Genomic DNA, 115,343 nt, shown 5'->3' with positions numbered 1-115,343 from the left:
GACCAAATGGGTATCTCCACCGGCGCGGTCGGCAGGATCCTGCACGATGCCCGCGAAGCGAAAAGAAAGCACTAGTAAATTGCCGAGTGTTGACACTGATGTCAGCGCTGAGCCAGCACGCCCACGTTGTTCATGAATATATTTCTCGGTTCAGTGATACGACATGTTCCGGTATCATATGGAATATTAGCTGTCATATGGACTATTAGTGCCCATAGTGGTGGGTTAGCGTCCCCGACGGACTGATGGTCGTTGAAGTCGACGCGTCAGAGAACGCAGCGGGAGGGAATATGAGCAACGCCAGAGATCGAGAAGCGCACTATGCGCGGCATTGCTGATGCCGTAAAGGCTGGCGCCTACGAGGTGGTCGATCACTCCGTGGAGGTTCGTCCGGGCTATCGCCCCCGCCGGCCGCGCCGTGGGGACGCGGCCGAAGAAACCTGGCCCCTGGCTGTTCGACTGACCGACGCCGATCGGCAGCGACTGGCGGAGTATGCCGATCGGATGGGCAACCGATGAGCGCGGTCATCCAGGCGGCTATCGACGAGTACCTCGGCAACCACCCAGCCGCCTGAGCTCGCGAATCGAACCTTCACGTGGGTCGTAACCGCGTCACCGGCCGCGCAGCGTGTCGCATGAGCGGATCGTCAAACGCGACACTCGTCGCGCGGCTGAAGACCGCTGCTCTGATTTGTGCATTCGGCTGGATTAGGCGCTGCGAATACCTACATCTAAGCCTGAATCCACCGACTGGCCGTTGATGTAGGCGTTCGGAAGTGCACGGCGGTCCGGTGGTGGCCGAGACCGGGGGGGTATCCGCTGGTCTACCCAGCTTTTCCGGCTCTTCACTATGGATCTCGTGGACCGGTTGGTCTGACTCCTTGATGGGCGTGACGGTCTCGGCTCGGTGGGCGCAGGATGGGTCTGGTGGGCGGGTCTGGCTCACGGCTCTTCTGACGCCACTGCAGGTTGGTGGCTGTCCTGTCTGCGACGTGTCGACCGGCTCGGCTCACTCGTTTGAGTGCAGCCCGGCGGGCCGTCATGTCCTGATAGGAGTCTGGCGAGATCCCCGATAGTGAACTGACTGACGCCCGGCCGGACTGCGCACCCGACAAGATGGAAGGGCGCAGTCCCATGGTGAATCAGGATCACCTCGAGGTCTACGGCGGAATCGATACCCACGCCGACACCCACCACGTCGCAGCGATCGATGCCACCGGACGACGACTGGCAGATGTACAGGTCCCAGCGACCGCGGCCGGCTACCAGGCGGCGTTGCGGTTCCTGCGGTCCTGGCCTGGGCTGGTGAAGGTAGGCATCGAGTGCACCGGCTCGTACGGGGCTGGGGTCAGTCGTGCGATGCAGGTCGCGGGCATCGCGGTCAGTGAGGTCAACCGCCCCAACCGGTTCGATCGCCGGATTCGCGGCAAGAGCGATCCCTTCGACGCCTATTCGGCCGCTGAGGCGGTGCTGTCGGGTCGAGCCAGCGCCGCACCCAAGGGTGGCGATGGGTTGGTGGAGTCGCTCCGGGTGCTGCGCACCTCGAGGTCGTCTGCACTGACCGCCAGGACAGCGACGATCAACCAGATCAAGGGCATGCTGATCACGGCGCCAGAGGAGCTGCGTTCGCGTTACCGGGGCCTGTCGAACACCAAGTTGATCGCTGCGCTGGCGGCGTCACGACCGACACCTGCGCCGGTGACCGCAGCCGAGGCCACGGCCTACAGCCTGCGGCTGCTGGCGCGGCGCTGGCAAGCACTGACCGAGCAGATCGAGGACTTGTCCGGGCACCTGCAACGGCTACTCGAAGACCATGCCCCGGACCTGATGAGCGTCTTCGGCTGCGGCCGAGACACCGTGGCGCAGCTGCTGATCACCGCCGGCGACAACCCTGACAGGCTACGCTCGGAAGCCGCGTTCGCGGCACTGGCCGGAGCCTGTCCGATACCGGCGTCGTCGGGCAAGACCAACCGTCACCGACTCAACCGCGCAGGCGACCGGCAGGCGAACTCAGCGCTCTACCACATCGTGCTCGTGCGGCTGCGCTACGACCAGCAGACCCGTAACTACGCGACACGACGGATCGCGGAAGGCAAGACGAAGATGGAAATCATCCGCTGCCTGAAACGGTATCTCGTTCGGCAGCTCTATCCACTCATCGTCCAGACGCTGCAGCCTCGACGCCAAACGACCGCCGCTTGACAGCAAGTCAATAGGAGTGTCGCAGTTAGCAGTGGCATTGGCGCCGGCTGGATGCGACCCGACGTGATCGACGAGTGCAGGCCCACCGTACCCGGCGGCGTTGGTTCTCCGGGGTACGGAATCCGAACGCGATGCGGCCGACGTGCTTGACGATGCGGTTGTAGCCTTCACTGCGCGCATTCGACAGGCCGGAGGTGATCGCCAGGATCATCGGTTCCTGCCACGCCGAGATGGTCGTCGCCAGCTTGCCGATCTCCGGGACCCGGCATGCCGCGCAGAACGTGTAGAACCGGTGCAGCGCATCTCGGATCTCGTATCGCAGACCACCACGGTCGGTGCAGCGCAACACATCGCGCAGCAGTTCCTTCGCTATCCATGCGGCGGCGATGTCCCCGTGCGGGTCGGCGGAGGTCAGCTTCTCGAACAGTGTCGATCGTTGCTCATCGGTTAGGCGCTCCGCGGCCCGCAGCAGCCGGCGGCGATTAATCCATTCGACATCGCTCTTGCGGCCGCGCCGACCCCGCTCGGCCTGGGTGACCCTGCGCCGGACGGTATCGACCATCTCGTTGGCCTTCTTGACCAGGTGGAACCGGTCCACCACCAGCTGCGCGTGCGGCAGTGCCTCGCGCACCGCCTTCGCATACACCGACGACATATCGATCGCGACATGGGTGATCTGCGCCTTCCATGCCTCGTCGCGGGCGTCGAACCAGTCGATCACCACGGCGGAGGTGCGTCCGTTGACCTGCGCCAGCAACCCTTGATCGCCGGTCAGGTCGACCAGTCCGGTGTCCCACCGGTCCACCCATCTCCGTTCCCCGGTCTCGGGGCAAGTTTCCCATTTCGCCTTCCCGCGTCGGGTCTCATCGATCCCGAGGACGACCACCGGTTCGGGTTCGTCGCCAGGGCGGCGTCGGCGACCACGACGAGGTGGCCGTGGACAGTGTGCCAGGCGCACCCGTAGTCGCCGGCGACCGCGGACACCGACCGGTCCCCGTCGAGGACCGCCTCGACCAGCAGCGCCTTCGCTCGGGGCGTGACCCGTGCCCGGGACGGCACCCCCGGCGTCGACTCGGTGAACACCTTACGGGCACAGGAGGTATTGGTGCACAACCATTTCCGTTTCCGCCACACCAACAGCGGACGGTCGGGTCCGACCTGCACATCCCGCGGTCTGGTGGTGACCCAACCCTTCGAACGCGTGGACTTCTGCCCGCACTGCGGGCAGACCCCGACCCATTCGGGTGCCGTTGCGATCTGCACGATCCGGCTGCCCTCGACCGTGCGCTGCACCGATTCGACGATGACGCCGTCGAGATCGAGCAGCAATGAACTACCGTGGTGCATGCCCGCGTTCCTTGCTGTCCTGGATGCCTGAGAACACCCAGCTCACAAGGGCGCGGGCCCTTTTTCAATCACCGACACGGCAACGGGGTCGATCGGCACCAGCCCCTACCAAGTGCGAAGAGCCGCTTTTCCACTGCGAGCGAGTTCGACCGACGGTGTCGGGGATGGTTGAGGTCAGGCAACCACAGAGGGCCGATAGTCGATCGTGTTGCGCCACAACTGCAACCAGTGTGAGGCGTACGGCCAGTGGCTGGGTAGGTGCAGGATCGGCTTTCGTTGCGGCCGGGCCAGGCGTGCCGGGACGGCGACGATCTTGCGGCGCAGCGTCGCTCCTCGGGCGCGGCCGTATCGACCGCCGGCGAGGACGCCGGTGGCGCGCAGCAGATTGTGGGCGATCGCGGCGCAGAGCACCCAGGCGGAGTTCGCCCCGAACGACCCGGACGGCATGTGGGCGAGCGGACCGTCGATCAGGTCGGCGAACACGGTTTCGATGATCGCGTGTCTGCGGTGGACGAGGTCGGCCTCGGTGGTGGGCAGGGTCGAGTTGGTGAAGAACGGGTGATACCGCCACACCGGGATCAGGGCATCGGGATAGCGGGCGTCCTTGACGCGGCGCACCACCAATCGGGCGGTAGTGCGGTCTTTCGTGTAGGCGAAGGCGGTGTAGGAGATTTCGGCGACCTCGGCGTCGGAGATCCAGGCTCCGGTGTCGGGGTCGCGGACCGCGTTCGGGTATTGCACCGGCGTCCATGCGTTGTCGTCGATCGCGGCGATCGCCTTCTTGATCGCCGGATTCTTCGTCATCACCAGGGAGAACTGGGCGTCGGTGCGCAGGCAGGCGCGCACGACCTTGCGGGTGCCGTAGGCGGAGTCGCCGCGCACCAGGACGCGTCCGGTGGCACCGGCGGCCCGGGCGGTGGCGATCGCTCCGGCCACCATGTGCCCGGCGCCCTTGCCGGATCCGGTCTTGCCCGAGCGCAGTCGCATCCCGGCGATCACCGGGGCACAGTCGTCGGTGCTGAGCACCGCGGCGAGCGGGGACAGACCTTTGCGCAGCACCTGCTTGCCGGCGATCTTGGTGTGTCCGTAGCTCGCGCCCTGCTTGGCGTGGCCGTAGACCGGGCGGAGCAGCGAGTCGATGTCGAGATACACCTGCTTCGTGCCGCCGGGCAGCAGATCGACCCGGTCCGAGAGGGCGGCCAGATGTGTACGCAGCACCGATTCGAGTTGGCGGGCGTGTCCGAAGCTGAACTCGCGCAGCAGGGTTCCGATTGTCGACGGCGCGTACACCCGATCGAACAGGGTGGTCATGCCACCGGAGCGCAGCACATCGACATCATCGATGCTGTCCGCGCCGGCGCACATTCCGGCGATGAGTGTGGTCAGTTTCGGGGCCGGGTTCGCCGCTCCGGATGTGATCTTCGAGGTGGTGATCGTGACCTTCTCGGCCAGCAGATGCGGCAGGCCGGTCTGTTCGGCCAACGTCATCACCGGCACCAGGCCGCCGTAGGACACGAGGTTGTCGTCGTCGAACATCGCGGACCTCGCGCCGAACCTGTGGGACACTTGCACCGGAAGTGCCTTTCTCGAACCGGACCGATTGTTGCCTGAAGAACATCAATCATCCCAGTTCAGGGGGCACTTTCTTCAATTCGACACGCCGCTATCGGACATTGCCGTCGGTGGATTGAGGCTAAGGCCTTCAGGTCTTGGGTTTCAGGCGCTACGGTCTCCGCTCGCCGGCCACCCTTCGCGACGGTTACCGATATTTGCGGAGTTCGTTCTTGGCGAGGGCCTGCACGTGGACTTCGTTGGGGCCGTCGACGATGCGCATGGCGCGGTGTCACCCGTACATCACGGCCAGGGGGACGTCGTCGCTCACACCGGCACCGCCGTGGACTGGATGGCGCGGTCGATGACTTCCAGCACCACGCGGGGAACTGACACCTTGGCGGCCGAGGCGTACGGGGCGGCGGCCTTGTTGCCGTGCCGTGGAGCGTACGCATCCCGTCACGCCAGTGGTCGTAGAGAGACTCGCGCATGAGCGCGATTCGGTATATCACGGCGTTGAGTTGTCAGTTTCCTTTGCCTGAGAGGCGATGTCGAGGATGATTCGACGACCATCGAGGCCCGCGCAGATCCGCGAGACCTCCGACCTCGAAATCCCTGACCTGACCCCCAACGCGCCGACCACATCGTCGACGCTGCGGGTGGAGACGCCGTGCACATAGGCCTCCATAACGACCGCGTACAGGGCCTTGTCGATGCGGCGGCGCCGCTCCAGCAAGGATGGGAAGAACGACCCCGACCGCAGTTTGGGGATCTTGACCTCCACATCGCGGCTGGTGGTGGCCACGGTCTTAGTGCGATGGCCGTTGCGATGGGTGGTGCGGGTGTCGGTGCGCTCGTAGCGGCCGGCGCCGAGCTTGTCGGTGGCTTCGGCTTCGATCAGCGCCTGCAGGCCGGTGCGGATCAGTTCGGCGAACACGGTGGCGCTGTCGGCACCGGTGAGTGCGTCGTGTTGGGCGAGCAGTGCAGAATGGTCGTGGGTCATCGCGTGGTTGCTTTCTGTGCGTCACTTTGGTCGGTAACTCGTTGATCACTACGCGATGGCCCACTCTCGGCGAGGGAGCGACACGCCACGGACCTGGCCCGATGCCCTCAACCGATTCCCACCACTCCCTGGGACTTACCCTGGTCGAGCCTTCGAAAGACGCAGCACTATGGCAGATTACAATCGTGAAGGACGCCTTGGCAGAGCTACTGAAGGTTGAACAGGCAGAAGCTCCCCGGAAGTGATGAAGCTTCCCGTTCGCTGGAGCAGGAAAGTGGACCCACCGCCATGGCCCTTGCAACGCTGAACGGTCGGACCGACCGAGTTCCGTCTGCGAATCCGGCACCAGCAGCGGTATGGGAGTCGACCGCGCGGCCTGCACCGTCACCACCGCCGAAGTTACGCACGAGTGCGCACGTAGTTGCGCACACTCGCCGGCTCTGGCATCGTGGACTGTGCCCAGGGCAGTAGCACTGGTGGAGTGGACCCGGCAGCCTTCCGGACGGTTGGCGAGCCGGGTTTCGCGTTTCTATTCCACGATCATCGTCTTGCCGATCAGCGGCCGCACGTGAGCGGACCATTCGCCCCCTTTTGGCCAGGCACCACGCGACCGCATCCGGAATCCACAGCATCAATTCCTGCTTGGCCCGCAGATGGTGATAGGTCAGCCGGTCACGCAGCCCGTGCTTGCCGGTGCCATCGAACAAGACTCGCCGATCGGACCTGACCGTCGAATCGTCCTCCTCGAGCACCAACCGGGAGAGCGGTAGCTCGGCCAGGTCGCCGACGAGTGCTTCGAGGCATCGGGGACGTCCGATTTTGGGTGCGAGTTCGGCGGCATGGTAGACGCGGACGTGTATATCCAAGGTCACCAACGCCGAGCAGATCGCACGCCGGCGTGTGTCGCGCTCGGACTTGAAGTGAATGCGTTCTTGGCCTTTCAGTCGCAACGCCGTCAATGTCCGACGGGCCCGGTCCAGCGGACGGGTCGGCCACCGTAGCGACCACCATGATGCCGCGGACGGTGTTTTCGTCGATGAAGGCCTGCACGGCTACCGAGCCTAGAACGAACGCGATCACCGTCTGCCGAGCCTACCGCTGAGACCGGCAAGACGGGCTGACACGAAGGTCTTCTATGGCAGGAACAGCGCGTGTACGCATTGCACGCATTGCACGCGGAGCGTGGGACGCAACCATTGCCAGCATTGCTGGCGACGAGTGGGGATCGTCAGCAAAAGCAGTACCGACGTGACGGTGTGCGTTTCATGCCGAGGGGCCGGGCCCGGTATGGAATGGAATGAGTACCGAGAGCCGTCGATCCGGTGATACGCGGGGTGTCCAGGGTTGGCCGCCCAGTCGAGGGGTCCTCGCGACCGTCCCGGCCTCGGTGATCAGCGGCGAGTGTCACGTCGCGGTGCGCGGTGCTTTGAGTCAGATTCGGCATAGTCGAAGGATTCGCCGGTCAGAGCCTCGACCACTGCGGCGAGGTCGGTGTCGGTGAGAGCGTTGTTGTCGGTGACGGGGTCGACGGTCTTGCGGCGGTATGTCATCTGGAGGTCCTGTGCTCGATGGGAGTGTCTATCTGTGTTCTCGTACAGATGGTCGAAGGGGCAGGTCAGGTCGGGCTCTGGTGCAGAGGAGCGAAGCATTGATGGATCGGTCGCAACTGTGTAGCCGGTTCGGGTGGGTGTAGATGTTCATGGTGTTCCCGCGGAGGAAACCGACGAGGGTCGGTCCGGCGTCGTGGGCGAGGTCGAGGGCCCGGGAGGAGGGGGCGGAGACGGCGGCCAGGATGGGGATGCCGACCATGACGGCTTTCTGGTCAGTTCGAAGGAGGCGCGTCCGCCCACGACCAACACGGTGCGGCGCAGCGTTAACCGTCGATTTTCGACGGCCCAGCCGATGATCTTGTCGACGGCGTTGTGCCGTCCGATGTCTTCGCGCAGGTCAAGCAGGTCACCGTCGGTAGTGAACAGGCCAGCGGCGTGCAGTCCCCCGGCGCGGTCGAAGGTCGTCTGGGCGTGTCGGAGCGTGTCCGGCATCGTCACCAGGACGCCCGGATCGACGACGACGGGGTCGTGGGCGGGGGAGTGGCGGGTGCGTTGGCGGATCGCATCGAGGGAGGCTTTGCCGTACACCCCGCACGAGGAGGTGGTGTAGAAGTTGCGTTCGAGGCCGGTCTCGGGCAGGTCGACGCCGGGGGTGAGGTCGATGTCGAGGACGTTGTAGGTGTTGCGTCCGTTCTCGTCGGTGCTGTTGCAGTAGCGGATCGCGGTGATGGCGTCGCGGTCGGTGATGATGCCCTCGGTGAGCGGGAATCCTTGGGCGAGTTCGATGTCGGAGCCGGGGGTGCGCATCGTGACCGACAGTGCGGTGCCGTTGAGGCGGAGTTCGAGGGGTTCTTCGACGACCACGGTGTCCGATCGCACCGACCGGCGTTGCGCCTCGAGTCGGGTGATGCGGGTGTGGGTGGTTACTCGTCCCATGGATCGAAGCCATCTTCGTGAATGCCGTAATGGCCTACCGGTACTCGCTGTTCGATCCCGGGTGCAGGCAGCGGTACGGACACCCCGAGGTAGCGCAACGGCAGGTGGATGGCCGCAACGACGGCGTGGGCGATCAAGGTCAGCATCGGACATCGGCCTTAGATGGGAGTGGGTTCGAGTTCACGGCGGGAGATCTCCGGTGTGTCCTTGGATCTCGTGTGGGGTTCGAGGCGGATGGTGATCGCCTTGGAGACGGGGGTGTTGGATTTGCGGGCCACGTGATCCAACGGGACGAGGGGATTGGTTTCGGGATAGTAGGCGGCGACGTTGCCGGCCGGGGTGGATAGGAGACGAACCGGAAGTTCTCGGCCCGGCGTTCCTCCACGGCTCCGTCGGGGCGGGTCCATTCGAAGATCAGATCTACCCGGTGGCCCGGAGCTGTAGGATCTCCCGCCCCCAGGCACCGGCAACCAGTACAGATTGTTAACCGCGAACATGGCTTTTCCGGCTCTAAAACTGCAGGAGGTTGTTGACGGAGGGTTCACCAGTCTGGAGGTAGGTTACCGCAGAATTCAATCGACCGAAAGACTCACCGCGGCAGATCTATTCGGGTTCAGCATAAGGTCACGCATTCGTGGGCCTGCTTCACCCTGAACGGGATACTGCTGCCTCGACGCAGGGACCGAGGGGCGGCTGAAATGGGACGGATGATGCGAGATGGGGGACTGGGGTAGGGAGGTCTCCACTGAGGTGGTGTTGACAAATTGGCGTGACCCGGGTCATAGTCATTCCTAAGTACGCATGGACGTTCCTATATAAGCATGGAGTGAGCGTGGATCAGGTATCGCAGGGCTCGATCGATCTGCCGCAGCCGACCGGATACCCCTCCGTACCGTCGCTGCGCTTGGTCGACATCAAGAAGTCCTTTAGCGGGAACGCGGTTCTGGCGGGGATCAACCTCGACCTTCGGGGCGGTGAGATCGTAGGGCTGATGGGCCCCAATGGCGCCGGCAAATCGACCCTGATCAAAGTGCTCGATGGCTACTACACAGCGGATAGTGGTCACGTGGAGGTCGATGGACGGCAGGTCGATTCCCTGGCAGGACGCCCGGATGTTGCCTTTATTCACCAAGATCTGGGGTTGGTTGAGGATCTGAGTGTTGCCGACAACCTTCGACTCGGACAGCCGAATACCTCACGGTTCGGTCCACTAATCGACCGCCGAAGGGAAGCTCCTCTTGTGCGTGCGGCCTTGCAGTCAGTCAGCCTCGACATCGATCCGTCGGTTCTGATTAGGGAGCTGTCGCCAGGGCAGAGGACCTTGGTTGCGGTTGCTCGTGCTCTCGCACTGGGAGCGAACAAGGTGTTCGTCGATGAGGCGACCTCGAACCTCACTAAGGCTGACTCGCTGCTGGTCCTCGGAGTCCTTAAAGAACTCGCCGCAGCGGGAGCTTTGATTGTTGTAGTCACGCACAAGCTATCGGAGGTGTTCGAGTGCGCGCACCGCGCCGTGATTCTCATGGACGGTGCGATCGCCGCCGATGACCGGATGAGTGATCTGGACCGACCCGCCCTCGTGAGCAAGTTGCTCAAGCATGAGGAGGAAGCAGGGGCTGCCCTGAGCGCTGGGAAGTAGTGCCCCATAGAGTGGTGTAACTCGGTGGCCGAGATCGCTCGAATCGGCTGGCTTGCATGCTACGGCCCGGTTCCGCCGAACCTCAGCTGACGGGGTGTCTCTGTCGTGGTGAGAGTCGTCAGAGTCGAACGAGAAGCGCGCAGGGTTCAGCAGGCTCCGGGGATCCGGTGCCACATTCGGATCCGCTCGTCAGCGGAAGCGCGCGCCGCCCGGGGTTGGCGAGATGACCCTCGCGCGGCCACAACAACTGCTTGACGCTCCAGAAGAGGGGCATACATACTGTCGGACATTGTGTTCGATTCGGCGGGTGTCGTAGAGAACTTGTCGATCAGGGGGTTAACCATGGACGGTTCGATGCGCGCTGCCGCACAGGTACTCCGGACCAACTTCACCGATGTCGTGGAATCCGGACTGCGAACGTTCGGGCGGGCCGTCGAGCTTGCGGCAACCGTTGTCGGCGGTTCGGTCACCGACACAGTGCGAGGACGGTTCCGCTGGAAGGACGCGCTTCAGCAGGCGTGGTTCCTGGTGACCGTCACCGCGGTACCAGCCGTGCTCATCGCGATTCCCTTCGGAATCATCGTTTCGATCCAGGTCGGAAACCTCATTGAACAATTGGGCGCTGATGCATTGCTAGGAGCCGCAGGTGGTATGGGCGTGATCAAGCAGGGCGCCCCCATGGCGACCGGCTTCCTGCTGGGCGGGGCCGGCGCGGCCGCGATCGCCGCCGATCTCGGTGCACGAACGATTCGCGAGGAGATCGACGCTCTACGAACACTCGGCATCGACCCAGTGCGTCGCCTGGTGGTACCCCGTTTCGTTGCCATGGTCGTCGTAGCCCCGATGCTCAACGTCCTGATCATGGCGGTCGGCATCCTGTCCGGCTATCTAGCGGCAGTCATCGGGCGTGGCGTCACCCCCGGCAGCTACTGGGGAACGTTCGGCGCGTTCGTCACCACGAGCGACATCTGGGTCTCACTCGGAAAGTCGGTCGTCTTCGGGTTCCTCGTCGTGATCATCGCCAGTCAGCGTGGCCTCGAAGCGAAGGGGGGGCCGCGAGGAGTGGCCGACGGCGTCAACGCGTCGGTCGTTCTGTCGGTCGCCTCGATCGTCCTCGCGAACCTCGCGATCACGCAGATTCTTGCGCAGCTGCTGCCCCCGAGGCTGGCGTGATGGCGTCGTCGTACGTGCCCCGTGGTCTCGAGGGTGTCGTCCGTGCCGCTCGTGCGGGTCTGCGCGTCAACCCTGTCGAGTCGCTCGGCTTCACCCTCGTCTTCTGTTGGCGGGTGATCGCGTCGGTTCCATTCACTGTCGTCCACTACCGGCATCAGACGGTGCGCGCGATCACTGACATGACATGGGGTCGCGGATCCGTTTTCGTCGGTGGCGGCACTGTGCCGTTGCTCGCTGTTCTCGGGCTGGCGATGGGTGCACTGATCGGTATCGAGTCCTACACGACCCTGAACATGGTCGGACTCGGCCCGCTCACCGGGATCGTCTCATCGTTCGCAAGCACTCGCGAACTCGCGCCCATCGCCGCCGCAATCGGTTTCGCGGCGCAGGCTGGCTGCAGGATCACTGCCGAGATCGGATCCCAGCGAATCTCCGAGGAGATCGACGCTCTCGAGTCGATGGGACTGAGGTCGCTCCCGTTCGTCGTCACGACACGCGTGGTCGCTGGTGGTGTGGCGATCGTGCCCACCTTCCTCATCACGCTGATTCTCAGCTACTTTGCGTGCCGGTTGCTGACGATCACGGTGCACGGTCAGTCAGGTGGCGTCTATGACCACTACTTCCTGCAGTTCGTCAGCGGACCGGACATCCTCGCCGCCACGGCGAAGGCGGTCGTCTTCGGTGTGGTGGTGATCATGATTCACAGCTACCACGGCTTCTTTGCCTCGGGTGGCCCGGAAGGGGTGGGGTTGGCCTCAGGCAGGGCCGTGCGCGCCAGTTTCGTGGCGATCGTCGCTCTCAACATGCTGATGAGCCTCGCGCTGTGGGGATTCAACGCGACAATCATGTTCACGGGGTGACGACGATGCCAAATTACGCAGTGCCGGGAGTCCCCACGACCCGACCGGAAGCCACGAGGACCGGAGTCGTCGTCGTGGTTCTCGCCGTTGCCATCCTCCTGGTGTGGCTTGGACCGTTGACGTCCGCCGACGACCCGCGCATGCACGTTGTGGTGGAGACGGAGCTGCTCGGCGACGGAGTCGGCGAGGGCACTTCGGTGCGCTCCCGCGGAGTGGACGTCGGAACTGTCGAGGGTGTCACCGCCGCCGGCAATGGGATCGTGACACTGGATCTGGCGCTTGACCGTGATCGCCTGTTCGGGATCGACGACAGTCTTCGCGTCGATTACGCGCCATCGAACCTGTTCGGAATCAGCGGGGTGGAACTGGTGTCCGGACCCGGTGGCGCCGAGCTTCGAGACGGAACGACGATCGACCTGACCGGTCCCCGCGCTGGCGACGTCTACGACGCCACGATGAGTGCGTTACTGCGGCAGTTCTCGAGCATCACAGGTCAGGCTCTGACCCCGCAGCTGACATCGGCCCTGACACAGCTGTCCGCCGGCATCGATTCTTTCGCACCGCTGCTGCGGGCGGGCATCGCTGTCGCCAGCGTGGTCGAAGAGACTCAATGGATGCCAGCCTCGGAACTGGCGGGGGAATATGGCCGCGCTGCTACGGGGCTGGGCGACTTCACGGCCGCCACCATTGGGGTCTTCGACGTGCTGCGATCCAACCAACCGCTGCGTGAGGACCGCGAGCACTTCGACGCCACGGTGGACGCGATCGTGAACGACCTGCTACCTGCCGGCACCGCTCTCGGACTAGCCGGCGAGGACAACCTCACAGGATTCACAAATCTTGTTGTGCCCCTTCTGAATGCGGCGACCGCCTCGGTGTCGACGCCGCAACGGACCTCTGCGGAGCTTGCCGAGCTTCTCCGTCGGCTGAACCGGGGATTCACCGACGGCCCCGCCGGGCCGGTCTTGCAGGCCGAGGTGAACGTCGACACCGCGCCCGGAGTGGCGCACGTGCTGCTCGGACCGCTGGCCTCGATGGCGGCCCCGAAACCTGTGGGGGAGTGACATGTTGCGAACCGGAATGAAACTGGGCATCTTCGGCGTCCTGATCGTGGTCCTTCTCACGGCGGTGATCACCGCCGTGCAGCGACCTGTCGATGGGGACACCGACAGTTACGAGGGCATGTTTACCGATGCCAGTGGCCTTGCGACCGGTGACGACGTCCGAATGTTCGGTGTCGCCGTGGGCAAGGTGGAGTCGGTGGTCCTCGCGGGCAGCCTGGCCCGCGTGCGGTTCACGGTGCTGTCGAACCACTCGGTATTCGACAACTCGACGCTCGCGATCCGCTACCAAAATCTGACCGGTCAAAGGTATCTGGATGTGCAGCAGGCACCCGAGCCTGGGTCGCAGATCGGCCCTGGTACGTCGATCGACACATCACAGACGGTGCCCTCGTTCGACATCACCTCCGTGTTCAACGGGCTTCGACCGGTGTTGAAAGAGCTGTCCCCGGAATCGTTGAATCAGTTGACACGCAGCGTGATCGCAGTCATCGAAGGCGACGGCACCGGCATCGGCCCGGCGATGGATTCAATCGGCCAGTTGAGTGAATACGCGACCGACCGCCAAGTGGTCGTGTCGACGTTGATTCGCAATCTGTCGATCATCTCCGAACAACTCGGAGGTCGGTCCCCTCAGGCCATCGTCCTGCTCACCCAACTCGCCAATCTCTTCGACGAGTTGCAACGCAAGGTAGAAGGCGTCGTCGACTTCGCCCTCACGGCGCCAGCCGTGATGGCGCCGCTGGACAGTCTTTTGGCGAACCTTGGGTTGACGCCGGAGTCGAATCCCGATCTCGATGAACTCGTCCGAACTGTTTTTCCGAACCCAGCCGCGGCCGTGGACTCGCTGCGCAGGCTCCCCGTGGTGCTCCAGTCACTCGACATGCAGGCTGCGACCGGCGGGACAGGTCTCGACCTCGGATGCAGTCGAGGGCCAGCGGAGTTGCCGACGCAGCTTCAGGTCTTGATCTCGGGGCAGCGAGTGGTGGTGTGCCAGTGATGGTTCGACGGCTTCGCGAGCGCCGGTCACGGGAATCGCAGGCAGGTTTCACAGAGCGCCGCGAACTCCGGCGAGGGTTGCTCGGTGTCAGCGTGGTGGTTGCCCTTCTCGGCGCTGCGGGCCTGTTCTCGGTGCTTCCGGTCGGCAAGCACACGTACACGGCTTTCGCGACCGAGGCTCAGTCGATCGCGGTTGGCGACGGGGTGAGAGTCGCCGGAATATCCGTCGGCACGGTCACCGAACTCGAACTCGAACCCGACCACGTGCGGTTGACGTTCACCGTCGACCGTGACGTCTTTGTCGGCCGTGAGTCGAGTCTCGACGTGCGCATGCTGACCATCGTCGGTGGCCACTACATCGCACTGCAGCCGGCTGGCGACCAGCCCTTGGGAGATCAGCCGATACCTGCAGATCGAGTGCGGTTGCCGTACAGCCTCAACCAGGTCTTCCAGGACGCGATCCGCCCATTGGACGCCGTCGACGGCGGCTCGGTCAACGAGTCACTGACACTGTCCGGCGCGGCGCTCGAGGCCGCACCAGACAGTGTGCGACAGGTAGTTGAGGGGCTAACGTCGTTCGCCGACATACTCGACCGCCAGAGCGACCAGGTGTCAGAGGCCCTCGCGGTTGTCGAGGAGTACTCCGGTGCACTGGAGCAGACCAAAGCACAATTGGCGAGATTCGTCGTCAGCGTGAACCAGTTGGAGACGACGGTACTGGACAAGCAGGCCGAGATGCAGTTGGCCGGAACGCTGACAGTGAGCGCCATCCAGCGGATCGAGGGCCTGGAACCCGCGTGGCAAGCGACGGTGAAGCCCCTCGTCCCCGTGTTGAAGGAACTGGCCCCAGAACTTGTCCGCATCAGCGAGAACCTCGACACGATGCTGGCCACAGTCCGGTCGCTCGCGACGCGGACGGACCAGATCCTCGCCACCGATGACCCTGTCATCGACGACTCCGGCACCGTCGTCGTCGCACCTCGCCTGTGTGTACCCGTCCCAGGAAGAAGCTGCTGATGATCCACCGCCTGCTCGGCTCCCGGGCACTCATGTCGATCATCGGAACCGTTGTTCTTGCCCTCGTCGTGATCGTCGGCTTCACCGTCTATTCCGGTCCAGACGCGCGCAGTCTGTCGTACTGCGCGTTGATGCCGGATTCGATCGGACTTCACAAGGACAGCAAGGTAACCATCCGCGGCATCGACGTCGGTGCCGTCACCGCAATCCGTGGCAACGGCGCCACGGTTCGTGTCGACTTCACGGTGGAGGAGAAGCACGCACCGGTGGGCGAGGTGTCGGCGACGACGGTCTCCGACAGCATCGTCGCCGACCGTGATCTCACGGTGTTCAGCGACGGTGCCGGACAGGCGTGGAATCCCGACACATGTATCACCAGTACGTTGACGCCACAGAGCCTCACCACTGCACTGGACGCCGTGGCCCACCTATCGGACGAGCTTCGTGGGACCGAAGTCGGCACCGAGTCGGATCTAGGAGAGTCGCTGCGGGCCCTGGACAATGCGCTGTCGGGTACCGGTGGCGAGGTGAACACGATGATCAACACGCTCGGAGGAGCGCTGGGTTCGGCTGATGTCGACATCGCACGGATCGGCCGGATCATCGATGCGTTGTCGTCGCTCGCAGCGAGTGCGAACCGCGGGTGGACGGACATCCAGGCAATGTTCACCCGGTTCCCCGAGACCTTCGAGGTGCTCGACAACCAGCTGTTCCCGATGGTCGTGGAGTTGGGCGACGCACTAGCGAAGGTGCTCCCGATGTTGAACGAACTGAGTGTGCTGGCCGGAGGATCTGTGAGTAAGGAGCTCGAATCGACGGTTCCATTCCTGCGGTGGGCGGCGGCGAACGTCGACGGTCTGCGTGGTCTCCTGGACATGGTGCCAGGCATCGCGGCCGGGTTCGGGAATGTCACGGACCCTGTCACAGGGCGGGTCTCGATCGGATACGCGGCACCGAAAGTCGCGCTCCGCGGCGACGAGGCGAGCGCTCTGTGCACCGCAGTGAACGCGGCCACTCCCGGCCGCTGCCGGGACGTCGACGGTATACCGACGACGGACCTTGCGCAGTTGGTGCTCGGGGCGGTGACGTCCCGATGAGGCATCCCTCGACGGTGGCGCTATGCGCTCTGTCAGCGGTGGCGGTCACTGTCGCTGGCTGCGGAGTGGACCCGGCGACAGTGCCCGTCCCCGGCACCGGCGTGACGGGCGACACCTACACGGTGCACGTCGAGTTCACCGACGCTTTGAACCTGCCGATGCGCGCCAAGGTGTTCGCGGACGGCGCGCAGATCGGCACCGTGATGGATGTCTCGGTGGTCGACCCGTCGCCCGGACCGGAACCCGAAGCCGGCTACGCCGTTGTCGATCTCGAGTTGCTCGAGTCGGTCAGGCTCCCTGCGACGACCCGAGCGGAACTGCGACAACAGACCATCCTCGGAGACATCCACGTTGCGTTGATGACCAGTGGAGACGACCAATCGGGCGATGCCCTCACCGACGGGGCGACCATTCCTCGCAGCCGGACCCGGCCGACGAATCAGATCGAGGACACCATGGCCGCGCTCGCGCTGTTCGTCAACGGCGGCGCGGTCACCACTTTCCAGGAGATCGTCGACGAGCTGAACTCCGTTCTCCCTGCGGACGCGGCGCAGACGAGGCGGATCTCGGAGAATCTGGCTGCAAATGCGCGGGACCTGGCGTCGAACCAGGACGATCTCGACGTCTTGCTCGACGGGCTCGGCGGCGCGACCCAGCAGGTCGCCGACAAGTCCCCGCTCCTGGCGGACATTCTCACTGACGGTGAGGTGGAACAGCTCGTGGACGCGGTGTCGTCGCTCCTCAGCGCGCTCGGGCTGTTCGGCCGCATCGCCGAGATCAGTCGCGCTCTGTCCTGGCTGGCCCCTGTGCTCACCGCGAGTGACGGCGCAGCGGAGGCGTTCATGCCGTTGGCGTTCGCTGCCCGCCCGTTCAACCTGGACGACCCGTCGAACCTGAAGCTATTAACGGAGCTACTGCGGGACAAAATCCTGCCGTGGTTCCAGTACGGCCCGAAGGTGAATGTGCAGACTGTCACCGTGGGCGACCCGATGTCGACGGACGACCAGGTGGATCAGATCGTCGACACTCTCCGGATGATCGGGGTGGTCCGGTGACCCGCGGGATGTGGTTGTCGCTGGGCGCTATTGCTGCGGTTTTCGTTCTCGGCGCCTCCTATCTGTTCCTCGGCGTGGCGCAGATCGATCCGTTCCGGCGGCATATCACCGTCATGATGGTTCTCGACGATGCCGCCGGTCTCCTTCCAGGGTCACCTGTGCTGGTACGCGGAATCGAGGTAGGGGAGGTGAGTGCCGTCGACGTCGCGCCCGGCGGGGTGCAGGTTATGCTTGCGCTCGACGAGGCTGAACAGGTTCCCGCTCAAAGCTCGGTTCGCGTCGAGAACCTGTCGGCACTTGGCGAAACGTATGTCGACTTCCGTCCGTCGACTACCGACGGGCCGTATCTGATTGACGGTCAGCTCGTCTCATCGGAGTTGATCGACGCCTCGATGTCGATTCCGATGGTGGCGCGGTCGGTCACCGGCTTGCTTAACGAACTCGACCCGACAGTGCTCGCGTCCTTGACGAATACCCTCGACGAATCGCTCGCCGGCACGGGTAGCGTGACACCGAAGCTCCAGCGTTCGGCGGAACTGTTGTCCGCTACGTTGCTGACGCGGCTGCCGGAGATCAGGCAGTTGTCGGTCGACTTGCAGGCGATGGGCGGGAACATGTCGTGGCTGGAACCGTCCGCCCGGGCGTCGTCGCCGCTGTGGACCCTGTTCGCGCAGCGTTTCAGTGAGATCGTCGACTCCCTGGCTCGTGTCTCGAAGGCCGGTGACGCGCCGCGGATGTACGTCGAGGGCGACGGCCTGATACCTCAGCTGGAGCGCGTCACCGACTGGGTCGAGCGGGAGGGGCCGACGCTGGCCGCGATCGCCCCGGTCCTGCAACCCCTGGTCAGCGGTGGGCTGCAGCCGATCGACCTCAGTGCGCTGATAACACAGGCATTGGGCGCGGTCGACGAAGATGGCGCGGTTCGCGTGGAAGTGAACCCGAAATGACGAACGGAGTTTGGTAATGGACAAGACGCCGTCGGCCCTCGACGAGTCGCCGGCCGAGGGGGGCTCCCAGGCAACGCAGCCCGGGCCCGCTACGGTGACCCTCCGGCGGTCCGTGCTGATCTGGGCAGGTGTCGGCGGTGTCGTTCTCGCCGCGGCGGCGGCCGTGTTCGGTTCGCTCTACGTGTCAGAGAGTGGAGCACGGAACGACGACCGCGCTGCCGCAGCGGACCGCGAGCACGCAGAGCAACTCGCCGAGGACTACGCTGTCGGTGCCGCGACCGTGGACTTCCAGGATCTGGACGCGTGGCTGGGCCGACTCAAGGAGGGGACATCGGACGAGCTCGCTGCTCGCTTCGAGGCGACGTCCCCACCCCTACGGGAGATCCTCCTACCTCTGCAGTGGAAGTCGACTGCGAGCCCCATCGCTGCGACCGTCGAGACGGAGGCGGACGGGGTTTACACGGTGAACGCGTTCGTGGATGTGGACTCGACGAGCGTGCAGAACCCGGACAGCGCGCAGTCCACGGTCACCTACTCGGTCACGATCGACCGGAACGCTGGGTGGGAGATCACCGACGTCGGCGGACTTGACGGTGCGATTCCTGGACGGTGAGCGACGCCGCCGACCGGATGGGCCGATCGGCGGCATCGAAGAGGTGGTTTGGTCGCACTACCCGGCGATCCGGTCGGCCCCTGGCCTGACCAGAGGGAGTACGAACTGCGCGGCGGCCCGGTGCGCTCGCGTGGCTTCGGGAACCAAGTTCACGAGTAGTTGGAAGACGTGCATCTGGCCCGGCCACAGTTGCAACTCGCAGCTGGCTCCCGCGCGACGCAGTCGGTCCGCGAGTTCGACTGCGTCGCCGGTGAAGAGCTCGCAGTCGCTAGCCTGGACGAGGACAGGCGGGAGGGCGCTGCCGGGGGTCGGCCGCAGGTCGGGCACCGCGCTCCGGCCGTCGAGGTAGTGGGCGACTGCGGCCCGCGCGACCTTCAGGGACAGCAGGCCGTCGTCGTTCGCCCGGTCCGGGGTGACGAGACCGAGGCCGAGGTCGGTCATCGGGGAGAACAGCACCAGTGCTGCGGGCGGGGTGAGACCTCGATCTGCCCGTGCCAGCATCAATTCGGTCGCGAGGTGACCGCCAGCAGAGTCTCCGGCGACGACGATGCGATCCGCGGCGAAGCCTTGTCGGACAAGCCATTCGAAGGCCGCGTCGATGTCGTCTCCGGCAGCCGGATTGCGGTGTTCCGGCGCCAATCGATAGTCGACGACAAAGACGGGCAACCCGAGTGCCGCGGTCAGCCGTCCCGCGACACCCCGGTAGCCGCGAGGTGACCCGGCGACGAATCCGCCGCCGTGCACGTACAGGACGGCGGCGTCGCTGGAGACGACCGGCGGCCTGGTCCATTCGCCCCGGACCGTTCCTGCGACGACGACCTCCACCGTCGTGCCGTGCACGGGGAACGCCGTCAGGCGCATGACCTGGTCGATCACGACTCGCGCGCGCCGGATCGCCCGGGGGTCGACCTGTGCTCGATCGGCCAGACGCTTGACTGTCGATCGTGAGGCGCCGCGGAGCAGTCGTGAGCGTACGGACGGCCGCAGCGGGACGAGGTTCGAGGTGTAGGAAGGGTAATCGGAGGTCGGGCGTCGCCGCTTCACCGCTCGCGTTCCTCCAGCGTGCGCAGCAGACCCTGTAGGTGCCGGTCGGCGCTCATGCGGTGATCGAGTAGTGGGTTGACTATTCCGCGTAGCCACGAGTACTGCCGCCACCCCGCGGGGGCGATGGTGGTGGGGGCTCGGTTCACCATGCCGTCGACGATCGTCTTGGCGGCCTGCCGTGCCGTGATGCGGCGGCTGAGCGGCCAGGGGAGGAGTCCACCGATCTCCTTGCCGAGGTCGTCGGAGTCGAGCATGTCGTGGGTCATTGCGGTGTCCACGATGCCGAAGTAGGAGACTCCGGCGGTCGCGCCGTGCACTGCGAGTTCCACACGGAGTGCCCTTCCGAACTGTTCGATCGCCGACTTGCTGATCATGTACGGCGATCCGCCCGCGCCTGGGGCGAACGCCGCACATGAGGAGACCACGACGACGTGCCCTCTCTGCTTGATGATGTGGTCGAGGGCGGGGCGGACCGTGTTGTAGACGCCGGTGAGGTTGATGCCGATCACGCGGTCGAAGTCGGCATCGTCCATGGTCCGGATGGTGGACGGAGACGGTGTCACGCCGGCGTTCGCGACAACCGCGTCGAGGCGGCCGAAGTGGGCAACGGTGTCGGCGACTACCTTGGCCATCGCGGACCGGTCCCGGACGTCGGCTACCAGGCCGAGCGCGTTGGGCCCGAGCGTGGCAGCCGCCAGGTCGACGGCGTCCGGGTTCACGTCCACCAACGCGACTGCAGCGCCGCGTCCGACGAGGATCTCGGCGACGCCGAGCCCGATTCCTTGCGCGGCACCTGTGACTAGGACGGTTCGGCCTCGGAGGTCCAGTTGAGTTCGCTGTGGTCGCAAGATGGTCATGGACGAATCCGTTCCGCGTTCAGGGACCGCTGCGCGGCCGCGAGGATGAAGAGAAAGCCGGGGGCGAGCAGCGCGCCGAGCAGGAAGCCGGCCAGTGGACCGACGACGGGTACGTCGATGCGGGTGTCGAGCCGCCAGCGGACGCGGGTTCCCTTCGGGGTCTCCGTCAGGGAAACTGTCGCTCCCCGGTGGGGTAGTCGGGGCCGCGTCTTCTCGACGGTGTAGGAGATTCGGATGGGGCGTGCGAATTCGGTTACCACCTCGTCGAATTCGACGCCGGCGGCGCAGATCGTTCGGCGGGAGCCGACTCCAGACGGTTCGGTGCTGCCGGGCCCAGTCAGGTCGACGCGGGTGATCGGTAGTGCGGCAAGGTAGTTGGTGGCGTCTGCAAGCCAGTCGAAGACGCGGTCGATCGGTGCGTCGAGTGTACGGGCGATGGTAAACGGCATCAGCGGGTACTCACCGTGTAGGCGTCTGAGTCGAACTTCTCCACGCGGCGCTTGTACTCGAAACTCCACCCTGGGTAGAGGCCGGCGTTCTTGCCGTCCGCAGTGTGGTAGTAACTCGTGTCGCAGCCACCGGTGAGCCAGACCGTTCCGTCGCTGCGCCGGTTCATCTCGTCGACGAATCGATCCTGGACGTCGTCTCGGACCTCGACGCGGGTGAGTCCACGGCGCCGCATGGTGCTGACTGCGTCGACGATGTACTTGACCTGGGCCTCAATCATGTAGATCACCGACTGGTTGCCTACGGCACCGAATGCGCCGAGTGTGTTGAAAAAGTTGGGGAACCCGGCCACGGCCATGCCGAGATAGCTCTGCGGGGCCTTGCGGTACAGGTCTGCGTAGGTGATTCCGTTCACGCCCTGGATCCGCTCGTAGACGGCGGGGGGAACCTGGAACCCGGTGCCGTAGACGATGGTGTCCACCTCATGCTCGATGCCATCGCGGGTGACGACCGAGTGCGGACGGATCTCCGCGATGCCGGTGGTGACGACGTCGACGTTCTCGCGGGTGAGCGCCGGGAGGTACTCATCGGAGAAGATCGCGCGCTTGCAGCCGATCATGTAGTCCGGCGTCAGTGTCTTGCGCAGTTCGGGGTCGCGGACCTGGCGACGCAGCTGGTAGCGGCCCATCAGCTCGTAGGGGAAGCGGAACTTGTTGCTGACGAAGCCGACCAACCCGAACCCTTCGATCACACCGTAGAAGAGCGCGCGCATCGCCTTGCCGACGAGCGGAATGCGGCGAATCAACTGGCGCTCGAACCGGGAGGTGATCCGATCCATCCGGGGGATGATCCATGGCGCGGACCGCTGGAAGACCAACAGCCGCCGCGCCGTCTTCTGCAGTTCGGGGACGAACTGGACGGCCGAGGCCCCGGTCCCGATGACGGCGATCCGATCGCCCGTCGGGTCGTACGAGTGGTCCCAGTGCAGCGAGTGGAACGCGGTGCCGGTGAAGGTGTCCCGGCCCGGGATGTCGGGGTACTTGGCCTCGCCGTATACGCCAGCGGCGGTGACAACCACACGTGCAGTGACGGTGCCGGCACTCGTCTCGAGCGTCCACATCCGATCGGCTTCGTTCCACTGCGCGCCGAGCATCTCGACCTCGTACCAGATGTGCCGTTTCACATCGTAACGGTCGGCAACCTGGTGCAGGTAGGCGAGGATCTCCTCCTGTTTGCCGTAGGTCCGGGTCCAGTCCGGGTTCTGTGCGAACGAGTAGCTGTAGAGCTGTGACGGGACGTCGCAGGCGCAGCCAGGGTAGGTGTTGTCGCGCCAGGTGCCACCGAGAGCGGCGGCACGCTCGAGGATCACGAAGTCGTCGATCCCCGCTTCGCGGAGTTTGACGGCCATCGCGATGCCGCCGAAGCCAGCGCCAATGACGACGATCTCGTGGTCGGCTGCGGTCACATTCTGATCAGGCATCGGTGTCCTTGGGTGTCGAGCCGGTGGTGTCGAGGCGGGGGTCCGCGCCTCACTGGAAACGTATGTTTCCAGTACTGTTGGCATTGAGTCAAGAGTGCGATGGCCGTGAACTGCGATACCTGGGAGGGTGAAGGCATGGAGAGTCCCACTGTCTGGCGTGGTAGCACCCTGGGCGAGCGTGCGCAGGATCGCCGCGAGCAGTTCATAGCAGCGGGCTTTCGGCTGATCGGCGCGGACGGCACAGGGGCGGCCGCCGTGCGCGCCCTGTGCCGCGAGGCCGAATTGAGCGCGAAGTACTTCTACGAGACCTTCGACAGTCGTGGCGATCTCGTCATCGCGGTCTATGACCGGGTGGTCGGGGAGCTCGTCGAGGTGATCGGTGCCGCTGACATCCATGGCAAGTTGCCCGAGCGCCTGCGTATCACGTTCATGGCGGCGGCGGCGTACTTCGAGGAGGATCCGCGGCGCGCCCGCATTCTCTTCCGGGAGACGCTCGTTGACGACGTTCTCCGCGACCACGCTGTGGCGGCGATCCCGGTATTCGTGCTCCACGTCGCGCAGGTGGTGTGGCGGGACGGCGGCAGCGCGGGCCTCGCCGACCCGGACAAGCTCGGCCTCGTCGTCAGCTCATTGTCCGGGGCGCTGGTGATGGTCTTCCTGAACTGGCTCGAGGGTCGGATTTCCGCGACGGCCGATGAGGTCGCGGATCACTGCACCGACCTCGTGCTCGCCCTGCACGAGTTGGGGACCCGTACGCGCGGCTGATTCGCAGACTTGTTGACGCGGCGCCAATAGGCTGTCTATATTTGGCGCGGCGTCAACAGAGTGGACGTGAGGGTCGGTGCGGGGTAGGGGGCCGTGCCGGCGGCGACCGCTGATCCTCCTGTTACAGGCGAGATTTCGACTCCTTGTTGACGCCGTCAACGTCCACCTTGCGTTGTTTCGAGGAGTGGCCCCATGACAACCGATCCGACTTCAGCCGTCCCCATGCCGAATCCCGGGCAGGGCTCACTGACATCGCGCGAGCCCGCCACCGGCGAGATCGTCGCCGTGTTCCCGGTGCAGTCCGCACGGGATGTCACCGAGGTCGTCGATTCTGCGCGTGCAGCAGCGTCGTGGTGGAGCGTTCAATCGGTCAACGAGCGCAGCAGGCACCTCGAACGCTGGCGCCGCCACATCTGGCGGCGTCGGCGTGAACTCGCCGATCTGATCCACCGGGAGAACGGCAAGCCCGTGGACGACGCCATCGTCGAGATCGGGTTGACCGTCGAGCACATTCGCTGGGCGGAGCGTCACGCGAAACAGGTCCTCGCTTCGCGCCGGGTGTCGCCGGGGATTCTGCTGGCGAACTTCGCTGCTCGGGTCGATCACGAGCCGCTTGGGGTGGTCGGTGTGATCTCGCCGTGGAACTATCCGCTCTATGCCGCGAACAGTTCGACGGCCTTCGCTCTCGCTGCGGGCAATACGGTGGTGATTAAGCCGAGTGAGTACACCCCGGCCGTTGCCGACTGGTACGCCCGGGCGTTCGGATTCGCGAATCCCGCTGCGCCGACGGGCATTGTCACGGTGGTGACAGGTTACGGCGACACCGGTGCCGCGCTGTGCAGATCCGGGGTCGACAAGATCGCGTTCACCGGGTCCACCGCGACCGGTCGCGCTGTGATGGGGGCATGCGCGGAGACGGTGACGCCGACGGTGCTCGAACTAGGCGGAAAGGACGCCGCGATCGTGGCCGAGGACGCGGACCTCACCGAGGCCGCGAAGGCTATCGCATGGGGTGCCTTCACCAACGCCGGTCAGACCTGTGTCGGAGTCGAACGCGTCTACGTGGTGCGCTCTGTCGCTGACCGGTTGCTCGACCTTCTCATCTCAGAACTGCGCGGCGTCCGCGTCGGCACCACCTACGGTGCGATGACGATGCCGAAGCAGATCGACACCGTGCAGCGGCACCTTGCGGACGCCGTCGCAGTAGGCGGCGAGGTTGTGTTCGGAGGTATCGAGACCCCGCGCACCGATGGATTCCTCGACCCGGTCCTGCTCGCGAACGTTCCCGAGTCGTGTTCGGCAATGCGCGAGGAGACCTTCGGCCCTGTCCTCACAGTCAGGACGGTGGAGTCGATCGACGAGGCAGTCGAACTCGCGAACACTGGTGACTACGGTCTCAGCGCCTCGGTGTTTGCAGGTGAGCAGCGCGAGAAGATCGCGCGCCGCCTCGACGCCGGCCAGGTCTCCATCAACTCCGTTGTCGCGTTCGCGGGCATGGGTGCAGTACCGATGGGCGGAACGAAGGGCAGTGGCTTCGGTCGCCTGCACGGCCGCGAGGGACTGCTCGAATTCGTCCGGCCGAGGGCAGTGGTGCGTAAACGCTTCCGCATACCGGGTTTCGAGCCGATCACCTTGCACCGACAGCGTCACGTGGTACCCCTGACCGCCCTCGTTCTCAGCCTGCGCCACGGCGGGCTCCGCCGCCGGTAACCGACTCCGTCACAGCAGAACATGTCGCCGAAGGATCTGCTCGGCGCGTCCATCTTCACCCGCAGCGAATCGATGCGGGTCCCAGCAAGGAGGCAGAGTTGTCGGACAGCTTGTGCACGCACTTCCAGCGGCGCGTCGCCCGGAACGGCCACCAACCCGCCGTTCGCAATGCGGACGGCACCGTCGCGTACACCTGGGCGCAGTACGGTGCCCAGGTCCGTGAGCTCGCCGCCGGACTCGTCGCACTCGGCGTACGGAGCGGTGACACCGTCGGCATCATGCTGACCAACCGCCCTGAGTTTCACCTCGTCGACGCCGCGGTGATGCACCTCGGCGCCGTCGGGTTTTCGATCTACAACACAAGCAGCGTGAACCAAATCGCCTACCTGCTCGGCAACGCTGCGCCACGAGTTCTGGTGACCGAATCCCAGTTCCTGGAACGGATTCGAGAGGCAACCACAGACCGTGCGATCTCGACGGTCTGTGTTGACGCGACCGAACCGGACACGATCGGCCTGGACGAGATGATCGCCAGCGCCGATCCCGGCTTCGACTTCGACGCGGCATGGCAGTCGATCGGCCGCGACGATGTCCTGACACTCATCTACACGAGCGGCACGACCGGAAATCCGAAGGGTGTCGAGCTCACCCACGGAAACCTGCTGTACCAACTGGGGGTCGTCGAAGAGATCATCGGCGACCTCACCGCCGGTCGAGTCGTCTCATACCTGCCGGACGCGCACCTGATCAACCGGTGGCTGTGCCAGTACGCCCCCATGTACTTCGGCATGTCCGTGGTCGACGTCGAGAACCCGAAGACACTCATCGACGTGCTGCCCCAGGTGCGGCCGACGGCGTTCGCCGCGGTGCCGATGCTCTGGTACAAGATCAAGGGCAGCGTCGAAACCACACTGGCCGCCGAGTCCGGCATCAAGGGTGCCCTGGCGCGATGGGCGGTCGCAGCGGGTCGGAAGAAGGCGAAGGCGACCATCGCCGGCACGCCGCTCGGACGAGTTGACACGCTTGCCGCCACGCTTGCGGACAAACTGGTGCTCTCCAAGCTGCGAGCGAAGCTCGGGTTGGACGCCATCGATTCGGCCGTGTCCGGGGCCGCCCCGATCGACGTCGCGGCGCTGGAGTTCATGCTCGCCCTCGGAATCCCGGTGATGGAGGCCTGGGGTATGTCCGAGACCTCCGCCGTCACCACCGTGAACCCCGCCGCGCGGCCGAAGTACGGCACTGTCGGCAAAGCCATTCCCGGTACCGACGTGAAACTTGCGGAAGATGGAGAAATCCTCGTCCGCGGCGACGGCGTGATGCGCGGCTACCGAAACGATCCCGACCGGACGGCCGAGGTCCTCGACGGCGCCGGGTGGATCCACACCGGCGACGTCGGGCTGCTCGACAACGAGGGCTACCTGACGATCATCGACCGCAAGAAGGAACTGATCATCAACTCCGGCGGAAAGAACATGTCGCCGAGCAACATCGAGGGAGCGCTCAAAGCAGCGAGCCCACTCGTCGGCTCCGTCGCCGCGATCGGCGACAACCGACCCTATGTCACCGCGTTGATCACCCTCGACCCCGACGCGGCCGCGGCGTTCGCCGACCGCCACGGCATCGCCGACCCGACACCGGACACCCTCGCGAAGCATCCTGAGGTCCTCGCCGCGCTCGACGAAGCCGTCACAACGGCCAACGGACGACTCTCGCGCGTCGAAGGCATCCGTCGGTGGAAGGTGCTGCCGACCTTCTGGTTGCCCGGCGGCGACGAACTCACCCCGACCATGAAACTGCGCCGAGTACCCATCCGAGACAAGTACGCCGCAGACATCGCCGCGCTCTACGAACGCTGAACGCCAACAGCGCATCTCCACCACATCCTCGAGAGGAACCCCAGTCATGTCGCTGGACCATTTGACGACCGAACTTGACGATCTCACCGCACTCGCCCGCGACTTCTTCACCAAGGAGGTCGCACCCCGGCGCGAGGAGTTCGCCGAATCCGGGCAACCCGACCGCGCGCTCTACCGCAGGGCCGGTGAACTCGGCCTGCTCTGCATGTCCGTGCCGGAGGAGTACGGCGGCGGCGGCGCCACCTTCGCGCACGAAGCGGTGCTGTTCCGCGAGCAGGTCCGCGGCGGAGAAATGTCGATGCAGCTCGGCGTGCACACCGGCATCGTCCCGCACTACATTCTCGCCTACGCCAACGAAGAGCAGAAGCGACGCTGGCTGCCGAAGCTCGCCAGCGGTGAGTGGATCGGCGCGATCGCGATGACGGAGCCGGGAACCGGCTCCGACCTCCAGGCGATCACCACCCAGGCCGTCCGCGACGGCGACGACTACGTGATCTCCGGTGCCAAAACGTTCATCTCCAACGGCGCCACCTGCGACCTGATCATCATCGCGGTCAAGACCGACCCCAAGCAGGGCGCATCCGGGATCTCGCTGCTCGCCGCCGAGGTGGGCGACGAGACCCCGGGCTTCGTCCGCGGCCGCAAGCTCAAGAAGATCGGCCAGAAGGGCCAGGACACCACCGAGCTGTTCTTCGACGGACTCCGGGTACCGGCCGCGAACCTGCTCGGGACCGCCGAGGGGCAGGGCTTCATCCAACTGATGCAACAACTGCCCCAGGAACGCCTCATCGTCGGCGTGGCGGCACTCGGCGCGGTCGAGTCGGCATACGAGCACACACTCGCCTACGTCCGGGAACGTCACGCGTTCGGCAAACCGCTGTTCGCCCTGCAGAACACCCGCTTCGAACTCGCGGAGATCACCACGACCCTCGAGGTCATGCGAACCTTCGTCGACGATGCCATCGAGCGGCACCTGCGCGGCGAACTCGACGTCAAACGCGCCGCAATGATCAAGCTCTGGTGCTCCGACCGGCAGACCGAGGTCATCGACCGATGCCTGCAGCTGCACGGCGGCTACGGCTACATGGAGGAGTTCCCCATCGCCCGCCTCTTCGTCGACGGCCGCATCGCCCGCATCTACGCCGGCGCCAACGAGGTCATGAAAGACCTCATCGCCCGATTCCTCTGACCCCGAACGCACTGGAGCAGAACATGACCCACGCCTTCATCTACGAGGCCATCCGCACCCCGCGAGGCCGCGGAAAGAAGACCGGCGCACTGCACGGCGTCAAGCCGATCGACCTCGGCGTCGGACTCGTCCACGAGTTGCTCGCCCGTCACCCGCAGCTCGACCCAGCGACCATCGACGACATCGTCTTCGGTGTCGTCTCCCCGGTCGGCGACCAAGGCGCCGACATCGCCAAGACCATCGCCCTGCGCGCCGGACTCCCCGATTCCGTCGGCGGCGTCCAGCTCAACCGCTTCTGCGGTTCCGGACTCGAAGCGGTCAACACCGCCGCGCAGAAGGTCGTCTCCGGATGGGACGATCTCGTCCTCGCCGGCGGCGTCGAATCGATGTCCCGCATCCCGCTCGGCACGGACGGCGGCGCCTGGCCGATGGACCCGATCACCAACTACGAGACCTACTTCATCCCGCAGGGTGTCGCGGCCGACCTGATCGCCACCATCAACGGCTTCACCCGCGACGACGTCGACGCCTACGCGGTGCGCTCGCAGCAGCGGGCCGCGGCCGCGATCACCGGCGGCTACTTCGCCAAGTCGATCGCGCCGGTCCGTGACGTCAACGGTGCAGTGGTGCTCGACCACGATGAACTTGTCCGCGGCAACACCACCGCGGAAGCACTTGCAGGACTCAAGCCGTCGTTCGCCGACATGGGCAAGCTCGGCGGCTTCGACGCCGTCGCCCTGCAGAAGTACCACTGGGTCGAGAAGATCGACCACGTCCACCACGCCGGCAACTCGTCCGGTATCGCCGACGGCTCCGCGCTGGTGCTCGTCGGCAGCGAGGCCGCGGGCGAGGCCGCCGGACTGACGCCGCGGGCGCGCATCGTCGCGACCGCCACCAGCAGCGCCGACTCCACGATCATGCTGACCGGTCCCGTCCCGGCGACCGAGAAGGTGCTGGCCAAGGCCGGACTCACGGTCGACGACATCGACCTGTTCGAGCTGAACGAGGCGTTCGCGTCCGTCGTCCTGAACTACCAGCAGCACTTCGGCATAGCCGACGACGTCATCAACGTCAACGGAGGTGCGATCGCGATGGGCCACCCGCTCGGCGCCACCGGAGCGATGCTGACCGGAACCATGGTCGACGAGCTCGAGCGTCGCGGCGCCCGCCGCGCCCTGATCACCCTCTGCATCGGCGGCGGCATGGGCGTCGCCACCATCATCGAGCGGGTCTGAGGAGAACCGTCATGACCAACAACCACACCGACGTCATTCGCTGGGAGCAGGACGCCGACGGCGTCGTCACGGTCACCATCGACGATCCCGGCCAGCCCACCAACACCATGACCGACTCGATGGCAGTCGCACTCCGGTTGATCGTCGAACGCCTCGAGGACGAGAAGGACCGCATCACCGGTGTCGTCGTCACCTCGGGCAAGGACACGTTCTTCGCTGGCGGCGACCTGAACAAGCTGATGAACGCCGGTCCCGCCGACTCCGCCGAGATCGCTGCCGGGCTCGATCATTTCAAGGAGTCGTTCCGCCGCCTCGAGACCCTCGGCCGGCCCGTCGTCGCCGCGATCAACGGCACCGCGCTCGGCGGCGGCTTCGAGGTCGCGCTCGCCACGCACCACCGGATCGCCCTGGACAAGAAGGGCAGCCTGCTCGGCCTGCCCGAGGTCACCCTCGGCGTCCTGCCCGGCGCCGGCGGCGTCACCCGCGTCGTCCGCATGCTCGGCGTGACCCCCGCGATCCTGAACGTCGTCGGCCAGGGCCAACGGATGAATCCGTCGAAGGCGCTGAAGGTCGGCATCGTCGACGAGGTCGTCGCCACGGCCGACGAGATGCTCGCCCGCGCGAAGGCGTGGATCGCCGAGAACCCCGATGCTGCGCAGCCCTGGGACCGCAAGGGCTACAGAATCCCTGGTGGGGCCCCGAGCTCACCCGCCCTCGCCGCCCACCTGCCCGCTGTGCCGGCCAATGTACGCAAGCAGCTCAAGGGTGCACCGATGCCGGCCCCGATCGCCGTGGTCGCCACCGCGGTTGAGGGTGCACAGGTGGACATCGACACCGCCTTCGCCATCGAGACCCGCTACTGCACGAACCTGATCTGCGGCCAGGTGTCGGCGAACATGATCAAGGCACTGTTCTTCGACCTCAATGCCGTGAACAAGGGCCAGACCCGGCCCACTGACTACCCGGAGCGCCGCGCCGAGAAGGTCGCCGTCCTCGGCGCCGGCATGATGGGCGCGGCAATCGCCTATGTGGCTGCGCTATCTGGTGCTGAAGTGGTTCTGCGGGACATCACCATGGATGCGGCCGAGCGCGGTAAGGACTACTCCCGACGTTTGCTCGACGCGTCCGTGGCCAAGGGGCGTATCGACGAGGTCAAGCGCGACGCTGTTCTCGGCCGGATCCTCGCAACAGACAACATCGCCGACGTCAAGGATGCCGACCTCGTCGTCGAGGCGGTGTTCGAAGATGTCGAGCTGAAGAAGAAGGTCCTCGCCGAGGTCGCCGCCAACGTAGGCAACGACGACGTGCTACTTGCCTCGAACACCTCAGCCCTGCCGATTGGCGAGATGGCCTCCGCCGTCGACCGCCCGGACAACGTGATCGGTCTCCACTTCTTCTCCCCTGTCGACAAGATGCCGCTCGTCGAGGTCGTCGTCGGCGAGAGCACCTCCGACGAGGCACTGGCCCGCGCACTCGACTTCGTCAAGCAGATTCGCAAGACACCCATCGTCGTCAAGGACGTGTACGGCTTCTACGCGAACCGCGTCATCGCCAAGTTCGTGGACGAGGCGCTGTCCCTCGTCGCAGAAGGCATGCATCCGGCGAGCGCCGAACAGGCCGCGCTGCAGGCCGGATTCCCTGCTGGCGCACTGACACTCTTCGACGAGATCAACATGAAGACCATCGCGAAGATCCGCGCCGGATTCATCGCCGACGCGAAGTCCCGTGGCATCCCGTTCGTACCCAGCGCCTCTTACCCGCTCGTCGACCGGATGCTCGAGGAGTTCGACCGACCGGGGCGACTCGAGGGCCGCGGCTTCTACGAGTACGACGGGCCGGCGGGCAAGCGGCTGGGTCTGTGGCCGCGAATAGCCGAGGACTACCACCGCCCGTTCGTCGACATCCCGTTCGACGACGCCAAGGAGCGGATGCTCGTCGCCGCAGCGATCGAGGCCTACCAGTGCTACGACGAGGGTGTGATCACCACCGTCGCTGAGGCGAACATCGGCTCCATCATGGGGATTGGATTTCCCGCCTGGACGGGAGGCGCGCTGCAGTACATCAACCAATACAATGGTGGTCTCGCCGGATTCGTTGCCCGCGCCGATCAACTTCGGGAACGCTACGGCGACCGGTTCGTGGTCGCAGGTTCGCTACGTGCGTCGGCTGCGAGAGGCGAGCGGCTGCTGTGACAGCATTGACGCCATGACGACCAACCTCGAACCTCGGTGGCGACGCCTGGAGCCGGATGAGCGGCGGTCTGCGATCCTGACTGCCGCCATCCGGGTCTTCGGTGAGCAACCCTACGGGTCCGTCCAGATGGCGGCGGTCGCCAAAGAGGCCGGTGTCGCCCGAGGGCTGCTCCACCACTACTTCGGGACCAAACGAGACCTGTACCTCGAAGTCGTGCGTGCGATGATGTTCGTCCCGATGCTCGACGACGTGGACCTCCCTGAGGGGACGCTGCGCGAGCGGGTGACCGCGTCCGTCGACTGGCTGATGAAGGTTCTGGCGGCCCACGGTCGGACCTGGCTCGCGGTCGGCGTTGATGGGGGAGGCAACGACCCTGAACTGCGGGCGATCCTCGACGAGGCCGACAACCAAGCGGCCGATCGGGTTCTCGAGGCGATCGGGTTCACGGGCACCGGGAGCGCGCGGGTCACCGCACTGGCGACCATCCGTGCGTACGGCGGGATGGTGAAGGCCGCAGTGCGGGAATGGGTGGACCACGAGACCCTCACACAGGATCAGGTGCGGGAGGTTCTCAGCGAGACGCTGGTAGTTCTGGGCGAGCGAATCGTCCGCTAACCGCGACGGGTGGGGGTTGAGGGGAGTGTCGGCCCCCACCCGCCGACGGTCAGCCCTGACGGCAGGCCGCGGCCGCGGCTACCGTCTCCGTGTCCACCAGTCGGTCGGTCGGAACGGGTGTGTCGTACTCCAGGTTGCCCTGGGCCATCGTCCACTCCTGCAGCTCCTCGACGTACGTGTCAGCGCCGTCCATGCTGAGGGTTGGATCAAACGTCAACGGAACACCCTCGCGCAGCGACGCCTCGTCCTGGTCGAGTGCCGCCGCGAGCAACCGCACCGTTTCCGGGTTCCCGCGGTAGTTGCCTTGCAGATACTTCTCGGACACGTCCCCGACCACCATCATGAACCGCTTGAGAACCTCGGGGCGGTCACCGAGCGACGGGCCGGCGAGCAGTGCGCTGCCGTTCACGCCCGGCTCGTACGTCCCGAGCAAACGGAGGTTCTCGTCCTTCGCTGCCATCCGCTCGAACGGCTGCGACAGCCACGCCGCCGCCACCGCGCCGTTCTCCAGTGACGCAAGCGAATCCGCGCCGCTGAGCACCGTCCACTTTACGTCGTCAAGGGTCATGCCCTGTTCAGTCAACGACTTCTCGAGCAGCTTGGCACCCGCGCCGGTCCCGGCCGGCGCGACAGGCGTCGCGATCAGCTGACCCTTCAGACCTGACAGGTCGAGTTCGTCACCTGTCCCCACGTACCGGATGTTCGCCCAGTATCCGGGCAGCTCCTCCGTCTCTTCCGTCGACGGCAGCTCGTACAACGGCATCACCCACCGCAGGTTCATCCCGCTGTTGGCCATGTTGAAGTTGGCGGTACTGAACGACGTCATCTGCCCGTCGAGTCTGCGTTGCGCGATCTGGGGAAGGGCGTCCGCGGTGGGCAGCGGCTCGATCTTGACATCCAGGTTCGCCTCATCGAACGCTCCGCTTTCGATCGCGAGCAGCACAGGCGCCATTCCCTCGATCAGTTGCCCGGCGGCGAGCGTCACCGATTCGCGAGCCGACGACGTGGGGCATGCCTCGGACGAGCCACCTTCCGCTGCAGTGGAATTGGTTCCTTCGGGTGTGGAGCAACCAGTCAGAGCGAGGGGTACGACCGCCGCGAAGGCGGCAGTGGTGAGCACATTTCTCAGTGGGCGCATGTGGGGGCCTTCCGTGGGAACGGGTCATGGATGTGATGAGACGCAGACCACATCACGGCGCTGTGTGGTGTCAACGAACGGGAGCGTCGCGCCAACCCGCCGTAGCCGGCCTCCGCAGCCCTGACCTGCTCCTTCGCGGAACCCATTCAATTCTCCGGCACCGCCCGTCGGCAACTGGTCCTTGTTCGGCGCTGGTCGGGCCGCATTCAATCGGAAGAACCCGAAAGTCCCGGAATTGGAAAGGTGGAACCCCTATGCGTGACGTCGTCATCGTCGAAGCCGTGCGGAGCCCCATCGGTCGCCGCAGGAAGGGCCTCGCCGATGTGCATCCCGTGGAACTCGCGGGTCAGGTCCTGCGCGGTCTGATCGACCGGTCGGGCCTCGACCCCCTCCTGGTGGACGACGTGATCATGGGTTGTGTGTCCCAGGCAGGGGAACAGGCGGGGAACATCGCACGGATGGCTGCGCTCTCCGCAGGGTGGCCGGAATCCGTTCCCGGCGTCACCGTCGACCGACAGTGCGGATCATCGCAGCAGGCAGTACATTTCGCCGCAGCGTCGATCCTGTCAGGTATGCAGGACATCGTGGTGGCCGCGGGAGTCGAGTCGATGACCAGGGTCCCGATGGGCACCGCCCGGATGGGGGTGGAGTCGGCACTTGGGCCCAGCCTGGAACAGCGATACGGGATCACCCGTTTCAATCAGGGCACCGGCGCCGACCGGATCGCCGAAGAGTGGCAGCTGTCGCGACGGCAACTCGACGAACTGTCCGCCGTGTCCCACCACCGTGCGGCCGAGGCGCAACGCACAGGAACGTTCGCCGACGAGATCCTTCCCGTCACCACCCCCAACGGCAACGTGGTGGCGGCCGACGAGGGCATCCGACCCGAGACGACCGCCGAGACCCTCGCCGCGCTCGAGCCCGCATTCGGCGGGTTGCACACTGCCGGCTCCGCGTCCCAGGTCTCGGACGGGGCCGCGGCCCTGCTCCTGATGACGTCGGAGCGCGCCGCCGAACTCGGCCTGACCCCGATGGCGCGCCTGCACTCATTCAGTGTCGTTGGCTCCGACCCACTCACGATGCTGACCGGCCCGATCCCGGCGACGGCGGCCGTGCTCGCCAAAGCGGGTCTCGGGATCGACGACATCGACACCTTCGAGGTGAACGAAGCGTTTGCGTCGGTCCTCGGAGCCTGGCTGACGGAAACAGGCGCCGACCCAGCACGCACGAATCCGCAGGGCGGCGCCATTGCTCTCGGGCACCCGCTCGGTGCGTCCGGCGCCCGGCTCATGACCACGATGGTCCATCGCATGAAGCGGGAGGGCAGTCGCTGGGGCCTGCAAGCCATGTGCGAGGGCGGCGGCATGGCGAACGCGACGGTCGTGGAGGCTCTCGCATGAGCACACCCAGTGTGCTGGTCGCCCGCGACGGTGCGGTCACGACACTGACCCTCAATCGCCCCGACCGCAAGAACGCGCTCGACCGATCCGCGTGGATCGCGCTGCGCGAGGCCGTCGAGGATGTGGCTGACGACGGGACCACGCGAGCGATGGTGGTGCAGGGCGCCGCGGACACCTTCTGCTCCGGCGCCGATGTCACCGCGGGTGGGGGTCCGGCGGCGCACCCGTCCGCCCGGATGCGGTTGATCACCAGTGCCGTCGTCGCGCTGCACGAGATCCCGGTGCCGACGATCGCCAAGGTCGACGGCGACGCGGTGGGCGCGGGCTGGAACCTTGCTCTCGCTTGCGATCTCGTCGTCGCCACGACCCGTTCGCGATTCTCCCAGATCTTCGCCCGGCGCGGCCTGTCGGTCGACTGCGGCGGATCGTGGTTGCTGCCACGGATGGTCGGGGTGCACCGCGCGAAGGAACTCCTGTTCCTGCCGGACCTACTCGACGCGACGGCGGTCCATCAGCTGGGGCTGGTGAACCGGCTGGTGGACGCGGCCGATCTCGAATCCACGGTTGCCGAGCTGGCGGCACGGATCGCAGCCGGACCACCAGTCGCGCTCGCGCAGAACAAGGCGTTGGTCAACGCTGCGTTCAACGGCACGTTCGCCGAGGCCGTCGCGCGCGAGAACGACGCCCAACTCATCAATTTCGCGACCGACGCACCGGTCGGTCGCGCCGCTGCGGTGGCCCGCGAGACACCGCGATTCGAAGGACGGTGGCAACTGTGACCACACCCGGACCGATACGCACACCCTTCACGGAGCTGTTCGGGATCGACGTACCGCTCGTGCAGGGCGGGATGCAGTGGGTCGGACGGGCGGAGATGACCGCCGCCGTCGCCAACGCTGGAGCTCTCGGCTTCCTCACTGCGCTCACCCAGCCGTCTCCGGCCGCGCTCGCAGCGGAAATCGAGCGGACCCGAGGGCTGACCGATCGCGCCTTCGGCGTCAACCTGACGATCCTGCCCACGATCAATCCGCCCCCGTACGACGAGTACTGCCGGGTGATCGTGGACAGCGGGGTCAGGATCGTCGAGACAGCAGGCAATCTGCCCGCTCATATCGTCGAGATGCTGAGCCCGCACGGCGTCAAGATCATTCACAAGTGCACGAGCGTCCGGCACGCGATGAAGGCCGAGTCCCTCGGCGTTGCCGCGATCAGCATCGACGGCTTCGAGTGCGCGGGCCATCCCGGTGAGGACGACATCGGAGGACTCGTGCTGATACCGCGCACCGTCGAAAGCGTGTCGATTCCCGTCATCGCCTCGGGTGGCATCGCCGACGCCCGAGGGCTCGTCGCGGCCCTCGCGCTCGGCGCCGATGGGGTGAACATGGGGACACGCTTCATGTGCACCCAGGAGTCGCCGATCCACCCGGACATCAAGGACGCCATCGTCAACGCCGATGAGCGGGCAACGGAACTCATCTTCCGTCAGCTGAACAACACGGCGCGCGTTGCCAGCAATGACGTCAGCCGGGAGGTGGTCCGGCGCCTGAACGACGGTGCAGTGTTCGAAGACATTCGCGAACTCGTCGCAGGGGCCAGGGGGCGCCGGGTGTACGAGAACGGCGATCCCGACCTGGGTATCTGGACCGTCGGCACGTCGCAAGGCCTGATTCACGACGTCCCCACAGTGGCGGAACTCGTCGAGCGCATTGTCCTCGAAGCCACCGATCTCATCGCGAACCGGCTCGCTCCGCTGGTTCCCGTTCCGAACGGACAGTTCGCATGACCGACGAAGTACTGATCGAACGCACCGACGGTGTACTACTCATCACCCTCAACCGACCGGACGCGCGCAATGCCATGACGCTCGCGATGGCCGAGCGCATCGGGGCGGCCGTCGACGACCTAGAGTCGGACGACACCTTGTCGGCGGCGGTCATCGCTGGAACGGGGACCGCGTTCTGTGCGGGAATGGACCTCAAGGGCTTCCTCCGCGGTGAGAAGCCGTCGATTCCCGGTCGCGGGTTCGGCGGGATTGCACAGCGGCCGCCGACGAAGCCGCTGATCGCAGCGGTCGAGGGATGGGCGCTGGCGGGAGGATTTGAACTCGTGCTGGCATGCGACCTGGTGGTCGCCTCTGAAACCGCCCGATTCGGGCTTCCCGAGACGAAACGTGGCCTGGTCGCGGCGGCAGGTGGGCTCTTCCGCCTTCGCGAGCGCATCCCGGCCAACATCGCGCTCGAGCTCATTCTGACCGGTGAGCCCATCGACGCGGGGCGCCTACATCACTACGGCCTGGTCAATCACGTGACCCCCGGCGGGCAGGCGCTGGATCGAGCACTCGAGCTGGCAGCCACCATCGCCGCGAACGGGCCCCTCGCCGTCGCGGCGAGCAAGCGAGTATTCGTGGAGTCCGTCGACTGGGATTTGGAGGACAGGTTCGCCCGGCAGGCGCCGATCACCGCGCCGATCGCGACGAGCAACGACGCGCGTGAGGGTGCCGCGGCGTTCGCCGAGAAGCGGCGCCCGGTGTGGACCCGGTCATGAGCCCGGCGCCGCTGACCGGCATTCGCGTGGTAGAGCTCGGCGGTGTCGGCCCGACACCGTTCTGCGCGATGATGCTGGCGGACCACGGTGCAGAGGTGACCCGTCTCGTTCGACCCGGCGCCGTGCCGCGCCCGGCCGTCCTGGACCGCGGAAAGCGGATCGTCGAGATCGATCTCAAGGATCCGAGCTGCCGCCAGGAGGTTTTGGCGCTCGTCGCAGACGCGGACGCCGTGATCGAAGGATTCCGTCCCGGCGTCGCGGAACGGCTCGGCCTCGGACCAGACGACGTGGCCGGCGTGAGGCCCGGGATCGTCTACGGCCGTATGACCGGGTGGGGGCAGAGCGGCCCACTTGCCGACAGTGCCGGGCACGACATCAACTACATCGCGGTCAGTGGCGTACTCGGTTCGATTCGCCGGGAGCCGGACCGACCGGTGGTTCCCCTCAACGTGGTGGGTGACTTCGGAGGCGGTGCGATGATGCTCGCGTTCGGTCTGGTCAGTGCGCTCCTGAGAGCCAAAGACACCGGTGTCGGTGCCATCGTCGATGCGGCGATGGTGGACGGGTCCGCTGCCCTCATGGCCATGACGTGGGGATTTGCCGCGGAGGGTCGGTGGTCGGAGCCCGCAGGCCGGAACCTGCTCGATGGGGGCGCACCCTTCTATGACACCTACACTTGCGCCGATGGTCGTCATGTCGCAGTAGGGGCCATCGAACCGCAGTTCTATCGCGAGCTCCTGGACGGTCTCGACCTGACGGACCAGGTGGACCCCCGAGACCAGCACGACCGCGATGCCTGGCCGCAGCATCGCCGACTCTTCGAGTCCCGGTTCGCAACTCGCGACCGGGACGGATGGGTCGAGCACTTCGCTGGGCGCGACGCGTGCGTGTCGCCAGTTCTGGCCATGCATGAGGCCCCGCATCATCCTCACAACCGTGAACGCGCTGTCTTCTCCACGGACGCCAACGGATTCGCGTTGCCGGAACCCGCGCCACGGATTACCGCACTCGGCTCCTCTCGCCGGGACTGACAATCAAGGAGACGCCATGACCACATCGATCTACCAGCCTGAACACGAGGCGTTCCGCGGGTCCGTGCGGACCTTCCTCGAACGCGAGGTGGTGCCGCACTTCAACGAATGGGAGAAGTCCGGCAAGGTGCCGCACGACTTCTACACGAAAGTCGGCGATCTCGGCCTGTTCGGACTGCGAGTGCCGGAGGAGTACGGGGGCGGCGGATTGGAGAACAGCTTCCTGTATCAGTCGGTGTGGACCGAGGAATGCAGCCGCGCGGGTGTGGCTCTCGGGGGAGTGGGGACCCATGCGAACCTCGTCATTCCCTACATCCTCGCCAACGGTTCCCCAGAGCAGAAGAAGCGCTGGTTGCCGGACATGGTCGACGGACGTCGCATGGGCGCCATCGCGATGACGGAACCGGCGACGGGTTCCGATCTGGCCGGCATGCGGACGAGCGCCCGAAAGGACGGCGGCGACTGGGTACTGAACGGGCAGAAGACGTTCATCACCGGTGGCATCAACGCCGATCTGGTGATCGTCGCGGCACGCACGAGCACGCACGAGGAGCGCCGTAAGGGGCTCTCCCTGTTCGTGGTCGAGTCGCACTTCGACGGATTCAGCCGAGGTCGCAACCTCGAGAAGATGGGTCAGAAGGCCACTGACACCGCCGAGTTGTTCTTCGAGGACGTGCGGGTCCCCATGGGCAACCTCCTCGGAGAGGAGGGGGCGGCGTTCAGCTATCTCGCCCACAACCTGGTCGGTGAACGCTTGGGTATCGCCCTCGGAGCCCAGGTTTCCGCGGAGACCGCGCTGCGCATCACAATCGACTATGTCAAGGAACGCAAGGTCTTCGGCCAGCCGGTCGCCGGCTTCCAGAACACGAAGTTCGAACTTGCCTCCTGCCGAACCGAGATCGCCGCAGGTCGAGCACTGATCGACCAGTACATGCTCGCGCACGAGGCCGGCGAGCTGACCGCCTCCGAGGCGTCCATGGCGAAGGTGTACTGCACGGAGTTGCAGTCGCGTGTCATCGATCGGTGTCTGCAACTGCACGGAGGGTACGGGTTCATGAGTGAGTACCGGATCAGCCGGATGTACACTGACTCTCGAATCTCTCGCATCTATGGCGGCACCAACGAGGTGCAGCGGGGCATCATCGCCAAGTCGATCGGGCTGTGATCTCCCCGGCTCCGCCCGACCAGGATCGGAGGGGCAATGGAGCTGCAGCAGCTACGCTTCTTCGTGGTGGTCAGCGAGCAAGGAAGCATCAGCGCCGCCGCCTCCGTGCTGCAGGCCTCCCCGGCCACCATTTCGGAGGCACTGCAGACGCTTGAGCGCAAGCTCGGGACACCGTTGTTCTACCGGCTCGGCACCGGGATGGCCCTGACCTCGGCCGGGTACGCGATGCTTGGAACCGCGCGGCGCCTGACACGACTTGCCGCAGCAACCCCCGAGGCCATCCGACAGGACGGCGGCGCTGCCGCGGCTCGGCTCACCGTCTGTCTGATCGACAACTCGGCCTCGGGGGCGGGGCCACGGTGCATCGCCAGTTTTCTTCGACAGAGTTCACGGGCATCGGTGGTCACGACCCGCGCGGCGAACGCGACGGACGCGGCCGATCTCGTCAAGAGTGGGATGGCCGACGTCGCGATCGTCGTTGTCGGGCGGACGGCCGCCCAGGCGAACGATCTCTCCTCGCTCGTTCTGGACACCGAAACCGTTCTCGCCGTTCACCCTCCCGGCACCGTGGTTCCGGCGGAGGGATTGACCCTGGAAGATCTCTCCGAACGCCCGCTGGTTCTGTCCAGTTCGTCTTCCGACATCTATCCGGCATTGGCGGAGCACTTCAGCCTGCTCGGTTCACCGCGGCGGGTTCCCCTACGCGCCTCCCGCCGGGAGGACCGCTTGAGTTTGGTCGCCGCCGGGCTGGGGTCGAGCTTCATCACCGACCGGGACCGGGCCCGTGCGGAGCACATCGGCGCCGTGGTGTGCCCGTTGAACCCTGTCCTCGAACGTGACGTCCACCTGCTGTGGGCCGAGGATCGGGAATCAGGCGTCACTCAGGACTTCGTCGAGGTCTGCAGGGCGGAAGCGGAGACCAATCTCGCCGCGCGGACGAAGGCTTGAGCTGCGGGTGTCAGCGGTCCAGTGCGATGGACCAGTCCGACGTCGCGGAGCAGGGGCGGAGAGAGCGACCGACGTGGTGTCCCCGGGAGCACGATGTCGGCGGCTGCGTCTGAGACGAAGGTCGCAACTGCTCCGTACGACACTACGTCCCAAAGGGTTTCGCGCTCGGCTGCGGTCAGGAGCACTCGCTCGGCCACCGCGACGATGTGCCGCGCGGAACGCGACTGTCCCGCGCTCGCGCGGTCGAGCAGCGCAAACGGCAGCAGCCGGGTCTGCGCCTTGGTCAAGGGTTCCGCCCCGTCGCCGATAACCGACTCGGCGCCGACCACGACAATCTCCTCGCTGCCGAGCAGGTGGGTGACCAGCGACTCCTCATGCATCGGCAGCTCGACGAAACCGAGCTCGGCCGCACCGTTGCGAACGAGCGTCGCCGCTCCCTCCGGGGACCGGCCGTCGAGCACGACAACCTGTATCTGAGGATGGCGCGCGAGCATTGCCCGTGCGATGGCCGGGAGCGGAAACACCCCGAAGGTGCTCGACGTCGCCACCGTGACCCGCCCGGTCCGCAGCTGAACGACCTCTTCGACCTGGGCGCGGGCCAGATCGACCTGTTCGATGATCTCGCGGGCTTGCACTTCCAGTTCGCGGCCCTCCGGCGTCAGTTGTAGCTGCCGCCCGACCCGGGTGAACAAGGTGACGTCGAGGCGCTTTGCGAGAGTCCGCATAGCCTGCGACAGCGACGGCTGCGACATGTAGAGGGCCTGCGCCGCAGCGGTGACGTTCCCGTGATCGATTACCGCAACAAAGTACCGAAGCAGCCGTAGATCCATGGCATCAGCCTACAAGGATCGTGACGGAATCCATACTCGCTCACAGCCTTTACCCAGCCATAGGCACTTCCGACCGACGATTTCGACGTTTGGACTTTGTGTGACGTGCTCCACTTCGGCTTGGCTTCAGGGCAACGCCAAACAACGCGGAGGACTGTCATGATTTGCACAGGTAGTCGACAACGGGACGCCTGGTCTGCCCGCAGACTTCCCGCCGTCGAGCAGATCGCTCCCGACGTGTGGGCTGTTCCGGTGCCCGCCGGCAGCCTCCCGATCCGATACACACTCTGCTACCTGATTGCGGATGACGACGGTTGCGTCCTTATCGACCCCGGCCTGAACACCGACGAGGCGTGGACCACGCTCGTGCGCGGAGCCGCCGAGTGCGGATTCGACCTCGCTGACGTGACCCGTGTCCTGATCACACACATGCACCCGGATCATTTCGGCCTCACACCGCGACTGCTCGAGCACGCGCCGCAGTCGAGGGTGTGGCTCCATATCGCGGACGCGGACACCGTGCGGCCCGACCGGTCTGCGTTCAACGAGGCACGAACGGCCGTATGGCGGAGTCTCATGGCGACGACAGGGTGCCCGGACCCTGTCCGCATCGGCGAGCGCGCGCTCCGATCGCCGCGGCTGGCACCAGACCTGCTGCACCGCGTGGACTTTGTGGCCGACGGTGATCGAATCGAGGTCGCGGACCGCACCCTCACGGCGTGGTGGACCCCCGGTCACACCCCAGGCCACCTCTGCTTCGCGGACGAGCGTGCCCGCGTGCTGTTCAGCGGTGACCACCTGCTGCCGACGATCTCGCCGAACATCAGCCAGCTGTACCACCTCGAGGACGACGTGCTGGCGCTCTACCTCTCGTCGCTCGACCGCGTCGCGCTGTGCGATGAGTGGGAAGTGTTGCCCGCCCATCAATTCCGATTCCGAGGGGCGCGGGAGCGGGTGCGGGACTTGCAGGAACACCACACCGACCGGCTCGACGAGATCGCGACGGTGTTGCGAGTGCGCGGACCGATCTCCTGCTACGACGTGGCACTCGCGCTGAGCTGGCACCGGCCGATCGGTGAGCAGGACTTCCGCGCGACCAACCTCGCGGTGAAAGAGACCCTGGCGCACCTTGTACATCTGCGAAGGCAAGGACGCGCAGTACTCGACGCCGGCGAACGCTGGCGCCCGAACTCAACGAAAGAGAGTGGAGCAAATGACCGTAGCTTCGTGTGAAGGCCGGGTGGTCATCGTCACCGGCGCAGGGCAGGGACTCGGTGCCGCGTATGCGGAACGGCTCGCCGCCGCGGGCGCGAAGGTGGTGGTCAACGACCTCGGTGTGACTCTTGACGGTAGGCCTGACCCTGATGCGCCCGCCGCATCCGTAGTCGACCGCATCACCAGCGCGGGAGGCGAGGCGATCTTCAGTGGGCACGACATCTCGAACTGGAACCAGGCCGAGGACCTGATCCGGCTAGCGGTGGACACCTGGGGACGGTTAGACGTCCTCGTCAACAACGCTGGGGTCCTGCGCGACCGGACCATCGCGAAAATGACGGAGGCCGAGTTCGACGCGGTGATCAACGTCCATCTGAAAGGTACGTTCAGTACGCTCCATCACGCCGCAGTGCACTGGCGGGAACGCGCCGACGCCGGCGAGAAGGTGGATGCGCGGGTCATCAACACGACATCGGTGTCGGGGCTCTTCGGCAACGTCGGGCAGGCCAACTACTCGGCAGCCAAGGCGGGTATCGCCGCGATGACGATCGTCGCCTCACTCGAACTTGCCCGCTTCGGCGTGACCGCCAACTGCATCAGCCCAGGAGCCGCGACCAGGATGGTCGCCTCGATCCCCGGCCGGGATCCGGCCACCGTGAACGACGAGATGTCACCCCGCTGGCCCGCAGCGGTGGTGGAGTGGCTCGCTTCGCCACGCAGCGCCGACGTCACCGGGCGGGTCTTCCTCTCCTCCGGGCGAAAAGTGGCCGTCGCCGAGGGCTGGTCGCACGGTCCCAGCGCCCCGCCTGCGGATGACATCGACACGCTCGACAAGACGCTCCACGAGTTGCTCGAGATCGCTCGCCCGAACGCAGACATGCGCGGGCCCAAGTGATGTTGCTCTACGACAACGTCGGGGCCGGTTCCGAACCGTGGAGTGCCGACTGGACGACGGACGACACGCTGCTCTACAACCTCGCGGTCGGCTCCGGCCCGCAGGACCTGCACCTCGTCACCGAGAACTCGCAGGGCATTGAACTGCAGGCACTCCCGACCTTCGCGGCGGTGCTGGGCGGCTCGCTGCGGCCGGTCAAACACCTTGTCGGCGAGTTCCCCTCGCACTGCATTGTTTTCGCGGGGCAGCGGGTGGAGTTGCACGCGACGCTGCCGGCAGAGGGACGGATCGACGTCACCACGAGCATCGTGTCGATGACCGATCGTAGTACGGGCGTGGTACTCGAGACGGCAGCCATGGCTCGCAATCATGCCGACGGGACGCCGCTGTTCACGTCACACTCGTCCTACTTCCTGCGGGGTCTCGGCTCGAAGCCGATGTCGAGCGGCGAACGTCCGGCCCTAGTCGAGCAGATGTGGGGCGCGAGCGTGACGGCGTCCACCCGCGACGACCAGGCGTTGCTCTACCGGCTGTGCGGTGATCGCAATCCGTTGCACAGCGATCCGACATTCGCCGCCCGTGCCGGTTTCGGCCGGCCGATCCTCCACGGGCTCTGCACCTGGGCGACCGTTGCGCGCACGGTGATCGGCAGGGTACTCGGCTCCGACGTCGGTGCGGTGGCCGAGATCGACGGACAGTTCCGCAACCCGGTGTTTCCCGGTGAGTCCATCGAGATCGACGTGGCACAGGTGGATGAGTGCGAGTTGGTCTACCGAGCACGCGTGGGCGAACGTGTCGTCGTCGACGGCGGCCGGATACGCACGACCAGGGGGGTGACTCTGTGACCACGGAGCCCATGCCGGTGCCGGAGCCGACGCCGCTCACCGCGCCGTACTGGGACGCGGCGCGACGGGGAGAACTGCACCTGCAGCGATGCGCGCGCTGCGACGAGGCGATCGGATACCCACGGCTGAACTGTCCGAGCTGCGGGGGCAGGGAACTCGGGTGGTTCCGGGCACAGGGCACGGGGCGCATCTGGAGCTACGTGGTCGTCGAACGGACCGAGCCAGCGTTCGCCGCCGCCGCGCCGTACGTTGTCGCCGTTATCGAGTTGGACGAGGGCCCGCGGTTGCTCTCCGTGATTCGAGGAGTGGAGGCCCGACACGACATGTCTCTCATGGACCGGCGGGTACGGGTGGAGTTCGAACCACGCGGGAACCAGCAGATCCCGGTCTTCACGGTTCAGGAGGAGCACGCATGACCACCGGTTGCCACATCATCGGTGCCGCGGAAACCGAACGGCTCGGCCGCATTCCGGACCAGTCCGTGCTGGAGCTGAACGTCGAGGCTGGCCTGAGGGCACTCTCCGACGCGGGCGTGGGGATCGGGGACATCGACGGTGTCGCGGGGGCCTACTCACCCCACCAGGTGGCACACGCCCTCGGCGTGCAGCCCCGATGGGTCGACACGACCAATGTCGGCGGGTGCTCATTCATGGCCCACGTCCGCCACGCCTCGGCCGCGCTGAGGGCCGGGCACGCGAACGCGGTGCTCATCACCCACGGTGAATCGAACCGATCTCGGGTCGGTGTACCCCCCCGGCCCCGCGATCCTGCCGCCCTGGTTGGGCAGTTCGAGGAACCGTACGGGGCACGCGCCCCGTACACGAAATTCACCCTGCCCGCGCTTCGCTATATGCACGACCACGGTCTGACCGAGTCCGACCTTGCGGCGGTTGTCGTCGCGCAGCGGGAGTGGTCGCACCAGAACGCGCGGGCGGGACGCCGCGACCGAGTCACGATCGACGAGGTGCTCGCGGCGCCGGTCCTGGCGTGGCCGTTCCGGGTCCCGCAGGTCTGCATGGTGACGGACGGCGGTGGAGCCCTCGTGCTGGTCCGGGCGGAGGACGTCGGTCCTGCCCAGAAGGGCAGGGCGGTCGAGGTCCTCGGCACCGGCGAGGGCACGGATTCGCTGATGGTCGCGTATATGCCGGACGCCGGCGTCTCGCGTGCGGCTCGGCAGGCCGCAGGCGACGCCTTTGCCGAGGCGGGGCTGCAGCACTCCGACATCGACCACGTGATGAACTACGACGCCTTCGCGCACTTGCCGTGGATCGGACTAGAAAGCATGGGCTTCTTCGAACCCGGCGCAGCGGCACGGTTCATCGCCGACGGCGGCACGAGCCCGGGTGGTGCGCTCCCGCTCAACACCAACGGAGGCGGCCTCGCCTACACACATACCGGCATGTACGGGATGTTCGCGTTGACGGAGTCCGTGCGCCAGATCCGGGGCGAGGCGGACGCCGACGCGGGGGTGGTTGGTACCAGCCTCGCCCTCGGGTTCGGTGGAATGTTCACCGCTGCTGCCGTCACCATTCTCGGCCGTCCCCGTTGACTGGACATATGGATATAGTGAAGGAGAAATTATGCGCAGCTTCTATTCGTACGCCGAGACCACGCCCGATCGAGCGGCGGTCGTAGACCCCGACGGCACAACCACTTCGTTCGGCGACCTCGCGGCCCGGGTGAATCAGCTGACTCACCTCATTGTCGCCCGTGACCTCGATCCCGGCGCGTCGGTCTGCGTGCTGCTGCCCAACGGCGCGGCTCTGTTGGCGGTACAGCGCGCTGTTCTTCAGCAGCCGTTGTACCTGACGACGATCAACTGGCACTTCGCCGCCCCGGAAGTGGCTCACATCCTCCAGGACAGCGATGCGCGGATCGTATTCACCACTGCGGAGTACGCCAGACTCGTCCGGGAGGCGTGCCTGCTGGCCGGCCTCCCGACCGATCGCATCGTCGAGCTCGACCGGACCGGAGGCAACGCAGAAGTCGAGGCGCACCCGCTGACCCGACCGGAGTCTTCCGCTGGCGGAAGCAGGATGCTCTACACCTCAGGAACCACCGGCAAGCCGAAGGGGGTTCGTCGCCCGCTGCCTGCAGGCGGGCCGGACGCGGTCGCCGCGGCGGCCGTCGAGCGGGCCGAGAAGTATGACGTGAACCACGAGGGTGGGGTGTATCTCTCGGTCGCTCCCATGTATCACGCCGCCCCGCTGTCGTACGCCGACCAGGCACTGGAGGTCGGCCACACGGTCGTCATCCTGCCTCGCTGGTCTGCTGTGACCGCGCTCGACGCCATCGAGCAGTACCAGGTGACCTGGGCATACCTCGTCCCACTCATGATGCAGGACATGTTGGAGGTCAGGGATTCCCACCGAGTCGACGTATCCAGTCTCCGGACCGTCATCCACACGGCGGCGCCGTGCCCGCCGTCGGTGAAGCGGGCGATGATCGATTGGCTCGGTCCCGTCCTCAACGAGGTGTACGGAGGCACCGAGGGGTCGGCCACGCTCATCACCTCCAAGGAGTGGCTGGCCCGACCAGGATCCGTCGGACGTGCGCGGGCCGGGGTCCGGATCACCATCCGGGGGGAGAACGGTGAAGGGTTGCCACCCGGCGAGATCGGGGCGATCTACTTCGAGAACGCCAAGACGCCGTTCGAATATCACAACGCGCCCGAGAAGACGAAATCGTCACGCATCGCGAACGAGATCACGCTGGGCGACATCGGATATCTCGACGACGACGGGTACCTCTACCTCTGCGACCGCACCGCAGACACCATCATCTCGGGTGGTGTGAACGTCTATCCCGCCGAGATCGAACACGCATTGGTCGAGTTGCCCACCATCCGGGAGGCCTGCGTGGTGGGCCGGCCCGATCCGCGATGGGGCGAGTCGGTCCACGCCGTTGTCGTGACCGCGGAGCCAGTCGAGGATCACGACTCGCTGCGCGCGGAGGTGGAGACGGCACTGCGGACGAAGATCGCGGGCTACAAGGTTCCCCGCACGTTCGAGTTCGTCGACGAGCTCCCGCATTCGGAGGTGGGCAAGCTGCTCCGCCGGGTGGTGCGTGAGCGGGTCGTCGCGGAGTCCGGTTTCGCGAACGGCGGCGCACTGGCGAGCGCGCTTGGTGTCGACGGTTCGAACTGAGAAGTGCTGAAGCACAGTCGGTTCCGACTTTGGCGGGTGTTGAGAGTGGACCCACTCTCGACACCCGCCAATGTCATGTGCATTGTTCATGTGCATCGTAATGTCAGGTCCATCGACTGCCCGCGGGCATGCGTAAACTCCCGCCGGCGTTCTGCCGACGGGAGCACGTTCGGGGCGGTGTCGCGGGTGCGCGGCTAGGAGTCCCGGGCGATCAACGCCTGCAGGTTCGTGTAGGCGTCCAGGGCGTACGTGCCGCCCGTCCGTCCGATACCGCTGTGCTTGTTGCCGCCGAAGGGTGCCAGTGGATGCCGGGCCGTGGTGTTGATGCCGACCTGTGCGGCGTCGAGTCGGGATGCGACGGCTTCGGCAGCCTCGAGATCGGCGCTGAAGACGTAGTCGTACAGTGCGAATTCGAGGCTGTTGGCGATCTCGACGGCCTCCTTGTCGCTGCGGACGGTGCTGAGCGCCATGATTGGTCCGAATGCCTCGATGCGCATGACGTCGTCGTGCGCATCGGCTCCGGCCACAAGCGTCGGCGCGGTCCAGAATCCCTTGTCGGGGAGATCAGTGAACTGATGCACCCGCCGTCCCGCGGCCGCGGCGGACCCGACGAGCCGCTCGATGTGGTCACGCTGTGTCGCGGAGATGACTGGCCCAACCGACGTGTTCGGGTCGCGCAGGTCTCCGCTCCGCAGCGTGGTGAGCACGGTCGCCAGTCGATCCTCCAGACGGTCCGCCACCGACTCGTGGGCCAGGATCCGTGACGGCGTCAGACACACCTGGCCGGACTGCAGAGTCCAGGTCCGGGTGACGTTGGCGACTACCTGGTCTAGGTCGGCGTCTGCCCGCACGATGACGGCGCCCTTGCCCCCGAGCTCCAGCAGAAGGCGTTTGACCTGAGGCGCAGCGTTGGCGAAGATCGCGCGACCGACATGGGTGCTGCCCGTGAAACTGATCGCGCCCACCCGGGGATCGGCGACCAGTGCCTCGCCCGTGGCCGGAGTCGATCCGGTGAGCGTTCCGACGACACCGGGGTCCAGGCCCAGCTCGCCGGCGGCCAGGGTGGCGATACGACCCAGCTCCATCACCAGCAGCGGGTCCTGGGGCGCGGGCTTCATGACCACCGCGTTCCCGGAGAACAGTGCGGCGCTCACCTTCGCAGACATCGCGAGGAGCGGGAAGTTGTACGGGCTGATACAGCCGACGATCCCGACCGGGCGACGGTACAGGCGGGCAGAAACACCTGCGGCGTCGGCCGGCGCTGCGGGCGTGAGGGCCTCAGCCGGGGTGCGCGCCCACTGGCGGAACCGCGCCACCGCGCCGTCGACGTGCAGCGTGCGGGCAACGTCGATGCGAGCGCCGGTGTCGCGAATCGCCAACTCCGTCAGCGACTCCCGATCGGTCTCGAGGTGGTCGGCGATCCTATCCAGAAACTTGCGCCGAACGTCGAGGTCGGTGGCCGCAAAGCTGCGGCGCGCACGATCCGCGGCATCGATCGCTCGTTCGGTGTCTGCAAGGCTGCATTCGGGTACGGAGGCGATCTCCGCACCCGTCGCGGGGTCGTAGACACCGTAGGTCGCGGTAGATGTGATCGCGTCGCCGTCGATCCAGGTCGTGTACATCAACTCATCCTTCGTCTCGGACGGTGCTTCGTCAGTGGCCACGGAAGTCGAGATACCCGCGGGCAAGCTCGCCCCTGCCGAGTGCCGTGATCAGGTCGTTCACATTTTGTGGGGGAACGAGAGCGGAGACGACAGGTGACAGGTCGAGTTCTCCCCGCTCGATCGAGGCGGCCAGCTGGGGGATGAAGTGCTGCGGCGACACCGAGCCCATCCGGCATCCGTGGAGCGACTTGTCGTTGAAAAAGTCGCGGATCTCGAGACCCACATCGGTGCCGTGAGCGGGCAGGCCCACGATGACGCATCTGCCGCCCCAGCCGAGTGAGTGGAAGGCCTCCCGCAGCACCGGTGCCGCCCCCGTGCACTCGAGCACGACGTCAAATCCCTCCGCGGGTGCGATCGACGCGATGGCGCCGGCCGTCGTGGGTGTGTGGAACTCGTCCGCTCCGCAGCGGAAGGCCAGTTCACGTTTGCTCTCGTGCACGTCGTATGCGGTGATGTGGCGCGCCCCGTAGTGCCGAGCGGCGATGATCGAGTTCAGGCCCACGCCCCCGACACCCGTGACGAGGACGCTGTCACCTTCGCCGATGCGCGCCTGCTGCTTGGCCGCGCCGAACGCGGTGACCGTGGCGCACCCGAGCATCGCGCCGACGAGCGCGTCGAGGGACTCGGGCAACTCGATGAGTTGCGACACCCCGACCACCGTGCGGGACGCGAATGCCCCGAGTCTGACGAACTGGTGCACGGGGCGGCCATGCCTTGTGAACGGCGACGGTGCGGGTGCGGCACTCGCCCGGCACCAGTGTTCGCGTCCGCTGGAACAGAACTCGCACGTTCCGCATGACGGGAGGACGGTGAGCGTCACGCGTTTGCCCAGCCAGGCTGGGTTTACGCCCTCCCCGAGACCAGCGACGCGACCGATGGCTTCATGGCCCAGCACGACCGGCGTCAGTTGCGGGATGTCGCCCGCCACCGGCTTGAGATCGCTGTGACACAAGCCAGCGATGTCGATGTCTACGGAGACCCGACCGGGGCCAGGTTCGCCCACCTCTAGATCCTCCACGTACTGGACCTCATCGCCGGTCCACAGTATGCCCTTCACGGCTCACCAGATTTCACTCAAAGACATTTGCTTTCCTTCATTGGAAGTTAGCACATCACACTATTCGTACTATGTGGTTGACATCACAAACTAACCACCCATAGCATTCAGCTGGATCTAATCAGATTCCACTGAATGAAAGGTATGTGATGTACGTGCCGAATCGTCGAGCCGCAGCGCTCGCCGCCGCCTCCGCCTTGTTTGCAGCTGGTCTCGCTGCGTGCAGCAGTCCGACAACGTCGGCGAACGGTGGTGGCTCCGCTGGCGCCGCGTGCCCGGATGCGTCGACCACCGGCGAGATCGTCATCTCGGCCGGATCCAACCTAGGGGTGTTCTCGTCGGTACTCCTCGCCGAGGCGACCGGGGCGTTCGACAAGGCCGGGCTCAACGTGACGCTCGAGAAGATTCCATCCGCCGAAGCGATCCCGCTCGTGGCACAGGGGCGAATTGACGCCCAGATGACAAGCTACTCCGCCGCGCACTTCAACGCCGTGGACAGCGGTGTCGACGTGCAGTGGATGATGCCGTTCGATACACAGCAGGAGTACGAACCCGGCACGCCGCTGCCGGGCTACTGGGCGCACGTGGACTACGTCGGCACCGGACCGGAACCGGATCTCAAGGGCCTTGCCGGGCAGAGCGTCGGATCCCCGACATCCGGAACTGGGATCGGCGGTCTGATCCTCGACAACGCGCTCGCCAGCGTCGATCTGGACATCGGCGATGTCACGCTGAAGCAGCTGGTCGGTGCTGACGCGCTGGTCGCGCTGGAGAACAAGGCCGTCGCCGCCACCTGGATTGCGTCTCCGCTCGAGGTGGAGGCCGCCAAGAACAACAACCTGCGCCCCATTGCGAGCTACGCACCCGGCGTCACCGGAACGTCGCTCATCGCCGGCCCGAAGTTCCTGGATCGACCGGAGACGGTCGTGAAGTTTCTCCAGGTGGTGAGCCGCACCATCGAGGAAAACCTGCAGGGTGACTACCGTCAGGATCCTGAGGTGCGTGCCCAACTCGCAGCCCTGCTCGAGACGGACGAGTCGGTCGTCGAGCAGTCCCCGCTCCTCTACTTCGATCCGACACTGTCGATGGACGGAGTCGACGAGTTCCTCACCGAGTTGCAGGACTTCTCGCTCGAGAATGGTGGACTCGAGTACGGCGAGCCTCAGGACGTGACGACCCTCTTCGACCCGAGCTTCGTCGAAGCTGCGAACACCTGCTCACGCGACTGGATGACCGGGTCGAGCTGACGAACTGCTCCGCAGGGCACGGCGGTCCGCACCCCAGAAGGAGCGTGCGGGCCGCCTGGCATAGGTATCCCCGAGGGGGTGCGTCGGATTTCCAATCCGTGAAAGCCGTTGACTGCCAGGCTGTTTGAAAACAATGCTCGTGTCGTGATCTCGTCACGAGGAAGGAAGGACCCCATGGTGCGCGACTTGAACCACGTACAGGCGGCGGTGGCACGTCGATGAACCGACTCGAGGAGGTCGTCATCGTCGATGCGGTGCGCTCGCCGATGGCGAAGGGCAAGCCTGGCGGCGAGCTGTCCTCACTGCATCCCACAGAACTACTCGGGCAGGTGCTGTGCGAGCTGATTCGCCGCAGCGATCTCGACCCTGCGCTGGTCGACGACGTGTTGACCGGATGTGTCACCCAGGCGGGTGAGCAGGGTGGCACGGTCGGGCGGGTGGCGTGGCTGGCCGCGGGCCTTCCGCTGCACGTTCCCTCCGCGACGATCGAGCGCAAGTGCGGCTCGGGTCAGCAAGCTGTCGTCTTTGCCGCGCAGGCAATTGCGTCCGGCCAGGCGGACATCGTCATCGCCTCGGGCGTCGAGTCCATGAGTCGCGTGCCGATGGGCGCGGCGAAGCTCGGACAGGACGGCTACGGCCCGGCGATGCGCGCGCGGTTCCCGCACCTGACGAGCCAGGGTGTGGCGGCGGACCGGGTCGCCGCCGCTTTCGGGCTCGGGCGCGAGGACCTCGATGCCTACTCGGCGGAATCGCACCGGCGCGCCCAGTCCACGGTGGACGGTGGCGGATTCGACAACGAGATCGTCCCCGTCACCGTGGCCGACGGTGCGAGGGTGAACACCGACTCGACGATCCGCCCGACCACCTCGGTCGAAGGCCTGGCGAAGCTCGCGCCTGCCTTCGCGGGGGGCGAGGTGGCGACCACCTTCCCCGACCTTCAGGGGGTCACCACGGCGGGCAGTTCCTCCCAGGTCACTGACGGCGCAGCGGCAGTGCTGCTGATGTCGGCTTCGCGAGCGAACTCCCTCGGGCTGGCCCCGCGGGCTCGGCTGGCGTCGAGCACCGCATGTGGTGACGATCCCGAGATGATGCTCACCGCGCCGATCCCAGCCACCCGCAAGGTGCTCGCCCGGGCCAACCTCACCCTCGACGACATTGACATTTTCGAAGTCAACGAGGCATTCGCATCGGTGCCGATGGCATGGATGACAGCCCTCGGCGTCGACCATGGTCGGGTCAATCCGCGCGGCGGGGCCATCTCGCTCGGACATCCACTCGGAGCGTCCGGCGTCCGACTCCTCACGACTTTGATCAACGCACTCGACCAGTCTGGCGCACGCTACGGACTACAGACGATGTGCGAGGCGGGCGGAATGGCCAACGCCTACATCGTCGAGTCACTCACTCACTAAGGAAGTCAAACATGAAGCTGGACAATGCATCCGTCGTCGTCACCGGCGGGGCCTCTGGTCTCGGCCGCGCCAGCGCCGAGCGCCTCGCCGCGCGGGGCGCCGAGGTGGTCATCGTCGACCTGCCGACGAGCGCGGGCAGCGACGTTGCCGAGGCTATCGGTCCGAACGTCCGATTCGCGCCCGCCGACGTGTCGAACGCGGACCAGGTCGAGGCAGCGGTCGCTGCCGCGGCCGATCGTGCGCCGCTGCGTGGCGTGGTCCACTGTGCAGGTCGGGGAGGGACCGTGCGCCTGGTCGATCGGGAGGGCCAGCCGGGCTCACTGGAGACGTTCGCGGCCGTGGTGAACACCAACCTGTTCGGCACCTTCAACGTGCTCCGCTTCGCCGCGGCCGCGATGGCCGGGAACGACGAGGTGGACGGCGAACGGGGCGCGATCGTGCTGACCGCGTCGGTTGCCGCGTACGAGGGCCAGATCGGTCAGATTCCCTACGCCGCCTCGAAGGCGGGCGTCGTGGGCATGACGATCGTGGCTGCTCGGGACCTCTCCAGCAAGCTGATCCGGGTGTGCACGATCGCGCCCGGCGTCTTCGACACCCCTATTCTCGGACGAATGGGCGAAGACGCGCGGGCACGCCTCTACGGCGCCGTTCCGCATCCTCGCCGACTCGGGAACGCCGGCGAGTTCGCACAACTGGCCGAGAACATCCTGGACAACCCGATGCTGAACGGTGAGACGATCCGCCTCGACGGCGGTCTGCGCATGGGCCCGAAGTGACCGGGCGTCCGGCATAGCCCCGCGAGTCCGCACCCACCCCCGCAGTCCTGTAGGAGGACGACCGTGCGCTCCTTTGAGCACTACGCCCTGAACGACCCCGGACGGGTCGCGCTCGTCGCCGACGGTCGCACGACCATGACCTTCGGAGAAGTTGCGGCGTCGACGAACCGGATCGTGAACTTCTTGGCAGAGCAGCCCTGCCTCGGCGAGGGGAGCAGTGTGGCGGTGCTGATGCCGGACGGTCCTGAACAGATCGTCGCCCAGCGCGCGGTTCTCCAGCGGCCGCTCTATCTGACTCCATTGAACCGTCATCTCACACGCAGCGAGATCGCTTACGTCATAGCGGATTCGGATGCGAGAATCCTGCTGACGACCGCTGAGTTCATGGACCTCGCCGCCGCCGGTGTTGCAGATGCTGGGACCGACTGCGTCGTCATCGACGTCGGCGATCTTACTGGCGACGGTGCGAACGGTTGGTTCCACGACGAGTCGACCGAGGTGACGGCAACGACGGCGGCGGGCTCGCGAATGTTCTACACCTCGGGGACTACGGGACGCCCCAAGGGGGTACGCCGCGCCCTCCGTGGTGTCACCCCGCAGGAGGCCGCTCAGCTCGCGGTCGCACGCGGCGACACGTACGGCGTCGACGTCGAGAATGGCGTGTTCCTCAGTACCGCACCCATGTATCACACCGCTGGCTCGGTGTTCGTCGACCAGGCGTTGGCTCTCGGGCACGCCGTGGTCGTCGCACCGAAATGGGACCCGCGCATCTGCCTCGACCTGATCGGTCGGCACGCCGTCACCTGGACCTACCTCGTCCCGATGATGATGTCGGATCTGTTGGCCCTCGATGTCGCGGACCGCAGCCGGTACGACACCCGGTCGCTCCGCCGCATCGTGCACACCGCGGCGCCGTGCCCGCCCGTGGTGAAGCGGGGGATCATCGAGTGGCTCGGACCCGTGGTCACCGAGATCTATGGCGGCACAGAGGGGACCGCGACGTTCATCACCAGCGAGGAGTGGCTTGAGCATCCTGGAAGTGTCGGGCGGGCTGGCCAGGCGACAGAGCTGTCCGTCCGGGACGAGCACGGAAATCCTCTCTCAGCGGGAGAAGTGGGACTGATCTACTTCCGCTCGACCTTGCCCACATTCCTATCACGGCGACGCGGACAAGACGGAAAGGTCCCGGTTGAACGGGACGATCACGCTGGGGGACCTCGGATACCTGGACGAGGCTGGCTACCTGTACGTGACCGGGCGCGACGCCGACCTGACCATCTCGGGCGGGGTGAACATCTATCCCGCCGAAGTCGAGCACGCACTACTCGAAGTTCCAGGAGTGATCGACGCGTGTGTAGTGGGGCGCAAGGACGAACGGTGGGGCGAGAGTGTCCATGCCGTTGTAGTGGGTTCCGACCCCGTTGACGTTGAAGTCCTGGAAGTTGCCCTGCGCGAGCGCCTTGCGGGCTACAAGGTCCCGCGGTCCTGGGAAGTGCGGGACGCAGTGCCGCGGTCCGAGGCGGGCAAGTTGCTGCGCCGAGTTGTGCGGGCGGAGGTGAACGGAGATCGGTAGCGGGCTAACGTTCTCGGTATGGAGCTATCCCAGCTGAGGTACTTCCTGGCTGTGTGCGACAGCGGCAGCGCACTCGGTGCGTCCGCCCGGCTCGGCGTGCGACAGTCGAGTGTCTCCACTGCGATCCGTGCACTCGAACGCGATCTGAACGCAACCCTGTTCCATCGTGTGGGCAGGGGGATGATTCCCACTCCGGCAGGTCACGCCCTGGCCGGTCCGGCACGCCGGATCATGCGCGAGTGCGACCAGTCGACCGAAGTGGCGGCCGGTCCGACCCGGCGGGTTGCCGGCGGACTTGAAGTCGCTGCGCTGTCTACCGCGGTCAGTGGTCCGTTCGCCACTCTTGTTGCGTCGTGGCTCGCCGACACCCCCGATGCCGTTCTGCATGTCCACGACCTCGCCCGGGAGGATGACGTCGTGGACGCCCTGTCCTCAGGGTCGGTCGAAATCGTCTGCACCCGACTACCGCTCGCTACGTCGCTCGAGAACGCCTACCGCGTGATCTCCCTCGGCAGGGGCGACCTGCACGTGGCCGTCCCCCCGACGTCGACCGCACCGCCCGACCGGGTCCTCAACTTCCAGGATCTCGCCGCCATGCCGATGGTCCTGGTCCCGCCTGGTCGCCGGTCCGAGTTTGAACGCACGACCGCCCGACGACCCCTCCCCGTCGCGGCAGTCGTGGAGCAGCGAGAAGCGCGCACGGCATTCATGCTGGCGGGAATCGGCAGCACACTGGTAGGCGGGAGCCTGGTTGGTGAGGTCCGGGAGCGGGGCGCCCACGTCCGGCGGCTGGAGCCTCGGTTCCGGCAGGAACTGGGTCTGGTGTTCGCCGCCGACCAGCTCAGCCCGGTCGCGAGGTCATTCGTTGATGCTGCCGTCGAGTACGTCAGCCGCCGCTCGTAATGCCTCGCCGGCGGGAGAAAGGATGCCCCGCCGCCAGATCAGCGCGGGGGTGCGCCACATCGGCGGATCAAGCGGACGCAGAATGGTGTTCGGGAGGATCCTCTCGGCACTGAACTTCCCGATCAAGGCGGATGCCGTCCCGGCGGTGACCAGTTCCCAGAGCAGCTGGCGATGCGCCGTCCGGATTCGGGTCGATACAGCAGCGTCGGCGAGAAGCGCACCAAGTTCCGTGGACCTGTCCGCATCTGTTGTCGGCACTCCGACGCCGTGTGAATGCACCTCGTCCCGCCGGACGGGCCCGATGTCGCCAATGTCCTTCCCTGCGAGCACGATCTCCTCCCGGGGAAGGGCGCGCACCCCCCATTTCGGGTCCTCGACGGGAAGGTCGACGACTCCGATTTCAGCCGCGTTGCGGGTGAGTCGCTCCATCACCTCGGGTCCAGTCCCGCCGTCGAGCACATGCACTTCCAGACCGGGGTACCTGTGGCGCAGCGCTGCGACAATCGGCGTCAGGGGATAGACCGACAGCGTGGACGCCGTCGCGACTACGACCCGTCCGACCGTGAGGTCGGAGACCTGACGGACGCGCTCGCGGGCCCTGTCCGCCTCTCCGAGCACCCGCCGGGCGACCCCTGCCAGCTCGAGTCCGGCGTCCGTCGGCTTCGCAAATCGCCCTGACCTGTCGAGCAAGTGCACACCGAGCTCCGATTCGAGCAGCCGAATCGTCTGGGACAGCGAGGGTTGGCTGACGTAGAGCGCTGCTGCGCCCCGGCTCACCCCCTGGTGGTCGACGACCGCGAGAAAGTACCGAAGCGCACGCAGATCCATGGAACGGATGCTAGACGTACATAGGCTCTGTCGATAGCTTCTCTCGGAACTACCTTCTTGTGCCGACCTCGCGGTGCGACGACAGTGAAAGTCACCAGCAAACGCATCCACGGAGGAGCCATGACAGAACGTCACGTCAGTGTCGAGACCAAGGGCAGCACCGGCATCGTCTATCTCGACCGTCCCGATCGCCGCAACTCGTACACCCCGGTGATGGCGAATCAACTACAACAGGCGCTCGTCGAACTTGACAGCGACCAAGCGGTGTCCGTGATCGTCGTGACCGGTCGCGGGGAACACTTCGGCGTCGGTGCGGACCTCGGCCTGGACTGGCGCGACGTCGACGCGCACGCCGTAGAATCACTGACCCGACCGGACCAGGCACCGTGGCGGCTGCAGACGCCGATCATCGCGGCGATCAACGGCGACGCAATCGGAGTGAGCCTGACATGGGCGATGCAGGCCGACATTCGGGTCGTGGCATCCACGGCGCGGTTGGCCTTCTCGTTCAACCGGGTCGGCATCATCCCCGATCGCGGATCGATGTGGCTGTTGCCGCGCCTTGCCGGCTTCGGCGTCGCGATGGACCTGCTGCTGACCGGCCGCACCATCGACGGCCGGGAGTTCACGACGCTGGGCCTCGCCACACACTGCGTTGCCAGCGAGGACGTCCTCGTGACCGCGATCGACCTCGCCGCCGACATGGCCGAGCGGTGCGCGCCGGCGTCGATGACCGTCACCAAGCAGCTGATGTACGAGTTCCTCGAGACCACCGACCGGTTGCACGCCTACAACCGGGAGCGTCGGACCCTCAACTGGGTGCGCACGCTTGGCGAGACGTTGCGGGGGATCGCGGCATTCAAGGAGAAGCGAGCGCCGGAGTGGCAGACCACGAAGCACACGACCATCCCGGCGGAACTGCGATGAGTGCTCCCGCCACGTCGGAGGACCGGACCGCGACCGCAGTACCCGACCTCACCCCGCTGCTGCGCCCAGAGTCGATCGCGGTGCTCGGCGGAACGTCGAAGCCGACCGGACTCGGCAGCCGCACCCTCGCCCACCTGCGTGCGGCTGAGTATCCCGGCACTGTCGTCGTGCCCGCCCGCGGCGAGCCGCTGGACCGGGACGTCGACGTCGCAGTCATCGCGGTCCCCGCGGCCGCGGTGCACGACGTGCTCGACTCGGTCGACGGTCGGACCAAGTTCGCGGTGATCTTCAGTTCGGGGTTCGAGGAGGTCGGCGGCGAGGCGCTGCGTACCTCGCGCGGAACGGTCCTGATCGGACCGAACACGGTTGGGCTCTACCACGCCCAGTCCCGTGCAACGCTTACCTTCGCACAGGCCTTCGACTCGCTAGTCGACTGCCGGCACGGCAGCGGGGCGTTCCTTGTGTCGCAGAGCGGCGCATTTGGAGCCCGAGTGGTCAGTGCCGCAGCCCGTTTCGGGCTTCATCTCGACGGTTTCATCGGTTCGGGCAACGAGGCTCACCTCGACGCCTGCACACTCGCGCGTGGAGCTCTCGCGGTGGCTCAGCCGAAGGTCCTTATGCTCTACCTGGAGGGGCTGCGCGACGCAGTCACGCTGGAGGCGCTCCTGGCCGACGCGCGAAACGCCGGTGTGCCCGTTGTGTGTCTTCTCGGCGGCCTCTCCGATGCTGGGGCAAACGCCGCCGCGTCACACACCGCCGCGGTCAGTGCCGACGCGGCGGTGGTCGACGAACTGTTCCGCGCTTACGGTGCGACCCTGGTCAGGTCCGACCGCGACCTCATCCTGTCGGCGCTCGCGTACTCCGTGTTGGGGACGGCACGGGGACGCCGCGTCGGAATCGTGACGGGATCGGGTGGCGCGGGCGTGGTGGCGTCGGACCTGCTGAGCACGGCGGGCGTGACGCTTCCTGCGCTGTCCGCGCCCACCCGGTCCGCGCTGGCCGCGCTGCTGCCCGCGATCGCGACGACGGGAAACCCGGTCGATGTCACCGCTCAGACCGTCGGTGACGACGTTCTGCTCGGAAAGGTATGTGATGAGCTCCGCAACAGCGGTGAGGTGGATGCGATTCTCGTTGTGGGCAGGGAGGACCAGGCCCGCTCGATCGGTGCGGTCGCCGGAGCTGCGGTACCCACCGTCCTTGCCTGCCTCGATCGCGAGCCTGCGAATGTGCGCCCGCTGATCGAGGCAGGTGAGATGGTGCTGCCGGATCTGGACTCCGCCTGCAAGGCGGTGGCCGCGGTGACGCGGTTCGCTGGGCCGCGGAACTCGGCAGTACCGCGAAGGGAACCGACTCCCGGGCCGTGGCAGCGCCTCGACGGCACGCCCTCGGCCGCGGAAAGCCTCTCGCTCGTCGAGGACGCAGGCGTGGAGACGGCGGACTGGCAGCTGGCACGCAGCGTCGGGCAGGTCGCGGAGATCGGTGAGACGCTCGGTTGGCCGGTGGTGCTCAAGGCGGACAGTGCCGCCGAGGTGCACAAGGCTCGCGCCGGCGGGGTGAAGCTCGACGTTGACCGGGCGCGCGCAGGCACGGCGGCGGAGGAGCTTTTCGCCTCGGGAGCGGGTGGCGTCATCGTCGCGAAGCAGCTGCGGAGCTCGATGGAGCTGTTCGTCGGAGTCCGCCGTGACCCGCAATGGGGTCTGGTCGTTTCAGCGGGGCTCGGCGGCGCGAACATCGAACTCCTCAACCGCACGGTCGCCCTTCCCGCCTTCCTCGGGGAGGAGCATCTGGCGGCGCGGCTCGAGGAGGAGATCTTCTTGCGAGTACCGGGACGGTACTCCGACACCGGTCCAGCTCTGGCGCGAGCCGCCACCCGCCTGGTTCGACTGGCCGCGGCCACCGGAGCCGCCCTGGTCGAATGCAACCCGCTGGGATGGGTCGACAGTCGACTCGTCGCTCTCGACGCACGGGTCGTGCTGTGAGCGCCGCGGACGAGCTGCGTGCGACGCTGGCTCGGATCCTCCCTCCATCGTGGACCGCGTTGGTCGCCGGGGACGACCGCGAAGGGTTGGATGAGATGATCGCCGCGACCGACCCCGCCGAGGTGTCCGAGCTCGTGCGCATGGTCGCCCGGGACGGATGGTTGGTGCCAGAGTGGCCCTGCGAGCTGGGAGGCCGCGCCCTCGGCGCCGACGAAACCGTGGACGTGCGAAGAGAACTCGCGAGGTGGCGGGTTGGCACTGTTGAAAGTGCCATCGGCACCGGCTGGGTGGGTCCGGCGATCCTGAAGTACGCGAGCAGTGACGTCGCGGAGGAGTTGCTTCCCCCGATCGCCCGAAACGAGGCACTCTGGTGTCAGCTATTCTCCGAGCCGGACGCTGGCTCCGACCTCGCCGCGGTACGAACCCGCGCCACCCGCGACGGTGACGTCTGGACGGTGACGGGTCGCAAGATATGGACGAGCCGTGCGGACAGGGCGGGATGGGGGCTGGCGGTCGCACGCACCGACGCGAGCGTTCCCAAGCATGCCGGCCTGACCTGCTTCCTGGTGGACATGAGGTCCGCCGGCGTGAGTTTTCGACCGATTCGTCAGATGACCGGGGATGCAGAGTTCTTCGAGGTGAACCTCGGCGATGTTCGGATCCCGGATCGCTATCGACTCGGTGAGGCCGGGCAGGGCTGGGAAGTGGTGCGCGCCGTGCTGGCGCTCGAACGGGTAGCCGGATCCGGCGCCGGCGCTGCGACACCCGGGTCAATGGTCGGCCGACCGATCGAGGAACTGGTCAGCAACTACCTGCCCACCGCGTCGGAGCTGGAAGCGGACAGGATCGCCCGGCTGTGGGTGGAGTCCCGCGCGATCGCCTTCAACAATCGGCGGCACGCGTTGCACCGGACGGAGAACCTGCCACCCGTCGCCAACGGCACGCCGTACAACAAGGTCATGCAGGCCGAGCACACCAAGCGCTTGCAGCGGGCGTTCCTGGACTTCGGTGAACTCGGTCTGCTCGCCCACGCACCGGACGCCCGGGGTGCCGCCTACGACGTCTGGGCCTACCTGCGGGTACAACCCAAGACGGTGGCCGGAGGAACCTCCGAGGTGCTGCGGGATCAGATCGCGGAGCGCGGGCTCGGGATGCCTCGCGGTACCGACCCGAGCCGGACTCAGTCCTGGCGTTCCTTCATCGACTCTTCAGGAGCAAGCGCATGAGGCTTCCATCGACAGAACAGCGTGACTTCGTTACCAGCGTCGAAGCGATCGCGGAGAAGCACGACCCGCTCAGCGCCCTGCGCGCGGGCGATCCCGGACCGCGGGTTCTCGACGAGATGCTGTGGCGTCGTCTTGTCGACGTCGGTGTCCTCGAGCCACTACAGGACGGCGACGTCCAGACCACCTGCCTGGTCGCGGAGGCGTTGGGGAGGTATGCGACTCCCGTGCCCTACCTGGCCCGCACCGTGTCCCGGTATGCGCTGTCCGTGCTCGAACAGACCGGGGTCAGCGAGGCCTACACGTTCGGGTTCCTCGGTGCCGACGGCGGGTTCACCGCGGCTCCGCTGGAGATGCGCGACGCGCGGGTCAGCGGAACGCTGCCATTCGTGCCCGACGCCGACGTGTCGTCGGAGGTGGTGGCGCTCGCCGTCGACGACGGGGAGACACGCGCCGTCGTGATGGACGTCGCCGACGCTGACGTGAATGCACTGGTCTGCCTCGACGGAACGCAGCCGATGAGTTCGGTCCAGTTCGACGCTGCACCGGCCCGAGTGCTCGCATCGCGGGATGCAGCACTGGCCGAGGGGCTCGAGCGGGTCCGGCACGTCGGGACCGCGATTCACTGTGCATCGCTGGTCGGTGCGATGTCGTGGCTGCTGGACACGACCGTCGACTATGCGGGCCAGCGGGTTCAGTTCGGTCAGCCGATCGCGTCGCGGCAGGCGGTCAAGCACGCCTGCGCCGACATGCTCGCCAGGACCGAGTCCAGCCGGGCGATGGTCCTCGAGCTGGCGGGTGTCCTGCAGGAGGGCTCGTCGAGTGCGGTGTCGACGGAGTTGCTCGTCTCGACGGTGAAGTCGTTCGTCTCGGAGGCGGCCGACGAGTGTGCGTCGCGCGCTTTTCAGCTGCACGGCGGCATCGGCTTCACCTGGGAACACGACCTTCATCACTACTTCAAGCGGTGCACGGTGGGGTCGACGCTGTTCGGCACACCGGCCGCTCACCGGACGGTAGTAGCCCGGTGCCTGCGCGGCGAGTTGACTCCGCTCAACTGAATTGACTTCAGCTTGACGGAATCCTGCTACGATACGCCTGGTATCGAGCTGGAAACTGAAGGTGGGGTGGGTCGTGGCAGAAGGCGCGATAGCCAGGACGCTTCGTGTCCTCGAAGTCGTCTGCGCGAAGGGTCCGCAGTCGTTGAAGGCGCTCAGTGACGATTTGGATCTCGCGCCGCCGACGCTGCTTCGAATCCTGCGGCTGATGGCAGAGGAAGGTTACGTCACCCAGCTGCCGGACCGGACCTGGCGTGGCACGATGCTCGTCTGGAGCCTGGGCTGCGCCGTCAACGCGACGGTGGGGGTGTCGACGCTGTCCCAGGAGCACACCGACACCTTGACGACGGAACTGGACGAGACGTCCGTGTACGCGGTGTACGAGCAGGGTGCGGTGACCTACGCCGCGCACTCCGAACCCGCCAAGCCGGTCCGGGCCAACGTGCGGCTCGGCCGGCGTCACGGACTGCTGTCGACCACCACCGGCCACGCCGTCCTCGCGTGGCTCGACGACGCGCGACTCGAGGCGGCGGTTGCCGAGCAGCCACAGTCCGCAGACCCGCTCGACTTCGATGAGGCATCCCGGCTGATGGCGCGGATCCGCGCCGACGGCTACGTCAGCGGGTCCGGCGTCAAGTGGCCGGACCTTTGGGCCGCCGCGGCTCCGGTGTTCGACGCCTCGGGCCAGGTCGTCGGCGCCCTCGGCGTGTCGATCCCGGCCGCCCGTGCGGACGAGGCCCAAGACCGGGCTATCGAGGCCGTCGTGCGCGAGGCGGACGCAATGACGCGGCGATTGGGTGGATCGGTGTCGCACAGGACCACGCTCGAAGCCTGACCACCAACCGAACTGGCCCCGATCTCTCACGGAGATCGGGGCCGGTTCGGTTTGGTCGGTTCGCGTGGAGCGTGTCAGCGGTCGACGAGGTTCAAGGTGCGGGCAACGATACCCTTCATCACCTCGGAGGTACCCCCATAGATCCGCGCGACCCGCGCGTCTGCGTACATGCGACAGATGTCCTGTTCCCACGTGTAGCCGTACCCGCCATGGAGTTGCAGGCAGGCGTCGACCACCGCGCCGTGGAGCTCCGTGCAGAAGAGTTTGACCTTCGCCGCCTCCGCCGGGTCGAGCCGTCCCCGTTCATGCCGGCCCATCGCGCGATCGACCAGGGCTTGACCGGCACTGACCCTGGTCGCGAGATCGGCGAGCACGAACTTCGTGTTCTGGAAGGTGCCGAGCGTGGTACCGAACACCTTGCGATCCCGCACATACTCGCAGGTGACGGCGAGCGCGGCGAGAGCCTGGGCCTGCGAGTTGACCGCGATGGACAGGCGCTCCTGCGCGAGATGCGACGACAAGTAGGTGAATGCACGGCCGGGCTCGCCCAGGATGTTGTCCGCTGGCACGACGACGTCGTCGAAGAACAGTTCGGTGGTGTCCTGCGCCTTGAGCCCGAGCTTCTCCAGCGGCGCACCGCGGGAGAAGCCGGGCGTCGAGGCTTCGACGACGGCCAGGGTGAGCCCGTGCCGACGGTTCTCCGCCGCCTCGGACCTGGCCACCACGATCACCAGGTCGGACTGCGCACCACCGGTGATGAACGTCTTCGAGCCGTTGAGTACCCAGTCCGAACCGCGACGATCGAGGCTCGTTCGGATACCGGCCAGATCAGAGCCGGCGCCAGGCTCGGTCATGGCGATCGAGGTCATCAGCTCACCGTTGGCCATGCCCGGCAGCCAGCGCTGCCGTTGATCGCTCGTGGCCAGGCTGAGCACATACGGTGTGACGACGTCGGTGTGGACCCGCAGCGAACCCATGGTGGAGCGTTCGTACGCGACCTGCTCGGTGACGACGCAGTTGAACAGGAACCCGTCCTGACCGCCGCCACCGAACTCCTCCGGAATCTGCAGGCCCACGATGCCCAGTTCGCCCGCGGCCCGGTAGACGTCCCGATCGATCATCCCGGCCTTCTCGAACTCGCCGATCCGAGGCGTCACCGTCTGCCGCAGGAAGGCGGCGACGCTCTCGGCGAAGTCGGAGTGTTCATCCTGGTAGACGTCGCGCTCCACGATGTCGACGCGCATCGCGCTCACCGCCGCCGCTGGCTGCCGCTCACGCCGAGGACCTGCGCGCCGAGCACGTTGCGCATCACCTCGGCAGTGCCGCCCCCGATCGCGAGACCACGACCGTCACGGAAGTAGCGTTCGACGGGCCACCGCCGCGAGTAGCCGCGTGCCCCGTGGATCTGGATCGCCTCGTTGGTCACCCGCTGGACCATCTCGCTGCTGTGCAGCTTGGCCATCAGCGTCGCGGTCTGATCGGGGAAGCCATCGGTCCCGGTGCGCGCCGCCCGCCACAACAGCACCCGGGCGACGTGGACGTCCATCGCCATGTCCGCGATCTTCCACTGCAGCCCCTGGAACGTCGCCAGCGGCCGTCCAAACTGCTCGCGCGCGTTGAGATGACCCACGCTGGCGTCGAGCGCCGCCTGAGCGAGCCCGGTGCACATCGCTGCATTGCCGCAGCGCTCGGGATTGAACTGGTTGACCAGAACCCCGGTGCCCTCCTTCGAGTCGATCCGAGGCCAGATCAGCACGTTCTCCGGCTCGATGCGGACGTTGTCGAAGTGCACCAGACACTCACCGACCCCGCGAATTCCCATCTTCGGGTCGACGACGAAGTCGCTCATCCCCTCGGGGCGACCCTGGACAATCACCGCACCGATGCCGAAGGGGCCTTCGCTGCCGGCAATGCGACAGAACACGATGATCGTGTGGGCCTCACGGCCACCGGTGATCCAACACTTGGTGCCGGTGAGACGAAACCCGTCTCCCTCCGGGGTGAGCGTTGTGCGCAGGTCGGTGCCGGCGGTGCCCGCAGCCGGTTCGCTCATCGCGATCGCGAAATGGTTGGTCCCGTCCGCCACGCCCGGCAGTAGCCGCTGACGCAGATCGTCCGTGCCGAGAACGTTCACCGCCCGCCACGGACCGTTCAGGAACGGCTGTACCGCCATGGCAGTCGACAGGCAGGCCCGGGCGAGTTCCTCGACGACGATGCATCCCTCGAGTAGCCCTTCTCCCTGCCCACCGAACTCCTTCGGAACCGTCAGGCCGATCAGGCCGGTCTCGAGCACTGCTTCGAACGTCTCCCGCGGGAACGTCTCCGACTCGTCCCACAGGTGCGCGCGGGGTCGGAGTTCGGTGACCGCGACCTCGCGGGCGATCTCCCGAATCTCACGCTGGCGCGGAGTGAGCTCGGCCCATGCTCCGTCCCAGGTGATCTCGGGATCGAGCTGCGCTGGCTCCCACACGTCACGCTGGTAGTCGAACATCAGATCTTCCGTGGACTGCACGGCGTCGAGAGTCATCGTTAATGGCCTTTCGGAACATGTGGTTGAAATGTGGGCACAGTCAGTCGTGCTTCCCGGCGCGCTGGTCGAATCCACGGCCGAGTAGTTCGGAGACCACGCGGATCCGCTGCATGTTGGGCGTGCCTCCCGCCAGCGCCCAGCCATGCGCATCACGGTGCATCCGCTCGAGCCCGTACTCCTCGGAGTACCCGTTGGCGCCGTGCAGGGTCATCGCCATGTCGGTGACGCGCTTGGCCATCTCGTTGGCCGCGCACTTCGCCAACGACACTTCGAGAGTGCTGGGCCGACCCGCGTCCAGTCCCGCAACCGCCCGGTCTCGCAGCAGCCGCGCCGACTCCACCTGCAGCGCCATGTCGGCGAGAGTGAGCTGGACCGACTGGAACTCGACGATGGGGCGACCGAACTGGAGGCGCTCCTGGACGTACGCGATGCTCTTGTCGAGCGCGGCCTGGCCGAGCGCGAGGCTCATGGTCGTGTTGCCGAGGCGCTCGATCGAGAAGTTACTGAACAGGGTGCGGAAGCCGTCCGGAGGGGACACGACAAGATTCTCGATCGGGACCTCGACGTTGTCGAGAATGACGTCCGCTGATGGGATTCCTCGGAATCCCATCAGACGTTCACGTTTGCCGAACGACACCCCTGGTCGATCGGATTCGACGATGACCGCTCCGATCCCGCGTGAGCCAGGGGCCTCGCCCATGCGGGCGTACACGAGGTAGCGGTCCGCCTCTCCGCCGTTCGAGATCCATCGCTTCAGACCGCGGACCACGACGGTGTCGCCCTGAACCTCGGCCCGGGTCACCATGTCTGTGGCGGCCGAACCGGCGTCCGGCTCGGAGATTCCGACCGCCATGGTGTTCTCGCCACTGATGATCCCTGGCAGGAACCGCTGCAGTTGTTCCTTCGTGCCGATTCGGGAAAGATGCTGGGCAGGACCGACATTGGCTTCGAATACCTGAAATGCTGCTGGCGGATAGACCTTCGCGAGTTCCTCGACCACCGTGAGCGCCTGCGTGAAGCTGCCACCGGCGCCGCCGTACTCCTCGGGAAGGGCGATGCCGAGCCAGCCGAGCTGCGCCAGGTAACGTCGCTCGTCCGTTGAGATGGTCTCGCGGTCGCGATCCCATTGCTCGACGAACGGCGCATAACGCTCCTGCGCGACTTGTCTCACGACTGAACGCAGTTCGTCCAACTCCTCCGCGCCGGACGGCTGACTCGGGACAGTGACGGTACTCATTGGGATCCTTCAGTAGTTTCTGTGCGGGTGGTGTCGTCGCCGTATGGCGCCGCACCGTTGTGGCTGGGTGGCTAGCGCTGCTGGCCGTACTCGCCGTCGGCCCAACGCACCATCCGTCCGCCGGTGAATCCGATCAACGCGCTGAACAGGACTCCGACGATCGAGATGGTGACGATGCCGACGTACATGCGGTCGGGGATGAACATCTGCCACGAGTGCCACGTGTAGTAGCCCAGGCCCTCCTGAGCGTTGACGAACTCGACTCCGATGACGAGAAGCATCGAGATGCCAGAGGCTAGTTTGAGGCTGGAGACAATCTGCGGCATACAGGCGGGGATGATCATCCACCTGAACTGCTGCGGCCTCGACAGCCCGTACGACCGGGCAACCTCGTGATAGGCCGTTGGGATCATCATCGCAGCGGACAGCGTTGTGAATGCAACGATGTAAAACGTACCCAGGCCGATGAACACTAGCTTGGGAAGTTCGCCAAGGCCGAAAATCAGCAGGAAGACCGGGAGCAGAGCGAGTTTGGGGATCACGTAAAGCCCGCGCAGCAATGGCTCCAGCATCCACCGGATCGTCCGGGACTGACTAAGAGCGAGGCCGACCACGACACCGGAGACGGAACCGACTACGTAGCCGGTGAGTAGTCGGACCAGGGTGATGCGGAGTTCCTCCCACAGTAGGCCCGACGAGATGTCCTCTGCTGCCTTGGCTGCGACCGCGCTCGGCTGACTGAAGAATCGAGGGTCGATCCAGCCGGCGCGGGCCGACAACTCCCAGATGACCAGTGCGCCCACCGGAATGAGGAGACCAAGGAAGACCCGAATCACGAGGTCGCGGCGAGCCTGCTCGTTGGTGGGTCTGCGCTTTGCCTCAGGACGCCGCACGACCCAGTTGGCTTTGCTGGTCCCTCGTGTTTGTTCAGTGTCGAGACTCATCATGCACCTCCGGCGGCGACTGAGACGTCACCGCGCAGTCGGGACCACAGGTCCTCTTCCATACGGACGAACTCGCGGTCCTGTCGGAGTTCGGGTTTGCGTGGGTGCTCGAACGGCACGTCGATGAGCTCCCGAATGTGCCCCGGGCGTGCGGACATCAGCGCGATACGATCCGACATGAGGAGCGCCTCGTCCAGGTTGTGTGTCACGAAGAACACGGTGTACTGGTGCTCACGGACGATGGAGAGCAATTCCTCCTGCAGTACCTTGCGCAACTGCGCGTCGAGCGCCGCGAAAGGCTCGTCCATGAGCAGGATCTCGGGCTCGACCACGAAGGCTCGAGCGAGCGCCACCCGCTGCTTCATCCCGCCCGAGAGGTTGCCGGGGTAGGCCTTCTCGAACCCGGTCAGCCCGACTCGGTCCACCCACTTCTGGACCCGGCGGTCGGCCTCTGCGCGGTCGACTCCCGCGGCGTCCAATCCGAGACGGACGTTGTCTTCGACGTTGCGCCAGGGGAAGATGCTGTACTCCTGGAACACGGGTGCGACAAGCGGACGCGATTGATCGTCCTGCTGGAGCCGAACCTGACCCGTCGTCGGCTTCTGGAGACCAGCGATGACTCGAAGCAATGTCGATTTGCCGCACCCTGATGGGCCGACGACGGACACGAATTCGCCTCGGCGCACCGCCAGGTCCACGCCTTCGAGTGCGACGACTTCTGCTCGACCGCGGGGTTGGTACCGATACTCGACGTTTTCGACACTGATCTTGTCATCCACCTCACGTTCGGGTGGGATCCCGGGGTTCCCAGGCGGACGGGTGGAGCCCGTCTGTAGTTCGGACACTTTCGCTCCAATTCGACTCACCGAAATTCACTTCTGCTGAAGTGAATAATCTCGTGATCTGGGGAGTATGTCAAGGGTCACAATGGCCTGACAGAAGGCTGGCTCGCGTTGAGCAGACTCACGGGGTTCGTCAGAAGGTCGTCGCCAGATGGCGCAGAAGGATGGGAATCTCGCTGGTATGAACTCGCCGTTCGGCGATCGGAGCTATGGGGGCGGGCCCGCCGTCGAGCGAATCGGTCGGTGCCGGGCAAGCCTGCTGGACGTCGCACTCACGGATACGGCGGAGCCCCGTTGACGGTCGGCGAACAGTGGCCGAGATCTGCACCGAACTGTCCGAACAGGAGAAGGAGAGCGACCGGGAGCACGTTCGCAAATATCGACCCACCATCATCGATGCGCTCACACGGTGAGGCCCGCTGACCGCGTGGTTTGTGCCGACTAGCTGTACTGCCCAGGCAGGTTGGTTGAGGGAATGCAACGACACGTGATAGCCGGTCGTTGAACCACGATGGTCTCCCGTCGTGAAGTGGAGCAAGAACGGGAGACCTCCGTGGTTCACCGCCCCGAAGGACCGCCTGCCCGTGCGCATTCGCTCACTGCAGGTCGATCCAGACGTGGTCGACGACTGTCGATCCGGTCGGGTACTGCGCTGCACCTCGCGGTATGCCATGGCTCCTGGAAGCCTCCACCCCGGAGAACCGTTGTGGCATCTCCTCTGCGACCGCACTCATGTATTGCTGGTTCGGTCATGACCGTTCTCGACACTGCGATCCCGCGCCACTGACGACAGGCAGATCGAGGGAATCCGGTCACACCGCGGAAGTAGCCGTTTTGCGGCCGTCTGAGGGGGACGACCGCTCGCATCAGGTGCCCCGGCCTGCGCTCACAGGCCGGGGCACCAGATTTGCAGAGGGACAAGGAGCATATCGGTCGTCGGATTGGTGATTGTGTACGCAGAAGGGTCGAGTTGAGGACGGCGCACGAGCAAACACTTCCTCCGAAATCTATGTACTCCAACGCTTGGCATCGGCGCGTGCGATCGACAGAGGTTCCTCGTCGGAGTGCCCGGCCGCAATCCATTCGACGGCGCTGCGGTCGGCGAGTCCGGACTGAGGAGCCAGGAGCCAAGCCGTACACGTCCACGAATCAGCGCGCGAATGCAGAGTCCTCCACAGTGCGACTAAACCTGGGCGAACCGAGCGTTCGTTCGTGAACTGCCGAATGGGGTACACCCATCTGGCAGTTGTCGAGGCGGAGGATGTTCGGCTTGAGTGGCTGAGGCTGTGGGCGACACCGGCGTAGGCCGGTGGGGAATTCCCCTTCGCTCGGTAGCATTGATTGGGGTTGTCCGCGTTTCGAGGTGGTAGGCGGTAAATGGCCAGGCGCCGGTAGCGGACGGCTACCTGCGCGGTGACCTTGACTTTGAGGATGCCCTGCCGGAGGTGACTGGGGTCGACCAAAGTCGCGGGGACCTTGTGGAGGTCCTGCGTAGCCTTCGCACGTCGTGCGTGAAGGCAACTGTGATGCCTGCCTGCGACGCGCAGAGTCTCGCCGATGCCGGTTTTGCCGCCGATTTGCCTTCCATACTGTCGGCTCGGCTGGATCGCGGCATCCGGATGGCGAGTTTGGTCGCGTCCTCTTTGTCGGTTGATTCTGCAGCTGACCGGCTCGACGTCAGCCCGGCACGGGTTCGGCAGTGGATCGACGAGTGCCGTCTGTGGGTGTTCGGCTTGGGCGGTGATCGTCTGCTGCCCTCTGCGCAGTTCACCGTGACCGGTGTCGTCCCGAACCTGGAGAAGGTCATGCCCCAGATGTCGAAGGGCCTGCACCCGCTGACGGTGCAGGCCCTGCTCACCCGTCCGCAGCCGTCGCTGACTGACGGAGGGCGGCCGATGTCGATCACGGCGTGGTTGACTGCATGTATTGGCACCGATTCTGAGATCAAGCAGGTCCGTGACATCATCGCGGCTGCCGAGTGGGAATCGAGCTAGACCCCGCGGTAGTCCATGGAAAACCTTTTGTCTCAACTTTATTCGATAGATCATGGTCGATCTTGTGTCGCGCCAGCGAGTGGGATGCAACCTTCAGCGTCATACGGCTTGCAGTCGGTTTGTTCCCAGGTCTTCCGATGCACTCCCGATCTGCACTACGGGGAAGCATCGCGCTGGCAGGTGACATTCGCGAGTACCTGATACGTCGAATTGCGGGCACCCAACTTGCGGCCAGGGAGTGCCCGTCGCGGTTCAATGCAGTCGGATCGTTGAAAGCCACTGTTGCCCAGGAGCGCTGCTATCGCGGAGCCTGAGGCTCCATGTGCGGCTAGTTGGTTGGCGAAGGTTTCGCGGAGGGCGAGGGTCGCGACTCCTCGGGGTATTTGAGCATCAATTCCGGCGCGTTTGTAGGCGGTGGTGACGGTCCATCTGAGTCCATTTCGGGTGAGTGGTTTGCCTCTGTGTCCCAGGAACAGGGGAGCGGTGGGGAGCGAGCTGCAGTGCAGTGCTCCCGCTTGTTTCGTCGGTCGTCGGGAATCGTGATGCTCGTTCGGCCAGGTACGCGGCGAGGATTACGGTCAGCGGTGACTCGATGGGGAGGGTTCTGGCGGGCCTGCGGCTGTCGTGGGCCACGACGATCGCCTGGTGACGTGCGGTGCCGACGAGGTCTCCGATTTGTGCCGCGCACATTTCTGAGGGGCGTAGCCCAGTAGTGCCCCATAGAGTGGTGTAACTCGGTGGCCGAGATCGTCTGCGATTCCGTGTTGTGCACGGGTGTAGAGCGGCCACCGTGTGATCCTTCGAGTCAACCTTCTACCGAATCCTCGAACGGAGTCATCACGATGACCGCACCTCATATTGTCGACCCTGCAGGCCTGCTTGGCCAAGCCCTCGCCGACGCGTCGCCGGATCTGATGCGCGAGCTACTGCAGACCATGATCAACGCATTGCTCTCCGCCGATGCCGACGCCGTGTGCGGCGCCGAGTGGAACGCCCGCTCGGAACAGCGCACCAACCACCGCAACGGCTACCGCCACCGGCCCCTGGATACCCGGGTCGGCACCGTCGACGTCGCCGTCCCGAAGCTGCGCTCGGGCAGCTACTTCCCCGAGTGGCTGCTCGAGCGCCGCAAGCGAGCCGAGTCCGCGCTGATCACCGTCGTAGCCGACTGCTATCTGGCCGGGGTGTCTACCCGCCGGATGGACAAGCTGGTCAAGACCCTGGGTATCGACTCGCTGTCCAAGTCGCAGGTCTCACGCATGGCCCAGGACCTGGACGAGCAGGTCGCCGCGTTCCGGCACCGCCGCCTGGACGAGGCCGGGCCGTTCACCTTCGTCACCGCCGATGCGTTGACGATCAAGGTCCGCGAGAACAAGCAGGTCGTCAAGGCTTCCGTGCTGCTGGCCACCGGCGTCAACGGCGACGGCCACCGCGAGGTGCTGGGCATACAGGTCGCCACCAGTGAGACCACGGCCTCGTGGAACACCTTCTTCGCCGACCTGGTTGCCCGCGGCCTGGGCGGGGTGCGGCTGGTGACCTCCGATGCCCACGCCGGGCTCATCGAGGCGATCGCGGCGAACCTGCCCGGCGCCGCGTGGCAACGCTGCCGCACCCACTACTCGGCGAACCTCATGGCCGTGTGCCCCAAGTCCATGTGGCCGGCCGTGAAGGCGATGCTGCACAGCGTCTACGACCAGCCCACCGCGGAGGCGGTCAACGCGCAATTCGACCGGCTGCTGGAGTACGCCGAGCACCGGCTGCCCGAGGTCGCCGACCACCTCGGCGACGCCCGCGAAGACCTGCTCGCCTTCACCGCATTTCCCGACGACGTGTGGCGACAGATCTGGTCCAACAACCCCATATCGGTTAACCGGCCCTCCCACGACACGATCACGGTTGCAGCGTGAGGTCCTGAGCCGACGACCGGTTGAGGCGCATGCTGGCGGTGTCGGCTCCGATCGAAAGGCGGCGGACAATGACCGTTCGGGTGCGCATCAGCAGCAACGGGCATGTGATCGACGGCCAATGGGAAGGATGCGCAGCAGCAAACGCGTTCCTGACGCATCTGGCCGGACGCGGATTCAGTTCGGCAACGGTGCGGGCATATGCGTTCGACGTGCTCAATCTGGCCCGATTCCTGCTCGATCGCGACCTCACGGTGGCTGCGGTGACGCCGGTGACGGTGTTCGAGTGGGTCGACTGGCAGAACGTGCACCGCAAACCCCGCCCAGGCATGGCGACACGAGGTGATCGGGGCACTGCGGCATCGACGATCAACCGACGAGTCGCGGCGATACGCGCATTGTTCGAATACCTGGTGATGACCGGGATACGCACCGAAAATCCGGTGCCCTCACCGCGGCGCGGACAGGGACTGCGACCACCAGCGCGAGGACTGCTCGGACACCTCGGGCCGGGCCGACCCCGAGCCGGAGGCAGGCTGGTACGCCAACCGCGGCTACTGCCCGAGTCCCTCGACGCCGACGCGATCGAGCAGTTTGCGGCGTCGCTGCGCACCCATCGGGATCGAGCGATGTTGTGGGCGATGCTGTTCGGCGGGCTGCGCAACGCCGAGGTGCGATCCCTGCGGTTGGCAGACGTCGATTTCGGCCAGCGACGACTCCGGGTGCTCGGCAAAGGCTGCAAGGAACGGGTGGTGCCGGTCGATGCGGTGTTCTTCACCGAACTGTCGGCCTATCTGCGCCTCGAACGGCCACCGGGGTTGGCGACCGAGGAGTGTTTCGTGGTGCTGCGCGGCCCCACCGCGGGGGCGCCGGTGACCGAGGCGGGACTGCGGTCGCTGTTCCGGCGGCACCGGGACCTCTCCGGTGCGACGAGGGTGCGTCCGCACCGATTGCGCCACACCTACGGCACCGAACTCGCTGCCGCCGGAATCGATCTGATGGTGCTGCGAGAATTGATGGGGCATGTGTCTCCGGACACCACTGCCGAATATGTGCATTTGTCGGTCGAGCAGCTCGCCGCCGAATACGGCGCGGCCCGCGCCAGTCTCGCCGGAACACGACAATGAGCACCGCGGTGGTTGCGACGGTCGTCCTGCCGGCCGGACCGGGTGCGGTGCTCACCGACTACCTCGAGCACGTCGCCAGCCTCGGGCTCAGCGACAGGTCGGTGCGCGCTCGCACCCTCATCGCGACCACCTTCCTCACCACGCATCCGGACTTGCGGGACTGGATGACCCGACCCGCTGCCGACCGGCTGGCCGAACTACGCCGCACCGGGGCCTGGCCACTGCTGTGTCACCTCATCGGACGCGGCAACCTGCGGCTCGACCTCGAACTCGCGGCCGTCAAGAACCTCACCGGACTCGGCCGGGCCGTCGAGGACCGCGACCCGGACGGGTTCGCCGCGGTCCGGGCCGCCGGCCTGGTTTTGGGGTGGACACCGCAATGGGTCGAGACCGTCCTCGGCGAGTGCCTGGCGGTGCTGCTCGCCTGGCACGGCGGTTCCGTCAGCGGTGTGAGCGCCGAGACCGTCGGCGAGTTCGACGCCGCATTGGCTGCCACACAGTCAATCCCGGATACATCGAAACGCGCCTACCGCAACCGTATCGCGGGACTGCGACAAATGCTGTTTCAGGCCCGCATCGTCGACACCCCACCACGGCGCCGACCGTGGGCCCGCACCTACGCCCAACGCTTCGCCGACGCCCCGATGGCCGATCCGATCCGCGAGGCCCTGTTGCGTTACGTCACCGTCCGGGCATCGGTGCTCCGCCCGAAATCGGCCGAATCGCTGATCAACGACCTGCTGCCGTTCGCGGACTACCTCACCACCAACCATCCCGAGGTCACCTCCCTCGAGGATCTCGACCGCAGTCACATCGAGGGCTTCCTCGTCTGGAATCGCACCCGCACCTGGCGTGGGCAACGCGCCGCTGCCGGGGCCGGGCGCATCATCTCCAAGGCCGTGATCCAATCGACGGTACTGAGCGTGCGCAACCTGCTCGAGGACATCACCGAATGGGGCTGGGAGCAGGCCCCACCGCGCCGTCTGGTCTTCGCCGCCGACGTCCCGAAACTCGACCAACCGCTTCCGCGGGCATTGCCGCCCGACATCGATGCTGCGGTGATGAATGCGGTTTCCCAGCTGGATGATTCGTTCGCTCGTATCGGGTTGACGGTGCTGCGCGGAGCCGGTCTGCGGGTCGGGGAGCTACTGGATCTCGAGCTCGGCAGCGTCATCGATTACGGCCCGGCCGGGACCTGGCTCAAGGTTCCGTTGGGCAAGCTCGCCACCGAACGCATGGTCCCGCTCTCGGCGACCACTATCGCCGCGTTGGACGAGTGGACCGGCGGGCGTGGTATCTGTCGGCCATTGCCGCATCCCCGCACCGGAGAGTTGACCGATTTCCTGTTCGTCGCACACGGCCGCCGTCTCAGCCAGACCCGGCTGCGCAACGGTCTGCTCGCTGCCGTCGAGGCTTGCGGACTGCGTGGGGCCGGGGGTGCGCCGTTGGTGGTGACCCCGCATCAGCTGCGGCATACTTGGGCCACCGAACTCGCCAACGCCGGGATGAGCCTGCAGGCGTTGATGGCGTTGCTCGGGCATGTCACTCCGCAGATGACTTTGCGTTACGCCACTTTGGCTTCACCGACGTTGCGGGATGCCTATGACCAGGCGATGGGCAAGATGCGGCGGCGGTTCACGCTCACTCCGGTCGGCAAACCGATCGTCCCCGACGCGGTGAGTTGGCTCGGCAGTGAGATGCTCAAAACGCGTGTTGCCCACGGTTACTGTTCCCGTCACGAGAGCGCGGGTGCGTGTCCCTATGCCAACATCTGCGAGACCTGCGACAACTTCGTCACCGGACCTGAGTTCCGCGGCGCGCTCGAGGCGCAACGCACCGACATCCAGGCTCTCGAGGTCGATGCTCGTGACCGTGGATGGCCCGATGAAGCTGCCCGGCATCATCGTGTCGCTGAGGCGTTGACCGACCACTTGCAGCGTCTCGATCGCTGATTCGATGTGAGATCAGGGTTGATCTCATCCCTGAGGGCCGGATAACCGAGCGGCTCAACCGCGAGATCCGCCGCCGCACCGACGTCGTGGGCATCTTCCCCAACCGGGATGCCATCGTCCGCCTCATCGGCGCCGTCCTGGCCGAGCAGACCGACGAATGGGCCGAAGGCCGCCGATACCTCGGCCTAGAAGTGCTCAGCCGCTGCCGGCTCACCCTGACCACCAACACCGACACCAGCCAGGCGACGGAGGTGAGCACCGATGAACTGATGCAACTACCCGCCTGACCACCAACGAAGGATCAAAAACGAGTTACACCACTACCAGGGGCTTGACCCGTCCCGACGTGCCAGGGCCGCCGCGCGGCAGCAGGCATTCCGATCCGCCCGGACGTCGTCCCGTGCCTCCGCCCGGGCAGCGTCCGATGTCTGCGCCCGGTCAGCGTCCGATGCCGCCGCAGGGTCGGCCTCCGATGCCGCCACCCGGTCAGCGACCCGGACCTCCTCCGGGGCAGCGTCCGATGCCACCGCAAGGTCGGCCTCCGATGCCGCCACCCGGGCAGCGACCCGGACCTCCTCCGGGGCAGCGTCCGATGCCACCCCAGGGCAGGCCACCCATGCCGCCTCCCGGGCAGCGCCCAGGGTCTGCGCCCGGTCAGCGTCCGATGCCGCCGCAGGGTCGGCCCCCCGGTGAACGCCGCTATGGGGAGCCGCCGGTCACGCCCGCTGCGCGCTCCGCGGTAGGGCCGGGAGCCGCTGCGGCCGGGATCACCCGATCGGGATCCGTCCCACCCCCGTACGAACCGAACGATCCATCAGCTAGCTCCTCGGGCAACGAGCCGCCCGAGCCGCCCGAAAGAGGTTCCGCCGCGAAAACGAAGAAGAAGTCCAAGTGGCGGGTTGTTCGGCGCACGATGTACGCGTTGATCGCCTTGGGCCTGATCGTGCCGATTCTGGCGTTCATGGTGGCGTACACGCTGGTGGACGTTCCTCGACCCGGTGACCTCAGAACCAACCAGGTCGCGACGATTTTTGCGTCCGACGGTGCGAGCGTGCTCGGCAAGGTGGTGCCCCCCGAGGGCAACCGGACCGACGTGACGATCGACCAGATCCCGGAGCACGTACGCAATGCCGTCCTTTCGGCCGAGGACCGCGACTTCTACTCCAACCCCGGATTCTCGGTCACCGGATTCGGCCGGGCTCTGCGCGACAACGTGCTCGGACGCGACAGCGCAGGTGGCGGCTCCACGATCACCCAGCAGTACGTGAAGAACGCGCTGGTCGGTAACGACCGGACGCTGACTCGCAAGATGCGTGAGCTGGTCATCTCCTCCAAGATGGCGCGGCAGTGGTCCAAGGACGACATTCTCGCGGCCTATCTGAACACCATCTACTTCGGTCGTGGCGCGTACGGCATCGCAGCCGCGTCCACGGCGTATTTCGGTAAGTCCGTCGATCAACTGTCGGTCGAGGAAGGTGCTGTGCTGGCGGCAGTCATCCAGCAGCCCTCCAACCTCGATCCCGAGGTCAACCCGACGGGAGCGCAAGCTCGGTGGGATTACGTCCTCGACGGCATGGTCTCGCAGGGCCAGCTCGACTCCACCCAGCGAGCCGCGATGATGTTCCCCGCGGTGGTTCCGACCTCCCAGGTGGACACCGGTGACGCGGACGACGCTGGTCCCAACGGCCTGATCAAGGCCCAGGTACTGCGCGAGTTGTCTGCTGCCGGAGTCAGCGAGCAGGACCTCAACACCGAAGGTCTGCAGATCACGACGACAATCGATCCGAAGGCGCAGGCTGCTGCGATCGAGGCCGTGAACAGCAACCTCGAAGGCGAGCCGTCGGAACTGCGAACGGCATCGGTATCGGTCGATCCGCGCAGTGGTGCGGTCCGGTCGTACTACGGCGGCGCGGACGGGCGCGGATTCGACTTCGCGCAGTCGGGCCTGCAGACGGGATCGTCGTTCAAGGTGTTCGGTCTGGCCGCCGCGTTGGATCAGGGCATCCCGCTCTCGAAGATGTACGACAGCTCTCCGCTGGACGTCAACGGCATCGAGATCAGCAACGTCGAGGGTGCCTCCTGCGGAACGTGCACCATCGCCGAGGCGCTGAAACGTTCACTGAACACCAGCTTCTATCGCATGATGCTCGGGATGGACAACGGCCCGCAGGCCATCGCAGACATGGCGCACAAGCTCGGCATCCCGCAGGAGATCGACGGCGTCGGCCCCACCCTGACCGAGCCCGACAACGCGGGTCCCAACTACGGAGTTGTGCTCGGCCAGTACCAGTCTCGCGTCCTCGACATGGCCTCCGCCTACGCGACATTGGCTGCGTCCGGCGTATATCACACCCCGCACTTCGTGCAGAAGGTCGTCACCGCCGACGGCACCGTGCTTCTCGACCGCGCTCCCGAAGCCGGCCAGCAGGTCGTCTCGGCCGCGGTCGCGGACAACGTGACCTCGGCGATGCGACCGATCGCCGGGTACTCGAACGGTCACAACCTCGCCGGTGGTCGTCAGTCGGCAGCGAAGACCGGTACCGCTCAGCTGGGCGACACCGGGCAGAACAAGGATGCCTGGATGGTCGGCTACACGCCATCGTTGTCGACGGCCGTGTGGGTCGGCACCGAGCAGGGTCTGCCGCTCGAGAACAGCTACGGCGGACCGATCTACGGATCGGGCATACCGTCGGACATCTGGAAAGACACGATGGACGGCACGTTGGAGGGCACCTCGAACGAGACCTTCCCGACGCCCGAAGCCATTGCCGGTCAGGCCGGAGTGCCGCAGTACTCCGCGCCCGCACCGACGGCCACGGTCGCACCGACGACTGCTCCGCCGCAGGTGACCCTGCCGATTCCGACGGAGATCTCCCCGCCCGTCGTCATCACGCCACGGCAGGTTGAAATTCTGCCCGGAGTGACGATTCCGCTTCCCGGGTTGGCACCGGCTCAGCCGGCACCGGCCGCGCCCGAACCGGCTACTCCCGGGCAGTAGCGACTCCACCGGTGACGACCGAACCCGACCGCAAGGGTCGAGCATTGGCGAGCCCCGGTCGCCTCGACGCGGCGAGCGAGAATGACCGAGATCTACCCAGTCGGACCGATCCGATGGCCGGGGAATTGTCCTCGGTCATCGGCGGTCCGGTCGGACGTCACGCGGTGATCGGACGGCAACGGTGGTTCACCGCACTGCGGGTGATCCTGCTGTTGGCGGTGATCTTCCTGTGCTTCGGTTGGTTCGCGAAGGCGGCGTGCATTCAGCAGGCTCCGGTCGGTCCCAACGGTGAACTGGGACTGGATTGGAGTGGCAGCCGGCAGTACGTGGCCATGTGCTATTCGGACACCGTGCCGCTGTACGGTGCCGAGCGACTCGACCAAGGCGCGTTCCCGTACAAGAAGTCCTGGGAAGAAACCAAGGCCGACGGCTCGACCCAGGTTCGATACATGGAGTACCCGGTGCTCGCGGGGCTGTACCAGTACGGCTCGATGGTCGTCGGGAAGATGTGGAACTCGCTGAGTTTCCTTCCCCAGGCCCTGCCCGTCGTCGTGTATTTCAACGTGGTTGCCCTGGGTCTCGCCGTCGCCTGGCTCGTCACCGTGTGGGCCACGGCAATAGCTGCGGGACGGCGGATCTGGGACGCGGCCCTGGTCGCCGCGTCGCCGCTGGTGATCGTCCACGGCTTCACCAATTTCGACGCTCTGGCCGCGGCTTTCGCGCTCACCGGTCTGTTGGCATGGGCCAAGAAGAGGCCGGTTCTCGCCGGTGTGCTGATCGGACTCGGCGGTGCCACTAAGCTCTATCCCCTGCTGTTCCTCGGTCCGCTTCTGGTGTTGTGCTGGCGGACCGGCCGGATGCGGGAGTGGGGCCTCACCGCGAGCGCTGCCATCGGAGCCTGGCTGGCCGTGAATCTTCCTCTGGCGCTGCTGTATCCGTCGGGGTGGTACGAGTTCTTCCGGCTCAACTCCGAGCGCGGAGCCGACCCCGATTCCCTGTACAACGTGGTCACCTCGTTCACCGGCTGGCCCGGTTTCGACGGTCCGCTCTATGCAGGCGCCAAGCCCCTGATCCTCAATGCCGTGACGCTGGTGTTGTTCGCCATCGTGTGTGCGGTGATCGCCTACATCGGCACGACGGCCCCCGTGCGGCCGCGGCTCGCGCAGTTGATATTCCTGGTGGTCGCCGGCTTCCTGCTCACCAACAAGGTATGGAGCCCGCAGTATTCGCTGTGGCTGGTTCCACTGGCCGTGCTTGCGTTACCGCATCGCCGAATACTGTTGGCGTGGATGACGATCGACGCGTTCGTCTGGTTCCCGCGGATGTACTACTACTTGGGCGTGGAGAACAAGGGCGTGCCCGAGCAATGGTTCACCGCAGCCGTCGTGGTGCGCGATATCGCGGTGATCGGGTTGTGCGCGTTGATCATTCGGCAGATCTACCGGCCGTCCGAAGACCTCATTCGAAACGGCAGCGCCGTCGACCCGCTCGGTGGCGTTCTCGACGGCGCTGCAGATCGGGTCAGGGCCCGCCCGGTCACATATAGCGGCCCAACTGCTTGACGGCTTCACCGGCGTGCTTGTACACTCGCGACATGGTTGTGACGACACGCGTGACCACCTCCGACGGCATCATCGAGGGAAAGCCCGTCGGTGACCTCACCACCTGGCGAGGCATTCCCTACGCCGCCCCACCCGTCGGCCCACTGCGTTTCCGGGCGCCGCAACCCACCGAACCGTGGGACGGCGTGCGCGACGCCACCGAGTGGGGCAATGCCTCCGTTCAGCACAAGCGAGGCACGATGCTCGCGATCGGCAAGTACCAGCCGTCCAGCGAGGACTGCCTGACGCTCAATGTGCTCGCCCCCAGCGCACCGAGCGCGAACCCGCGTCCGGTCATGGTGTTCATCCATGGCGGCGCGTACACCTTCGGCACGTCCGCTACTCCCCTGTACGGCGGCGGCTCCCTGGTGCGCCGCTCGCTGAAGGACGGCGACGGCATCATCTACGTCTCGGTCAACTACCGACTCGGCGCTCTCGGCTACCTCGACATGTCCCAGTTCTCCACTCCCGAGCGGCCGTTCGACTCCAACCTCGGCTTGCGAGATCAGGTAGCCGCTCTGGAATGGGTGCAACGCAACATCGCCGAGTTCGGCGGCGATCCGAGCAACGTCACCGTTTTCGGTGAGTCTGCCGGCGGCAACGCCGTCACCACCCTGATGACGGTTCCCTCGGCCAAAGGCCTTTTCGCTCAGGCCATTTCCGAGAGTTCCGCTCCCGGCATGACCGCCACCAAGGAGCGCGCCGATCAATGGGCGCGGGAATACGTCGGCTACCTCGGCGGCACCGTCGAGAACGCTGCCGAGACCCTCGAGAACGCCGAGGTACTACGGCTCGGACGCGCGGGGACCAAGCTGGATCTCACCACGTGGCACCGCACTCCGGGCCTGTTCCCGTTCGGCCCGGTGATCGACGGCGACTTCCTACCGATCAGCCCGGTCGAGGCGTATGCGAACGGAACCGCGCACCGCGTGCCGCTGATCATCGGTACCAATGCCCGTGAGGGAACGCTGTTTTCGAAGTTTCTCCACACGGTGCCCACCAATCCAGAGCGCATCACCAAGCTGTTCTCACTCACCGATCCCGACGCCGAAGCGGTGGTCACTTCGGGCTACCGGGGCTACCCGAACGAGCGTGCCGCCATCGACTTCGGCGGCGACTTCACCTTCTGGAAGCCGTCACTGGAAGTGGCCGAGGGACATTCGCGTCACGCACCGACGTACTTCTACCGATTCGACTTCGCGCCGCGATCGATGAAGCTGCTCGGATTGGACGCCACCCACGGCTTCGAATTGTTCGCCGTGTTCGGGATCAGTGAGACCTTGTTCGGTAAGGCGCTCACCCTGGCCGGCGGACGCAAGGCGTTCTCCGAGGTCACCGAGCAGGTGCAATCGCACTGGATTGCGTTCGCCACCAACGGAAAGCCGTTGGAGTCGTGGCCGGCGTACGACGAAGGCGACCGAAAGACACTGATCTTCGACACCCGCACTCGGGTGCAGAAGGATCCGCGGAGCGACCGCCGCAAGGCGTGGGAAGGCTACCGCGGCTACGCCAGCCAGAAACTCGAACCCTTCACTTGAGCAGACGTGACATTCGACGGTCGGCAAGAATTTTGCCGGCCGTCTGGCACGTGGCGCAGTACTGAAACGATCGATCGACGTACGCGACTTCGCGTACCGGATCTCCGCACACCGGGCACGGCAGCCCAGTTCTGGCGTGCACCCGCATACCAGATCGCTTCTCCCCCTTCAGCCGCGCCGCGTCCTGCCCGGCCGAGCGGGCCACCGCGTCGGACAGCACCGAGCGCATCGACGCGTAGAGCGTCGCGACGGATTCGGGATCGAGCTTGCTCGACGACGCGAACGGCGAGAGCTTCGCGACGTGCAATATCTCGTCCGAGTACGCGTTGCCGATACCGGCCAACAGAGATTGGTCCACCAACGAGGTCTTCAGTCGCGCGGTGGTGCCGGCGAGTATTTCGGCGAACTCGAGCTCGGTGACCGTCAGCGCATCGGGTCCGAGGCGAGCGACGCTCGCCACCTGCGCAGGGTCACGGACCACCCAGACCGCCAATCGCTTCTTGGTACCGGCTTCGGTGAGGTCGATGGCGGGCGTCGCGCCTTCGGGAGTGAAGAAGTGGATCCGCAGTGCCAACGGACCTTTGCCGGGCTTGGGCGGCGCGGCGCTGGGATTGTCCACCCACCGCAGCCAACCGCCGCGCGAGAGATGCGTGATCAACCACAGGTCGCCGGCCCGCAGTGCCAGGTGTTTACCGAACCGCGCGGCATCGGTGACGTCCTGGCCCTGCAGTTCGGTGATCGGCGGATCGAACGTCTTGAGAACACTCAGCGCGGCGATGTCGATGCGGCCGATGACGGCACCGACGGCATGTTCGCGCAGGAAGCCGGCAAGGGCTTCGACCTCGGGCAATTCCGGCATGAAACCAGTATGCAGCTACGATGACCGTCGTGATGGTTCCGACTCCGTACGAAGATCTGCTGCGCCGCATCATCGATACCGGGACGGCGAAGTCCGACCGCACCGGGACCGGCACCACCAGCGTGTTCGGGCATCAGATGCGCTTCGATCTGGCAGCGGGCTTCCCGTTGATCACCACCAAGAAGGTCCATCTGAAGTCGATCGTGTACGAATTGCTGTGGTTCCTGCGCGGCGACTCCAACGCCACCTGGCTGCAGGAGCACGGCGTGAGCATCTGGGACGAGTGGGCAGCTCCGGACGGCGAGCTCGGCCCCGTCTACGGAGTGCAGTGGCGGTCGTGGCCCACCCCGTCCGGCGAGCACATCGACCAGATCAGCCAGGTCATCGAGACCTTGAAGACCGATCCGGATTCGCGGCGCATGATCGTCTCGGCCTGGAACGTCGGCGAGATCCCGCGGATGGCGCTTCCGCCCTGCCACGCGTTCTTCCAGTTCTACGTGGCCGACGGCAAACTGTCCTGCCAGCTGTACCAACGCAGCGCAGACATGTTCCTCGGTGTGCCGTTCAACATCGCCAGCTACGCGCTGCTCACGCACATGGTGGCGGCCCAGACGGGTCTGGAAGTGGGCGAATTCGTGTGGACCGGCGGCGACTGCCACATCTACGACAACCACCGCGAACAGGTTACCGAGCAGCTCTCCCGCGAGGCGTATCCGTACCCCACTCTGAAACTGGCACAACGAGATTCGATCTTCGACTACACCTTCGAGGACATCGAGATGGTGGACTATCAGCACCATCCGGCCATCAAGGCTCCGGTCGCAGTGTGACTGCCCCGCAATTCGTCGGTCTGATCTGGGCTCAGAGCCGGGCCGGGGTCATCGGCGACGGGGGTGGCATCCCCTGGCGCATTCCCGAGGACATGGCGCACTTCAAAGCCACGACGGCCGAGCACCCGGTGATCATGGGGCGCAGGACCTGGGATTCGTTGCCGGCGAAGTTCCGCCCGCTGCCGGGCCGTCGCAACATCGTGGTCACCCGTAACGCGTCGTGGACCGCCGACGGTGCCGAAAGCGCACCGAGTGTCGCCGACGCTGTGGCCCTGGCGAGCGGAAGCCCGGTTTGGATCATCGGTGGCGGCGAAATCTATCGCAGTGCAGTGAGTATCGCGACGCACCTCGAAGTCACCGAGGTCGATCTCGACATCTCCGGCGATACCGTCGCCCCCGAGATTCCGGACGGCTGGACCGCGAAGGCCGGCGAGTGGCAGAACAGCCGAGTGAACGACACTAGATTTCGCTACGTCGAGTACGGACAGGCTACCCAACCTTCCTGAGCGCGTTCAGGATTCCCCCGTCGCGACCGCAGACCGTGCGTCATACTGACGATCATGGACAAGAAGTCACTCACCGCACTTGCCCGCCAACAACTCAAGCTCGCCGTCGGTGCGTCGAGTGGCCGCAGTTCGCAGACGGTGTACGGCGGTCACCGACGCCACCTGAGGCAGACTGTCGTGGCGTTGGCCGCCGGTAACAAGTTGGCCGAACACGACCTGTCCGGCGAGTCGACGGTGCTGGTGCTGAGCGGAAAGCTCGAGCTGATCAGCGGCGAGCGATCCTGGAAGGGCTCGACCGGCGATCTGCTCGTCATCCCCGACGCCCGCCACAGCGTCGAGGCCCTCGAAGACGTGAGCTTTTTGCTGACCGTCGCTATGTGAGTGCTTTTCGCACTACCAACACCGGGCAGTCCGCGGTGTTGACGAGAGCGAAACTCGTGGACCCCAGCAGCATTCCACCGAATCCGCCGCGTCCCCGGTTGCCCACCACTATCAGTGCTGCGGTTTCGGACAGGCCACTGAGTACCCGTACCGGTCGGTCCTGCGCCACGATGCGCTGCACCTCGACCTCGGGGAACCGCTCCTGCCAGCCGGCGAGGCTCTCTGCCAGCAGTGCCTCTTCGCCGTCGGCAATGGCGTGCCAATCCTTGGGCGCGCGGCCGAACGATTGCGTCAGATCCACATCGGACCACACGTGTACCGCGATCAATACGGCATCGCGCGCCGACGCTTCGACGAACGCCGACTCGACGGCAGTCTGATTGACGTCCGATCCATCGATGCCGACAACGACCGGGCCCTCGGCGACCCGACGACCGTCGATGTCACGGCCCCGCACCACTGCCACCGGCGAGACGCTGTGGGCCGCCAAAGACAATGTGACAGCGCCGGTTTCACTGGCGCCGATCACCAGAATCTCGGCCTGCGCCGAGACGCCGATGAGAACGTCCATGACGCCGCCCTCGATGGCGCTCGACGTCACCTCGAACGCGGGATCGTCGACGACCAGCGCGGCCAGGGTCTCTGCCGCCACCAACCTGGACTTGGCCGTCGCAACGAATTCCGTTGCTTCTCCGGCGAATTCGCTCAGATCGACAACTCCCGGCATGTCGACGGCAGTGACGATGTGCAACCGCCGATCGCGTCGATGCGCGCACAAGGCCGCCCAGATCACTGCCTTGTCCGCCGCGGCGGATCCGTCTATACCGACGATGATCGGTCGAGAGCCTGTCACGATGGGGGCCTCCGGTCGTTGCCCCGAACACAAGGTGTGGAGCGTGAAGAAGAGTAGGAGTTCAGGTTAGTCGATCCACCCCGTCGAGGTAAGTGGTGTCAGCTGGCGCGCAATGCGTTTGCGTACTCCCGCGTTCGCACAGAGCTGCGTTCGATGGTGGCGGCCTGGGCATCGAGATGGTCCAAGTAGTCCGCCAATTGATCGCGACTACGCGCCCCGGCACCGAGATCTGTCCGCTCGAAGATGCGCCACTGGGCCAACATGGGCCGCAGTACCTCGTCGAGATGGCGCGCAAGGTCGTAGATGCCGTCGCGCGCGATGAGCATCGCACTGCGCGCGAAACCGGGGAGGTTGGTACCCGGTAGCTGGAAATTCATGACGACCTCGGTGATGGCGGTGACCGTCAGGCCGGGTGCCACGGTGAGCGCTGCCGAGACCAAGTTCGCGAAGAATCGGACGTGCAGTTCCTGATCGGCGACGATGCGTCCGAGGAGACGATCCGCCACCGGATCATGGCACTGGTCCGCGGTGTTGCGATGACTGATAGTCGAGACCGACTCGTCGAGGACCACCTGAACCAGTGACCGAAGCAGGTGTGCACCGTTCATGGGGGCGTCGAACCCCACCGTCATACATTGCGCTCGAGCTCGTCCGAGGGCGACCGGATCGACGCTGCGGGTGGCGACCAGGTAATCGGTGAGGGCCACCGAGTGCCGACGTCGTTCGCTGCTCCAGTCGGTGAGCCAGGACGGCCAGGCACCGATCTCGGTTGCCCCTGCATCTCGGCGGTAGAGCGGAATGTTCTGCTCGACCAGAAGATTGGTCACCAACGCGGCTTTGGCAGTTTCGGTCAGCGGCGAGGGACGCGATCCCCAGTACATCTCGGCACGCACGAAATCGGCCGGTACCCACTGAACCGACTCGACACGGTGACGGGCGAGATTTTCCTCGATCGTCGGGCGCAACTCCCGGAGGACAGTGAACTGACCGATATCACTGTGCATGCTCGTCCCTTCGTTGCCCACTCCCGACGGGATCAAGGTAGATGTGCGCCGCGTGCGCCGTGAACAGCTTCCCGATTGTTTAGGGCAAGTCGCAGCCGGCCACGTCGGTCGCTCGAGATAGATCACAACGAGTTTTGCCGAAACCATGGATCACACGTAGATAACAACCTATGATCGATCCTGTTAGAGGCCAGGAAACAAACTTGAAGTACGAAAACGACGCGGTTTCAGGTTCGATTGTTTACATTGAGCCATCGAAGCGCGTTGATACGCGCCAGTAAGTTTGCAGTCCGTATGACCTGAAGAACCAACACGAAGGGTTGATCTGTGACCGTTCACAACTCGACTAGCCTCGGAATCATGGTCGCGGGTCAGCCTGCGTCGGCTCCTCTTCGCGATTTCCGCGCGGTGGCGCGGCTCCTGGTAGGACACTTCGCAGCCAACACTCCCTGCGGGTCGTTGCCAGGCGAACAGCTCCACGGCGACGTCACCGAATTCACCGTCAAATGCATCAGCATCGCGGTCCAGATGCTCGACGAGCGCCGCGCCCCGGCGGAATCCGACCTGGCCGAGCTTCGCGCCAAGGCCAGCCAGTGGGCTCGCGAAGGAGTTCCGCTCGAATCGGTGCTCAGCGTCTACCACGAGGGCATCCAGATCGGCTGGAATCTCGTGTCGAAGCGAGCGGGTGAGGGCGATGCAGCGCAGCTGATCGAGGCCGCGCGCATGTTCGTGCTGCTGTCGGAGAAGGTATCCATCGCCGCCAGCAAGAGCTATGTGGAAGAACTGCAGGCCGTGGCCAGCGAACACCACACTGCAGCGCACACTCTGGTCACCTCACTTCTCAGCGGCCACAACGCGGTGTCGATGGCACGTCAGTCCGGCATCGAACTCGCCGACAGCTACCTCGTGCTCGCCATCTCGGTGCCGCCGCACCCGGACGAGAACGACCCCAACATCCAGAAGACGGTCGCCGCTCGCAGAAAGCTGCGTCGTGTCCAGGCCGAGCTGGCCACGATCTGCGGCCGCACTCCCCTGTCCTTGCTGAGCACCGAGGGTGGCACCGTCCTGATTCCCGGTGTCCACGACGACGAGTGGGTCGAGGCTCTGGTGCATCGCATCGGTACCGCCGCCGAGGTGCCCGTCACCGTCACGGCCGAGCAGGCCGCCACTGCGGACATCCCCACCGCAGCCGATCAGGTCCACGAACTGCTGTCTCTGGCCCATCAACTGCACCGCCCGTCCGGCCTGTACCGCATGGACGATCTCGTGCTGGAGTACCAGCTGACGCGTCCGGGCCCCGGCCGACGCCACCTGACTCAGATACTCGAGCCGCTCGATTCGTCACCCGAGCTGCTCGAAACCCTGGAGATCCATATCTCGCACGATCTGAACCGTCAGCGGTCTGCTCGTCAGCTCCATCTGCACACCAACACCGTCGACTACCGCCTCAAGCGGATCGCACAGCTCACGGGCTTCGACCCCACACGTCCGTCCGGAATCCGACACCTGCAGGCCGCGCTGGTGGCCCGCCGACTCGAATCCTCGCGCGGCGCAGCTTGATCTGAGAGTTCCGAACGGTTTCTCGATCCGACGGCAGGTAGCGTCGAAGATACATTCGAGAAGCAAGGGGATTCGTCCGTGGCGAAGTTGATGCTGGAGTTGTCCGGGGTGGTCAAGGAGTACCCCACCGGAGAGCAACCGGTGCGGGCGTTGGACGGCATCGATCTCACGATCGAGGGCGGCCAGTTCGTCTCCCTCGTCGCACCGTCCGGTGCCGGCAAGTCGACGCTGCTGCACATGCTGGGCGCACTCGACACACCGACGTCGGGTTCCATCAGGTTCAACGATGTCGAAGTCACCACCCTCGACGACAACGCCCAATCCGATTTCCGACGCCACCAGGTGGGCTTCGTCTTCCAGTTCTTCAATCTGTTGCCGACGATGTCGGCGTGGGAGAACGTCGCCGTCCCCAAGTTGTTGGACGGCACTCCCATCAAGAAGGCCAAGGCCGACGCGATGCGACTGCTCGAGATGGTCGGGCTCTCGCAACGCTCCGAGCACCGGCCGGCGCAGCTGTCCGGTGGTCAGATCCAACGCATTGCGATCGCCCGAGCACTGATGATGAATCCGGCACTGTTGATCGCCGACGAACCCACCGGCAATCTCGACTCGAAGACCTCCCACAACATCCTCGAAATACTGGCGGACGTGGCACACGCCAGCGAGGGGCGTCGAGCAGTGGTGATGGCGACCCATGACCTCGAGGCGGCGCGCTCCACCGACCGCATCGTCAGCATGATCGACGGTCGCGTCGAGACCGACACACCGACGGCCGGTCTCGATCGGTGATCGGTACCGCTCTCAGCAGATTTCGAGTCATCAGCCTTCGCGACCTCCGCATGCACTGGGTGCGTTCGCTCGTGTCCGCGGGTGTCGTGGCCGTCGCCGCCGGGCTGCTCATCGCCGTCCTCGGCACCTACGGGTCGTTGACCGGATCCGTCGAACGTCTCGCGGTGACGATCGCAGGAAACGCGAGTTACGAAGTCGTCGGTGTCACCGACTCCGGCTTCGACCAGAGCGAACTCGACGTGGTGCGCTCCGTTCCCGGTGTCGACACGGCGGTTCCCCTGCTGCGCAGCACCGTTCGATCCGACGTCGGAGATCTGACGGTCCTCGGTGTCGACTCGTCCATCACGGCACTGCAGTCGGATCTGCAGGGCGCGGTCGGCAACGCGGCGGGACTGTTGTCCGATCCTTCCGGTGTATTGGTCGGAGCCGCAACGGGTCTGAATCAGGGAGACACCGTCACGATCGACGACGTTCCGACGGCGGTGGTCGGCGTGATCGACGGCCCCGGCACGCAACGCATCGGTGGGGGCATGTTCGCGGTTGCGCTCCTTCCCGCTGCGCAGGCACTCACCGATCGCCCCGATCAGCTCGATTCGATCTTCGTCCTGGGCAACGGCGACACACTGCGGTCCGACCTCGACGCCGCACTCGCCGGCCGAGTGTCGGTGATGAGCCCCGACTACCGGGCCGACCGCGCGAACCAGGCGATGAGTCTGACGCGCAATGCCACGCTGATGGTCTCGCTCATCGCATTCGTCGTCGCGGCCTTCCTCGTCTTCAACGTCATGAACATGGCCATCGCGAAGCGTCGACCCACCATTTCTCTCCTTCGCGCCGTCGGTGGACGCCGCGCGGATATCGTCCGCGACCTGCTGTTCGAGTCCGTCCTGGTCGGACTGGTCGGCGGTGCCGTCGGTGTTCCACTCGGAATCGCGATGGGCCGCATCGCCATCGAGAGCCTTCCGCCGTTCCTGTCGCAGGCATTCGACGCTCGAATCGAGTACGTGTTGCCAGGTTTTGCCATTCCCGTGGCGATCGCAGCGTGTGTACTGGCCTGCGTCGGAGCCTCGGCCGTCGCTGCGGTACAGGTGTATCGCATCTCGCCGATCGAGGCACTCGCCGTCGGCGGCGGAGAAACGGCAGGTGGACCACGTCGTCGATTCGTCGCTGCAGCCACCGCGTTCGGCCTCGTCGCCATTGCCGGATCGTTCGTGTTCGCCGTCAACGTCGACGGCCAACTGACCCTCGGTGCCGGAGCGCTGTTCATGTTCGGCGTCGTTGCGCTGTGCGTCGGGGGGACGGGACCGATCGTGTCGGCCACGGCGGCCGTCCCTCGCCGCTGGGGTGGTGCCGGCCGGCTGGCCACCGCCACCATCGAACGTGCCCCGCGACGGATCTGGGCAACGGTCATGACGATCGTGATTGCGGTGGGAGTCAGTGTCGGAGTGTCGGGTTCGTTGGCCAACATGACCGACTCGGCGGCCGAATCGCTGTCGTCGTTGGCGAACACCGACCTGTACGTGTCGATGTCCTCGCCCGACGCCATACCGTCGGGCCCCATCGTTCCTACGGAGGTGGCAGACGCCGTCCGTTCGACGCCCGGTGTCGCTCGCGTCGTCGAGGGGCAGTGGGCATACGCAACGATCGACGGCGAGACGGTATCCATCCAGGGCGTCGCCGACGGCAGCAATGCGGTGACGCTCGCATCGCTCACCGACACCGTGCGGTCCCAGGTGCTCGCAGGTGACGGTGTGGTGCTGTCCCAGGGGTTCGGCAGGACGTTGGGTGTATCGGTGGGCGACTACATCGATCTGCCGACGCCGACGGGCGTGAAGAACGTGCGAGTGCTGGATCTGGTCCAGTACATCAATGCCGCGGGCGGCACGATGGCAATCTCGCTGGACTCGATGCAGCGTTGGTACGACCGACCCGGCGCGACCTACCTGGAGATCGGCGTCGACGGAGACGTTGCGGCCGTTGAGGATTCGTTGCGTTCGACACTGCCGCCCGAGGTCTTCGTGTACACCGGCGCTGCCGCACTCGAGGGCACCAGCGCTGCCATCAGACAGTCCGGCGCACTGGCCATCGCGTTGCAGTGGATCGTCGCGCTCGTCGCCGCGGTCGCGTTGCTCAACACGTTGACGCTGTCGGTCCTGGAGCGTCGACGCGAACTCGGCGTACTGCGAGCCATGGGCGGTGGACGGGGAACCCTGGCACGAATGGTGTTGGCGGAGGCACTGTCGGTCGGCATCGTGGGCGGCGTGCTCGGCCTGATCATCGGCGCGGGTCTGCAGTATCTGAGCACCTTGATCCTCGGCGCCAGCATCGGAATCCCGGTTGCCTACACCGCCGGTTGGTCGGTGCTGCTGTACGGCCTCGTCGCCCTGGGCCTGTCGCTGCTGGGCTCGGCTCCACCCGCCGTGCACGCCTCGCGACTGAACATCGTGGAGGCCATTGCGGCGGACTAGGTTGTGGGCGGGGCCTCTGGATTCGGCGGGTCGGCAGGATTCGCGGGGCCTCTGGATTTCGCAAACGCGCGCGCGTTTGCCAGGTGCGAGCGGAATGGTCAGCGGACGTATAGCAGGACTGCGCGCGCCTAGCGAATGCGCGCGCGTTTGCGGGAGGGAAGGGTTGTCGGATGGCCACATTCAGCGTCGCAGCAGAGGACTACGACGCCGACGCTCTGCTCGACTGCTCGGGCGGCCCGGAGTGGGAGTTGGTTCCTCAGCGAGCCGCCCTCCTGGTCCACGACATGCAGCCGTACTACCTCAACGTGCTCGACGACTCTGTCCGCTCGAAAGTGTTTGCGGCGGCATCGGAGGTGGTCGCGTGGGCGCGGTCGAGTGGGGTACCCATTCTGGCCAGTGCTCCACGAGCGGCGAGTGACGTCGCCCAGCGGGGACTGCTGGGACCGATGTGGGGGTTGGGCCCAAACGCCGAGGAGGTAGCGATCACCGAGCCGGACTTCGCTCCGATCGCAAAGCGAAGTTACAGCGCCTTCTACGCCACCGATCTGGAGGTCGAATTGCGCCGACGCGGCCGTGACCAGCTCATCATCGTGGGCGTGTTCGCGTCGGCGGGAATTTTGGCGACGACGTTCGACGCTTCCGCCCGCGATATTGAGTGCTTCGTCGGCGTCGAAGCGATTGCCGATTACACCGCTCACCAGCACCGCACCGCATTGAAGCTGATTGCGTCACTGACCGGTCGAGTGGCGTCGATCCAGAACCTGCTTCCCGATCCGCGGGGTGGGCCGCTAGACTAGCGAGCGCGATGTGGGTCGGCTGTGCACTCTGGCAGCAAACCTATCCGCAACCGATTGTTCCGAAAATCGAAAAATGTTGCGCTGCAGCAGTTTACGATCAACGGACAGTTACCAGCCTTCGTAGCTCAGGGGATAGAGCAACCCTCTCCTAAAGGGTAGGTCGCAGGTTCGAATCCTGCCGAGGGCACCACAGAGCGCTGCAAGACTGCCATGATGCCCGGGTGCGGCACTTGCGGAGGCGAGCGTATGGCGAAATAGTGCAGGTGTGGACCACTCCCCTGACGAGCATGCGCCACTCGTCCACCTGAACCACAAGAGTTTCCCGCAATTCACCGGCTCGCCACTGCCTACACCCACCGTGGGCGACGTCGCGTTGGCCTTCGTCAGCGGGTTCGGGGGAACGACGATCGGCGGACTGATCGGGGCCGTGGCGGGGTTCATGATCGGCGGGGTCGCCGAGGCAGCTTTGCTCGCCATGGTTCTGGCCGGCATCATCGGATGCGCCGGCCTCTATTTCGCGTTGATCCGTCGACGTCGATGGTCGCTGTCGGACTTGGGTTTTCGATCCCCCGCGCACAGCCTCCTCCATCTCCTGTGGCAGGTTCCGCTCCTGATGCTCCTCGCCGTGCTGGCCACGGCCGGAATTGGCGCACTCCTCGACGTCGCACCGGACGGCAATCAGAACGCGATAGTGAAGGACGCCGTAGAAATCGGACCGGCCTCGATCGCCGCGATACTCGTGCTGATCGCGGGCGTTGTTCCCTTGATAGAGGAAATAGTGTTTCGCAGGATCCTGCTCGATTGGCTCAGGTCCAAGATGCCGACAGCGGTCAGTGCTGCGCTTGTCACCATCGTCTTCGCACTGTGCCACATTGCACCGCCGGCGATGCTGTACATCCTCTTCCTGGGCACCGGCCTTGTTGCACTCCGTCTCTGGTATCGATCGCTCTGGGCTCCGCTGATTTTGCACGCATTCAACAACGCCGTTGTCAGCTCCATCGCCATCGCAGTAGTGCTCACCTGACGTCCGAAGCAGGTCTTGCGTACCATCGAATTCACCCGTACTATCGAACATGCATTCGAGTACTGGGGAGGAACTCGTGGTCACAGCTTTGAAAAATTTGCCGCTGACACCTGATGAGGTGTTGCGTTTCGTCGCACGTCTTCAGGCGTCCGATGTCGTTGTCGACGCAGCAGCAGGCATCGATTTGATCTCCGCTCTCGAGACGGTCAAGTGCGTCAGCGTGGCAACGCAAGCCGTGGTGACCGATGCCGTCGCAACAGCCATCAGCAACGAACGCAAAGAGCTCGGCAAACCGAAAGCTCAGTGGCGCAGCGGGATTGCGTCACAGATCGGCTTGGCCCGACGCGAATCGCCGAACCGTGGCGGCACTCACCTCGGACTCGCACGCGCGCTGGTGCACGAAATGCCGCACACTCTCGCGCGCCTGAAAGCCGGCGAACTCAACGAGTGGCGGGTCATGATTCTTGCTCGCGAGACGGCGTGCCTCACCGTCGACGATCGCCGCACCATCGACGAACGATTGTGCGCAGACCCCGCGACATTGGCCGGTGCCGGCGACCGCACCATCGAGGGTCGCGCTCGCGCACTTGCCAACGAACTCGACGCCGCCTCCCAGGTGAAGCGGCGTGCGAAGGCATACGCAGCTCGGCGCACCAGCACCCGCCCCGCACCCGAATCCATGGGTTTCTTCACCGTCCTCACATCGATGGAGAAGTCCGTCTGCATGTGGGCCACGCTGCGACGAGATGCCGACACCATCATCAACTCGGGCGGCGACACACGCACGCGCGACCAGATCATGGCCGACCTCGTGTTCGAGCGGGTCACCGGCGCGTCAGCAGCCCAAGGCCCGCCAGTGACCGTCGACATCGTCATCTCCGATTCGACGCTGCTCGCCGGCGGTGACACGTCCGCATATCTGCACGGCTACGGCGAAATCCCGTCCGATGTCGCACGGCAACTGATTCGAGACGCGCTCGACGACGCACAAGGCAATGAGACGCACGTCGCATTACGTCGCCTCTATGCCCATCCGAAATCCGGAGCGCTGACGGCAGTGGAGTCCACGTCGCGAGGTTTTCCCACCGCGTTGGGACGCCTCATCGACCTCCGAGATCGCACCTGCCGCACCCCGTGGTGCGACGCGCCGATCCGACACCACGATCACATCCGGCCACACTCCGCGGGTGGTAAAACCAGCGCCGAAAACGGCGCAGGCCTTTGTGCCGCATGCAATTACGCGAAAGAAGGGGAAGGCTGGACGGCCGAAGCGCGGCGAGACAAACGCAACGCGCGACATCGGTACAGGCTCATCTCACCCACCGGCCACACCTATGACTCGAGTGCCCCGCCCATGCCGGTGGTCGAGCTCTACAACTCGCGAATCGAGAACGTGATGATCACGGGTCTCTTCGACGACGGCGCCGCGTGACGAACATGCACGGGAAGAGACCGAGCCACAACTCGGTTACACTCGGTGACGACGCGCGTAGCTGCACGTCAGACGTCGTGGAATGCTCCCGAATCACCATGTGCACCCCGCACAGGCTTCTCTTACGGCGATCGAAACTGCCCACCGGCAGTCTCGCCACCTTGCATCTCGGCCCAAGGCCCGCAGGTGCAACACCCTGCCCGAAAGGCACTTTTCATCACTATGACGACCCCACAAACATTTGCTGCACTCGGTGTACCCCAGGCCATCGCGGATGTACTCGCGAGCCAGGGCAAGACCGAAGCCTTCCCCATCCAGGCCGATACGCTCCCCGACACACTGCAGGGACGCGACGTGCTCGGACGCGGAAAGACCGGCAGCGGAAAGACACTCGCCTTCGCGATCCCGATGGTCGCTCGGCTCGCAGGCCAGCTTCCCGGCAATCGCAAGCCCGGCCGCCCGCGTGGCCTGATTCTCGCTCCGACGCGTGAGCTCGCCACCCAGATCGCCGTCGCAATCGAGCCCCTCGCCGCCGCGTACTCGCTGAAGGTCACCACGATCTTCGGTGGTGTGTCGCAGGTTCGCCAGGTCTCCGCGCTCAAGGGTGGAGTCGACATCGTCGTCGCCTGCCCCGGTCGCCTCGAAGACCTGATGAAGCAGCGCCACCTCACGCTCGACGGCGTTCAGATCACCGTCCTCGACGAGGCCGATCACATGGCCGATCTGGGCTTCCTGCCTGTCGTCACCCGCATCCTCGCCGCCACCCCGGACAAGGGTCAGCGCATGCTGTTCTCGGCGACACTGGACAACGGCGTCGACAAGCTGGTCAAGCGCTTCCTACACAACCAGATCACGCACTCCGTCGACGAGGCCACCTCCCACGTCGAGGCCATGACGCACAGCGTCTTCGAGGTCGACGGCGTCGAAGCCAAGAAGAAGCTAGTCCATCAGCTCGCCTCGGGCACCGGACGACGCATCCTGTTCATGCGCACCAAGCACCAGGCCCGCAAGCTGGCCAAGCAGCTCACCGACGCCGGAATCCCGTCCGTCGACCTGCACGGCAACCTCTCGCAGGCCGCACGTGACCGCAACCTCGCAGCCTTCTCCTCCGGCCAGGCTCGCGTTCTCGTCGCCACCGACGTCGCGGCCCGCGGCGTCCACGTCGACGACGTTCAGCTCGTCGTCCACGTCGATCCCCCGGCCGAGCACAAGGCGTACTTGCACCGCTCCGGCCGCACGGCGCGCGCCGGCAGCGCTGGCGACGTCGTGACCGTCGTCCTGCCCGAGCAGCGCAAGGACACCGCAGTGCTGCTGCGCAAGGCCGATATCAAGGTCACCCCGATCCGCGTCACCGCCGATTCGCCCGCAGTGGCGAACCTCGTCGGCGAGCAGGCCCGCTACGTCGAGCCTGCACCGCGAGTCGAGCAGGCACCCGCCCGCACCGGAGCCCCGCGCAACAGCAACGCTCGCCGCGGCGGCCCGGCCCGTTCGGGTGGTCAGCCGCGCAGTGGTGGTCAGCCGCGCAGCGGTGGCGGACAGCCCCGTTCCGGTGGACAGCCGCGTAGCGGTGGCGGCGGCCACAGCCGTCGTGCAGCAGGACCGGCTACGAGCCAGCGCAGCCGCTGATCTCGGCCTGAGCGCGGAAAGCCCTTTTTACGAGGGCTTTCCGCGCTTTTCTGTTCTCACGCTCACCACCGCAGCAACTGCGCAAAGACCGGCCGGCCCGAACCACGGAAGTCACGTCGAACAGTGTGTCTCGGTCGAGCTGGCACACTGGAGCGGTGACCGTCAGTTCTTCTCGCACTCCGAAGTCAGGGCCCCTCGGTCCTCAGGAATTGGCGACCGCCGCGGTCATGAGCAGCTTCACAGTCGCATTGACGGTGATCGGTGTGCTCGTGCCGATGGCAGCGATTCTTCAAGTCGTCGCGGCCGTTCCGATGTCGGTGGTCGCACTTCGGTATCGGACCCGTGCGCTTCTGACCGCTGCGGTAGCAGGCACCCTCGTCGGATTCGTCGCTGCCGGTACACAGACGGCACTCACCGTGGCGAGCGCGGCGCTGTTGGGCGGCCTGGTCGGGCGAGCGAAGCGCAAGAAGCAAGGCCTGTTCGGTGTGCTGGTCACCTCGATGGTCGTCGGGCCCGCACTGGGAGCCCTGACGGTGTTGCTCTTGCTGATCCTCGTTCCGCTGCGAACGTTGTTCCTCGACACCCTTCGCAACACCCTCGAGGGCGTGTCCAGGTTGCTCGAGCGCACGTCGGCCTTGCAGGGTGCCGCCGATGTGCTCCGCAGCAGCTCCACCGCGGTGCTCGACAACTGGTGGTGGTGGGTCGGCGGTTCCATCGCGTTCGGGATCGTCACCGGAACACTGTTCGCCTGGCTGATCCTCACCGCCATCCTCGACCGTCTCTCCACCATCCCCACCCCCGAAGCTCTTGTCTCGAGCACCGACGACGACGAGATCGGGCCGTTGCCGGTCACCCTCGCCTCGGTCGGTTATCGGTACCCGGGAAGCGCCACAGCTGCATTGACCGGAGTCGACCTACACATCGAACACGGTGAGTTCGTCGCGATCGTCGGTCACAACGGCTCCGGCAAATCGACCCTGACGAGGATCATCGCCGGCCTCGAACCGTCGGAAGGCACCGTCAGCGTGGCGTGGATGTGGAATGGCACGACCGGACCTGGTGTCGTTGCCCAACCGCTGAATCGGTCCAATACGGAATTTCACTATTCCCTCGAAGATGATCCGAGTATCTGGCTCGAAGGCAGAACGACGGCAGCGACACTTTCGCACGGATTGGGCATGTCGATTCCGGCGTTCATTGCCGCCGTCATCGCTCACCCGAAGGTGACCGGCAAAGATGCGACGGCCTGGCCGAAACCGGTACAACCCTGAGCCGTGGGCGATGGTCCTTGGGTACGCGGCGGAGTGCCGCATGAACGTTGTTCGCGTTGTCGCCGCCGATCGAGCAGGATGTGGCGTGGTGGGCTCGCTATTGAGCCAAAGAGCTGACCCGGTAGGTGATCTTGTTGGTGGTCGTTGTGGGCATGTCGTTGAGATACGAACTGAGCGCACGCGCGGCGTCGTTCGCGAGTGCCGTTGCAGCGCCGGGTGTTCGTGCGCGAGCAGTCACCGCGATCCCGGCGATGTCGGAGGCCCCAGTAATGGTCAGATCGGATTCGTAGTCTGCTGCCGCGCCGCCGCGTGTGTGTGCGAGGAGTTCAGCGGTCTTGGCGAGGTCCTCGGGGGTTGTCTGGATCCCGACGAAGACGTAACTCGTGGTTCCGGCATCGGGTTGCGTCGGTGTAACACTGAACTCGACGAGAGCCGTGCGGGTGAACGCGATCGTCTTCGTCCACCACAACCCGCCGAATACTGCGAGCACGAACACTGTTACGAGGACGATCAGGCGTTGCGGGCGTGTCACGGACTGCTCCTTCGTTCCTACAGCCGTCGGCGACGCGCGTGCGTCCCAGTATTCATCACGGGGCTCTCGGGCCGAGCTTCCGCTACCGCCCCGGGACCGCGGGCGGTAGCGGGGACTGTGCAGTGATGGGGCCGCATTGACAGGCGTGGCCTGTGTGCGGGTGAGAGTCCGTACGGTCCGGTCAATCCGAGTAGTCCTTTAGGGCTAATACTTTTGGCGGGGAAGCGCTTACGGCGTCGGCCCGGCGGGGAACGTCCTGCCCCTCGGAATACATGGATGTGACGGTGTGAAGGGCGGACAGAGAAGTTAGTCGGTGAACACCATGAACGCGACACGCGCCTGGCCGGTGTGCGCGAAGACTGCTGCGTTGACTAAATCGCAGAGGGCCTCGGCGCCGTAGTTCGCGATCCGTTGAGTCGAGAGTGGCGTCCGGCCGCGGGCGTACACCACCTTCCCCGCGACAGCCGTTGTGTCCTTGATGGTCAGACTCGACGCGTATTCGGATCTGTTGCCGCCGTATGTGTTTACGATCCGCTCGGCGACAAGCCTCACGATCTCGTCGTTCGAGAACGGGAAGGCCGCGATCACTGTGGGAGTGATGTCAGAAGGATCGCCGCGCGGAACGTAGACGAAGGTTTCGGCCGTGAACGCGACCGGTGATGAGCGGGTGAAGGCAATCGTCTTCGTCCACCACAGTCCGCCTATCGCGACGATCACGACAGCGACGACGATCAGAATGCGGTGTCGAACGACCAGAGGTCTCATCGGTTAGTTGTACCGTGCCGGACGCACTCGACAGGTCAACGTGGCCAGCGGCATTCGCGTCGGTGCGAGTCGATATGGTGCACGACATGATTCGCTACCGCTTTGGCGCTTCCACAATCACGTTTGGCGACGACCTGTCACTGCGTGGCGGACGGAGGTCGAACTGATGGCCGACGCACCAGCAACTCTCGACGAAATGCACAAGCAGATCGCGGACATCCAGGACAAGATCCGGCGACTGCGCCGGGAGCGGATGGACACCGAGAACACCACCCCGAACCCCGAACCGCTCCGCGTGGCCATCCGCCAAGCGCACCGGGACCGGGACGCCGTGGTCAATCCGAAAGTCGAGGACTTGCGCTCACGGGCGGGTGAACTGACGGACGCGATCGATGAAGTCTGGGCGAGCTGCGACCACATTCGGTGGTCGCTCTACCGCTTGGACCGCACCGGGGTCATCGCGAGGATGTCGTCCTACGGCAAGGACACGCTCAACTCGCTGCAGCAGTCCTTGGAGGAGGAAGCGGTGATGCGGACCCAAACCCTCGAATCGCTCGAAGCGCAGGGCGTCTCGGAGTTCCCGGTACCGAAGCCGTTTGCCATGTACCCGGCGAACCGTAGGGAGTTCTGATGGCGCGCGGCAAGCACCGTCAGGCCAAGCACAACCGCGACATGCGGGAAGCGCAGGACAAGCTCGCGACTGTCCGGGCGGAACTCGCCGAGGAAGAGCGCCTGCACGAGGCGGCATTCAAGGCACGCGCCGAGGCGGATGAACTCAAACGCGAGTTGGACGCTGCGTGCGTGGACCGGGACAGGGCGTGCCAGGCGGAAGTCGATCGACTCGGCAACGAGATCGCCGCGCTCGGCCTATGGGTGAAGTCCCATCGCGCGCTGCATCAGCGGGTCCACGATCGCTGGGGGAGGATGCTGGATCCCATCACCGACGCCCTGGGGGGCGGCAAGACCGAGAGCTTGGAAGCCTTCATGGCGGTGATCGGCGCCGAGGACAGCGTGACTCTTCAGCTCGATGTCGCAGACCGGCGACAAATCTCGCAGGAAGCAGCCACGGCGATTCAGCGCGCTCGCGGCGGACGACGATCGGCTCAACCGAAAAAGCACTACACCGAGGCCCAGAAGCAGATGCGGAAGGAGCTACTCGTCTCACGGTTGCCTGCGGATGATCATCGCGCGGACGCCGATGTCGACGACGACACACGGCAGCGCGCTCTCGGTACCCTCTTCGATCGCACTCCAGCGGCGGTCAGTGCTTGGCATCCGGCCTCGTGGATCGCCGAGCCCAGCCCTGAGTCGGCTGGGTCGGCGCAGGCCCTGGGACTGGTCCTGGGCGAGGAACACACCGACTTCCCGGAAGGGCCTTCCATCCCGACGCAAGCGCACGCGACACTGAGTGCGGCGACACGCAATGCGTTGTCCGGGTTGCCGCCCCGTCAAATATTTACGACGTGGCAGCGTGCGTACGGTGCGGGAACCGAGCAGGCTCTCGATTCCCGGATTCGCCTCCCGATCGCTGCGATGCCTCGTCATCCCATTCCCGCGGACGCGGCCTCGCTGCAGCACTGGTACACCGCGGCAGCATGGGGGAGTGCGCTCCGCTACGCCGGTGGCGCTGGGTCGTGTGCGCCGTCGAGGATCGCGGTCGCCACACAAGCGGCCGTCCCCTTCTGGCTCCCGCCCGGACACACACTGAACTATGCAGATTCGGAGCCGCTCTCAGCCGACGATCGCGCCGACATCCGGTTGCCTTATGCGCAGGTGTTCCTCGCATTCGCTGATCCGCTCCGACTCGACGCCGCCGCACCGTCGACACCTGAGGTGGACGAGTCGTGGGAGTGGATGACGCGCGTCGTCACGGACATCTTGGGCCGCGGTCAGACAAGGTCCCTGGGATCGATGTTGCTGGCCGGAACACGAGGATTCACCGCCGACCGGGTCGACCTCTGCGACATGATCGAGCAGCGCGGGGCAAGGATCGAAGGCCTCGTCCTGCTCGCCGACGCCGTAGGGCGGCTCGACGACGAGTTCGCTTGGTGCGTAACGATCCCCGCCAAGTCCAGCGGCGTGCTCGGGCGATGGACCCTGCCCGCGTCGTTGGACAGCACCGCGTTCCGCGATCAGGTGATCAACCTGGCGGCGGTCGCGGCATGGGGCGATTGGCACAGTGCAGCGGAGGAAACCGACGGGCATGTCACAGTTCGGGAGTCTGCGGACGGCGAGTCAGCCGAACGCAAGGACGGCGCGGTGCGGGTCCTGAACGTGAAGGCAACCGGGCGTGCGGAGTCCGGGGCTGCGCAGGGGACCGGCGCGCAGGTGGCGCCTCATATCCGGCGTGGGCATTGGCGGCGGCAGCGGTACGGGCCGAAGCGTTCACTCGAACGGCGAGTGCGGATCGCGCCGGTACTCGTGAACGCTGCTCGTGGCGACATCGGCCCGCGGGTGTACCGGTTGCCGTCGTTGCCGCGCGAGGGCGCAGCTGTGACGCGTCAGCGGTGAGCGCGCGAGCACTACGGGTGAGTCAGGCATCGCTGGCTATCTCGGTGGTCCTGCTGGTGCTGGTCTATTTCTGGGATCTGCTGTCGTTGCGACTCCAACACCAACCCAGCTGGTGCATGGATCACTACGGAACCCCGGCGCGGTTCGCCAATCTGCTGCCCGACCGCGCGGAGCGGGTAACGGCAGGAGTTACGGACTTCTGGGGATGGCTCCCGCCAGGTGTGAGCTGCACCTTCACCGACGTAATGACCAAAGAAAGCGAGACCCTGACACCGGCCGCGGACAGGTCGTTCTTCGTCGTGGTCCTGGTGGCGATGGTCCTGATTTCAACTGCAGGCATCGTTTTCACCCGGCGAAGGCACTGAACACCAGGAGGTACTGGGCGGTCAGAGCCCCGTCGGCACTGTGGTGGCCGCGGGGCCACGCCGACTCCGCGAAATCACTGAATCGCGTGTAGAAATAGTCACGAAAGACCCACCCGTAGAACGAGAAAGGATCCGCACATGGGGACCTACCATCATGTGGTTTTGCGTTCGGCGGCTGGCGAATACGTCGCCAGAGTGAGGCCGAGCGCATTCGGATGCGACGTCAAAGTCGGTAGTGGAGGATACTTCGATCAGAACGTCCTCCCTGCTGTGACGGCATTCGCGGAGAAGCATTTCGGCACTTCCCTCACTCCCATTTGGGTTGACGACATGTCGTGTGACGGTTGGGAATACAACCCAACACTCGTCGCTCCCTGGGATGGCCCGGTGTCCCTGGACGACGAACCGGAACTTCCCCACCTGGTGCCAGCCAGTCAACAGGGTGCTGCTGTCCGCGCACATCCGGACATCATCGTCGCCGGGATGTAGCCGCCCCCGCTAGCCGGTAACCAGGAAACCGCGGATACATCGCGCGCAGTGTCGTTCTAGGTTCCGTTCAATGCGGCGACGGATTGCTCGTGTTGCAGTTTGGAGTCGACGGGCTCAAAGCAGTTGGGGGAGAATGTATGAACGGATCGAGAACCGTTCCGATTCATCAACTTCGACTGCTGGGAGATCGACGCCAATGCGCAACTGGATTGTGTACGACGACGAGAACAATCACATTGGTACGGTGACCGCCGACGACAGGTATTCGGCGCAAGACAAGGCGCAGGAGATCGAGGGTTGCTCCTGGATCGAACCCGAAGATGCACCGCACACACCGGTCCCCTAAACGGGCCGCGCTCACGCAATAAGGGGATTCGAACCTATTGGTTCGAGTCCCCTTTTCTCGGTGCATATTTGGGTTATGCCGTCGCGCGCTGGCCAAGGCGGCACCCAGGGTGCGGTCGTTGGCGGAGGCATGGGATCCAAGAAAACCGGTCCAGTTGGTCTCGTTTCATGTCAAGATCAGTCGACGACATTTGATGCTGAACGAGAAGGAGATTCGATGCGTTCGATCACACGCGCGGCCCTGGTCGGTGCTGCAGCTCTTCCCTTGGCTATGGCAGCTCCCTCGCTGGCCTCGGCCTCGACGGCTGCCGACGTCACCTTCGCATACAGCGCGTCCGGGTCCACGGTGAGCAATACCATCACCAACAACTCGGGCGGTCCTCTGCAGTGCACCACGGGCCTCGGGACGCCCCTGGTGGCGTGTTGCCGCCGATCGAAGACACGATCGGACCAGGACAAACGATCTACGAGACCGGCGTGATCCCGACGGGCACAACAGTTCAGACAGTCACCGGCATCCCGGACGGCGCTTACGTCGTCTTGGCGTCCTGCGGCAGCCTCGACGAACCGATGAGCATGTGGGCCTCGGACTACCCAGGACTCGAGACATACCTGGCGATGTTCCCGTTCACCACCTACGCCGTGCAGCAAGCGTCCTGGGTGGTCACGCTGCCCGCCGCTGGTGCGCCCGCAGCAGCCCCAGGCGTGAACTTCGGGAGCTGACCCGGCAGCAGGTCTGTAGAACGGCGCGCGTCACCGACGGACGAGATTTCGTCGGCGATGCGCGCCACTTTCATTGGTAGGCGAGGATGCCAGCAGGCATGGATCCCCGGGTTCGTAGAATGCAAGCCGTGGAGGAACTCTGGCTGTGTGGCTACTGCGGTGGACCGCTCGTCCTCGGGCTATCCGCTCGTTGTCGACTGTGCCTACGTGAGGTGAAAGGTCTCAAAGGTGAAGTGCGATGGCGTGACGAGTCGGCCGCGCGCTACCTGGACTCGCGAGGGCCAGGCCTCGGCCAGTGGTACCTCGCGAACAAGGCCCGTATCAAAGCCCAGGCCCGGACGAAGCCAACGGCTTTTGGCGATCCGAAGTATCGGCCAGTTCTCAGTCCCGATGACGCGGAGCATCCATTTCCGTTCCCGTTCGACCTGCCCTCGTCGCAGTCGGACGAGACAGACCAACCATCTCCCACAGTGGACGCGGACGCCCCGCCGCCACGTGTGCGGCTCCGTGGTCGTCCGCTGCTCACGTGGGAGGACGCAGAGGACTTCGCCGAGGACTGGATGCGCAAGAACGGCTACCCCGACGCCAGGAAGACGAAGGCGGGGCCGGACGGCGGAATCGACGTCACATCCGCTCGGGCGGTCGCCCAGGTCAAGTTCTTCTCCTCCAAGATCGCGCTCCACGAAATTCAGCGGCTGAGTGGAATCGCGCACGCGGAGGGCAAGGATGCGATCTTCTTTTCCCGTACCGGCTACACGAAAAAGGCCAAAGAATGGGGCGATCGTCACGGTGTCCGGTGCCTGACATTTCAACCGCGACAACGCCGTTGAATTCGAACGTGGTATCGCAAGTGTTTACCGGGTAAACGCTATGACGTCGCAACCGGTGCGCTTCGTCCGTCAATCATGCTGCGGTCCACCGCAAGTAGCGGCGGATCTGGGCACAAAAAATGACCCCTCCGAGAAGCTCGGAGGGGTCACATCTGTTCGCGGATGGCGCTAGCGCGTCACATCGGGCACGGCGGAGGGAGGGCTCACGCTACGCCAGGCACCGACGCGTCCGGGTACTTGGCGCGGATTTTCTGCTTCGCATCGTCGGACAGAGATGAGCGCCAGGTCTGTTCCACCGGATCGTAGAAGGGCCGATCCGTTGCCATCCGCGACACAACGGCCCAACCTCGGCCGATATTGTCGGAGTCGTTCGACACCAGCCGGTACCCAGCTCGCCCGAGTTGGTTGTCGAGGTCGTCGGATGGTTCGAGAGGAAACGGTGCGGTGATGAACCTGTTGGGGTCGTTGTCATCCCAGCAGACGGAGACCTGAAACCTCTTGCCGTCCTTCGCGATGAATGCTTTGTAGGTGCTCATGAACCTGCCTTTCGTTTCGTAGCGAGCGGGGAAGGGACTACCGGCCGAAGGGAAAGCGGACAGAGTCGGGCAAATCATCGCCGTAGGCGTCACAGCACAGCCCGTACCACGTCTCGTCGTCGGTGTCGGGGTCCCGGATGATCACGACCTCGGTTTGTCGGCCGCAGGCCGAACAGTGCGCGATGTCCTTTGCAGGCGTCATCTTGCGGAAGGGGCCGTTGGCGTCGGTGCCGTCCTCGACCGTGTCATCACTGTTGATTGTGTTCTCCGGCATCACAAAAGGCCTCTCTCGGGGAAGGGTGATAGAGGAAGTCTAAAGCGGATGTCGGATGCGTAGTCGGATGCGAATGGCAGCGGCGGACACGGCGACGAGTTCAGCGTGGACCCGTGCGCCGGAACGGCAGGTCTCCGGATCCGCGCTCGCGTTAGGTCTCTGTGCTCGGGTCCAGGTAGCTCACAGCGGACTCGAGGGCGCGAAGGGCGGCGGGAAGCAGTTCGTTGTTCCGGGTCGTGAAAGGTGTGCAGACGAACAGATTCCAGACCTCTTTGAGGGCCACGGTGTGCGGCGTCAGCGTGATTTCGGGATTGGTGGACGGCCAGATCGGGGTCAGTCCGATATCGGCTGCGGCCTTGTCGATGAGGGAAATGTGGTCCGGTCCCGACGACCATGTTGGTCCCAGAACCATCACGACGAGGTTGCCGACCCGCAGGACGGCGGCGGCTGTTTTTGCTCCTGAAGGGCGGTAGCCGGTGGGGAAGTTTGCGTGGTCGAGGATCACTCGCGGGTCGTTGCGCAGAAGTATCGAGTACTGGGCGCTCAGGGTGCTGGTTTCGTCTTCGTTAACCAGGGCTGCGTACACCCTGGTGCCTTTGGGGACGCCCCCACCCGAGCGGTCGCTGAAGCGTGACTGCAATCGCTGACGTGCGTCTTCTATCGGCCAGACGTCTCCGCCCCGTTTCACGCCCAGCAGCAAGGTGATCCAGACGATCCAGAAGGCGAGGGCGCGGAGGGTGTTCTGCGAGACCGGTGCCCCTGTCTCGATCAAGTCGAGCAGGTCCGTGTTGTTGTGCAACTTGCTGGTTGCGGTGTTGCAGTCGTTACACAGCGATGTCGTGAACGGATGATCGGCAGTGGTTGCGGGTTCGACTCCCATTCGCAGCAGCAGTGCCTGCGGGATGATGTGTTCGAGAGTGGGATTGTCGAGATCTCCGCAGATGACGCATGGGCCTAAGTTCGCGTCTGTCGCCACTTCTGCACTCCTTCGATCGTCAGCGAGCCGGATCGGTCCGCCGTGAAGAATCGAACAGTATTCGACGAGGGTGCAGTCGAGGATGTCGGTGTTGTCGAGCGAGCGGGGGAGAGGATCCGTCGAGGGCGGTCACAACACCGGTGCCTCCCCGCGACCTCCCTAATGCGCGCTATCGCAGAGTGGAAAACTCGACGTCGATGTCCGTCCATGCTTCCACAGCGTCGAGGCGTCCCGGCCGATACGCCGACACGCGCAACTGCATCACCGAAGCATCCTGAGGCACCACGAAGATCAACTCGGCGCCCTGTGGAGAGCCGAACCGTGCCCGTTTCTTCACCGGCTCCACCGGATCGGGGCTGGTGACCGAGAAGTCGTATGGTGCGAAGTTCAGCTCGAAAGTCTCGGTGAGGTCCGCGCGCCCGCATGCGCCGAGTTCGCCTGTGCATCCTCGTTTTTCGATGATCCAACTCGTGGTGGCTGGTGCCGAGCTGATCACGACGTACTTCTTTCCATCCGGTGCGGGTGCACTGTCCGCCGTCAGCTGCTGCGTGGAGTACACCTCGAGGTCGGCCGTCAGCTCGTACGGACTGGCTGTGAGGAAGCCGTGCATTTCGGTGCGGTCCGGGTTGTCGATTCTGCCTTCCATTCGGGCAGGTAACGTGTCCTCTACCGCGTCGACGGCGGGTGCTTCGCTGGTGACGGCTGACGTCGGTGATCCGTCACTACTGCCACATCCTGAGAGAGCGAGTGCGGCGGTGAGAGCAGCTGCGGCGAACGTGGCAAAGCGGGTGGTCGGCGGCACTGTGTTCCTTGCGTGTGGGGGATATTTACTCGCTGCTGAATCGCTGTGTGCTGTCGCTGCGTTACGCGACGCGCAGGTCCTGAACGGGCGCGTGCGGCGCGGAAGTGACCGCCCACCTTCTGATGTCAGGGGACGCAATAGAACTCGTGAGGGCGTTAATGGGCGGGCCAGATGGGCGGCTAAGGGGGCGCACCGTGTGTGGCGGCGCGTTCAGCGCGCGCGTTGGGCTGAGCAAGCGGTGCGGACAATGCGCGGTGCCTGCCGCCGGTGAAGACGATGCCGAAGAGGAGACCAGTTGCGGCGTTGAGCGGCTCGACAATGGTCGTCTGGTACTCGGTTGCGTTCATTGGACGGATGCCTTTCGGCGCGACTGCACGGTATTTCCCTTGCTGCGTCGAGGCTTTCGCTGGCAATGGTGCCGACGAGCTGGTTGTTCGGACGCGGACATACGAAACTGGCACTCGACTTCGAATATGAAGTCGAGTGCCCATACGTTCATGTGAGAGCGACAGCAAGCGCGCCGTTGCAGCCGAGATTCGATATCGCTGTCTGTTCGTCTGCGGTCTAGTCCTTTTCGGCGAGTTCTTTTCCGAGTTGGTCGAATTGTGCGGCCATCCGGTACATCGCCTCGACTTCCTGCTCGGCTTTGCTGTCGAAACCCTGTCTCCATGCGATGACGGCTTGCCGCGATATGGCGTTGTACGTGTCTGTCCACGAGTCGGCCCAGACGACGCCGTTCCACCGGCGATAGCCGTACGGAACGGGTTCGTCATTGGTCATGCCCGGGGGGAGTCCGTCCCGAACAAAGAAGTCTTCCGCTGCCATGGAGTCCAATCCTCTCGATGCGTAATCTGCGCGTAGGTAACGCATTCCGTGAGCGTATCCAGACTGTGCGCCCCGTGGGCGCAGCCGATGCGGTGCGCCAAGCCCGCCGCAAGGCAAGACGTGAGCCTCGCATCCCGCGACCGGAAAAGGGACACGATGATCGCAGATTTGGATCGCGCCGGATTGGGTGAGCGCTCGCGCCGAGCGGCAGATAGTGTTTCGCCCAGCCGGAATCTTGCATGAAACGAGAGAGGTACGAGATGTCGAAAGTTGTTATTGCGGAGGTAAACAAGGTCGATCTGACCGGAGATGGATCATTCGAGGTCGTCGAGACCCGCCTGATCGTCGCGGGCGAGGACTCAAGGACCGCTCAGGCGTCCGAATAGGTGCTCCGTCGTCGGTCGACACAGGGCAGGGCGACGGCGTCGACTCTGGCAACTTGCCATTCGGCGGTGAAACCTATTGCGCAGGAGATGAAACATGGCCATGAAGGTCAGTGCGGACCGCGTCGCGTAGGCAGCGCAAACCCTTGCCGAGATGGACGAGGAAATAGGAGACGGAAGTCTCACGAACTGGACTGCGCGCAGACTGCGAGAGGAAGCCGCGAAGCGTAGAGCGGGCGAGGCTTGACCCGGATCCGCTGACGGCCGGAACAGTGTACAGGCCTGTGTTCCCTTGGGCCGGTGCACCTTTCTGTAATTGCTGACAGCGACGGCATTGTCGCAGGAGGGTAGCTGCGGGACGGATTGGCCGGACAAGTGGGGACCGTCAGCTCACGGCGGCGCGAGAACTGGCGCCGCTTCTGTATATTCGGACGAGTGAGTGGTACGAGCTTCCGACTTCGATCGGAAGCGGTCAGGGGCAGTTGCGTCGCAGGCAGGCGAACGACAGTTTCGACCAGTCATAGTGGTGAGGTAGACAGGCGAGTCGGGCGAAAGCAGCAAGAACGGTCGCAATCCGTTCCGCGAAAGCTGCTTTCGTCCGGCTCGTTTCTATTCGATACGCTTGGGTCGTACGCACTCAAGGCTGGCGTATGTGCATCCAATGCGTCTGAGCCGACGTTTGGTTCATCGTTGTGGGACCCACCATGATCGACTTCCGGCGTTGGGAAGCCCCCGAGTTGGTTGGTGTGCCTTACGAACCGAACGCGAGGGAGCCGGTAGGTTCAGGCCTCGGTTCAGGCCCGACCAGAATTTCGTACTGGACTCGTTCGGAAAGTTGTCCGGAGCCCCACATCCATCCGCCCCCGTGGCTCATTTGGCCGCATAGTCCGAACAGGCTGTATCGACCCTGGGGGAGGCCAGTTCGTGTCACCGTGACCGTCTGTCCGGCCTGAGGATAAATGGTGGCGTCAGTGGGGTCTGACGGGTGGTTTTGCCAGTCGGGGTTTTCGAAGGGGAGGACAGAGTCGCTGAAGCCTTCGGGGCTGCCGTCAATCGAGAGGGTGCAGGTGCGCGTGTACCCCTTGACGACACGAGGTCCATTCGGGTTTGTGATGGTCGCGGTGATTGACGAGTCGCCGCTGGTGAGTGTCACCACTGGAGGCAGTGTCGAATCAGTCGGTTGGGCGCTCGCCACAGCGGGGAATGCGAGCGGCGCGAGCGCTGCAATGGCCACAACAAAGGGTCTTTTCATGGGTATTTCGTATCACGTCCCTTCACCGGGATTGGCGGTGCCGCCGGTTAGTATCCCGCCGCGAATCCGCCCGCACGGGGGGAGCGGCTTCAATATGAGCCGGGGGCACTTCGGCATTCGCTGCCTGTTGGCGGTCTTCCGTGAAACTGTGGAGCTGTGGCTACCTACCGCGATTACTCCTGGCTCCAACCGTATCGGGACGGCAGTCTCGCTCTCGGATACTGCGTCGCCGCCATCCCCGGCCGCACCCCCGCACAGGTGTTGGACACGCTCGGCGCTGCCCATGTGACCGAAGCGATCGGTATTGCTGAACTCAGCGGGGTGGCACTGGACCTCGCCGAACAATCCGACGTCCCCGGCCCGAGCGATGTGGTCGCCGTCGCCATGGTGGACGAGGAGAACACCTTCTTGCTGCAGCTCAACGGCGGAACATTCGCCGTCACGGATGAGTTGATGCTGCCACTGCTCCCCGATCGTGAGGTCGTCTCGCACTACCTCAGTGTGAACGCCGACAGCGAATTCGTCTGGTGGTCCAATGGCGAACGGGTCGCCCATGTCGAACTTTTCGGTTCCAACCCGGTGATCGGGGACGAGCGGCTCGTGGACCTGATTCTCGATGTCGGCGGCATCGGCATCGATGACGATGCGAGCAGTGAGCCCGGCGAGCATGCAGTGGAAGGTGCCTTCGCCCTGGCCGAACGAATCACCGGCGTAGCAGTACCCGCTGCCGTGTTCGAGGCGGGCGTCTTCAGCGTCGCCGTCGTCCCCAGGGACCAACAAACTACCTCCCCCGACCCCCACACCCTCCCGGGGCGCGACAACCCGTCGTCGTGGAGGGCAGTCGCGCACCGCTACTGGGGCGCGGATCGAACCCCGCTGCATGCTGTCATCACCAAAACACGATCTCGTGGGCGTCCCGGCGCTCAACTCGAATTCTGGTACAAACCGCGCAGCTGCATCCGTCTGGCAGACCAGCAGGGGACGCTGTATCTGCAGAACCGGCAACGACAGACATGGTTCCGCACCGACGGAACACTCCAACGACGAAGCAGCGGATACAGCCTCGACATCTACCTCGAACAACTCCTCCTCGTCCACCTCTCGTGGCCGTCCACACGGTTCACAGATCTACTCCCACCGGACACGATCGGCGATGCAGTGGAGGTGAACGGGCGCCCGGCATGGGAATTCGCGATGCCACCGGACGGACTCGGCCTCGATTCCACAGCCGCGTTCGACGCACAAACAGGTATCCCCCTGAGGTGGGTGGACAAGTCATTTACGCTCGAACTCTCGGACGTGGAAACCGGCATTCATGTCGACGACGACTTCTTCACCGGCCCTTGACGACCGACAGGGGCGATCGCTCAGGTGGGACTGGGACCGTCCTTCTGCGTGATTCCGCGTGCACGTAGGTACTCCTGCCATCCGCACACGGGACAGCTGACCCGATATTCGTACATGTCGTTGTCGCCGTGGCCGAGGGATTCGACGTTCGTGTCGGCATCTCCGTTTTGCGGGCAGGTGTTTCCGGTGAAGTAGTCCTGCCCCACGCGGATGGCGAGAGCGATCGACTTCTCGTGAAATCTCATGCCTGAACTGCGTTCACGTATGTCGTCATTGCTGCGATTCCAGCGTCCAGGCGGGCTGGTCGGTCACGTCCGAGCCATTGTGCAGAACCCAAACACACGGCTCGGAACTGTAGGTGGCAGCGTCGGTGAACCAGTATGTTTCGTCGGGTGCCCAGCCCGCGATGACGCTCGCTGTGTCGGCATCGACGTCGATCGCGGTTCCTGCCGCCGCGAGGTATCCCGTCACGGTAAGGTGCACTCCCTCAGAACTTTCCGCGACCTGCACCCAGTCCGGGATGACCCACCTGCCTGATCGGCCGGTAGTCCGGTACCAAACCTGCCGCGTTTCTGCGGTGACCTCGAGTGGGAACCGTCTGCACAGATCCGCCCAGGCTTGTGCACTGTCGATCTCGTAGATGCGTGCGCCATTCGGTGGCCGCAACGCTCGCACGACGGCCCGTTCCCATCCCATGCTGTCTTCGACGAACCACAAGCCCGCCGCTGTCCCGTCGAACAGCGCCCTCGTCGAACACTGAGTGGGTGGATCCGACCACCAATAACCTGACCAGTTCGCTGCGGGATCCACCGGGCGGTCACGTTCGGCTCTCGCTTCCGATTCCAGGGTGCTCGTGCGCCACTCGCTGAGGAGTTGTTGCGCAGCAGGCACTTCGCCTGTGTTCGCAGATTCGTCATCTCGGCACCCGATCGTCCATTGGTCGGGCGCGGCAAGCGGGCTGCTCCACCATTGCGCCTGTTCGGATCCGGCAATGTGCTCCGCGACGCGTCGAAGCTCATCTTGCATAACCTCGGTGGCGACGAGGACGTCTTCTCCGTCGGGTTCCTGCCAGTAGCGTGCCGCATCGACGGCTTCTGCGAGGGCGGAGCGTAGATCGACGGCGGTGACGTCGGGGAGCGAGATTTCCGAGAGGCTACGCGCCACATCCTCGGCGGTGACTATTGTCCGCCGGGCCTCTTCGGCGCCCGGGCCGAACAACACTCGGGAGGTGCCTTGCCCGACGTCGAGGTGATAAGCCGCCCGGTGAGCGCTGATGCGGAACATGCCGTCGCCTGGCTCGGGCCGCAGGGCGCGTTCGGCGTCGATCGCGTACGCGAGCAGCATCCGGCGCCCCCGCGGGCCCGCCAGCAAAATATCCGCACTGAGCATCAGTTCTCCCGTTCTCCCGGTTCAGGTGACGGTAGCCGAGGTCGGTGAGACCGAGAATTCACTCCCCGCATTGTCGGAGCATTGGACCGTGTCATCACGCACGACGCAGGCGTAGTCGCCGACGCGGAGAGTTTCGTTGTTGTTCAGGACAGTTGCGGTACTGCCGTTGGCGTACCGCTGCCGTTCAGCTTGCTGGATGCCTTTGGAAGTGGCGGAGATGAAGATCGTGTTCGGGGTGCAGTCAGCGCCGGTGGACGTGCCGCCGACGGTGCACGCGGCGTCCGTGGGGATTGCGCCGTGACATCCCGCGCCTTCTGCGATCCCGGACAGGTTGATTCCGCAGGTGAAGTTTCCGTCGCTGGTCGTGAACTGGTAGGACCCTGCTTTCGTTGGGTTCGCGAACGTCTCGGGATCCACTGCGGCAGAGCGTGGTTCCGTCTCGAACGTGCTCGTGAATGCGCCGCCGTCCATAGCGATGTCAGAGTCGGTGGCGGAGCAGTTTTGGGTTGCGAACATGAACAGCCCCATATTGCTCGGGCCGGTCTTGGGCGGACCGCCGTTGGGGCCTTCTATCGGCAGGCGGTATGGATCGCGCGGGATCGCTTGCTTGCTCGAGACCTGAACGTCCGGAGCGAAGACCGGCTCGCGCAAGACCGCCGGAAATTGAGCCAGATCGACCTCGGCAATCAGATCGTTTCCGATCACACGGGATGAATCCACGGTGCCGACAACACTCTCCAGATCGAATCCCGATTTCGCGCGTTCCGGGGTCAGGGTGCGGCTTCCGCTGACCGTCCAGACGTTTTGCGTATCTCGTTGGAAGAACAGGCTGTAGTCGTTCGGGCCGTTCATCCCACTCGGGTACACGGCAAACGAGAAATCGACGGATCCTGGCTGTGCGATCGTCTGGCTTCCGACCCCGGGCACCTGAAGGGGCGGCGGGGGAGGCGGAGCCAGAAACGACAAGCTGATCTTGACCCGATCACCAGTGGTGTGTTCGACGGTCGCTGCCCGGACCTGCACTTCCGCAGGCGGAGGCGTGTTCGTCGCGAACGAATCCGGATCCGGGTTCGTCCACACGCTGCATTCAGTGGCGAAGGAGGACGGGAGAGAGTCCCAGTCCAAAGCCCCGGCATCGCTGCTTCCGGAGCTGCAGCCCGCGAGGAGCGCGACCGACACTATTCCGAACATGGCAGCCGGAGCGCGTCGGCGGCGAGGCTTCCGCAGGGGAGTGAACGCTGTAGGAATGGGCACGCATGATTGTGACAGACAGGGCGCACTGGCCTTGTGGGATGAACACGAACATGCAAGTCCCACAGGCACACGCAAGAGCGGCATCCCACCGACCGCGGCGTGGGCAAGCAACTCGGCGCTGCACCAGCACGCCCCGGAGGTGTGCCGATAGGTGCGGGTCGCACATTCCGATGACCCGGACCTGCCAGACTGGATTCATGGCAGCGATACACGTGGCAGTCAGCCGATGGACCTGCAGAGGTCCATGGTGGCGCGGCTGGCGCCGACAGAACGGACTCGAACTCCACATCGAGGGGCACGGATACACGCAGACATACGGAACGCGAGATCTCGACGTCGCCCGAATGATGGTCCTCGACTACCTCGCAACAGTTGACGCGCCAGCTCCGCACGACGCGGAGATTCAGTGGACCGACAGCGGAGGGTAGCGCATCGCAGCCGTGGATGGATGAGGAAAATCGTTACGCGGCTGTCGACCGCCGCATGACGAGAAATAGCGAATACCGGCCGGTGGAACGTAGTCCTGAAATCCGGGCATCCCCAATCTGCGATAGTTTGATCACCAGCTTGCAAGTCTCACAGTCCGCTTCGACGCCGATACAACGGAATGGGAACATACACATGGCCTTTGAACTACCCGCACTCACCGACGAGCAAAAAGAAGCAATCGACCACTGGCAGGACCAGTCTCCCGCTGGCGACTGCTTCGTCAGCCCGGCGAACAGCGACGGCGCAGTGAAATTGCTGAAGATCACTGACGGCCGCGAATTGATGTGGATCATCAACCCTGACGGATACTTCATGCCGAAGTCTCGGAAATCGGGCGGCGCGTGGGAGGATGTCCTCTGACGACGCCGGGGGAGACCAGTGATGACAAAGAAAGACGCCGGGGAGTATGACGAAAGTTGCTCTCGGATCTGGTTCTATCCTCAGTAACCCGAAGCCCTTGTTGATATTCCATTGTCAACAAGGGCTTCGGGTTTCGTTCGGCAGATAGGGTTCGCACGCCGCCGACTGTTCGAGAAGTCAGAAAGCTACTGCTGTGCTTTGAGCGCAGTTTCACCCTCGCTCGTGAGGTAATAGGCTGGCGCTCGCCGTTCTGAAGCGTGGACTTCTTTGGGGTAGGTATTAACCCATCCATTCTTGACGGCTGTTGCAAGTGAGCTTCTGGATCCCCCGGACTCCGTAACTTCTCCGGCTGTGGTTCCCCGGCCGATTATGGACTCGTAGCCGTTCAATGCGCTGAGGGTGATTTTCATCTTGTCGGACATCATGGCGCTTCTCCCGTTTTGTGTTGGTAGACAGTGGATTGCGTGCTGGTCTGCACGGCTAGCTGCTGAGCTGAGCGTCTGAACTACTTTGTGGGAGTGAAGGCTCGATCGAATCGGCGATCGCTCGTTGTTCTGCGACCCATTCTCGATGCCCCAGATGATGGCGTTTGCTGCCCATCCATCCACAAGTGCATTCGTCGTTGGAGAACAGGTGATTGTCTGTTCCCTCGGGGCTGGTCAAAGGAGTAACTGTGTCCCGGATGTGGAGAGCCAGCGCACGGAAGCGTTCCCGCACGGTGTCTTCGGGATACAGCGGGTAGCCGCCGATGTCGTGCAGCACGGCTTTGAGGGCGTGCACGGCGTCGCGGAGCTTGGGCCGTGCCGCCTCGATCAGCGCTCGACGTTGGAACGGCAGATCGACGGCGGGGGAATCGACCGAGTGGTCGCCGTGGGCCGCTGCGGCGGAGAGGGCGTTGAGCGATTCGTTGAGCTGGTCGATGGCCAACGTGATCGATTGCTGGGTATGGTGCGCGGTCTTTGACACAAGGTCGAGACCGGCGTTGGGGTCGTACGGACGGGGATTGCCGATGAGGTCGTCCAGTGTGGTGTCGAAGATGCGCGCAAGCGCAGCGGCCTCGTCGAGTCGGATGGTGCGGGGGTGTGCGCTGTCGCGGGTTTCGATCTTCGCGATCGTCGTCGAGTGAGCGCGGAGGCCGTTCCTGCTGAGCAGTTTCGCGAGGTCAGCCTGGGAAAGGTTCCTGGCCTCGCGTTCTATGCGGACCCGACGCGCGAACCGTTCTTCGGTTCCATCCGCAGATGTCTCGATAGCCATATTGGGAGTGTAACCAATTTGGGATGGTTGTGGCAGATCGACGCCGAATTGGGCTGTCAACAGTGGTGAGTCAATGCTCCGACCGACTTCGCACAAACGCTGACCAGGCGTGCTCTGCTGGATGCGATCGGTGCGATCTGCGAAGGTCAAGCAGCGGAGAGCATCTAGGCCGGAAGGAAACGCGAATGGATGGAGGGAAGATGCTGACGCAGGACCAGTCGATCGAGCTGCTTACCGAACTGGGAGCCGAACTCGCATCTCGTGGAGTGCGAGGTGCGTTCTTCGGCGACGGCGGCGCAGTCCTATCCGTGGCATTCAACACCCGTCGATTGACAACCGACGTCACCGCCGTTTTCGAGCCGACAAATGTAATCTCCGAAACTGCCCGTGTGGTGTCCAGGCGACGCGGGAGGTTGTCCGACGCGTGGGTCAACGACGTGGTGAAGGGATTGTTTCCCGAAACGGAGCCCGCGCAGCAAGTCGTACTGGAAGTTCCAGGGC

The 115,343-nt window shown here is 65.2% G+C and carries 99 protein-coding genes, 1 tRNA gene and 8 pseudogenes (2 of these 108 cut by a window edge); 72 read left to right on the top strand and 36 right to left on the bottom strand.

Annotated features, from left to right (window positions below; genetic code table 11):
* Positions 1–75, top strand: partial view of a helix-turn-helix domain-containing protein gene (locus QNA09_RS28285; RefSeq protein WP_064257730.1) — the 3' portion only. The gene continues 195 nt to the left of window position 1, outside the view; only the last 75 of its 270 coding nucleotides appear in the window; its start codon lies beyond the left edge, outside the window; the stop codon is at positions 73–75.
* A 1,059-nt stretch (positions 76–1,134) separates the two neighbouring features.
* On the top strand, positions 1,135–2,202 hold the full coding sequence (locus QNA09_RS28280) for an IS110 family transposase (protein WP_064061575.1): 1,068 nt from the start codon (positions 1,135–1,137) through the stop codon (positions 2,200–2,202).
* 25 nt (positions 2,203–2,227) lie between these two features.
* Here the strand turns inward: QNA09_RS28280 and QNA09_RS28275 are convergent.
* The 8 genes and pseudogenes from QNA09_RS28275 to QNA09_RS28240 form a co-directional block, all read right to left on the bottom strand.
* A pseudogene (locus QNA09_RS28275) lies at positions 2,228–3,595 on the bottom strand (ISL3 family transposase).
* 128 nt (positions 3,596–3,723) lie between these two features.
* Positions 3,724–5,121 carry an IS1380 family transposase gene (locus QNA09_RS28270; RefSeq protein ID WP_064257011.1) on the bottom strand — a complete coding sequence of 466 codons (1,398 nt, stop codon included), beginning with the start codon at positions 5,119–5,121 and terminating at the stop codon, positions 3,724–3,726.
* A gap of 187 nt (positions 5,122–5,308) precedes the next feature.
* Positions 5,309–5,538, bottom strand: a pseudogene (locus tag QNA09_RS28265) (acyl-CoA dehydrogenase family protein); the annotation flags it as partial.
* Positions 5,539–5,671: 133 nt separating this feature from the next.
* Positions 5,672–6,103 (bottom strand): annotated as a pseudogene (locus tag QNA09_RS28260) (transposase); the annotation flags it as partial.
* A gap of 1,391 nt (positions 6,104–7,494) precedes the next feature.
* Positions 7,495–7,653, bottom strand: coding sequence for a hypothetical protein (locus QNA09_RS28255; RefSeq protein ID WP_156666130.1), 159 nt, complete (start codon positions 7,651–7,653; stop codon positions 7,495–7,497).
* 28 nt (positions 7,654–7,681) lie between these two features.
* Positions 7,682–8,589: pseudogene (fdhD, locus tag QNA09_RS28250) on the bottom strand (formate dehydrogenase accessory sulfurtransferase FdhD).
* Positions 8,577–8,735: a hypothetical protein gene (locus tag QNA09_RS28245; RefSeq protein ID WP_156666129.1), complete on the bottom strand. Its 159-nt coding sequence runs from the start codon at positions 8,733–8,735 to the stop codon at positions 8,577–8,579. Before QNA09_RS28245 ends, fdhD begins: the two are co-directional and overlap by 13 nt.
* Before the next feature lie 12 nt (positions 8,736–8,747).
* Positions 8,748–9,028 (bottom strand): annotated as a pseudogene (locus QNA09_RS28240) (hypothetical protein); the annotation flags it as partial.
* 393 nt (positions 9,029–9,421) lie between these two features.
* Between QNA09_RS28240 and QNA09_RS28235 the strand changes: the two are divergent.
* The 10 genes from QNA09_RS28235 (at position 9,422) to QNA09_RS28190 (ending at position 19,047) form a co-directional block, all read left to right on the top strand.
* Entirely contained in the window at positions 9,422–10,225 is an 804-nt protein-coding gene (locus tag QNA09_RS28235) for an ATP-binding cassette domain-containing protein (protein ID WP_156666128.1), read from the top strand.
* A 342-nt stretch (positions 10,226–10,567) separates the two neighbouring features.
* The gene (locus QNA09_RS28230; protein WP_064257009.1) at positions 10,568–11,398 is read left to right on the top strand and encodes an ABC transporter permease; all 831 of its coding nucleotides are present in this window, start codon (positions 10,568–10,570) and stop codon (positions 11,396–11,398) included.
* Positions 11,395–12,258, top strand: coding sequence for an ABC transporter permease (locus tag QNA09_RS28225; RefSeq protein WP_156665294.1), 864 nt, complete (start codon positions 11,395–11,397; stop codon positions 12,256–12,258). The genes QNA09_RS28230 and QNA09_RS28225 overlap by 4 nt, the downstream gene beginning before the upstream one ends.
* Positions 12,259–12,332: 74 nt before the next feature.
* Positions 12,333–13,322 (top strand): MlaD family protein, encoded by a 990-nt coding sequence (locus tag QNA09_RS28220; RefSeq protein ID WP_082899731.1) that lies wholly within the window; start codon positions 12,333–12,335, stop codon positions 13,320–13,322.
* 1 nt (position 13,323) lies between these two features.
* A complete protein-coding gene (locus tag QNA09_RS28215; RefSeq protein WP_064257006.1) occupies positions 13,324–14,319 on the top strand; it encodes an MlaD family protein in 996 nt (331 codons plus the stop codon).
* On the top strand, positions 14,319–15,335 hold the full coding sequence (locus QNA09_RS28210; RefSeq protein ID WP_064257005.1) for an MlaD family protein: 1,017 nt from the start codon (positions 14,319–14,321) through the stop codon (positions 15,333–15,335). Before QNA09_RS28215 ends, QNA09_RS28210 begins: the two co-directional genes overlap by 1 nt.
* Entirely contained in the window at positions 15,335–16,432 is a 1,098-nt protein-coding gene (locus QNA09_RS28205; RefSeq protein WP_064257022.1) for an MlaD family protein, read from the top strand. Before QNA09_RS28210 ends, QNA09_RS28205 begins: the two co-directional genes overlap by 1 nt.
* Before the next feature lie 65 nt (positions 16,433–16,497).
* Positions 16,498–17,487: an MlaD family protein gene (locus QNA09_RS28200; protein WP_231912075.1), complete on the top strand. Its 990-nt coding sequence runs from the start codon at positions 16,498–16,500 to the stop codon at positions 17,485–17,487.
* The gene (locus QNA09_RS28195; RefSeq protein ID WP_082899729.1) at positions 17,484–18,434 is read left to right on the top strand and encodes an MlaD family protein; all 951 of its coding nucleotides are present in this window, start codon (positions 17,484–17,486) and stop codon (positions 18,432–18,434) included. The genes QNA09_RS28200 and QNA09_RS28195 overlap by 4 nt, the downstream gene beginning before the upstream one ends.
* A gap of 16 nt (positions 18,435–18,450) precedes the next feature.
* Entirely contained in the window at positions 18,451–19,047 is a 597-nt protein-coding gene (locus QNA09_RS28190) for a hypothetical protein (RefSeq protein ID WP_064257003.1), read from the top strand.
* A 57-nt stretch (positions 19,048–19,104) separates the two neighbouring features.
* Here the strand turns inward: QNA09_RS28190 and QNA09_RS28185 are convergent, their stop codons facing one another.
* The 4 genes from QNA09_RS28185 to QNA09_RS28170 all read right to left on the bottom strand — a co-directional run bounded on the left by QNA09_RS28185 (position 19,105) and on the right by QNA09_RS28170 (position 22,875).
* Positions 19,105–19,923, bottom strand: a complete 819-nt coding sequence (locus QNA09_RS28185) for an alpha/beta hydrolase (RefSeq protein ID WP_082899728.1) — start codon at positions 19,921–19,923, stop codon at positions 19,105–19,107.
* 164 nt (positions 19,924–20,087) lie between these two features.
* Positions 20,088–20,948 (bottom strand): short-chain dehydrogenase/reductase, encoded by an 861-nt coding sequence (locus QNA09_RS28180; protein ID WP_064257002.1) that lies wholly within the window; start codon positions 20,946–20,948, stop codon positions 20,088–20,090.
* Positions 20,945–21,397, bottom strand: a complete 453-nt coding sequence (locus QNA09_RS28175) for an SRPBCC family protein (protein WP_064257001.1) — start codon at positions 21,395–21,397, stop codon at positions 20,945–20,947. Before QNA09_RS28175 ends, QNA09_RS28180 begins: the two co-directional genes overlap by 4 nt.
* A complete protein-coding gene (locus QNA09_RS28170) occupies positions 21,397–22,875 on the bottom strand; it encodes an NAD(P)/FAD-dependent oxidoreductase (protein WP_064257000.1) in 1,479 nt (492 codons plus the stop codon). Before QNA09_RS28170 ends, QNA09_RS28175 begins: the two co-directional genes overlap by 1 nt.
* Before the next feature lie 135 nt (positions 22,876–23,010).
* On the opposite strand from QNA09_RS28170, the gene QNA09_RS28165 reads away from it, so the two are divergent.
* The 7 genes from QNA09_RS28165 (at position 23,011) to QNA09_RS28135 (ending at position 32,438) form a co-directional block, all read left to right on the top strand.
* A complete protein-coding gene (locus QNA09_RS28165; RefSeq protein ID WP_064257019.1) occupies positions 23,011–23,640 on the top strand; it encodes a TetR/AcrR family transcriptional regulator in 630 nt (209 codons plus the stop codon).
* A gap of 192 nt (positions 23,641–23,832) precedes the next feature.
* Positions 23,833–25,350 (top strand): aldehyde dehydrogenase family protein, encoded by a 1,518-nt coding sequence (locus tag QNA09_RS28160; protein ID WP_082899726.1) that lies wholly within the window; start codon positions 23,833–23,835, stop codon positions 25,348–25,350.
* 98 nt (positions 25,351–25,448) lie between these two features.
* The gene (locus QNA09_RS28155) at positions 25,449–27,206 is read left to right on the top strand and encodes a long-chain fatty acid--CoA ligase (protein ID WP_064256998.1); all 1,758 of its coding nucleotides are present in this window, start codon (positions 25,449–25,451) and stop codon (positions 27,204–27,206) included.
* 46 nt (positions 27,207–27,252) lie between these two features.
* Positions 27,253–28,395, top strand: coding sequence for an acyl-CoA dehydrogenase family protein (locus tag QNA09_RS28150; RefSeq protein ID WP_064256997.1), 1,143 nt, complete (start codon positions 27,253–27,255; stop codon positions 28,393–28,395).
* 23 nt (positions 28,396–28,418) lie between these two features.
* A complete protein-coding gene (locus tag QNA09_RS28145; protein WP_064256996.1) occupies positions 28,419–29,630 on the top strand; it encodes an acetyl-CoA C-acetyltransferase in 1,212 nt (403 codons plus the stop codon).
* Between the two features lie 11 nt (positions 29,631–29,641).
* Positions 29,642–31,822, top strand: coding sequence for a 3-hydroxyacyl-CoA dehydrogenase NAD-binding domain-containing protein (locus QNA09_RS28140; RefSeq protein WP_064256995.1), 2,181 nt, complete (start codon positions 29,642–29,644; stop codon positions 31,820–31,822).
* 13 nt (positions 31,823–31,835) lie between these two features.
* Positions 31,836–32,438, top strand: a complete 603-nt coding sequence (locus QNA09_RS28135; protein ID WP_064256994.1) for a TetR/AcrR family transcriptional regulator — start codon at positions 31,836–31,838, stop codon at positions 32,436–32,438.
* Between the two features lie 49 nt (positions 32,439–32,487).
* Here QNA09_RS28135 and QNA09_RS28130 read toward each other — a convergent pair whose 3' ends face one another.
* Entirely contained in the window at positions 32,488–33,423 is a 936-nt protein-coding gene (locus QNA09_RS28130) for an ABC transporter substrate-binding protein (RefSeq protein ID WP_064256993.1), read from the bottom strand.
* Positions 33,424–33,830: 407 nt separating this feature from the next.
* On the opposite strand from QNA09_RS28130, the gene QNA09_RS28125 reads away from it, so the two are divergent.
* The 7 genes from QNA09_RS28125 to QNA09_RS28095 are packed head-to-tail and all read left to right on the top strand — an operon-like array spanning position 33,831 to position 40,664.
* Positions 33,831–34,976, top strand: a complete 1,146-nt coding sequence (locus tag QNA09_RS28125) for a thiolase family protein (protein ID WP_064256992.1) — start codon at positions 33,831–33,833, stop codon at positions 34,974–34,976.
* A complete protein-coding gene (locus QNA09_RS28120) occupies positions 34,973–35,755 on the top strand; it encodes an enoyl-CoA hydratase/isomerase family protein (protein WP_064256991.1) in 783 nt (260 codons plus the stop codon). The genes QNA09_RS28125 and QNA09_RS28120 overlap by 4 nt, the downstream gene beginning before the upstream one ends.
* Positions 35,756–35,769: 14 nt before the next feature.
* On the top strand, positions 35,770–36,759 hold the full coding sequence (locus QNA09_RS28115; RefSeq protein ID WP_064257018.1) for a nitronate monooxygenase family protein: 990 nt from the start codon (positions 35,770–35,772) through the stop codon (positions 36,757–36,759).
* Positions 36,756–37,520 (top strand): crotonase/enoyl-CoA hydratase family protein, encoded by a 765-nt coding sequence (locus QNA09_RS28110; RefSeq protein WP_064256990.1) that lies wholly within the window; start codon positions 36,756–36,758, stop codon positions 37,518–37,520. The genes QNA09_RS28115 and QNA09_RS28110 overlap by 4 nt, the downstream gene beginning before the upstream one ends.
* A complete protein-coding gene (locus QNA09_RS28105) occupies positions 37,517–38,551 on the top strand; it encodes a CaiB/BaiF CoA-transferase family protein (protein ID WP_156665292.1) in 1,035 nt (344 codons plus the stop codon). Before QNA09_RS28110 ends, QNA09_RS28105 begins: the two co-directional genes overlap by 4 nt.
* A 16-nt stretch (positions 38,552–38,567) precedes the next feature.
* Positions 38,568–39,716 carry an acyl-CoA dehydrogenase family protein gene (locus tag QNA09_RS28100; RefSeq protein ID WP_064256988.1) on the top strand — a complete coding sequence of 383 codons (1,149 nt, stop codon included), beginning with the start codon at positions 38,568–38,570 and terminating at the stop codon, positions 39,714–39,716.
* Positions 39,717–39,752: 36 nt separating this feature from the next.
* Positions 39,753–40,664, top strand: coding sequence for a LysR family transcriptional regulator (locus QNA09_RS28095; RefSeq protein ID WP_064256987.1), 912 nt, complete (start codon positions 39,753–39,755; stop codon positions 40,662–40,664).
* Here the strand turns inward: QNA09_RS28095 and QNA09_RS28090 are convergent.
* Positions 40,598–41,494: a LysR family transcriptional regulator gene (locus QNA09_RS28090; RefSeq protein ID WP_064256986.1), complete on the bottom strand. Its 897-nt coding sequence runs from the start codon at positions 41,492–41,494 to the stop codon at positions 40,598–40,600. The two genes, QNA09_RS28095 and QNA09_RS28090, sit on opposite strands and share 67 nt — an antisense overlap.
* 159 nt (positions 41,495–41,653) lie before the next feature.
* Between QNA09_RS28090 and QNA09_RS28085 the strand changes: the two genes are divergently transcribed.
* From QNA09_RS28085 to QNA09_RS28060, 6 genes are read left to right on the top strand one after another with little or no spacing between them, the layout of a single operon-like run.
* Positions 41,654–42,727 (top strand): MBL fold metallo-hydrolase, encoded by a 1,074-nt coding sequence (locus QNA09_RS28085; protein ID WP_064256985.1) that lies wholly within the window; start codon positions 41,654–41,656, stop codon positions 42,725–42,727.
* A complete protein-coding gene (locus tag QNA09_RS28080; protein ID WP_064256984.1) occupies positions 42,708–43,604 on the top strand; it encodes an SDR family NAD(P)-dependent oxidoreductase in 897 nt (298 codons plus the stop codon). The genes QNA09_RS28085 and QNA09_RS28080 overlap by 20 nt, the downstream gene beginning before the upstream one ends.
* The gene (locus QNA09_RS28075; RefSeq protein WP_064257017.1) at positions 43,604–44,449 is read left to right on the top strand and encodes a MaoC/PaaZ C-terminal domain-containing protein; all 846 of its coding nucleotides are present in this window, start codon (positions 43,604–43,606) and stop codon (positions 44,447–44,449) included. Before QNA09_RS28080 ends, QNA09_RS28075 begins: the two co-directional genes overlap by 1 nt.
* The gene (locus QNA09_RS28070; protein ID WP_082899724.1) at positions 44,446–44,865 is read left to right on the top strand and encodes a Zn-ribbon domain-containing OB-fold protein; all 420 of its coding nucleotides are present in this window, start codon (positions 44,446–44,448) and stop codon (positions 44,863–44,865) included. Before QNA09_RS28075 ends, QNA09_RS28070 begins: the two co-directional genes overlap by 4 nt.
* Positions 44,862–45,998 (top strand): hypothetical protein, encoded by a 1,137-nt coding sequence (locus QNA09_RS28065; RefSeq protein ID WP_064256983.1) that lies wholly within the window; start codon positions 44,862–44,864, stop codon positions 45,996–45,998. The genes QNA09_RS28070 and QNA09_RS28065 overlap by 4 nt, the downstream gene beginning before the upstream one ends.
* Positions 45,949–47,595: an AMP-binding protein gene (locus QNA09_RS28060; RefSeq protein ID WP_219130577.1), complete on the top strand. Its 1,647-nt coding sequence runs from the start codon at positions 45,949–45,951 to the stop codon at positions 47,593–47,595. The genes QNA09_RS28065 and QNA09_RS28060 overlap by 50 nt, the downstream gene beginning before the upstream one ends.
* A 194-nt stretch (positions 47,596–47,789) precedes the next feature.
* On the opposite strand, the gene QNA09_RS28055 is transcribed toward QNA09_RS28060, so the two are convergent.
* Together QNA09_RS28055 and QNA09_RS28050 are read right to left on the bottom strand one after the other, a co-directional pair.
* A complete protein-coding gene (locus tag QNA09_RS28055; RefSeq protein WP_064257015.1) occupies positions 47,790–49,217 on the bottom strand; it encodes an aldehyde dehydrogenase in 1,428 nt (475 codons plus the stop codon).
* A 31-nt stretch (positions 49,218–49,248) separates the two neighbouring features.
* Entirely contained in the window at positions 49,249–50,262 is a 1,014-nt protein-coding gene (locus tag QNA09_RS28050) for a zinc-binding dehydrogenase (protein WP_169833867.1), read from the bottom strand.
* Between the two features lie 209 nt (positions 50,263–50,471).
* Between QNA09_RS28050 and QNA09_RS28045 the strand changes: the two genes are divergently transcribed.
* The 6 genes from QNA09_RS28045 to QNA09_RS28025 all read left to right on the top strand — a co-directional run bounded on the left by QNA09_RS28045 (position 50,472) and on the right by QNA09_RS28025 (position 56,227).
* The gene (locus QNA09_RS28045; protein ID WP_169833866.1) at positions 50,472–51,563 is read left to right on the top strand and encodes an ABC transporter substrate-binding protein; all 1,092 of its coding nucleotides are present in this window, start codon (positions 50,472–50,474) and stop codon (positions 51,561–51,563) included.
* Positions 51,564–51,781: 218 nt separating this feature from the next.
* Positions 51,782–52,975, top strand: a complete 1,194-nt coding sequence (locus QNA09_RS28040; RefSeq protein WP_064256979.1) for a thiolase family protein — start codon at positions 51,782–51,784, stop codon at positions 52,973–52,975.
* Positions 52,976–52,986: 11 nt separating this feature from the next.
* The gene (locus QNA09_RS28035; RefSeq protein WP_064256978.1) at positions 52,987–53,751 is read left to right on the top strand and encodes an SDR family NAD(P)-dependent oxidoreductase; all 765 of its coding nucleotides are present in this window, start codon (positions 52,987–52,989) and stop codon (positions 53,749–53,751) included.
* Positions 53,752–53,814: 63 nt separating this feature from the next.
* Positions 53,815–55,176 (top strand): AMP-binding protein, encoded by a 1,362-nt coding sequence (locus tag QNA09_RS28030; RefSeq protein ID WP_082899721.1) that lies wholly within the window; start codon positions 53,815–53,817, stop codon positions 55,174–55,176.
* On the top strand, positions 55,091–55,324 hold the full coding sequence (locus tag QNA09_RS29245) for a hypothetical protein (RefSeq protein WP_169833865.1): 234 nt from the start codon (positions 55,091–55,093) through the stop codon (positions 55,322–55,324). The genes QNA09_RS28030 and QNA09_RS29245 overlap by 86 nt, the downstream gene beginning before the upstream one ends.
* A gap of 18 nt (positions 55,325–55,342) precedes the next feature.
* Positions 55,343–56,227, top strand: coding sequence for a LysR family transcriptional regulator (locus tag QNA09_RS28025; protein WP_064256977.1), 885 nt, complete (start codon positions 55,343–55,345; stop codon positions 56,225–56,227).
* Here the strand turns inward: QNA09_RS28025 and QNA09_RS28020 are convergent.
* On the bottom strand, positions 56,183–57,055 hold the full coding sequence (locus tag QNA09_RS28020; protein ID WP_064256976.1) for a LysR family transcriptional regulator: 873 nt from the start codon (positions 57,053–57,055) through the stop codon (positions 56,183–56,185). The two genes, QNA09_RS28025 and QNA09_RS28020, sit on opposite strands and share 45 nt — an antisense overlap.
* 120 nt (positions 57,056–57,175) lie before the next feature.
* Between QNA09_RS28020 and QNA09_RS28015 the strand changes: the two genes are divergently transcribed.
* From QNA09_RS28015 to QNA09_RS27995, 5 genes are all read left to right on the top strand, one after another.
* Positions 57,176–57,982 carry an enoyl-CoA hydratase/isomerase family protein gene (locus tag QNA09_RS28015; RefSeq protein WP_064257014.1) on the top strand — a complete coding sequence of 269 codons (807 nt, stop codon included), beginning with the start codon at positions 57,176–57,178 and terminating at the stop codon, positions 57,980–57,982.
* A 245-nt stretch (positions 57,983–58,227) separates the two neighbouring features.
* Complete coding sequence (locus QNA09_RS28010) at positions 58,228–59,961, top strand: acetate--CoA ligase family protein (RefSeq protein WP_308072633.1); 1,734 nt, start codon at positions 58,228–58,230, stop codon at positions 59,959–59,961.
* A complete protein-coding gene (locus QNA09_RS28005) occupies positions 59,958–61,187 on the top strand; it encodes an acyl-CoA dehydrogenase family protein (RefSeq protein WP_064256974.1) in 1,230 nt (409 codons plus the stop codon). The genes QNA09_RS28010 and QNA09_RS28005 overlap by 4 nt, the downstream gene beginning before the upstream one ends.
* Complete coding sequence (locus QNA09_RS28000; protein ID WP_064256973.1) at positions 61,184–62,242, top strand: acyl-CoA dehydrogenase family protein; 1,059 nt, start codon at positions 61,184–61,186, stop codon at positions 62,240–62,242. Before QNA09_RS28005 ends, QNA09_RS28000 begins: the two co-directional genes overlap by 4 nt.
* Before the next feature lie 61 nt (positions 62,243–62,303).
* Entirely contained in the window at positions 62,304–63,074 is a 771-nt protein-coding gene (locus tag QNA09_RS27995) for an IclR family transcriptional regulator (protein WP_064256972.1), read from the top strand.
* 74 nt (positions 63,075–63,148) lie between these two features.
* Here the strand turns inward: QNA09_RS27995 and QNA09_RS27990 are convergent, their stop codons facing one another.
* The 5 genes from QNA09_RS27990 to QNA09_RS27970 form a co-directional block, all read right to left on the bottom strand.
* Positions 63,149–64,303: an acyl-CoA dehydrogenase family protein gene (locus QNA09_RS27990; RefSeq protein ID WP_064257013.1), complete on the bottom strand. Its 1,155-nt coding sequence runs from the start codon at positions 64,301–64,303 to the stop codon at positions 63,149–63,151.
* A 20-nt stretch (positions 64,304–64,323) separates the two neighbouring features.
* Positions 64,324–65,679, bottom strand: a complete 1,356-nt coding sequence (locus QNA09_RS27985) for an acyl-CoA dehydrogenase family protein (protein WP_248957597.1) — start codon at positions 65,677–65,679, stop codon at positions 64,324–64,326.
* Positions 65,645–66,841 (bottom strand): acyl-CoA dehydrogenase family protein, encoded by a 1,197-nt coding sequence (locus tag QNA09_RS27980; protein ID WP_064256971.1) that lies wholly within the window; start codon positions 66,839–66,841, stop codon positions 65,645–65,647. The genes QNA09_RS27985 and QNA09_RS27980 overlap by 35 nt, the downstream gene beginning before the upstream one ends.
* A gap of 71 nt (positions 66,842–66,912) precedes the next feature.
* Positions 66,913–67,788, bottom strand: coding sequence for an ABC transporter permease (locus QNA09_RS27975; RefSeq protein ID WP_082899762.1), 876 nt, complete (start codon positions 67,786–67,788; stop codon positions 66,913–66,915).
* On the bottom strand, positions 67,785–68,483 hold the full coding sequence (locus tag QNA09_RS27970; protein WP_260783036.1) for an ABC transporter ATP-binding protein: 699 nt from the start codon (positions 68,481–68,483) through the stop codon (positions 67,785–67,787). The genes QNA09_RS27975 and QNA09_RS27970 overlap by 4 nt, the downstream gene beginning before the upstream one ends.
* 1,655 nt (positions 68,484–70,138) lie before the next feature.
* Here QNA09_RS27970 and QNA09_RS27965 point away from each other — a divergent pair.
* From QNA09_RS27965 to QNA09_RS27930, 8 genes and pseudogenes are all read left to right on the top strand, one after another.
* The gene (locus QNA09_RS27965) at positions 70,139–70,621 is read left to right on the top strand and encodes a helix-turn-helix domain-containing protein (protein WP_231912074.1); all 483 of its coding nucleotides are present in this window, start codon (positions 70,139–70,141) and stop codon (positions 70,619–70,621) included.
* Positions 70,622–71,463: 842 nt separating this feature from the next.
* Positions 71,464–72,480: pseudogene (locus QNA09_RS27960) on the top strand (IS256 family transposase); the annotation flags it as partial.
* A gap of 116 nt (positions 72,481–72,596) precedes the next feature.
* The gene (locus QNA09_RS27955; protein ID WP_064257805.1) at positions 72,597–73,652 is read left to right on the top strand and encodes a tyrosine-type recombinase/integrase; all 1,056 of its coding nucleotides are present in this window, start codon (positions 72,597–72,599) and stop codon (positions 73,650–73,652) included.
* The gene (locus QNA09_RS27950) at positions 73,649–75,604 is read left to right on the top strand and encodes a tyrosine-type recombinase/integrase (RefSeq protein WP_064257806.1); all 1,956 of its coding nucleotides are present in this window, start codon (positions 73,649–73,651) and stop codon (positions 75,602–75,604) included. The genes QNA09_RS27955 and QNA09_RS27950 overlap by 4 nt, the downstream gene beginning before the upstream one ends.
* A gap of 47 nt (positions 75,605–75,651) precedes the next feature.
* Positions 75,652–75,891, top strand: a pseudogene (locus QNA09_RS27945) (transposase); the annotation flags it as partial.
* A gap of 626 nt (positions 75,892–76,517) precedes the next feature.
* Positions 76,518–78,602 (top strand): transglycosylase domain-containing protein, encoded by a 2,085-nt coding sequence (locus QNA09_RS27940; RefSeq protein ID WP_057478324.1) that lies wholly within the window; start codon positions 76,518–76,520, stop codon positions 78,600–78,602.
* Between the two features lie 113 nt (positions 78,603–78,715).
* Positions 78,716–80,164, top strand: coding sequence for a glycosyltransferase family 87 protein (locus QNA09_RS27935; protein WP_064257180.1), 1,449 nt, complete (start codon positions 78,716–78,718; stop codon positions 80,162–80,164).
* A 32-nt stretch (positions 80,165–80,196) separates the two neighbouring features.
* Complete coding sequence (locus QNA09_RS27930) at positions 80,197–81,741, top strand: carboxylesterase/lipase family protein (RefSeq protein WP_064257156.1); 1,545 nt, start codon at positions 80,197–80,199, stop codon at positions 81,739–81,741.
* On the opposite strand, the gene QNA09_RS27925 is transcribed toward QNA09_RS27930, so the two are convergent.
* A complete protein-coding gene (locus QNA09_RS27925) occupies positions 81,734–82,600 on the bottom strand; it encodes an Fpg/Nei family DNA glycosylase (protein ID WP_057479216.1) in 867 nt (288 codons plus the stop codon). The two genes, QNA09_RS27930 and QNA09_RS27925, sit on opposite strands and share 8 nt — an antisense overlap.
* Before the next feature lie 29 nt (positions 82,601–82,629).
* Here QNA09_RS27925 and QNA09_RS27920 point away from each other — a divergent pair, with 29 nt between their 5' ends.
* The 3 genes from QNA09_RS27920 to QNA09_RS27910 are packed head-to-tail and all read left to right on the top strand — an operon-like array spanning position 82,630 to position 84,317.
* Positions 82,630–83,430: a thymidylate synthase gene (locus QNA09_RS27920; protein ID WP_064257181.1), complete on the top strand. Its 801-nt coding sequence runs from the start codon at positions 82,630–82,632 to the stop codon at positions 83,428–83,430.
* Complete coding sequence (locus QNA09_RS27915; RefSeq protein ID WP_064257157.1) at positions 83,427–83,936, top strand: dihydrofolate reductase; 510 nt, start codon at positions 83,427–83,429, stop codon at positions 83,934–83,936. Before QNA09_RS27920 ends, QNA09_RS27915 begins: the two co-directional genes overlap by 4 nt.
* Positions 83,937–83,990: 54 nt before the next feature.
* Positions 83,991–84,317, top strand: a complete 327-nt coding sequence (locus QNA09_RS27910) for a cupin domain-containing protein (RefSeq protein WP_032395790.1) — start codon at positions 83,991–83,993, stop codon at positions 84,315–84,317.
* On the opposite strand, the gene QNA09_RS27905 is transcribed toward QNA09_RS27910, so the two are convergent.
* Entirely contained in the window at positions 84,310–85,170 is an 861-nt protein-coding gene (locus QNA09_RS27905; RefSeq protein WP_064257158.1) for a universal stress protein, read from the bottom strand. The genes QNA09_RS27910 and QNA09_RS27905 overlap by 8 nt on opposite strands.
* A gap of 98 nt (positions 85,171–85,268) precedes the next feature.
* Positions 85,269–86,174, bottom strand: coding sequence for an acyl-ACP desaturase (locus tag QNA09_RS27900; RefSeq protein ID WP_064257159.1), 906 nt, complete (start codon positions 86,172–86,174; stop codon positions 85,269–85,271).
* A 327-nt stretch (positions 86,175–86,501) separates the two neighbouring features.
* Between QNA09_RS27900 and QNA09_RS27895 the strand changes: the two genes are divergently transcribed.
* From QNA09_RS27895 to QNA09_RS27855, 9 genes are all read left to right on the top strand, one after another.
* On the top strand, positions 86,502–87,734 hold the full coding sequence (locus tag QNA09_RS27895; protein WP_032377353.1) for a CdaR family transcriptional regulator: 1,233 nt from the start codon (positions 86,502–86,504) through the stop codon (positions 87,732–87,734).
* Between the two features lie 87 nt (positions 87,735–87,821).
* Positions 87,822–88,523, top strand: coding sequence for an ABC transporter ATP-binding protein (locus QNA09_RS27890; protein WP_057479335.1), 702 nt, complete (start codon positions 87,822–87,824; stop codon positions 88,521–88,523).
* Between the two features lie 50 nt (positions 88,524–88,573).
* Complete coding sequence (locus QNA09_RS27885; RefSeq protein WP_156665550.1) at positions 88,574–90,991, top strand: FtsX-like permease family protein; 2,418 nt, start codon at positions 88,574–88,576, stop codon at positions 90,989–90,991.
* Between the two features lie 170 nt (positions 90,992–91,161).
* The gene (locus QNA09_RS27880; RefSeq protein WP_064257161.1) at positions 91,162–91,788 is read left to right on the top strand and encodes an isochorismatase family protein; all 627 of its coding nucleotides are present in this window, start codon (positions 91,162–91,164) and stop codon (positions 91,786–91,788) included.
* Between the two features lie 114 nt (positions 91,789–91,902).
* Positions 91,903–91,978, top strand: a tRNA-Arg gene (locus QNA09_RS27875).
* 75 nt (positions 91,979–92,053) lie between these two features.
* Positions 92,054–92,812, top strand: a complete 759-nt coding sequence (locus QNA09_RS27870) for a CPBP family intramembrane glutamic endopeptidase (protein WP_156665549.1) — start codon at positions 92,054–92,056, stop codon at positions 92,810–92,812.
* 76 nt (positions 92,813–92,888) lie between these two features.
* Positions 92,889–94,244 carry an HNH endonuclease signature motif containing protein gene (locus tag QNA09_RS27865; protein WP_082900148.1) on the top strand — a complete coding sequence of 452 codons (1,356 nt, stop codon included), beginning with the start codon at positions 92,889–92,891 and terminating at the stop codon, positions 94,242–94,244.
* Between the two features lie 222 nt (positions 94,245–94,466).
* Positions 94,467–95,870: a DEAD/DEAH box helicase gene (locus QNA09_RS27860; protein ID WP_057479224.1), complete on the top strand. Its 1,404-nt coding sequence runs from the start codon at positions 94,467–94,469 to the stop codon at positions 95,868–95,870.
* 155 nt (positions 95,871–96,025) lie between these two features.
* On the top strand, positions 96,026–97,141 hold the full coding sequence (locus tag QNA09_RS27855) for a DUF2232 domain-containing protein (RefSeq protein WP_296779686.1): 1,116 nt from the start codon (positions 96,026–96,028) through the stop codon (positions 97,139–97,141).
* Between the two features lie 97 nt (positions 97,142–97,238).
* Here QNA09_RS27855 and QNA09_RS27850 read toward each other — a convergent pair whose 3' ends face one another.
* Both QNA09_RS27850 and QNA09_RS27845 read right to left on the bottom strand, forming a co-directional pair.
* Entirely contained in the window at positions 97,239–97,673 is a 435-nt protein-coding gene (locus QNA09_RS27850; RefSeq protein ID WP_197481895.1) for a hypothetical protein, read from the bottom strand.
* Between the two features lie 306 nt (positions 97,674–97,979).
* On the bottom strand, positions 97,980–98,438 hold the full coding sequence (locus QNA09_RS27845) for a hypothetical protein (protein ID WP_064257162.1): 459 nt from the start codon (positions 98,436–98,438) through the stop codon (positions 97,980–97,982).
* Between the two features lie 166 nt (positions 98,439–98,604).
* Between QNA09_RS27845 and QNA09_RS27840 the strand changes: the two genes are divergently transcribed.
* The 6 genes and pseudogenes from QNA09_RS27840 (at position 98,605) to QNA09_RS27810 (ending at position 103,701) form a co-directional block, all read left to right on the top strand.
* Positions 98,605–99,069 carry a hypothetical protein gene (locus tag QNA09_RS27840; RefSeq protein WP_064257163.1) on the top strand — a complete coding sequence of 155 codons (465 nt, stop codon included), beginning with the start codon at positions 98,605–98,607 and terminating at the stop codon, positions 99,067–99,069.
* Positions 99,069–100,949, top strand: coding sequence for a hypothetical protein (locus QNA09_RS27835; RefSeq protein ID WP_064257164.1), 1,881 nt, complete (start codon positions 99,069–99,071; stop codon positions 100,947–100,949). Before QNA09_RS27840 ends, QNA09_RS27835 begins: the two co-directional genes overlap by 1 nt.
* 17 nt (positions 100,950–100,966) lie before the next feature.
* Complete coding sequence (locus QNA09_RS27830) at positions 100,967–101,314, top strand: hypothetical protein (RefSeq protein WP_156665547.1); 348 nt, start codon at positions 100,967–100,969, stop codon at positions 101,312–101,314.
* Positions 101,315–101,452: 138 nt separating this feature from the next.
* On the top strand, positions 101,453–101,803 hold the full coding sequence (locus tag QNA09_RS27825) for a hypothetical protein (protein ID WP_064257166.1): 351 nt from the start codon (positions 101,453–101,455) through the stop codon (positions 101,801–101,803).
* Positions 101,804–102,419: 616 nt separating this feature from the next.
* Positions 102,420–102,871 (top strand): annotated as a pseudogene (locus QNA09_RS27815) (hypothetical protein).
* A gap of 128 nt (positions 102,872–102,999) precedes the next feature.
* Positions 103,000–103,701 carry a restriction endonuclease gene (locus QNA09_RS27810; protein WP_169833943.1) on the top strand — a complete coding sequence of 234 codons (702 nt, stop codon included), beginning with the start codon at positions 103,000–103,002 and terminating at the stop codon, positions 103,699–103,701.
* A 203-nt stretch (positions 103,702–103,904) separates the two neighbouring features.
* Here the strand turns inward: QNA09_RS27810 and QNA09_RS27805 are convergent, their stop codons facing one another.
* The 5 genes from QNA09_RS27805 to QNA09_RS27785 form a co-directional block, all read right to left on the bottom strand.
* Positions 103,905–104,237, bottom strand: a complete 333-nt coding sequence (locus QNA09_RS27805) for a hypothetical protein (RefSeq protein WP_064257168.1) — start codon at positions 104,235–104,237, stop codon at positions 103,905–103,907.
* Between the two features lie 37 nt (positions 104,238–104,274).
* Complete coding sequence (locus QNA09_RS27800; RefSeq protein ID WP_064257169.1) at positions 104,275–104,511, bottom strand: hypothetical protein; 237 nt, start codon at positions 104,509–104,511, stop codon at positions 104,275–104,277.
* A gap of 151 nt (positions 104,512–104,662) precedes the next feature.
* Positions 104,663–105,487, bottom strand: coding sequence for a hypothetical protein (locus QNA09_RS27795; protein WP_064257170.1), 825 nt, complete (start codon positions 105,485–105,487; stop codon positions 104,663–104,665).
* Positions 105,488–105,656: 169 nt separating this feature from the next.
* Positions 105,657–106,289 carry a hypothetical protein gene (locus QNA09_RS27790; protein WP_211270239.1) on the bottom strand — a complete coding sequence of 211 codons (633 nt, stop codon included), beginning with the start codon at positions 106,287–106,289 and terminating at the stop codon, positions 105,657–105,659.
* A 564-nt stretch (positions 106,290–106,853) separates the two neighbouring features.
* Positions 106,854–107,114, bottom strand: coding sequence for a hypothetical protein (locus QNA09_RS27785; RefSeq protein WP_064257172.1), 261 nt, complete (start codon positions 107,112–107,114; stop codon positions 106,854–106,856).
* 1,791 nt (positions 107,115–108,905) lie between these two features.
* Between QNA09_RS27785 and QNA09_RS27780 the strand changes: the two genes are divergently transcribed.
* Positions 108,906–110,096: a DUF6461 domain-containing protein gene (locus QNA09_RS27780; protein WP_064257173.1), complete on the top strand. Its 1,191-nt coding sequence runs from the start codon at positions 108,906–108,908 to the stop codon at positions 110,094–110,096.
* 20 nt (positions 110,097–110,116) lie between these two features.
* Here QNA09_RS27780 and QNA09_RS27775 read toward each other — a convergent pair whose 3' ends face one another.
* From QNA09_RS27775 to QNA09_RS27765, 3 genes are read right to left on the bottom strand one after another with little or no spacing between them, the layout of a single operon-like run.
* Positions 110,117–110,341, bottom strand: a complete 225-nt coding sequence (locus QNA09_RS27775; RefSeq protein ID WP_064257174.1) for a hypothetical protein — start codon at positions 110,339–110,341, stop codon at positions 110,117–110,119.
* Positions 110,342–110,366: 25 nt separating this feature from the next.
* Positions 110,367–111,485: a hypothetical protein gene (locus QNA09_RS27770; protein ID WP_064257175.1), complete on the bottom strand. Its 1,119-nt coding sequence runs from the start codon at positions 111,483–111,485 to the stop codon at positions 110,367–110,369.
* Positions 111,486–111,506: 21 nt separating this feature from the next.
* Complete coding sequence (locus tag QNA09_RS27765) at positions 111,507–112,337, bottom strand: hypothetical protein (RefSeq protein ID WP_156665545.1); 831 nt, start codon at positions 112,335–112,337, stop codon at positions 111,507–111,509.
* A gap of 1,023 nt (positions 112,338–113,360) precedes the next feature.
* Here QNA09_RS27765 and QNA09_RS27760 point away from each other — a divergent pair.
* Positions 113,361–113,588, top strand: a complete 228-nt coding sequence (locus QNA09_RS27760) for a hypothetical protein (RefSeq protein ID WP_064257177.1) — start codon at positions 113,361–113,363, stop codon at positions 113,586–113,588.
* 480 nt (positions 113,589–114,068) lie between these two features.
* Here the strand turns inward: QNA09_RS27760 and QNA09_RS27755 are convergent, their stop codons facing one another.
* A complete protein-coding gene (locus QNA09_RS27755) occupies positions 114,069–114,842 on the bottom strand; it encodes a helix-turn-helix transcriptional regulator (protein ID WP_064257178.1) in 774 nt (257 codons plus the stop codon).
* Positions 114,843–115,027: 185 nt separating this feature from the next.
* Between QNA09_RS27755 and QNA09_RS27750 the strand changes: the two genes are divergently transcribed.
* Positions 115,028–115,343 carry the 5' end (the start) of a hypothetical protein gene (locus QNA09_RS27750; protein ID WP_064257179.1) on the top strand. The gene runs 512 nt beyond the window's last position, so only the first 316 of its 828 coding nucleotides appear in the window; the start codon lies at positions 115,028–115,030; its stop codon lies off the right edge, out of view.

Source organism: Rhodococcus sp. AH-ZY2 (assembly GCF_030916465.1).
GTDB lineage: Bacteria > Actinomycetota > Actinomycetes > Mycobacteriales > Mycobacteriaceae > Rhodococcus > Rhodococcus ruber.
This window is presented reverse-complemented; position numbering and strand designations above follow the sequence as displayed.

Excerpts from the sequence above, each read along its gene's own strand:
- QNA09_RS28280 (WP_064061575.1), top strand. The coding sequence starts at position 1,135 with ATGGTGAATCAGGATCACCTCGAGGTCTACGGCGGAATCGATACCCAC.
- QNA09_RS28255 (WP_156666130.1), bottom strand. The coding sequence starts at position 7,653 with ATGACATACCGCCGCAAGACCGTCGACCCCGTCACCGACAACAACGCT.
- QNA09_RS28245 (WP_156666129.1), bottom strand. The coding sequence starts at position 8,735 with ATGCTGACCTTGATCGCCCACGCCGTCGTTGCGGCCATCCACCTGCCG.
- QNA09_RS28230 (WP_064257009.1), top strand. The coding sequence starts at position 10,568 with ATGGACGGTTCGATGCGCGCTGCCGCACAGGTACTCCGGACCAACTTC.
- QNA09_RS28215 (WP_064257006.1), top strand. The coding sequence starts at position 13,324 with ATGTTGCGAACCGGAATGAAACTGGGCATCTTCGGCGTCCTGATCGTG.
- QNA09_RS28210 (WP_064257005.1), top strand. The coding sequence starts at position 14,319 with ATGGTTCGACGGCTTCGCGAGCGCCGGTCACGGGAATCGCAGGCAGGT.
- QNA09_RS28205 (WP_064257022.1), top strand. The coding sequence starts at position 15,335 with ATGATCCACCGCCTGCTCGGCTCCCGGGCACTCATGTCGATCATCGGA.
- QNA09_RS28190 (WP_064257003.1), top strand. The coding sequence starts at position 18,451 with ATGGACAAGACGCCGTCGGCCCTCGACGAGTCGCCGGCCGAGGGGGGC.
- QNA09_RS28180 (WP_064257002.1), bottom strand. The coding sequence starts at position 20,948 with ATGACCATCTTGCGACCACAGCGAACTCAACTGGACCTCCGAGGCCGA.
- QNA09_RS28175 (WP_064257001.1), bottom strand. The coding sequence starts at position 21,397 with ATGCCGTTTACCATCGCCCGTACACTCGACGCACCGATCGACCGCGTC.
- QNA09_RS28170 (WP_064257000.1), bottom strand. The coding sequence starts at position 22,875 with ATGCCTGATCAGAATGTGACCGCAGCCGACCACGAGATCGTCGTCATT.
- QNA09_RS28165 (WP_064257019.1), top strand. The coding sequence starts at position 23,011 with ATGGAGAGTCCCACTGTCTGGCGTGGTAGCACCCTGGGCGAGCGTGCG.
- QNA09_RS28160 (WP_082899726.1), top strand. The coding sequence starts at position 23,833 with ATGACAACCGATCCGACTTCAGCCGTCCCCATGCCGAATCCCGGGCAG.
- QNA09_RS28150 (WP_064256997.1), top strand. The coding sequence starts at position 27,253 with ATGTCGCTGGACCATTTGACGACCGAACTTGACGATCTCACCGCACTC.
- QNA09_RS28145 (WP_064256996.1), top strand. The coding sequence starts at position 28,419 with ATGACCCACGCCTTCATCTACGAGGCCATCCGCACCCCGCGAGGCCGC.
- QNA09_RS28140 (WP_064256995.1), top strand. The coding sequence starts at position 29,642 with ATGACCAACAACCACACCGACGTCATTCGCTGGGAGCAGGACGCCGAC.
- QNA09_RS28135 (WP_064256994.1), top strand. The coding sequence starts at position 31,836 with ATGACGACCAACCTCGAACCTCGGTGGCGACGCCTGGAGCCGGATGAG.
- QNA09_RS28125 (WP_064256992.1), top strand. The coding sequence starts at position 33,831 with ATGCGTGACGTCGTCATCGTCGAAGCCGTGCGGAGCCCCATCGGTCGC.
- QNA09_RS28120 (WP_064256991.1), top strand. The coding sequence starts at position 34,973 with ATGAGCACACCCAGTGTGCTGGTCGCCCGCGACGGTGCGGTCACGACA.
- QNA09_RS28110 (WP_064256990.1), top strand. The coding sequence starts at position 36,756 with ATGACCGACGAAGTACTGATCGAACGCACCGACGGTGTACTACTCATC.
- QNA09_RS28105 (WP_156665292.1), top strand. The coding sequence starts at position 37,517 with ATGAGCCCGGCGCCGCTGACCGGCATTCGCGTGGTAGAGCTCGGCGGT.
- QNA09_RS28100 (WP_064256988.1), top strand. The coding sequence starts at position 38,568 with ATGACCACATCGATCTACCAGCCTGAACACGAGGCGTTCCGCGGGTCC.
- QNA09_RS28095 (WP_064256987.1), top strand. The coding sequence starts at position 39,753 with ATGGAGCTGCAGCAGCTACGCTTCTTCGTGGTGGTCAGCGAGCAAGGA.
- QNA09_RS28090 (WP_064256986.1), bottom strand. The coding sequence starts at position 41,494 with ATGGATCTACGGCTGCTTCGGTACTTTGTTGCGGTAATCGATCACGGG.
- QNA09_RS28085 (WP_064256985.1), top strand. The coding sequence starts at position 41,654 with ATGATTTGCACAGGTAGTCGACAACGGGACGCCTGGTCTGCCCGCAGA.
- QNA09_RS28080 (WP_064256984.1), top strand. The coding sequence starts at position 42,708 with ATGACCGTAGCTTCGTGTGAAGGCCGGGTGGTCATCGTCACCGGCGCA.
- QNA09_RS28075 (WP_064257017.1), top strand. The coding sequence starts at position 43,604 with ATGTTGCTCTACGACAACGTCGGGGCCGGTTCCGAACCGTGGAGTGCC.
- QNA09_RS28065 (WP_064256983.1), top strand. The coding sequence starts at position 44,862 with ATGACCACCGGTTGCCACATCATCGGTGCCGCGGAAACCGAACGGCTC.
- QNA09_RS28055 (WP_064257015.1), bottom strand. The coding sequence starts at position 49,217 with ATGTACACGACCTGGATCGACGGCGACGCGATCACATCTACCGCGACC.
- QNA09_RS28040 (WP_064256979.1), top strand. The coding sequence starts at position 51,782 with ATGAACCGACTCGAGGAGGTCGTCATCGTCGATGCGGTGCGCTCGCCG.
- QNA09_RS28035 (WP_064256978.1), top strand. The coding sequence starts at position 52,987 with ATGAAGCTGGACAATGCATCCGTCGTCGTCACCGGCGGGGCCTCTGGT.
- QNA09_RS28025 (WP_064256977.1), top strand. The coding sequence starts at position 55,343 with ATGGAGCTATCCCAGCTGAGGTACTTCCTGGCTGTGTGCGACAGCGGC.
- QNA09_RS28020 (WP_064256976.1), bottom strand. The coding sequence starts at position 57,055 with ATGGATCTGCGTGCGCTTCGGTACTTTCTCGCGGTCGTCGACCACCAG.
- QNA09_RS28015 (WP_064257014.1), top strand. The coding sequence starts at position 57,176 with ATGACAGAACGTCACGTCAGTGTCGAGACCAAGGGCAGCACCGGCATC.
- QNA09_RS28000 (WP_064256973.1), top strand. The coding sequence starts at position 61,184 with ATGAGGCTTCCATCGACAGAACAGCGTGACTTCGTTACCAGCGTCGAA.
- QNA09_RS27980 (WP_064256971.1), bottom strand. The coding sequence starts at position 66,841 with ATGAGTACCGTCACTGTCCCGAGTCAGCCGTCCGGCGCGGAGGAGTTG.
- QNA09_RS27975 (WP_082899762.1), bottom strand. The coding sequence starts at position 67,788 with ATGATGAGTCTCGACACTGAACAAACACGAGGGACCAGCAAAGCCAAC.
- QNA09_RS27955 (WP_064257805.1), top strand. The coding sequence starts at position 72,597 with ATGACCGTTCGGGTGCGCATCAGCAGCAACGGGCATGTGATCGACGGC.
- QNA09_RS27950 (WP_064257806.1), top strand. The coding sequence starts at position 73,649 with ATGAGCACCGCGGTGGTTGCGACGGTCGTCCTGCCGGCCGGACCGGGT.
- QNA09_RS27940 (WP_057478324.1), top strand. The coding sequence starts at position 76,518 with ATGTACGCGTTGATCGCCTTGGGCCTGATCGTGCCGATTCTGGCGTTC.
- QNA09_RS27935 (WP_064257180.1), top strand. The coding sequence starts at position 78,716 with ATGGCCGGGGAATTGTCCTCGGTCATCGGCGGTCCGGTCGGACGTCAC.
- QNA09_RS27930 (WP_064257156.1), top strand. The coding sequence starts at position 80,197 with ATGGTTGTGACGACACGCGTGACCACCTCCGACGGCATCATCGAGGGA.
- QNA09_RS27925 (WP_057479216.1), bottom strand. The coding sequence starts at position 82,600 with ATGCCGGAATTGCCCGAGGTCGAAGCCCTTGCCGGCTTCCTGCGCGAA.
- QNA09_RS27910 (WP_032395790.1), top strand. The coding sequence starts at position 83,991 with ATGGACAAGAAGTCACTCACCGCACTTGCCCGCCAACAACTCAAGCTC.
- QNA09_RS27900 (WP_064257159.1), bottom strand. The coding sequence starts at position 86,174 with ATGCACAGTGATATCGGTCAGTTCACTGTCCTCCGGGAGTTGCGCCCG.
- QNA09_RS27885 (WP_156665550.1), top strand. The coding sequence starts at position 88,574 with ATGCACTGGGTGCGTTCGCTCGTGTCCGCGGGTGTCGTGGCCGTCGCC.
- QNA09_RS27880 (WP_064257161.1), top strand. The coding sequence starts at position 91,162 with ATGGCCACATTCAGCGTCGCAGCAGAGGACTACGACGCCGACGCTCTG.
- QNA09_RS27860 (WP_057479224.1), top strand. The coding sequence starts at position 94,467 with ATGACGACCCCACAAACATTTGCTGCACTCGGTGTACCCCAGGCCATC.
- QNA09_RS27845 (WP_064257162.1), bottom strand. The coding sequence starts at position 98,438 with ATGAGACCTCTGGTCGTTCGACACCGCATTCTGATCGTCGTCGCTGTC.
- QNA09_RS27840 (WP_064257163.1), top strand. The coding sequence starts at position 98,605 with ATGGCCGACGCACCAGCAACTCTCGACGAAATGCACAAGCAGATCGCG.
- QNA09_RS27835 (WP_064257164.1), top strand. The coding sequence starts at position 99,069 with ATGGCGCGCGGCAAGCACCGTCAGGCCAAGCACAACCGCGACATGCGG.
- QNA09_RS27825 (WP_064257166.1), top strand. The coding sequence starts at position 101,453 with ATGGGGACCTACCATCATGTGGTTTTGCGTTCGGCGGCTGGCGAATAC.
- QNA09_RS27805 (WP_064257168.1), bottom strand. The coding sequence starts at position 104,237 with ATGAGCACCTACAAAGCATTCATCGCGAAGGACGGCAAGAGGTTTCAG.
- QNA09_RS27800 (WP_064257169.1), bottom strand. The coding sequence starts at position 104,511 with ATGCCGGAGAACACAATCAACAGTGATGACACGGTCGAGGACGGCACC.
- QNA09_RS27785 (WP_064257172.1), bottom strand. The coding sequence starts at position 107,114 with ATGGCAGCGGAAGACTTCTTTGTTCGGGACGGACTCCCCCCGGGCATG.
- QNA09_RS27775 (WP_064257174.1), bottom strand. The coding sequence starts at position 110,341 with ATGAGATTTCACGAGAAGTCGATCGCTCTCGCCATCCGCGTGGGGCAG.
- QNA09_RS27770 (WP_064257175.1), bottom strand. The coding sequence starts at position 111,485 with ATGCTCAGTGCGGATATTTTGCTGGCGGGCCCGCGGGGGCGCCGGATG.
- QNA09_RS27765 (WP_156665545.1), bottom strand. The coding sequence starts at position 112,337 with ATGAACGGCCCGAACGACTACAGCCTGTTCTTCCAACGAGATACGCAA.
- QNA09_RS27760 (WP_064257177.1), top strand. The coding sequence starts at position 113,361 with ATGGCCTTTGAACTACCCGCACTCACCGACGAGCAAAAAGAAGCAATC.
- QNA09_RS27755 (WP_064257178.1), bottom strand. The coding sequence starts at position 114,842 with ATGGCTATCGAGACATCTGCGGATGGAACCGAAGAACGGTTCGCGCGT.